We start from the raw sequence: 87630 nt of genomic DNA on the forward strand, positions 1-87630 counted from the left end.
AGGAGAAGGAAAAGGGGTCGGGAGTCTTTTGTTGTTGTGGGGTCAGAGGCTGGCTTCGGCTACCGCCTGGAAAGATTGTCGTTTTGGGGCTGTGAAGTAGAGGGGGTTGCGACCGACGCCACCGTCTTCTGCTGAGCCGAGGAGAAAGACTCCCGACCCCTTTTGTTCAGACCATGTTCTGATCAGGACGCCTTCAGTTCGCCCAGCAGCCCAGCGATGGCCGCGCCGAGCGCAAGGTCGGTGGGTGTGCCGAACACCTGGCCCCGGCGTCTCCCCAATCCATCGATCAGAATGGTCGTAGGGGTCCCGCGCATCTGATAGGCTCGCATCGTCATCGGGATCGGGTGGCCGTCCGTTGTCGGCTCATCAACCCCGATTGGGAACTTGATACGATACTCATGTAGGAATGCCTCCAGCGCCTCCGGGCCCATGACGCTATGATGCTCGAACACCGTATGCAGTCCCACCACCGCTACGGGCTCCTCATCGAACGCCTCGGCCACGCGTTGGGCTTGGGGCAATCCGTGCGCCACACAGCCCGGACAGAGCATTTGAAAGGCATGTAGTACCACCACCCGACCACGAAAGTCGGCCAGGGTCAGGGGTTCCTTCGCGTTGAACCAACGAATCGTGCGCCACTCCGGCGCTGGTCCTGACACGTTCATCTGCCAGCCGGCTTGCCGTAGGAACATTCCGCGACCTCTCCGTCAATTCTGCGGTGGAGCTTCTGCCGCCGTGCGTGCGCTCGAGGTTGTCCCGGACTCGTCGACGGAACAGGGCCTCCAAATCTCGCTCCGGCTGCGGCCGGGAGTAGCTCGCCCGCAGCCGGAGCGTTTCGATCAGAAATCACCGGCTTTCACATACGGATGGCTCCACAGAATCGCCTGGAGCAGGCAGGATTTGAGCCACGCTTGATACATCTTCTCGACCTCCTCCGGCGAATGCCCCTTCTTCGCAAGAAACGGTTTCAGCGTGAAAGTGACAGGATAGATGAGCGCAAGGAGGTACCGGAACGGCACGTGGTCCGCCGCTGCAACATGGTCCGTCTGATTTTTCTTGGCCCGATGATGCCGGAGCCCGATTTCGTGCTGGTAGTCGAGCCATTTCTGGTCATACTCCGCCCGAGCCGTGTCCAAGATCCATTGGCCGAACCGCTTGCGCACGGCTGCCAGGTAGTCGTTGAGGGGCTTGCCATCATTCCGTCCCGTGAAGGCCGCCAACAGGTGCGGATGGTTCCCCACGAAGCCGTACCAAACATCGAGGATGGCCTCGACTTGGTCCTTGACGATGTCGTAGGATTGCCGCAGCGCCTTTGCATCGTCGTCGGTGAACAGCACGCTCTGCTTCATCAACTCGAAGTCCGCGTGACTCACCGGTGAACGCGGCACAGCCGCGGTGCCATAGGTGTACCCGGGAATTGATGGTGTGTATGTCATAGCTTCACTCCTTTCATGAATGGATCGATCGCTGATGCCTGCTAGCGTGCACAACATCCCCTCTCTGCCGCAAGATCGCACCAATCGGTACCGAGGGCACCAAAAAGTACCGTGGGCCCGATCTGGCATGGCTGGGCTTTCCGCCTCTGCGGAGGCACGCCCAAGCGTCGCCGCTATGGTCGAAGACGTGATCGGCTGCAAATGGACCGTTCGGCTCCTGTGGCTGTTGTCCGACAGGCTGGCCCGACCCAGTCGGTTGCTCAAGGCCTGTCCTGGCCTTTCGACCAAGGTGATGAACGAGCGCCTGCGGAAACTCACGCGCTTTGGGCTGCTCGACCGCCGGGTCCGCGGCGAGAAGCCGCCTGTTGTGGTCGAGTATCGCCTCACGCCGTTGGGGAGACGGTTTATGCGCATTTTGGCCGAGGTGAAGAAGCTTCAAGAGGAGTTGGATGCGCTTCTCTGAAGCCCTCGATCGTGGCGATGCGTGGCGCCTCGAGCTGGAAAAGGGGTCGGGAGTCTTTGTTCGGCACCGCAAGTCCCCGCACACAAGGAATGCGGCGGAGGAGCGCAGTAGTTGGAATCGAGGTGCGTATGTTCTTTGGTGCGTCTCCTGTTTCCTTGGAGCTGGAAAAGGGGTCGGGAGTCTTTGTTCGGCACCGCAAGTCCCCGCACACAAGGAATGCGGCGGAGGAGCGCAGTAGTTGGAATCGAGGTGCGTATGTTCTTTGGTGCGTCTCCTGTTTCCTTGAGTCAGTACCTGAGGCTCAAGAAAGACTCCCGACCCCTTTTCTGCCCCCTCTGCCCCCATCGCGGCAACGTTTCCGGAGTTGCATCCGCTTGCTCGCTGCGATATGACACCCTCGCGCGATGGTCTGGCACAAGGCGGTTTAGGGCTCCTGCCGCGGTGCGAGTTCCGGCAGGACCATCGCAGCACTCTCGCTCACACCACCAGGAGGACACGATGGCGAAGGCGTTCGTCCAATCCGTGGGCACTGGTACGCGACCGGACCAGGATATCACCCAGCCGCTCCTCTGGCATTGGAGGAAAAGCGGCGCCGGGTTTACCGTGTGGATTGCGAGCGAGCAAAGCCGACCGTACGCCGAACGGATGGCACGGGACCTGGGGCTGCCACCCGACGCGCACACGATCCGGATTGTGAGCGACCCAGACGACGTGGAAACTGTCTATCGCGAGTGTCTGACGCTGTTCCGTGACTTGAACCGACGCGGATTCGGGCCCGACACCATCGAGGTGGACTATACGAGTGGGACCAAAGCCATAACCGCCGGCTTGGTCTTGGCGGCCGTGACCCATCGGTGCGGGACGATAAGCTACATCAGTGGACAGCGCTTCGCCGGAACGGTCATCAGCGGGACCGAGCGCCTGGTGCTCATCGAACCCCGGCGGATCTGGGCTGACGAACAGTTGCGACTCGCGGGTGAATTCTGCCGGGTGCAGCGGTTCGATGCAGCCCTTCAACTCCTGGGCGACTTGAACCCGGCTTGGCTGGGCGACCACGAGCGGCGCCTTATGGAGGCGCTGACGGCGGTCGCCAACGGCTACGGGGCCTGGGATCGGTTCGATTACGCGAGAGCCGCCGGTGAGTTGAACAAACTCTTCCATGCCGATGTGGAAGAAGCGAGGCCGTTTCGTCCAAACGCCGAGACTCCTGCGCGCTTGCTCGGCTTGAAGCCGGACACCGGCTACTCAGCCGACCGGCTGGCCGATCTTCTGAACAACGCCGGACGCCGGTTGGAGGAAGGGCGTTACGATGACGCGCTCGCTCGGCTGTATCGGCTCGCAGAGATGCTGGCGCAATGGATTTTACAGAAAGACTTTGGAATCGATACGGCTGCCGTGGATCTCAGCAAGATCCCCGATCAGCTCCGCTCGGAGTTTGCCGCCACGGCCGCGTCCACGCGCGAAATTCAGATCGGCCTCGAGCGGGATTATCGGCTCCTGAAGGAACTGGGTCATCGGATCGGACACAAGTTCGACGAAGCGGAGTTTCGCGGGATCGGGGTGCTCCTCAAGAAGCGAAATGTCTCGCTCCTGGCGCACGGCCTCACTCCGATTTCCAAGGGCGATGTGGCGTCGCTGTACCAAAAACTGCGCGGCTTGGTCGCGTCCGAAGTGACGGATTTCGATGACCGGTGCGCCGAGCTGGAATTTCCATGGCGGCGCACGAGTCAACCTGGGAATTCCCCTCATCCTTGCCCTCTCCCCCCCGGGGAGAGGGAGAAGTAAGGGGTAGCAGGAGCGAGGCATGCGGCGCTTGTATCTTGTCGCCTATGACGTCTGTGAGCCGAGCCGCCTGAACCGCGTGCGCGAGTTCCTCAAAGGCTACAGCACCGGCGGGCAGAAGTCGGTGTACGAGTGTTGGCTGTCGGGGACCGAATTCACCGAAGTGCTGGAGACGCTGCGCCGACTCATCGCGCCTGACGAGGACCGCATCCACGTCTTCGCGCTGGACGGCCGGAGCCGGCCCCAAACCCTGGGGATTGCGGTTCCGCCGTCGGACCCCGCATTCTTTTATTTCGGATAAACGTCATGGGAGTCTGTGATGGGTGGAACGGTCTATCTGGATCGCAAGGATGCCGAACTCCGGCTCGACGGCGGGGCGCTGGCGGTCTACGCGAACGGCGAGCGCGAGGGAATGGTGCCGCTGGCGCCTGTGGACCGGGTCGTGCTGATCGGCAATCAGACCGTCCACACGTCCGTGCTGCATCGCCTGGCGGAGCAGGGCGTCGCGGTGTTGTTCCTCTCGGGACGCACGCAGGCCTTTCGCGGCCGCCTGGTCGGCCGCCTGCACAATCATGCGCGGCTGCGCTTGGCTCAGTACGCCGCACACCGTGGCCACCTGGCTTTCCTGCTGGCGAAGGAATGGGTGACGGCCAAGCTCGACGGGCAGGCGGGGCTGTTGCGCGAGGCCGCCGATGCGCGGCCGGATCAGCGAGCTCTCCTTCTGCGCACCGCCGAGAGCATCGACGACACCCGCGCCAAGGCCGCCGAGGCCGGCAACGTCGAGCGGCTGCGCGGGTTGGAAGGCGGAGCCGCCGCGGCCTACTTCGCCGCGCTGCCGGCCGTGTTTCCCCCGAGCCTCGGGTTTGAAGGACGGGAGCGGCGGCCTCCGCGCGATCCCGTGAACGCCCTCTTGTCGCTCACGTATACGCTGGTGCACTGGGAGTGGGTGCGCGAATGCGAGCTGATCGGACTGGATCCGCTGGTCGGCTTCTATCACGAGCTCGAATACGGCCGCGAATCGTTGGCCTGCGACCTCCTCGAGCCCTTTCGACCGGCCGTGGATCGATGGGTGTGGGAACTGTTCCGCACCCGGCGGTTCGAGCGTCGCGACTTTGCCTCGGACCAGGATCGGCCGGGCTGCTCGTTGAAGAAAAGCGCGCGCAGCCGATTCTATGCCGCCTACGAAGACTGGATCGCTCCGCACCGCTCGCGCATGCGGGAGACGGTCGAAACCTTGGCGCGGCGCATCCTGAGCCATGGAGAGAACGCTGTATCTGAATGAGTCGCCCGGGCTGCGGGTCCGCCGTGACGGTCCGTCGTTGTGGATCGAGCGACGCCGGACCGCTGGGCAGCGGGTGCCGGTCCGCCTGATTCGCCGCGTGCTCATCGCGGGCAATGTCGCGTTGGACACTGAGAGCCTGACAGCCTTCGCCGAGCGCGGGGTCCCAATCACCCTGCTGAATCGGGCGGGCGAGCCCGTGGCGGTGGTCCTGGGGTGCGCAGCGGGGCTGTTCGCCCGGCGGGGCCGACAGGCGGCGGCCCTCGAAGATCCCCGGCAACGGGACCGCCTGTGCGCATGGCTGCGGGCATGGGAACGCGGGCGCCGGTTGGTCCTGGCCTCCCGCCTCGATCCCGTCACGGCGGCGCGGTGGCGGCGTGAAGGCATGCGGCCGGCGGACTATGACACCTGGATCGAGCGGCAAGCCCGGCTGCGCGGCGTGTCCCTTCGGCGGCGCGGATTTTTCCGGGCGGCGCTGCAGACTTTGGCCTTGGAGGCGATCTTGGAGGCGGGGTGGGACCCTCACCTGGGCTGGCTGCACCGAGCCCAGCCGTTGGGATTCGTGCGAGATTGCGTCGCGGCGCTGCAGGCCGACGCCGATCTCGCCTGGTTGGACAGCGGAGCGGCGGCCGGTGACGGCATCGGGGCGCTGCCGCGGGCGTTGGCCGGGCATTTCGAATCCCGTCGCCCGCGCTTGGCGACGCTGCTGCGCCGGCTGCTCGACCAGTTCGCCGTCATGATCTGGGAACCGTGACCGATGCGGACACGCTATCTCGTGTGCTACGACATCGCCGACGAGGGCCGGCTGACCCGCGTGTATCGGTACATGAAGGGCGTCGGGGTGCATGTGCAATATTCCGTCTTCCTGTGCTCGTTCACCTGGCCGGAGCTGCAGGGAGTCGTGTCTCGGTTGAACGACTTGATCGACGCGAAGGCGGACGATGTACGCATCTATCCCCTTCCATCGGGCGACACGATCACCGCGCTGGGCTGCGGGGACCGGTTGCCTAAGGGCGCAACCGTGGTGCTCCCGTGAGCGAGATGCCTGACAACGCGGATCCGGGCCGGACCTCCCTGCCGCTTTCGTTCGGCCGGTTCACGATTGCGCTCAAGCCGGACGCGGCGCTCCCGCTCCCGCCTTACGCCGGCTCCATGTTCCGCGGCGCCTTCGGTCTCGCGCTCCAACGGGTCGTCTGCGCGACCCGTACGTACGAATGCTCCCCTTGTCCGCTGAGGGATCGCTGTGTGTATCCGTACGTGTTCGAGACTCCGCCGCCCCCGGACACACGGGTGATGCGCAAGTACCCGGCCGCTCCTCATCCCTTCGTGCTCGAGCCGCCGGCGGGCGGGCGAACACTGGGGCCGGGCGAAGCCTTCGAGCTCGGCCTCACCCTATTCGGCCGCGCGGTGCGCTGGCTCCCGCATTTCATTTTTACCTTCGAACGCATGGGCCGGGTCGGTTTCGGCTTCCGCCGGGTAACCGCGATGGTCATCGGAGCCAACGGGTGGGTGGATGGGCGATTTTGCCGAATCTATTCCGCGGAGGAAGGCACGCTCGCTGGAACCGAGTCGTGTACTCGGACCGTCTACCTGCCGCTCCACCCGCCGGCCGGCGTGGCCAACGGCCACACCAACGAGCGGGCGGAGATCGAATTCCTCACTCCGGTGCGGGTGAAGTACGGCGAGCGCTTGGCCGCATCCCTGGAGTTTCATGTCCTGGTCCGCGCGTTGCTCCGGCGGATCGCCCATCTCTCGTATTTCCATTGCGGCGGCGATCCGTCGGTGGTCGCGTTTCGCGAGTGGATCGACCTGGCGCGTTCGGTGCGGACCGTCTCATCCACGCTCGTCTGGTACGACTGGACCCGCTACTCGCAGCGCCGGCAGGAGACGATGCAGCTCGGCGGGTTGTTCGGTCGGGTGACCTTCGAGGGCTCTCTCGGCCCGTTCATGCCTCTCTTACGGTTGGGCGAAGTGACCCATGTCGGGAAGGCGACGAGTTTCGGTCTGGGACAGTATCGCCTACTCGACGCAACTCCGCGCTGACCGTGTCCGGCGTGCGCCCGTTCACACCTTCACGCTCAAGAACAATGACGCGCCTTGCCGGTTGATCAGAAAGAGGACGCGTTCGCCTTTCTTCAGATGGGCTGAAACCTTCTCGAAGTCCTTCACCGACTTGACCGGCTGCCGGTTGATCTCCCGGATCACATCGCCCGGCATCAGGCCTGCTCGCTCCGCGCCGCTGTCCGGCTCGACGCTCGTCACCACGACGCCCTGCATCTTGCCCTGAAGGCCCAGTTCGCGCGCGGTCTGCCGATCCAGGTCCTGCACGGTGAGGCCGGCCAACGCCCCCTCCGCCTGCCCGGTCTCCGCCTTCGCGGCCCTGACCGTGTCCGGTTGCTCGCCGATCGTGACCGTCAGCTCCTTCTCCCGGCCGTCGCGCATGACCTTCACCGTCGCCTTCGTCCCGACGGCGGTTCTCGTGACCAGCCGCTGCAGCCCCACGGCGTCCTCGACCGGGGAGCCCTGATACCCGATGATCACATCACCCTGCTTGAGCCCCGCTTGGTCCGCCGGGCTGTCTTCCTTCACCTCGCTGACCAGCGCGCCCTTCGCGTCCTTCAGCCCGAACGATTGGCTGAGGTCCCGCGTCAGGTCCTGGATGCCGATGCCCAGGTAGCCGCGGACGACCCGGCCGGTCTTGACCAGACTTTCGTACACGGGCTTGGCCATGGCCGTCGGCACGGCAAACCCGACGCCTTGGTAGCCGCCGGTCTGCGAGAAGATGGCTGTGTTGATCCCGACCAGTTCTCCTTTGGTGTTGACCAACGCCCCGCCGGAGTTCCCCGGATTGATGGCCGCGTCGGTCTGGATGAAGTCCTCGTATTGGGTGATGCCCATGCGGCCGCGGCCCAGCGCGCTCACGATGCCGAGCGTTACGGTAGAGTTCAGGCCGAAGGGATTGCCGATCGCCAGGACGTACTCGCCGACCTGCAACTTGGACGAATCGCCCCAGGGCACAGAGGGCAGATCCTGCCCGTCGATCTTCACGACCGCCAGGTCCGTTTTCGGATCGACCCCGACGATCTTGCCTGTAAACTCCCGCTTGTCCGGCAGGGTCACCGTCAATTCTTTCGCCCCGTCCACCACGTGGTTGTTGGTGATGATATAGCCGTCCGGGGTCACGATCACGCCGGACCCCATACCACCGCCGCGGCGTTCACGCGGGTCGAATGGAGGTTCCGGTCCGCGGTGGCTGCGCGGTCCGAAGGGCCAAGGCATGTCGCGGGAGTCCGAGATTTTTTCCGACACGGCTGTGGTGATGTTGACGACGGCCGGGGTCACGGACTTGGCGACTTCCGCAAAGCCGTTCGCGGGCGGTTGCGTAATGGAAGCCGCCGGAGACGATGCATGTGAAGCAGGCGCTACGTGTCCGCTCCAGAGCAAAACTGCGCTCAGGGCCGCCGCTCCGGCGATCGCCCCGAATCTATACTGCAACGGTCGCTTCATACCACCCTCCTTTGAATCACTGAACAGTATTCTCGAGTCTGCGGCTCACCCTGCAGATGAACATACCTCCTTCCTCCCCCAGTATTGGGGAGAGGATAAAGGTGAGGGGGCCGGATAGGGCATCTTCGGGGTGCCCGTTGCCCCGGGTACCCGTTGCTCTTCTCGTTGCAACGGGTACAAGCAACGGGTCAAACAGGGTGAGCCGAAGGTTCATGACAACCATTTGCTGTTTGCTACCCGCTATTCGCTATTCCCAGAGCCGGTTGTGCCGGTGATGCAAGAGCCGGCCATGCCGGACTCACGGCATCACCCTACCAACACCCGATGAGAGAAGGATTAGGAGAGAATTAAAAGTTGTTAACCGGCGGAAGGAGCCAGCGGCAGCACGACGGTGAACGTCGACCCTTCGCCCGGCGCGCTCCTGACTTCGATGCGGCCCTGGTGGGCCTCCGCGATCCAGGCGGAGATCGAGAGACCCAATCCGGTGCCTTTCTTCGTGTGGGCCCGCGCTTCGTCGGTCCGGTAGAAGCGGTCGAAGATCAGTTTCTGCGCCTCGGGGGCGATGCCGATGCCCTGATCGAGGATCGACAGGCGGGCCTCGCCGCCCTCGGTCAGGAGGGTGATCTCCACCTTGCCGCCGGGCTTGGAGTACTTGACCGCGTTGTCTACGAGGTTCAGCAGCAGCTCGCGCAGACGCAACTCGTCGCCCAGCACGGCGGCGGGCTGGACCGTGCCGAGCACGACCTCCACGTGGTGTTCCTGTCCCAGCAGGCAGGCCTGTCGCTGGATGTCTTCGACCAGCGCTTCCAGCCGGACAGGCGCGCTTTCCATCTTGACCTCGCCCAGGTCGGCCCGCGAGAGAAACAGCAGTTCCTCGACGATGCGGCTCATCCGGTCGATCTCCTCCAGGTTGCTCTCGAGGACCATCTTGTAGTCCTCCGTCGCGCGCGGCCGGCGGAGCACCAGTTCCGTTTCTCCCTTCATGACCGTCAGCGGCGTCCGCAGCTCATGGGAGGCGTCGCTGCTGAATTGGCGGATCTGGCGGAACGACGCGTCGAGACGGGCGATCATGTCGTTGAACGTGGCGGCGAGGCGCCCGATCTCGTCCGAGGAGGACGGCACGGTGAGTCGTTGGGTCAGGTCGCCGGCCGCGATCCGCTGCGCGGCCAACGTGATCGTGTCCACCGGCTTGAGGGCCCGTCCCGCGAGGAACCACCCGCCGGCCAGCGACACCGCCAGCGCGACCGGCATCGTGACCAGCAGCATGATCAGCAAGCGGTGCAGCGACGCTTCGACGGATTCCAGCGAGGTGCCGACCTGGACGATATAGACGAGGCTGCCGCGATAGAGAATCGGCACGGACACCAGACGGAGCGGCGGCTCCCCGGGGTACTTGGCGGATTCGAACGTCGTCTTGCCGGTGAAGGCAACCTCGAGCGCGGTCCGGCTGAGCGGGACGTCGTGACGCTGAATGTTGGGGGATCGGATGGTGATTTTGCCGGTCGGGCTGAAGATCTGGAAGAATTTGTCGATGCGCGCCAGCTCCGGGAACTGAGTGAGCAGCTCTTCCTCGTCGAGCAGCGTGAGGAACCCGCGCTGCTCCAGCGAGCGCACGGCGACCGTGGCCGTCTCCTCCAGGGACTGATCGACCTGGTCCTTGAGGCTCCGGGCCATGACCGTGTACAGCACGACGGCGAAGATCGTCAGGAACAGCGCCATCGCGGTTCCGTACCAGAGCGTGAGCCGGACCCGAAGCGGCATCAGTCGGCCTTCAGCATGTATCCGCTGCCGCGGACGGTGTGGATGAGCTTGCGTCCCCGCCCCCGGTCGATTTTGTTCCGGAGGTAATTCACGTAGACGTCGATGACGTTGGTGAACGTGTCGAAGTCCTGATTCCAGACGTGCTCGGAAATCATCGGCCTGGTCAGCACGCGACCGGCGTGACGCATGAAGTATTCGAGCAAGGCATATTCCTTGAGCGTGAGGTCGATGCGCTGGCCTGCGCGGGTCACTTCGCGCGTGGCCGGATTGAGCGCGAGGTCGTCGATCTGCAGCACGCCCGGTGCTTCGGCGGCTCCGCGGCGGAACAGCGCGCGGACGCGCGCGAGCAGTTCATCGATCGCGAAGGGTTTCGTCAGGTAATCGTCGGCGCCCGCGTCCAGCCCCTTCACCTTTTGATCCACCTGCGACTGGGCCGTGAGAATCAGCACCGGCGCCTGGATCTTCTCTTCGCGCAGTCGCTTGAGCACTTCCAGGCCCGGCAGGCCGGGCAGCATGAGATCGATGACGATGAGGTCGTAGCTGCCGCTCAAGGCCAGGTCGAGGCCCTGTGCCCCGTCGGCACAGAGATCCACCGCGTAGCTCTCCTCCTCCAGCGCCCGTTTGATGAAGGAGGCGACCTTCGCTTCGTCTTCGATCACCAGGATACGCATAACATGCAGCGCGACAGGCGCGAGGCGCGGGAGACGCGCGACTGGTGCCTCAGGCCCGAGCTGGGCGATTCGCGCCAGTCCCGCACGTCTCGCGAGTCACGCCGGCTTCGGCGGAAAGCGGGTGATCGTCACCGGCGCGTATTTCAGCGACGGCCCGTCGGGGGTCCGGTACGCCAGCGTGTGTTTCAACCAGTTGACGTCGTCCCGCTTGGGAAAATCCGAACGATAATGGGCCCCGCGGCTTTCTTCGCGGGCCAGCGCCCCGGCCACGATGGTCTCGGCAATTTCCACCAGCGACTCCAGCTCGAGCGCCTGGATCAGATCGGTGTTGAAAATCCGGCCCTTATCTTGAACGTACACCCGGGATGCTCGGACCTTCAACTCGCGGACCTTGTCCCAGGCTTCCCGCATGGATTTCTGCGTCCTGAAAATGCCGAGGTTCTGGCTCATCACCCTGCCCAGCTCCTCGCGGACCTGCCAGGCGCGCTCCGCGCCGTGTTGCAACAACAGGCGGCGAATGCGGGCCTCTTCGGTCCTGAGCGTCGCGTCCGACAGCGCGCGGGGCTTGACCTGCCGAACGTACTCCGCCGCCTTGGCGCCGGCGCGACGGCCGAACACGATCGTCTCCAGGAGGGAATTCCCGCCCAGCCGGTTGGCCCCGTGGACGCTGACGCAGGCGCACTCGCCGGCGGCGTAGAGCCCGGGAATCTCGGTCTCGGCCCATTGATTCGTGCGGACGCCGCCCATCTGGTAGTGCGCGCCCGGCCGGACCGGGATCGGCGTTTCGATCGGATCGATCCCCGCAAACTCGATGGAGAGCTCCCGAATCTGCGGCAACCGCTCGAGAATCCGCTCGCGGCCGAGGTGCCGCAGGTCCAGCAGCACGCAGCCGTCCACGCCTCGCCCTTCGAGGATTTCCCGGCCGATCGCCAGGGAGACGGTGGAGCGGGTCGCCAGCTCCATCTGCTCGGGCGCGTATTTTTTCATGAACCGTTCGCCGAGCGTGTTCAGGAGATAGCCTCCTTCGCCGCGCGCGCCTTCGGTGATCAGGATGCCGGTGTCCTTGAGCGTCGTCGGGTGGAACTGCACGAACTCCATGTCTTCGAGCGGCGCGCCGGCCTTGTACGCGAGCGCCATCCCGTCGCCGGTGTTGATGACCGCGTTGGTGCTGGTGAGAAAGACCCGGCCGCTCCCCCCGGTGGCGAGGATCACCGCCTTGGCGCCGATCGCGTGCAGTCCGCCGTGAATCAGGTCCCAGGCCACCACGCCGCGGCACATGCCGTCTTCGACGATCAACGACGTGACGTACCATTCTTCATAGACGACAATCTGTCGCTTCAGCAGTTGCTCGTACATCGCATGCAGGATGGCGTGTCCCGTGCGATCGGCGGCGTAGCAGGTGCGCGGAAATCCGGCTCCGCCGAACGGGCGCTGCGCGATCTCGCCCTGTTCGTTGCGGCTGAAGATGACACCCATCCGTTCCAATTCCAGGATGTCGCCGGGCGCTTCCCGGCACATGGCTTCGATCGCGTCCTGATCGCCGAGATAGAGCCCGCCCTTCGCCGTGTCGAAGGCGTGGGCCTCCCAGGAGTCGTTCTCGCCGATCGCCGCGTTGATGCCGCCCTGAGCGGCGACGGAGTGGCTGCGGACCGGATGGACTTTCGAGAGGACCGCGACATCGAGGTGGGAGGGCGCCGCGATGGCCGCCCGCATGCCGGCCAGACCGGCGCCGACGATCAGGATGTCGTGAACTTTCATGCGTCGCCGACGGGACCTTTCTCCTCTACCCACTAATACCCGACCCTTATCCCGAAGGCAAGCGCGGCGGCCGCTTGGAAAACGCACCACGCCATGGTACTCTTCGCCTATCCTCGTCGGAGGACCGCTGCTTGACCATCGGCTTACGAACAACGACGTTCCTGCCGGTCGACATAACCCTGAGGCGCCGCACAGCCCATGACGCACCCGGACTTTCTTAAGCCGACCGACACCTTTGTCCACCGCCACCTCGGGCCGACGGAGGCCGACATCCAGGAGATGTTGGCGACGCTCGGGCTGCAGTCGCTCGATGCGCTGATCGACCAGACCGTGCCGGACGACATCCGATTGCGCCGGCCGCTGGCGTTGCCCGGGCACCGCGGCGAGCAGGACGTGCTGAACGAATTGCGCGACATCGCGGCGCAGAACCGGGTGTACCGCTCGCTGATCGGCATGGGCTATTACGACTGCATCACCCCTCCGGTCATCCAACGGAACATTTTGGAGAACCCGGGTTGGTACACCCAATACACGCCGTATCAGGCGGAGATCGCGCAAGGCCGATTGGAGGCGCTGGTGAACTTTCAGACGATGGTCGCCGACCTGACCGGGCTGCCGCTCGCCAACGCCTCCCTGCTGGATGAAGCGACGGCGGCGGCCGAAGCGATGGCCATGTGCCTGGCGATCTCGCGCGCCGCCGGCGCCGACAAAAAAGAATTCTTCGTGTCGCAGGACTGCCACCCGCAGACGATCGCCGTGCTGCAGACGCGCGCCGAACCGCTCGGCATCACCCTGCGCGTCGGCAGGACTTCGCGCATCGACTTCTCCGGGAAGCGACTCTGCGGCATCCTGCTGCAGGTCCCGGCCACGGACGGCTACGTCGGCGACTACAGCGACCTCGTCGCGCAGGCCCATGCCGCCGGCGCGTTGGTCGTCGTCGCGACGGACCTGCTGGCCCTCACACTCCTGCGTCCGCCGGGTGAATTCGGAGCCGATATCGCCGTCGGGTCCAGCCAGCGCTTCGGCGTGCCGCTGGGGTTCGGCGGGCCGCACGCGGCCTTCCTCGCCACTAAGGAAGACTATAAGCGGCAACTGCCGGGACGCCTGGTCGGTGTCTCGCGGGACGCCCATGGGAAGACCGCCTATCGGCTCGCGCTCCAGACACGCGAACAGCACATCCGCCGCGAGAAGGCCACCAGCAACATCTGCACGGCGCAAGTGCTGCTGGCCGTGATGGCCGGCATGTACGCCGTGTATCACGGGCCGGACGGGTTGCGGCGGATCGCCGAACGCGTGCACGGCCTGGCCGTGGTGTTGGCCGAGGGGCTCCGCCGGCTCGGCTTCGACGTCGGCACGGAGCCCTTCTTCGACACCATCCGGGTTCGACTCAACCGCGAGCAAGCGGGACACGTTCTGGCCCGCGCCAACGCCGCGGGGTTCAATCTGCGCCGCTATGACGACGATTCCGTCGGCGTGGCGCTGGATGAAGTGAGCACGCCGCAGGAGATCAGAACGCTGATCGGCCTCTTCCTCGGACACGAGGACGTGATCTTCACGGTCGAGGAACTGGCCCGGTCGGTGGATGTGCGCTTCCCGAAGATGTTGACACGGACCACCAAGTACCTGACTCACGCGGTGTTCAACCGCTACCACTCGGAACACGAGATGCTGCGCTATCTGCATCGTCTGCAGGCGCGGGACCTGTCCTTGGTCCACTCCATGATTCCGCTCGGGTCCTGCACCATGAAGCTCAACGCGACGGTCGAGATGCTGCCGGTCACCTGGCCGGAGTTCGCCCGCCTCCATCCGTTCGCGCCGGCGGAGCAGAGCCGGGGCTACCAGGAACTGTTCCACCAACTCGAAACCTGGCTGGCGGAGATCACGGGCTTTGCGGCCGTGTCGTTGCAGCCCAACGCCGGTTCGCAGGGCGAGTACGCGGGGCTGATGATCATCCGGGCTTATCACCGCTCGCAGGGAGAAGGGCATCGCGATGTCTGCCTCATTCCCACATCGGCGCACGGCACTAACCCGGCGAGCGCGGCCATGGCCGGGATGACGGTGGTCCCCGTCGTCTGCGACCGGCACGGCAATGTGGACCTGGCGGATCTGGAAACCAAGGCGGCGCAGCACCGGGAACGGCTGGCGGCCCTCATGATCACCTATCCGTCGACCCACGGGGTGTTCGAACCCGAGGTGCGCCGCATGTGCCGGATCGTCCACACGCACGGCGGGCAGGTCTATATGGACGGCGCGAACATGAACGCCCAGGTCGGCCTCTGCCGGCCGGGGGATATCGGGGCGGATGTCTGCCACCTGAACCTGCACAAGACGTTCTGCATCCCGCACGGCGGCGGGGGGCCGGGTATGGGGCCCATCGGCGTCGCGCGCCACCTCGCTCCGTTCCTGCCGGGGCATCCGGTGACCGGACTCGGCGGTCCGGCGCCGATCGGACCGGTTTCGGCGGCGCCCTACGGCAGCCCGAGCATCCTGACGATCTCCTGGGTGTACATCGCGCTCATGGGCCATGACGGGCTGACCAAGGCGACGCAGGTCGCTATCCTGAACGCCAACTACATGGCCAAACGCCTGGAGAAACATTACCCGGTGCTGTACACCGGACGGCGCGGCTTCGTGGCCCACGAGTTCATCCTGGATCTGCGGCAATTCAAGGAGAGCGCCGGCGTGGACGTGATGGACGTGGCCAAGCGTCTCATGGACTACGGATTCCACGCGCCGACCGTGTCCTTCCCCGTGCCCGGCACCCTCATGATCGAGCCGACCGAGAGCGAGTCCAAAGCTGAACTGGATCGGTTCTGCGATGCGCTGATCGCGATCCGCGGAGAAATTCAGGAGATCGTGGAAGGCCGGGTGCCCCGCGACAATAACGTGCTCAAGCGCGCGCCGCACACGGCCCCGGCCGTGACGGCGTCGGACTGGGACCGGCCGTACAGCCGCGAGCAAGCGGCGTTTCCGGCGCCCTGGGTGCGGGATCACAAGTTCTGGCCCAGCGTCGGCCGCATCGACGAAGCCTACGGCGACCGGAATCTGCTGTGTACGTGCCCTCCGATGGAGCAGAATTAGTCAGGGTGCCGCCGACACTCGTGTCACCTCCTTTCCTCGCGGCCGGCGCGGCCGTCTTTCTCTTCCTCGCTTCCGGCGTGTCCCTTGGCGCCGAGCCCCAAGGTTCTCCGCCGGGCGATTCGATTCGGTCCTCAAGCGCCGTCGAAGTCCAGGCCGGTGAAGAGTATGGGTCCGGCACGCGCATCCGAGTCGGGGCGGCCGGCGTGTCCTTCGTCATCCCTCAGGATTGGTCGGGCGGGTTGCCGCCGGACTCTCCGGTGTTTATCCTTGGTTCGCTGGGGAAGCCGGGGTTCGGCTTGGTGTTCTTTCTGCGCGACGTCTCGACGGAAGACATCGCGGCGCGCATGAGCGCCGTCCAGCCCATCGCTCACGACTTGATTTTCGAGCCGACCGGTCCGGTGAAAACAATCGGCGCTCGCCTGGAAGCCGCCTATACGGGCGGCGACATGATCGGCCGGGCCCTGGCGCTGATGGGGCCGTCACGCAACGGCGTCCTGTACTTCTTCGGGAGCTTGCCCGATGAAGCCGCCGCGCTCGATCGGCTGCTGGAGGAGCTGGCCGCTACCACGGTGTTCGATGGGGAGGGAAGCTCTGAAGCCCCTGCGCCCTAACCGGAATATGGCATCTTGGATGCTGACCGGCTTGCTCCTGGCTGTGGCGGTCACCATCCAGGCCGGCGAATTCGTCGGCGCCGACGGCGCACCGATGGTGCTGATCGAGGAAGGGCCGTTTATCCGCGGCGGCGCGGCGGGCCGGGGCGATCCCGACGAGGAGCCGCAAAGGACTGTCACACTGAACGCCTTTTATATCGACAAGTATGAAGTCACCAACCGGCGCTACCAGGCCTTTCTGAAGGCCACCGGACACCGCATTCCCGAACATTGCTGCGATCCGTCCTACAATGTCTGGAAAGGTCCCGAGATCGATCCGGTCCTGCTGGACCATCCGGTGGTCAACGTGGACTGGTTCGACGCGCAGGCCTACTGCAAGTGGGCCGGGAAACGGTTGCCCACCGAGGCTGAGTGGGAAAAAGCGGCGCGGGGACCCGGCGGCCGCATCTACCCGTGGGGGAATGAGTGGGACCCCAAGCGGGCGAACGGCGCGTCGTATTGGGCGGGAAAAGACTTCGCCTCGCCGGACGAGGCTAAGGCCTGGTGGGCCGACGCCGGAGCGGAACTCCTTGCGGAGAAAGGCGTGGCCGGCATGCTGACCCTGCCGGTCACGGCCTTGGAGTCAGGCGCGACGCCGGACGGAGTGATGCACCTGGCGGGTAATCTCTGGGAATGGGTCGCCGATTGGTACGATCCACAGTATTTCGCTGCGGCTCCAGAACGCGATCCACAAGGGCCGGAGACCGGAGAATACAAGGTCCTCCGCGGCGGGTCGTGGCTGAACCATCGCCATCTGCTTCGCACGACCGCGCGCGACGGCTCGCGGCCGACCATGCGGAACCACGGCACGGGCTTTCGCTGCGCCCGAAGCCCGTGAAGCGTGAGACGTGACGCGTGACAGGTGACACGTATCGTTGGACGCGAGTTAAATAGGTTCATCGTGTTCCCCTTACGCCTTACCCCTTACCCCTCACGAGGCTAACCATGCCCGCCCGCAAACAACGCGTGATCATCGACACCGATCCCGGCGTCGATGACGCCCTGGCCATCTTGCTGGCCTTGCGCTCGCCCGAGCTGGAGGTGGTGGCGATCACCACCGTGTGCGGGAACGTGCGGGTCGAGCAGGCGACCAAAAACCTGTTCAGGGTGCTGGAGCTGGTTCCGTTTCCGTCCGGCCTGTTGGTCGGGCAGGGAGCCGTCCAGCCGCTCCAGCAACCGCTGGAGCCCGCCACCCACGTTCACGGGGCCGACGGCCTGGGGGAGCTGGACCGGATTCGCAATCCGGACGGCAAGCCCCGGTACGTCGATTCGGGGACGCCGCGCTCGCTCCCCAACGCGTTGACGGTCTGGAGAGAGTGCCTTCGCCGCTATCCGGGCGAGGTGACCCTCATTACGCTGGGCCCGCTCACCAATCTCGCGCAGGCGCTTGAGGCGGACCCGGCGATGGTGCGCGCGTTCCGCTCGGTGATCTGCATGGGCGGCGCGATCGGCGTTCCCGGCAACGTCACGCCGGCCGCCGAGTACAATATCTACGTCGATCCGCATGCGGCGGAGCGCGTGATGCGCTCCGGTCTGCCCGTCACGTTGGTTCCGCTGGACGTCACGATGCGGGTCTCATTGACCCGCGAGGCCATCGCGAAGCTGACCGCGAACACGACGGATCCGGTTTGCCGATTCGTCGGCGACGTCACGGGCCCCGCGTTGGAATTCGCCCAACGAACCGAGGGCCGCGGAGTGTTCTACTTGCACGACCCGCTGGCGGTCGGCGTGGCCCTCGATCCGGGCTTGGTGAAACGGGTGCCCTTGCGCGTCACCGTGGAAACCGAGGAACGGGCGCCAAGAGGGAGGACCGCGGCGGACCGGAAAACCCCGCCGACGGTCCAGGCGGCGATGGAAGTGGATGTCGCAAGGTTTTTGAACCTCTTTCGGAATCGATTATGCGGAAGGTGATCGTCGTCGGCTCCGCGAACGTGGACTATACGGTTGCGGTCGACCGTCTGCCCGCGGCCGGAGAAACGGTCTTGGGGCGGGAATTTTATCAATCCTTCGGCGGCAAGGGAGCGAACCAAGCCGTCGCCGCCAGGAAAGCGGGGGCGGACGTCTTTTTTCTCACCAAACTGGGGAACGACGCCAACGGCAAGCTGCTGGAGCGCCACCTGACCGGGTTGGGAATCCCCGGTGCGGGGTTGTTGCGTGATCCCTCGACGCCGACCGGCGTGGCGTTGATCGTGGTCGATCGCTCGGGCATGAACCAGATCGCCGTCGCGCCCGGCAGCAACCGGATGCTGACGGTCGAGGAGGTCGATCGCGCCTCGACGCTCGTGGCGGGCGGCCGCGCGCTGCTGGTTCAGCTCGAATTGCCGTTGGCCGCCGTGGCGGAAGCCCTGACGCTGGCCAAACGTCACCGCCTGACGACGATTCTGAATCCCGCGCCGGCCGTTCCCCTTTCGTCGGACGTGCTCAAGTTGGTGGACGTGTTGACCCCGAACGAAGGGGAAGCCCGGGCCTTGACCGGTCAGGATGATCCGGCCGAAGCGGCGCAGATTCTATTGGCGCGCGGCGCGCGGCGCGTCATCATCACGCTCGGCTCACGCGGCGCGTGGTTGAGGGACGCGAAGACCGACAAGGCGTTTCCCTCCTTTCCGGTGGAGGCGGTGGATTCGACCGGAGCCGGCGACGCGTTCAACGGCGCGTTGGCCTGCGCCTTGGCCGAAGGGCGACCCTTGGAAGAGGCGATCGTCTTCGCCAATGCCGCCGGCGCGCTGACCGCGACCCGGCGCGGCGCCCAGGACGCCCTTCCTGCGCGGCGCGAAATCGACGAACTCTGCCGCACCTCGATCCCAGGGGCGTGAGCGACGGCTTGCGCTCGGGGAAGCGATTTCCTACCATCGAAGCATGGACGCCGACCGGCTCAGTCTCCTGTATCGACGGGACTTCTTGGTTCGCACGGGGTGCGCGCTCGGCGCCGCCGTGCTGGGCGCGCACCTGCCCCGGGCCCGCAGTCTCGGCGCCTCTTCACTTCCGTTCACGTTCGCCGGGTGGGATGCGGTTCGCGATCAGTTCTCCCTGTCGCGCGATGTCATCCACATGGCCTGCTTTTTTCTGGCCTCGCACCCCAGGCCGGTGCGCGAGGCGATCGAGGCGCACCGGCGCGGGCTCGACGCGAACCCGATCGGCTATTGGCTGGAAAACGAGGAGCGCTGCGAAGGGGACGTGCTGCGGGCCGCAGCGGACTACTTGGGCGTCAATGCGACCGATATCGCGCTGACGGACAGCACCACCATGGGATTAGGGCTGCTCTACGGCGGTCTGACTCTGCGGCCCGGCCAGGAGGTGCTCACCACCGTCCACGACCATTACTCCACGGAAATGTCCCTGCGACTGCGGGCCCGGCGCACCGGCGCATCGGTCCGGCAGATTCCGCTGTACCGGAAGCTCAGCGAGGTTACCAAGGACGAGATCGTGGACGCGCTCATTCGGGCCGTGCGCCCGGAAACGAGGGTCGTGGCGGTCACGTGGGTCCATTCGAGCACCGGCCTCAAACTGCCCATCCGGAATATGGCCGACGCCCTGGCCCGGCTCAATGCCGAGCGGGCGGAACGGGATCGTGTTCTGTTGTGCGTGGACGGCGTCCACGGGCTCGGCGTCGAAGACGTTCGCCTCGATGGCTTGGGCTGCGATTTTTTCATCGCCGGCACGCACAAATGGCTGTTCGGTCCTCGGGGCACCGGCCTAGTCTGGGGCCATCCCCGTGCCTGGCCAGCCGCCAACGCGATCATCCCGACGTTCAACTTCGATGCGTACCGCATCTGGATGAAGGATATCCCTCCGCGGGAGATCCCGTACGGCGCGATGATGACCCCGGGCGGGTTCCACTCGTTCGAGCATCGGTGGGCGCTCAACGAGGCGTTTCGTTTTCATCAGGCGATCGGCAAGGCACGGGTCGCGGAACGAATTCACGCGCTCAACGATCAACTCAAGGACGGCTTATCGACGATGCGGCATGTGACGCTTCACACACCGCGTTCGCGCGACCTGTCGGCGGGGATCGTCTGTTTCGAGATCGCCGGCTGGAAGCCGTCACAGGCTGTGGAGCGGCTCCGGCAACGGAAGATCATGGCCAGTGTGACGCCTTATGCCACGCAGTACGTGCGTCTCGCTCCGAGCCTGCTCACGTCATCGGAAGAGGTCGAGCGGACGCTCCAAGAAATTCGGAGATTCGGTGGGTAGCGGCCTGCGCACCAAGACCGCGCCGACGGCGTTCCTGCTGCTGGGCTTCATTCTCTCGGCCGTGGCTTCGCTTGGCTACGCGGCTCCTCCCACATCGGCTCGAGAGGCGGCGGGGCTCCGGGAGCCTGCGGTTGAAGATTTGCGGATCGGGCAATTCTATCGAGGCGGGACCCGCGTCCGGTCTCCTTTCGCGGGCGTCTCGTTCGTCGTTCCACCGGAATGGCGGGCCGCCCTGCCGGCCGGAGCCTCGGTCTTCCTGGACTCCGGCACCAAGGCGGGCTTAGGCATCGTCCATATCTTGAGCGAGGTCACCCGGGACGAATTGATCGCCCGCCTGGATGAACCCCAAACGTTCGACGTCGGGCTGGTCCTGCATCCGGTCGGATCGGTGAAAACGGACGGTCACCGTCTGACGGCAGTCTATGCCGGCGGCGACTACATCGGGCGCGCCGTCGCTATGCTCGGACCGGCCCGCAATGCGATCGTGTACCAGATGGCCGGTCCGAAAGAGGAGGCGCGCTACTTCGAGAACCTGCTCGACGAAGTGGCCGCTTCGACGGAGTTCATCAGCGAGGAGACGGCCCAGGCGCTGAAAGAATGGTACGCACGTCTCTCCGGCATGATGCTGACGCGGAAGCTCCACGCCGCGGGCGCCGACGCCTATGCGGCGCAGACCTGGCACCTCTGCCAGGACGGCCGCTACTACGTTCGGTTTTTGCGCGGGCGCCCGCGGGACCCGGGCGCTCCCGACCCGGGCGAAGGAGGCGAGCAGGATACCGGCACCTGGCGCATCGACATGCAGGACTCACAGGCCGCATTAGTCCTCGCGGCGACTAACGATCTGCCGAGGCGCTATCCGATCCAGTTCGATGGAGCGCACGCGAGGTTGAACGGCGAGCCGGTCACCCGCGAACGCAGCAACGAATGTCCCTGACGCCGGCTGGCTTCGGGGCGCTGGACAAGCGAAGCCTCAATCTGATTTGGCGGCGGTCTTCTCGACCTTGAGGCACTCTCCTTCGCGTACGGGGCCTTTGCTTTCGATCACTTTCCCTTCCAGCTTCGCCAGTCGCTTGTAATCCTTCTCCGGAAGGACCACCCGGTATTTAAATGAAAGCGACCCGTTGCGTGCGGCGACAAATCCATAGTCGTTCCGGTCGAAGGCTGGGGAAAGGCCCAGCATCGGGATCGACGCCTTGTCTCCGAGCATATAGATTTGGCCGACCGTGGTGATGGGTATTCGCCACGGATCACCTGTGGAACAGACATAGGACTCCCCGTTCTCCAGCTTCAGTTCGGCCCTGAAGGCAAGGGATGCGACCCGGCGCTGGAAATATTCGAGAATTTTCGGATCGTTGCTGATCCGCACGGCGTGCGCCTGCAACGACACCAACCCGACGTCGAGTTCCAGCGTCGCATCCATGCTTTGCCCGCCTAACTGGCGGGCCGCCGCGTCCAAGGCTTCGCGCGCCGCCGGCGAGGTGTTCAGCGTCACGTCGATCGTCAGACGGTATTCACCGGACGCCAGGAGCTCCGCTCGCTTCTTGGCTTCGTCCAGTGGGGTCAGCGTGACGACGAATCCTTGGTTGAGAATCTTTTCGAACAGGCGGTCCACGACCACCTGCTGATTCTCTTGGGTGTTTGCCGGGGCGGCCAGGATCGGGGATGTGCCTCCCGGCGATAGGACGGAGCAGAGGACGCTTGCGAGCACGAGCAGCGGTCCGAAAGCGTGTATGGTGGACATGGGTGGGTCCCTCGCTTGTCAGGTTACAGAAAGACGCCCCTCTCCGGGGGCATGCGGCGCAGGCATGGTCTCGACTCTGCGACGGTGTTGGCGGCCGCTACGCAGGACAAGGTTCACCGAAGACTTCCCGATACACGCCCTTCCAAAACTCGTCCCACGCCGCGACGGTCGATCGGGCCCCGGCGGCGACGCGGGCGATGGCCTCCGGAGTCGTCGCGGTTTTGCGCACGGCGGCCAGGAGCCAATCGCTGTGGTTCTGCTCTTCCGTCACGTGCAGCTCGAAGAACGCGAGGTCTTGGGCCGTGAACTCCGGATATCGTTTCAGACCCGGGTAGAAGTAGCGAAACTCCGACGCGGCCGTTGTTTCCACCGCCAACTCAGACCCCAGGGCGGCCAGATAATCCGACCCTGCGAACAGGCCATCGAGGAGTCGGAGATAGGCCGCCACTTCAGAAGCCGGTTCCGTGGCGCGGAGGTCGGATGGGAGCATGCCCAGCGCCTCGCCGAGCCGTTCGAGTTGCCGCACGTGTGCGCGCTCGGTCGAGCCGGAGCCCAGTTCGGAGTACAGCGTCTTGACCAGCTCCACCCGCATCTCGAGTTCATCGATCGGCGTGGCACACAGCAGCCCTTCCAGCACTTTGACGAACCGTTTGCAGAAGTAGTGGTATTGGCGGAACCAACGCCGCAGTTGCTCGCGGCTCAGACGCTCGTCCCTGAACCGCCGGAAAAACGGGTGGTCGTTTACCGGATGGTGAACCAGTTCCGCCATCAATCCGTCAACGGACCAGTGGGACGTCTGCACGGCAGGCATGACCGGTCTCTCGCTCCCGGGTGAGTCGTCTGCAATTTGACCATGCCGGGCGGGGTATAGGCAAGCCCGTGTTGGTCTGGGACAGACCACACCGATCCGCGGCTCGGCGGTCACTGGATTCGGGCAGGATTGAACACTGAGTTTATGCCGCCGGCTTTGGCGCGCACCTGAGAGATGAGGGCTCGGGCTTCCGGGAGAAAGTCCGCGCGCTGGTGGGCTTGGGCCAATTCGAGCGCCTGCAAAGCCAGGGTCATCGCCTCATCGTGACGGCCCCGGGCGCAGTAACTTTTGGCCAGGCTCAGGCGCGCATTCACCGCTCGGGGCTCTCGCTGAATGACTTGGCGGAGCAGGTCCTCGCCCTTCTCGACATTTCCCCCGAACAGGGCCGGAAGCCTGACGAGGAAGGTGCCTTTGGCGGAGAGGGCGTCGAGATGATTCGGGGCGAGTTCCAGGGTGCGATCCAGTTCTTTCATCACGCGCCGGAACCCGAAGACCGACGTGATCCGCTCGCCGTCGATGCGAACCTGTTCGCCGAGGCTGCAGAAGAGGGCAAAATGCGCGTCGGCGTGTCGCTCGTCGAGCGCCACCGCTCGCTCGGCCAGGGCCTGACCTCGAACGAAATGGGCGAGGCGCTTGTCCCGCTCCCGGGCCAGACGACCGAGTTCGCATTCGCGCTGAGCTTGGACCGTCAACTCGGTCGCGGATTCCATTGCGGAGGCAACGGCAGGCAACAAGGCGGCAAGGGCAAACGCGAGCACCGGCGGCGGAATCATTGGCATGGTGGGTCGCCTCTCCCTTTTTTCTTTCCTCGCGACAAGACGGGCTCGCTGCAGTACCGCAAAGAGGATGCCATGAACACCCCGTTTTGCCGTGTCCAGAAAACCGAAGGTACACTGCGGGTTGGGTTCCGTCGGCGCCTGTCCTGGTCAGCGCCGACTGTGGGCGGGATGAGACAGTTGAGTCCGGCCGTGTGTCGAAACGTTACAGTCCGGTCGTCCCAACGGGCAGGAATCCGTCCGCAGACGACCCGACACGATCGGCCTGCGGCTTTCGCGCTTCGCTCAACGTTGCTCCAAGAATTGTTGCAACTGCCGAAGCAGGTCTCTGGCTTGCTCCCTGGATTCCCCGGGTCCCGTTTGAAACCTGGCTGACGGGTCGGCGCTCGGTTGCAGGGAAGCCGGTTCGTTTTCCACGACGATGCCGATTTTCCCTTCCTTGTCCCGCTCCCGTTGGCGCTCCAGCTCACGGGCAATCCTGAGCCTGGTGAGTTCTTCCTGCAACTCGCTCCAGTTCTTGGTCATCCCATCGAGTTTCTCGACCGCGGCGCCGAGTTTGCCCACCCATTCGTCCATTTCTTTCTTGCGCTCCGTGTGCATCTTTTCGATAGCCTGCACCTTGAGCCGTTGCTGGTGGAGTTCCCGTTGCGCGGTTTCCGCCTCTCTTTTGACGGCTTCGTAGGTGCCGCTGCTCACGCACCCCGCGCCGACCACGATCGCCAGCCCGACTACCGCCATTGCCGCGCTCTCGTACCGTCCACGCGCTGTTCCGTTCATGGCTCGCCCTCCATACCAAGCTTCGCTCGGTCCGCTCGCTCTTTACCGCTTTATCGTAACTGAGCGAGCGGATAGAGTCTTCAACCCACAAGTGTTTCCCGGGAATTGTCTTACGAAAAGTGGACAGCCGCCAAAGCCCCGGTATCTTCGCTCTGCCACGGTCTTTATTTACCATCCGCACGGGAAGCGTTTCCACGGGCGGCGCCGGCCCGGACTTCGAGCGCCGTCTTCAATTCACCGAACAGCGCGAGCATCTGCCGGTGGGAGTAATGGGCGTTGCGTCCGCTCGGATTGGGCAGGACGAAGACCTTGGCGCCGGCCAGATGATCCGGCTGCCAGCCGACCCGCGGGCGATTCCTCCGGGCTTGCTCCGCGCGGCGGGCGCCTGATTGATCCGGGAACAAGACCCTGGAGAGCGTGACGCCGAGGAGCGCCACCACCGGGGGACGGTATCGTCGAATCTTCGCCAACAGGGTCTTGCGTCCGGCGACGTATTCGAGCGGTCTCAGCGCGTCGATGCCGCGACTGGGTCTGGCGATGAGATTGGTCAAGCCGAAGCCCCAATCCGGCAGCCGACCGTCGTCCTCGTAGGTCACCGGCTCCGGCACGAGCCGCGATTCGTAGAGCAATTTCCAGAAACGGTTGGAATGGCCGGCGAAGTGGTGGCCTACGGCAGCCGATCGCGCCCCTGGATTGATGCCGACGAACAGGACGCGGACCCCAGGTCTGATATGGTCCGGCAGCGTGTTCGATCTTCGCGTCACCATGACGCCCGCAAGTTCCGTTGCTCCGCGATGAGCCGGCGGCCGATTCGCAGAATGAGCGCGGCTAGGTCGAACCCGGGCGGTTAAGCCTGGGCTCATCGAACAGGCAGCTCGTCCTGCCATTGTGTCTGGTTCGCCCGTTCGGCCAGGAGATCGGCTTGCCGTGTCGGTTCCGGTACCCGATAGCCTTTGCCGCAGGCCAAGGTGAATCGAACGGCCTGCTCCAGATCGATGTTGTGCCCCACGGAGACGAACACCGGCCGAACACGGTCTTTGGTCCGGACCGCCGCGCCGATGACTCGGCCGGCCTTGTCGTGCAGATAGGAGAAGGAGGACCGGGATGGCTTCGGCTCGACATATGAGCCGAACAGCAGCGACTTCGCGCAGCCGATCACCGGCTTCTCCAACAACAAGCCGATATGGCATGCGATGCCCAGTCCGCGCGGGTGGGCCATCCCTTGACCGTCGATGAAGATCAAGTCCGGCTCATACGCGAGCCGCTCGAAAGCCCGGAGCAAGGCCGGGGCCTCGCGGAACGACAAGAGTCCGGGAACATAGGGAAACGAAACCCGATCCTGCAGGGTCACCGTTTCCACCGGCTCCAAGTCGGGAAAGGAGAGCACAACGACCGCGACAGACATGGAATCGGACCGCTTGTCGTACGCGACATCCGCGCCGGCGACAGCGGAAGGTCTCAACACCCCGCCCGTGGTCTTGACCTGTCGGCGGAGTTGGACCTGGACTTGTATGGCTTCCTTGGGTGTGATATCCCACCGATGAAGGGTCTTGACCTGCATGGCTTCGCCCTCACTGAGGGACCAAGGTGATATGCCGAGAGTGTAGCCTCGCCTGAGCCATTTTGCTACAGGCCGTATGGTAGAGCAGACAGGGTCTTCGCGGACCGCTCTCCCAACAACATGAGATACTAAGGGTTCTCTACTCGTGCAGGCCAGGCACTGGATTTGCTCATTTCCCGATCGGGTCCGTTGTGAAGAGCTTCCGGAGAACGGGCCTGGGCATTCGTAGAACGGATTCATGCGACGAGCCATCGAAGGCTTGTAAGCAGCGCGGCGGCTGTGCCACGCCGCGCAGAGGTCCCATCTTCCTCCTGGATGGGACCTCCCCCTTCAGCATACAAACGTCCACGCCGGACGCGCGGATGCTCGGGAAGAGGACAGGTCGCTTTTCTCGCTTCTCCTTGCGCGGTTGATGCCAGTCTCAAGCCCGAATACCCGCAAGGCAAGAGATGAAAACCGGCCTGTCCTCCCTTTTTTGCACCTCCAGAAGCCTGCCTGCTTCATCGACCTTTCGTCTGGCGAAGAGGGCGTGAGGCAATTTAGTCTTCTCCACACCATTCCGCCACAGTCGGAAGCAGTCGTTCCTTCAGTCCTCTGGGCGTCGCGCGTCGAACTCATTGAGCTCCAACGATTTCCTTGCCGGCTGTCGCACGGCACCGGCTTTGCTCACGCCAGGAGCGCCTTCCGGAAGGCATAGTTCAGAGACCGAAAGGAGGTGAGGTCGAATGAAGCGCTTCCTGATGAGTTTCCTGGCGGTCGCGATCCTGGTGGCCTTTACGGCTCCGTCGTTTGCGGGCGAAGAAAAGAAGGAAGAGAAGAAGAAAGGCGGCAAGCTCATCGAGCAGATCTACGCCGACGACATGAAGAAGGGCGAGAAGAAGGACGAGAAGAAGGGCAAGTAATTGAACGTGTGAGGCGAGGCTGGTTCGCTCGAGGGGTCTTCGCGCTGCGGAGAACTTCTCGAGCGACCGGCTCACATTCCCGCCGAATCGAGAAACACCGTCTGCAGCCCGACGATCGTTTTCCCGTCCCGAATCGTTCCATCCCGAATCTTCGCGATCGCCTGCGCGAGCGGCATCTCCACCACCTCCAGCACTTCGTCGCGGTCCAGTTGCTGTCTGCCGCAGGTGAGTCCCGTAGCTTTGTAGATGTGGATGACTTCATCCGCGAAGCCCGGGGCGGTCCAGATGCTCAGCAGCAGTTCGAGCGACGACGCGCGATAGCCGATCTCTTCTTCCAACTCGCGCGCGGCGCAGTCGCGCGGGTCCTCGGCTGGATGCAGCTTACCGGCGGGAATCTCGTAAACAAATCCTCCGGCCGCATGCCGGAACTGGCGGATGAGCACCACCGTCCCGTCCTCTTTCAGCGGGACGACCGCGGCGGCGCCGGGATGGCGGATGATCTCCAAGTCCACCGTCACGCCGTTGGGCAGTCGCACGGTTTCGATATTCAAGGTCACAACACGACCCATATAAACCGTGTTCTTCATCAAACAGCACTTGCCTGTTACCGGAAGCACTTGAGGAGCGTCCGCTCTGCCTGCATGATGATCCAAGTGTTGTTATCGCGTTGCCTCTTGGTCAACTTCGTCCCAGTGCCATGCATAATCGTGGTCACGATTCAGTGACTCACACCTTCAATGAGGTCCTTGCGTCTCTTATCGGACAGACCTCTCCGAGAAGCAATGCGTTCGAGCCCTCGGTAAAGTTGGTTGATTGATTCGGACCGGTTCTTCATCTTGGCCCATCCCTTCCTCTGCTCACCCCTTACGCTTCACGCCTCACGAGTTTTGCGCTTGTAGAACGGCGGCCGGACGACCACGGCGGGCACGGCTTTGCCCCGGATGTCGATCAGGAAGGTCGAGCCGGGAGTCGCGTAGGTCGGCGGCACGTAGCCCAGTCCGATGCCCTTCTGCAGCAGGGGAGAAAAATTGCCGCTGGTGACCTCGCCGATCGGAGCGCCTCCGGACCGGCCGAGCATCTTGCAGCCATGCCTCGGCACCGCCTTTTCCAACAGCTCGAAGGCCACAAGCCGGCGTGTCGGTCCCTCGGCGTGTTGCTTCGCCAGTCTTGCCCGTCCCACAAAGTCGCCTTTATCGAGACTCACCACCCACTGGGCTCCCGCCTCGATCGGCGTCGTCTCCTCGTCGATATCATTTCCGTAAAGCAGATAGGCCATCTCCAGCCGCAGCAGATCTCGCGCACCCAGGCCCGCAGGCTTCAGACCTTCGGGACGTCCTGTCTCCAACAGTTCGTTCCAGACCCGGGCGGCGGCATGAGCCGGCATATGCAACTCGTACCCCAGCTCTCCCGTGTAGCCGGTCCTGGTGATCAGGCAGGATATCCCGTTCAAGACGGCGTCCAGACACTGCCGGGGGTTGAGATTCGCCACACCCGCGGCTCCCAGCTTCTCCAAAATGGTCCGTGAAGCCGGTCCCTGGATGGCGAGTTGAGCCAGTTCGCTGGATTGATCCCGCACCGTACACTGTGACGCAGGCGTCAGATGGTCGCGCAACCAGGCCGCGATTTTTTCCCGATTGGACGCGTTCACGCAAAGCAGGAACTCGTCCTCTTTCAACCGGTACACGAAAATGTCGTCTTTGATTCCGCCCTCCGGATTGCAGACCATCGAATAGTGAGCGTGCCCGACCGGCAGCCGGGTCATGTCGTTCGTGGTCATCCGCTGAAGGAAGGCGAGTGAACCGGCCCCCGAGACCTGGAGCCGCCCCATGTGGCTGACGTCGAACAGGCCGGCTCTGCTGCGGACCGAGTGGTATTCGTCCACCACGCCGGTGTACTGGATCGGCATTTCCCAGCCGGCGAACTCCACGAGCTTCCCGCCGCAGGCCCGATGCGCGTCATAGAGCGGAGTGCGATTCATGCTTCGATCCGTGCTCACCACCGGACGGAGGAACCTGCGACATCATCGACGTCGGCTAGCGCAGTCCCAACTGTTCCACTTCGAACGTCAGGGTCGCGTTCGGCGGGATGACGTGGCCGGCCCCGCATGCGCCGTAGCCCAGGTCCGGGGGGACGATCAGTTTGCGCTTGCCGCCCACCTTCATGCCTTGCACTCCTTCATCCCATCCCTTGATCACACGCCCCGCGCCGACGCGGAACGAAAAGGGCTCGTTGCGGTCGCGCGAGCTGTCGAATTGTTTCCCGTTTTCCAGCCACCCGGTGTAATGCACCGTCGCGGTATCGCCGAGTTCCGCCGGGCGGCCGGTGCCGACGACCAGATCCACGTACTTCAGGCCGGATTCGGTTGTGACTTCTTCCCCGACCTCCTCGGCTCCGGCGGCCGGCGTCGGGACGAGCGTCAGCAACAGAATGAGCAGAGATCCGAACGCGCTCACGGTTTCTCTCCCTGTGGGCGGGACGACAGGCAGGACAGGGGGAGCGGCATGGTCACGAATCAGGCTCGGAAAACAGCGCGACGCTAGCCGTGTAGCCGTGCAGGAAGTTGCGGCCGCCGACCGGTCCGATCTCCCCCTGAGCGAAGAACCCGGCGATCGGGATGTCCCCCAGCCGTTCGCGCAACACGGAGACATCGTGGTGCGGCCGGCCGAACAGCCCTTCTCCCCGCCCGCAGCAACTGAAGAGCAACGCCCCCAGCGGGGCTTTCCGACGCTGCGTCCGATAGGCGGCCAGCAAGAGATGGAGGTCTTCATGCGCCGACTTGGCGTCCCGCAGATGGAACTGGACGGTTTGGCCCTCCTGAACGATATCGCCGACGGCGACGGCTCCCGTGCTCTGATCCGCGCCGATGAGATTCCGAACGAGAAAGTCCCCGCGCTCGAAGCGATTCCTGTGTTCGTCGATCACGATGCCCAGGTGCAGCGCCCGTTGCGCGATCCGGCGCTCCTCGCCGGAGATCGACTCGAACAGCGCTTGCAGGCGCTCCAGCGCGGGAGCACCGCCCAGTTCGTGGATGACGTTGTGTTCCGCCTTGGTGACCACGTACCGGTCGCCGATCGGACGGCATCCCTGCGAAATCACCGTCCCGATGGACACGGGTCCGGAGAGGGCGACGCCCACAAGCCCGCTGTCATACACCTCGTCGTCGAGGACCATCCGATTCTCTCCGACGTCGTGTCCGCCCCCCGCCAGGCCGCCGATAGCGACCGCCCCCGGATACCGCTCCTCCAGCATGGCCAACACCTCTTTCATCGGAATCGAGAAGGGATCGGCCAGGAGCATGAACACCGGGCCGGCGCCGATCGCCCGAGCGTCCGGCCATCCACCGACCGAGAAGCGGTCGAGTTCCCGGGAGAAGGACAGCCGCAGGGGATTCACGCGGACGCCTGGGAGGCGGGCAGCCCACAGCGTCACCGCCGGGTCGGTTTCAATCTCCTCTCCGCCCGCGATCACTCCTTCCCCCGAGCATCCGAGCAACACACGCGGCCCCGCTTCTTTGCGCACCGCCGCGCCCAGCGACTCGGCCCGCGCCGAGTAGTGGTTGGAGAAAAACAGCAACGCCAGATCGATCGGGTCTTCGCCGATTTGCCGGCGCACCGCCTGCGCGACAGCCCGGCCGGCGGCCGCAGCGTCGGTCAGGCGGGACAGGGCGGAGGCGAACCGGAGTGTCGAAGTCGTGGTCGGGATCATCGTGCCGATGCGGGCCGGCTAGACGTCGGGATTGACGCGGTCTCCCCGCTCTTTCATGAGCTTCTTGTAGTACCGCCACATGTAGGAATAGTAGTCATCGAGTTGCGCCAGCAGATAGTGGAGCTCGGTCGGGTCTTCAGTTTCCAGGGCGCGGATCATCCTGGTCTTGAGGAATTCGGCGAAGCCCTCCGTTTTCTCCAGGGCCGTCAACAGCCTGAGCCCTCCGCCGATCTGATAGTCGCCCATACGATTGCTCCTGCTTGCCGACACCGCGGCAGCAGCATAGCGACGCCGCTCCTCAAAATGCAAGCTACCCGATCGAGGGGAGGCGCGTCTTATTGCGGGAGCGACAGCAGCGTCCGCAGTCGCGCCAAAGAAATGGCTTCGATTCGGCGATGGTCCCGCCCGACGACGGTTCGCGCCGTCGTCAGCGCGTTCACAATGGCCTCCTCCGTGGCCTCCACCGTGGCCGTCAGCAATGGGTTCAGGTGGGTGTCCGCCAGGTGCGTCATGGAGAACGTGCGCTCTTTCGGATAGTGCGGGATACTATTCGCGGTCGAGAACGCGAGCATGAAGTCGCCGCTGCCGTGCCGCGCCGTGGAGCCGGTTCTGGCCAGCCCCAACGCGGCCCGTTTGGCGAGCCGGGAGAGTTGGCGGCTGTCCAGCGGCGCATCGGTCGCGATGATCACGATGATCGAGCCTTCGCCGCCGCCCGGCTGTCCCTCGTGCGCGACGGCATCCGACCCCTCCAGCGCACTCGACTTCCCGCTGAACGGCTCGCCTCGATCGTATAACCGGCCCACGGGGACACCGGCGATGATCAACTCCGGGCGCCGCCCGTGGTTGGCGTTGACCAGCACGCCGACCGTGTACCCTCCCTCCTCATCCGGCAACCGTCTCGAGGATGTGCCGATCCCTCCCTTGAACCCATACGACACCATGCCGGTGCCGGCTCCGACCGTGCCCTCCGCGACCGGACCGGCGGAGGCGTGGTCCAGCGCTTCAATCACGTCCTGCTCGGACACGTGTCGCCCCTGAATGTCGTTGAGGCGGCCGTCGTCGCATTCGGCGACGACCGGGGTCAGGGTGTCATCGGTGATGCCGATATCGGGATAACGGGTGATCATCCAACTGATCACCCCGTTGGCCACGCGCGGCACGTTCAGCGTATTGGTCAGCGCAATCGGATATTCGAGAAAACCGGATTCCGCCACCCAGGCCAACCCCGTCATCTCGCCCGTGCCATTGAGGACAAAGGCTCCGGCCGGCGCCTTCTTCCGCCAGACATCATCGCGCGGGATGACGACCGTGACGCCGGTCCGCACAGGACCTTCGCCCGGCTTGAGCGGGCCCTCTCCTTTGATCAGGGTCACATGCCCGACTTTCACGCCCGCCACGTCGGTGATCGCGTTGAGCGGCCCGGGCGGGTAGCGGCCGATCACGATCTTCAGATCTCTCGCCCGCGCGCGGGGCTCCTCCGTGCCGGTCCCTGAAGAAGGCTCGGCGGTCCGACCTGTGCCGGAGAGCGAACAGGACGCCAGTATCGCGGCGACGATCACCGTCGCCATGCGGGCGAACACCATACAGCGGTGACGCATTACAATCTTCCCGTCGGTCGGTCAGCCACGACGGTCCTTTCCGTCCGTCAAACGGGCCCGACACTGCGGACATCGTTCCAGCGCAGCCAGATCGATGACCCAGGAACTGTGCGGACGGGTCGTGGCCATGGTCCAGACCAGCTTGGCCAGGCAATGGGGGCAACGGAGCGCCGCGGTGAACCACGCGAATGTGGCCACGCCCAGGAACAGGCCACAGGCGACCAGGGCCATAAACTGGCCATCTCTCCCCGCGAGCGAAAAGAGGGCCAGGGTGAACGACCCTAAGGAAGCGCCGAACCCCCCGACGGCGACATAGAGCTTCCAGCCTTGCCCCGTCTCGATGATCCAGTTCATCTCTTCAGCAGTCTTTCTGAGCCTCCCGCTCACCCACGTATGATGAAAATCATGGCTGGGCGAGGGGCAAAGGGCAGGGGGTTCAATTCCCCGCTACTGGCCCTCTGGCCTCGGGCCTCTCGCCTCAAGTCTTTAACCTCGCGCCTCATATCTCGTGTGACGATCCGCGCTCCGGCACGATCACGTCCATGCGCGGATGCTCGGCTTTGATGGCCGCCGCCAGCGAGAGCGCTTGTTTTTCTTCGCCGTGCACGACAAACGTCTTGGCCGGCGCCGGCTTGATCGATCGGACATAGGCCAACAGGCCCTTGCGGTCCGCATGGGCCGACAGGCCGTTGAGGCGGACCACCTGCGCGCGGCGCGGCGTCGGCACGCCGAAGATCGGCACCACGTCCCAGCCCTCGATCAACTTGCGCCCCAACGTGTGTTCGGCCTGAAAGCCGACGATCACGACGATGTTGGCTTCGTCCTGGACGGCGTGCTTCAGATGATGCAGCACCCGTCCGCCCTCGCACATACCCGACGAGGCGATGATGACGCAGGGTCCCTTCATCGCGTTCAGCCGCTTGCTCTCGTCGACGGACGACACGTAGCGGATGTAGCGCGCGGCGAAGGGGTCGCCCTCCGAGGCGAACGTGCGGAGCGTCTCCTCGTCGAAACATTCCGGATGCCGGCGGAAGATCTCCGTCGCCTTGGCGGCCAACGGCGAGTCGATGTAAATGGGTAACGGATCGATTCGCCCTTCGCGGACCAGTTCCTTGATCCGCATCACCAGTTCCTGAGTCCTCCCAATCGCGAACGCCGGCACGATGATTTTGCCGCGGTTCAACTTGGCCTGGGCGAACACCCGCGCCACTTTGGCGTTGAGCGAGGCCCCGGCGTCCTCGTGGAGCCGGTCTCCATAGGTCGATTCGATGATCAGCACATCGCAGGCCGGCGGCGCCGCGGGATCCCGGAGGATCGGCATGCGCGGCCGTCCCAGATCACCGGTGAAGAGGACGGTCGCCGTATTTCCGCGCGCCGTATGCATGAGCCGTATGGCGGCCGAGCCGAGGATATGGCCGGCATCGTGGAACGAGGCGCTCATTCGCGGGCCGACCTTGATCACATCGCCATAGCGGGCGCCCGCGAAACGCCGCGCGATCGCCCGGACATCGTCGGCATCGTAGAAGGGTCGGAGACACCGCCGCCCCTTGCGCCCTTCCTGTCTGTTGACGTACTCGCAGTCGCTCTCCTGGATGCGGGCCGAATCCTCCAGCATGACCCTGGTCAGGTCGCCGGTGGCGGGCGTCACGTGCACCCTGCCGGCAAACCCGTGCTTGGTCAAGACGGGCAGGGCGCCGGAATGGTCGATGTGGGCGTGCGAGAGGAGCACCGCGTCCACCGCCTTCGGATCGAAGCCCAGAAAGCGGTTTTGTCGGTCCGCTTCCTGGCGGCGGCCTTGGAACAGACCACAGTCCAACAGGACGCGGCAACCGGGGGTCTGGATCAGGTGCCGGCTGCCCGTCACCGATCGCGCGGCGCCGTGAAAAGAAATGATCATGCAGTTCGGTCGATCCGGTGGCGAGCGGCGATCAAATCCCAGGCCTCCCGGGCCGTCTCGGCGTAGTGAAAGAGCGTGAGGTCTTCCGGACTGACCAAACCTTCCTCGACCAGCATCGACCAGTTGATGAGCCGTTCCCAGAACGCGCGCCCCACCAGCACGACGGTGACGCCGGTCACCTTGCCGGTCTGGAGCAACGTCAAGGTCTCGAACAGCTCATCCAGCGTGCCGAACCCGCCGGGAAAGGCCACCAAGGCCTTCGCGCGAAGCAGGAAGTGCATCTTGCGCAGCGCGAAGTAGCGGAACTGAAAGCACAGCGACGGCGTAATATACGGGTTGGGCCGTTGTTCATGCGGCAGGGTGATGTTCAAGCCGACGGACTTCCCTCCCGCGTCGGCCGCGCCGCGGTTGGCCGCCTCCATAATGCCGGGGCCCCCACCGGTGACGACCACAAAGTCGCACACGCCGTTGACCTGGCAGGTGGAGGATACCAGTCTGCCGAACTCGCGCGCTTCGTCGTAATAGCGGGCGAGGGCCAGGTGCCGGAGCCCGATTTCGACCGCCCGCCGTCTTTCCGGGTCGTTCGGCTGCGCAGCCAGCTCGGCTTCTGCGCGGGCCAGGATGTCCTTCGCCCGGGCCGAGTCGACGAGTCGCGCGCTGCCGAAGACCACGATGGTGGAACGAATGCCCGCTTCTCGCTGAATCAGCTCGGGCTTGAGGAGTTCGAGCTGCAGCCGCAAGGGGCGCAGTTCGTCGCGTTGCAGGAATTGCACATCCCGGTCGGCGGGAATGTAGGAAGGAGAGCGCAACAGCGCGTCGGTCGTCCGGTCGTTATCGGAATCGCGGGCGCTCATCCGGACGGCATTATAGCGGGACGCCTCTCATGCGGCAATGTGAGGGACCTGGCGCCTGACAGATCAGAAAGGCCACGGATTGAAGCTGGAGTTGCTGGTATGTTTCGCGAACGCATGCTCGCGAACAACCCACCGGGAGTCGAACACAACCTCAAACACATCCGTCCCAAGGCCACCTGCGGAGAGGATCAAATCAGGGGAAACCGTCAACCAAAACCGGGCCGGCCAACCGAAGTTGACCCGTGAATACTTGGCGTCTCGAAAGTGATACAGAACGGCCGCGCCTCCGTCCAAGCCGGCCAGTTCGTCGGGAGCCCCGAGATGCTTCACGACATCGGCGAGCGTGGTTTGCCCCGGGACAATGAAGGCGATGTCCTCCTGGCGTATCGGGTCGTTGATCGAGAGTCGAGCGACGGTCGCGAACCCGCAGCCTGATAGCCCCAACGGCACGAGGCACGCGGCAAGGGGCAAGAGATGGAGGCCAAGGGCCAAAAGCCGACGAGCAAGGCCGATCGCTTTAACGCTTGCACGTCGTTCTCCCATCGCCGCTTGCCTCTCGTCCTCTTTAGTCACCGAACGGCCAGAACTGGAATTTCAGCCGATCCGTACGCCTGCCGAACACCACGTCTTCGACGACCCCGTCGCGATTGAACAGGATATACAGGTCGTCGCTCTTGATGTTGACCCGTGAAAAGTTCACCAGGAGGAGCAGAAGGCTCCCTGACTTCAGATCGTAACGGTAATATTGGAAGATGTCGTGACCATTGGCTTGAACGATCCGATCGGGCGCTCCCAGAACCGAAACCACTTCCGATCGGGTGGTGGCCCCCTTTTTGATCTTCTCCACGTCCTCCGGCTTGAACTCGTCGCCCAGGTTGCCCCTGCTGAAGGCGCAACCGCTCGCAAAGAGCAGGCAGAGGCAGAACCATAGACTGATCGTTCGAAGATTGATGCCCCTGGGAACTGCGCGTCTCGGGAACACGGAACAGACCTCCTCTCCTGAACGGCGTTGCAAACGTCCGTCACGGCGCGGGAGTCGCTTGGACTCCCTTCGACAGCACAAAATCTTCCTCGAACACGGCATAGGCGGTGCGCGAGAGACCGACCCGTTGGTAGACGGTCTGCGCCACGCGATTACCGTCTTCGACGTAGAGACGAACTCCGCACACATCCCTTTGCGCGCGGGCCTGGCTGACGATCGTCTCGTGCATGCGCCGATAGACGCCCTGCCGGCGCCACGCGGGGTCGACGTAGACGCTTTGAATCCACCAGAACTGGGCGTTGCGCCAGTCGCTCCATTCATAGGTCACCAGGAGCTGGCCGACGATCACCGGCGGAGTCCCTTCCTGATGCACTTCCGCCACATTGAAAAAACCTCGTTCCGTCGACTGCAAGACGGCCAGCGTGCCGAGCCGCAGTCGATCCCGGTCCAAGGTCCGGCCTTCCGTTTCGAGCGCCATGGCCGCGCTGAACGACGCGATGACGTCCGCGTCTTCCAGCCGGGCGCGTCGGACGATCAGCCGATCGATTAGCGGCTTGGTCATACGCTTCCCCTCGGATCGGCAAGCCAGCCCCGAGCCGGTTTGTAGAAGCCGGCCGAGAACTCCATCTTCATGGCATCCTCCGGCAGCAGATTGATCGGACGGACGTGGTGACGCGGGACAAACGCCAGATATCCGGTGAACGGATGGATCGCCGTCGGGACGAACACCATCACCAGCTCGGCCCCCGGAGCGACTTGCAGCGGCGCAGGAGCCGATCCCATCACGAACCCCAATGCCCAGAGTCCGTCGCGCGGAAACGGAAAGGCCACCACGGTGCTGCGGCCGAATCGGGATCGGAAGTTGAACAGGTCCGTCATGCCCTTGAGCGTCAGATACACGCTGCGCACGACCGGGATGCGTTCCAACCAGTCTTCGGCGCGACGAAACAACCGCTGTCCCAGAACATGGGTTGCGATCACGCCGCCGAGGAGAATGAGCGCGAACAACGTCAGCACGCCCAATCCGGGAACGCCGGATGCGATGCGGGTGCCCAGCAGGTCCACGATCAGCTCGTCAAGCGCCGCGAACAGCGTGGAAAGGATCAGGAACGTGGCCCAGGCCGGCACCAACAGCAGCAAGCCGGTCAGCCAGTGACGCCACAGTTTCCGAGGTCCGGTCATGACACTCCTCCAGAACGAGCGCCCCCCAGTGTAGCAGATTTCGCCCGACCGGATGAAACCTCTGGAAGTCCGACCGGCGCCTTGATCTTTCGATGGGGTTGCACTATCCTCTCCTTCGCGTTTCGGTTTTCGGCCGAGATGTCGACAATCTCAACGCGGGGGGGGAGGCTGGTATGGGAGAGGCGACGGGTAAACGGGTCAACATCGCTCCGGATCTGCTGGCCATTCTCTGCTGTCCGGAAACCAAACAGGAGGTCAGCTTGGCCGACGAAACCCTGGTCGAGAAGCTGAACGCCGCCGTTGAGAGAGGCGAACTGAAGAATAAGGCCAAGAAGCCGGTAACTGAAAAGTTGGACGGCGGCTTGGTCCGGGCCGACCGAAAAATCGTCTATCCCGTCCGGGAGGATATCCCGGTGATGCTGATCGAAGAAGGTATTCCGCTCGACCAAATCGCCTGACCACATCTCGCTCCCCTGGATTGCGTTCCGCTTGTCCGTCCGCGCTCTTCCGCACGGCCCTTCTTGGAAATCTTCGAGCGTTCATGGACGGGCTGTTTGCTTCCAACATAGCCATCAGGTATCAGCCGCCAGCTATCAGTTTCACCCTCGCCGATCCCTCCCCCTCGTGAAGGAGAATAAACGAGTGGGGGATTTTCGCGGCACCTGTTGCTCCCGGTACCCGTTGCTCTGCCCGTTGCCACTGATCGATCAGGGTGAGCCCATGATGGCTGTTTCATGACTCCAGGGATTCGTAGATGGCGAAAGGGGTACCGACCAGCACGTGCTGGGATCGGTCGAAGCGGAGGTCACGGGCGGAAGAGCTCTGTCTCGACGCGCTGGTTGTCGGTTTTCGACCCGGTCGACGTGCCGCACCGGGTGCAGAGATACTCGTAGAGGTTTCCGGACGGCAACACCAGCAGCAGGCGCTCGCGCGTAGGAGTCGCCTGATGGCAATGGGGGCAGTAAAGCAGCGAAGCTTGAAAGGACCCGTATTGGTCGATCGGGCCAGTTGCGCCCTTCGTTCCGTACGGCGCTCCCGCCCGTCCGGCCGGCGCGGCAGGCCGGCCAGTCCCGGGTCTGCTGTGCGTGCTCGACATAGCCGAATCTTATGCGGCGCGTTGGATCAAGGTCAATATGTGAAGCGCCCTTGCCCGCCGAGCGTGTTATTGGGCGGGCCAAGGCGGCCGGCCTTTTTCCGAGACTTTCTGGCGGCCTCGATAGAGCCACCAAACGGAACGGCTGAACTGGACCACGACGTACACGGCAAGGCCCATGAGCAGACCATAGAATCCGGCATGGCTCCATGGCCAGAGTTCCGGCGCATGCAGCACCACACCCAACGCGATGTGCCCTCCAAGGCCCAGACAAATCGCGAAGATGATCCACTCTCGCGTCATGGGATTCTTGGCCAAGAATCCTGAACCCATACCGTACCCTCCGCGTCGACTTGTCGGTATGCCGCGGCCAGGACTCTCCTGGGTGACGGTTGAACAACACGTCCGTCACCGCTTCGAAGTCCTGCAGATTGCCGCTCGACAGGCACGACCTTCCGCCGATCGGCCGACGACACCTCTACCCCACCGCCCCTGAAAAATAAGGCGCGGTCAAGGAACCGAGCGGCACGTTGGCGAAGGTTACACCGAACTCTTGGCGGATTCGATCTCGGTCGCGGTAATGAGGCTGGACAGATAATCTGCCACGAAGGTGAGCGCCTCCTCACGTCCGTCCGCCCGTCGGCCTTTCTCGCGGCGCTGCACCGACAGTTCATGATCCAGGTCGGATTTGACGTCGGTCAGTACCCGTTGCAGGGAAGAGGGCGTCAGGTTGGCGTCCATGTCCTCGAGTTCCTGGCACCGGTCAAGAACCCAGTTCAGGCCTTCGATCCGGCCCGCATAGTGTTCCTGTTCGGCGGTGTCGATTCTCGCCATGGTGGTGGCAAAGGTCTGCGCCTCATATACCAGATTGTAAAAACTGGTCACAGCTCGTTGAAGCGTCGGATTCATACTTCTCCTCGTGTCAAAAATATACCTCATTATACATGAGAACGGAGCGACGACAAGCGGTATTTTGCGCGGTTACGTGAACAGCAAGGAGTGGAATTCGTTCATAAATCCGTAGTAGAGGGGAGCGAAATCCTTCAGGCTGTCGGGGCTGGTCTCCTTCAGACGCTTGAAAAAGAAGACTTGGTACCGGGGATCTAATTGTTCCAACAACTTCCCCAGTTGGGCCATGGTGTAGCTGCCGGCAGGAACGCTGAGGACATAATGCACCAGCCGCTCGACGAACTGCTGCGCCACGTATTCGCTCGTGATCAGGCCCTCGGGAAGCTTTCCGGTCGCGAGAAATTCATCAAACGGCACGGCCTGTGCCGCGAAGGGCACAGACGGTCGAGGCGGGGTCACTCTGAGTTCCTCCGAAGCGACAACCAATTCCTACGGCTCGGTCCATCACTGTACTGAAGCCCTCCGTCATCGTCAAGCCTTCACCTGAAGCCTTCAATTGAGGGCGGAACGCAGCGAGTCCGTTGCAATCGGCGGAAGAGGCGCGTACCTTCTCGGATACGCCGCTCCATCCGAAACTGGCAGCCGCAGGTTTCATGAAGAAGGGACTGAGCTATGCGAAGATGGGCGAGCGCGCACGATTTGGACAAACCGCTGGAACTCGTCGTCGCTCAGTTCCCCGAGACCCAGGAAGCCGGGGTGCGCGAGAGAGCTTGAGGCTTCCGAGCCCTTAGCGCTCACCCAGGCCGACCTTGTCCTCATCAGCTTAAGCCCTGGAATGCGCGAGAGACTGGACTCTCCTGGACGGGGTGCGCGTAACGGATAGACGGCTCATCAGTCCGGAACGTGACATCACATCGGAAGGGGGGAACTGTCCGCATACGCGCCGGACGGAGGCCGCTCAGGACCGATCGCCGCCTCACAGGCATAGCCCGGATCGAAAGGCCAGAGGAGCGTTTGGCCGGGCCATGAGCCCTTGACATGGACATAACGGAAGGTCACCCCCAAGCGGGCGGCTTCCGCCCGCATGGTCTCAATGCAGCCGCCATAGGTATACGCGCGCTTGATCAGCAGGATCGGGAGACCGGTCTGACTGTGGAAGACGGTATACTGGTCGCTACACGCGCTCAGGAAGAGCGCAAAGCCGAGAAGGAGTCGCACGATGGTCGGCGGGACGGCTCGAGCCACAGCAAACACTCCCCCGGCTCTTGTGATGGTGCGCCCGGCAGGACTTGAACCTGCGACCTGCGGGTTCGAAGCCCGACGCTCTATCCAACTGAGCTACGGGCGCACGAAGCGTGAGTGAATCACTTCGGCCCGACCTTGTCAAGGCGCGGGGTTCCGCCGCGATAGGGCTGCGATCAGTGCCCAATAAAAAAGGGCCGCCGATTCCGGCAGGCCCTTTTTACTCCGTCGCGGGCTTGCAGCCTTCAAAGAGCCGATCTTTACCAACGATCCCGGTCTCCGCCCCCGCCGCCGGGATTGCCGCCGCCGTAGGGGCGCTTCTCCTGCGGTCTGGCTTCGTTCACGACGAGCGTCCGACCGCCCAATTGGCTTCCATTCAGCGCCGCAATGGCTTTCTGGGCCTCTTCCGGCGTGGACATTTCCACGAACCCGAATCCTCGGGACTGTCCGGTGTATCGATCCGTGATCACTTTCGCGGATTGGACGGTTCCATGCTGGGAGAACAACTCCGCCAGCTGTTGCTCAGTCGTCGAGTAGGGTAAACTTCCGACATACAATTTGTTCCCCATAGCGACCTCCGTCACTACTGTTGACATTGTCTTGGGAAGAATGGAGGAGGGAGGGAGAGACTTCCTGGCGCCAATGCAACTGCACCGTCCGGTCACTCACGCTGTCCGGCCAACTTCCTCTCGCAAGGCAACATCGAATCAGGGCCACTCCGCTTCGCTCTCCATCACTCGGCCCCGCAGCGATGAATTGCAGCAAAAAGCATAGCACGGGCCTACAAACAGATCAACAAGCCGGCCTCTCCCGGCGGGGCCTTACACCCTGGCGAGGATGCTGGCGACGACCTCTTCGACCGTTCGTCCTTCCGTCGCGATCACATGGTCTGCGGCGGCTTGGTACTTCGGCAGGCGCTGTTCCAGCACCTCCTGTATTTCCTCCGTAAAGGACTTGGTGCCGGTCAGGGAGGGACGTTGTGGATCCCCGCCTATGCGCCGGGCGATGGTCGGCACCTCCGCGGTCAGCCAGAACAGCGTCCCGTTCTTTTTGAGGACATCCACGTTCTGTTGACGGAGGATGGCGCCGCCGCCGGTGTCGATGATCAAGTCGTCCTTCCCCCACAGGTCCCGGCAGACCTCCGACTCCAGGTCTCGAAAATGTTCCCAGCCGAACCGTTGCACGATCTCGGGGATCGCCAGCTTGACCCGCTTGACGACCTCGGCGTCCGTCGAGACCAACTCCCGTCCCAGCCTTGTCGCCAGAATTTTCCCCACCGTGCTCTTGCCGGTGCCGCGATATCCAATGAGAACGATATTCATGAGAAGCGGGATTCCAGCACGGCCCGCATCACGTCGATCGGGGCTGGTTGGTTCGTCCAGAGTTCGAATTGCGCGGCGGCTTGGTTGAGGAACATCTCCAGACCGCGGATCGTTCGACAGCCGGCTGCCTTGGCGTCCTTGAGCAGACGCGTCTCCTGGGGGTTGTACACGATGTCCATGACGGCGAGACGGGCATGAAGTAGCCCGGCCGGAACACAGGTTTCCCGAATCTTGGGATGCATCCCGACCGGTGTGCAGTGAATCAGGACCTGCGCGTCCGGCAAGAGGCGACGGAGGGCGTCTTCGCTCAAGACCGCCTGGTGTACGCGGAGCGAGGTCTTGGCCTGGAGGTCGCGAACGAGACCCTGTCGCTCGACTTCATCGATTCCCAGGATGAACAGTTCCGCAACGGCTGAGTCCGCTGCCAGCGCAAAGGCGATAGCGCGCGCAGCGCCGCCCGACCCCAGCATCGCCACCCGCCGTCCTTTCAGTTCGATACCATTGTCCCGCAGTGCTCGCAGGGCTCCAGAAGCGTCCGTGTTGTAGCCGGTCAGTTTCCCGTCATCCACCACGATGGTGTTGATGGCGCCGATGTGGCGGGCCGTCGGCTCCACCTCGTCGAGAAACCGGATGGCGGAGACTTTGTGCGGGATGGTCACGCTGAAGCCGCGCGCATTTCCCAGCGCCCGGATACCGCGAACGGCGTCAGCGATATTCTCCACTGGAAAGGCCAGATACACGAAGTTCAAGCCGAGCTTTTGAAAAGCCGCGTTATGGATGGCGGGGGACAAGGAATGCTCGACCGGGTTTCCGATGACCCCGCAGAGCTTGGTCTGAGCGTTGATTTCCATACCAAGGACTTTCTCGGCGGGCAGCCGTCAGCTCTCGCCTTGCGGCTTGCGGCTTACCGACCGGTGACCACTTCATTTTTCCTTCGCCACCACCTTCAGAGCGATGTACTGGCTCCCCGCAACCTGATACGTCACGGTGACCTGGTCGCTTTTCTTTAAGTCCTTCAGGCCCTTGAGGTTTCCGCCTTCGAACACGGTCTTGTCGTTGACGACAAAGGTGAACCGGGTCCCGCTATCCGCCTTCTTCACCGCAAACTTCCCCGCTCCGGGATCGACCGACAGTACGGTACCGACGAAGTCGGTTCCCCCCTGAACCGGAACCGGGATCGTGACTGCGGTCACGACGACGATCCACAAGGCGCAGGTGAGCCACGCGGTCATAGCTGCACCCTTCTTTCCGGTTGTGTTCATGAGCCTTTCTTTCAATGCGCGGTCATGCCGCCGTCGATCGTGAACGTGCTGCCGGTGACCCAGGAAGCGTCATCGGACGCGAGATAGAGCACCATCTTCGCGACTTCCTCGGGTTTGCCGGGACGCGCGATGGGGTAATGACTCAGCACTTCGGCCGTCTGCGCCGGATTGCTCAGCAGGCTCTCGGCCATCGGCGTCTCAATGAGTCCGGGATTGACCACGTTGCAGCGAATCCCTTGCGCGGCGTAATCCACGGCGATCGCGCGGGTGAGGGCATCCAGCGCTCCCTTGGAGGCCGCGTATGCGGGCAGCAGGGGAATGCCGACCAGACTGGCGATCGAAGAAATATTGATGACCACGCCGCCGCCGGCTTTCAGCATTTCGGGGATCGCCGCCCGGGTCATGCGGAAGACGCCGGTGATGTTGACGTCGAGCACCCGCAGCCAGGTGGCGTCGTCCATCTCGTGAATCTTCTTCCCGAAGTCCCCGGTGCCGGCGTTGTTGATCAGGATGTCCAGCCTGCCGAACGTCCGGACCGTTTGTGCGACCGCTTCCCGCACGTGCGTTTCATCGGTCACCGATCCGGCCATCGTCAGCGCCCGGCCTCCTTGGCGCTTGATCTCGCCGGCCACCCGCTCCAACTGATCCTTGCGCCGGCCCGTGATGACGACCGCGGCGCTTTCCCGGGCGAACAACTTCGCGATCGCTTCGCCGATGCCGGCGTTCCCGCCCGTGATCAGCGCCACCTTTCCGTTCAGTCTGCTCACCGATTTTCCTCGTCCACGTCCGTTCGGTCGGCCCCGCTCCGGTCGCCGAGCGAATCGGCAGTTCCGCACGGTCGATCCGTCCAGAGCCCCGGCTCGACCCTGCGCGCGACCGTGATGAACCCCGAATGGGCCACCATCCGATGATCTGGGCGGACGCTTCGCCCTTGAACGGACCACGTCCGCAGCAACGTTTCAAACGTCTGGATCAAGCCGAAGCCGCCGGCTCGTTCCAGGGCATCGACGGTCTGCATGACCTGCGGCACAGTGGGGACGAAACTCAGATAGATGCCGCCCGAGCGTAAGACCCTCGCGGCGTGGGGGACGACCCGCCAGGGTTCAGGCAGATCGAGCACGACCCGATCGAAGAGGTCGCCTCCGGCCGGAAGCTCGATGCCGTCGTAGGCGTTGGCTCGGGCGATCGCGAGATTCGGGGTCGCGCCGAGATACCGTTCGATGTTCCCGACGGCGGTGCGGGCGAAATCCTCGCGGGCCTCGTAACTCACCACCGACCCTCGCGGGCCCACGGCGCGCAGCAGCGCCATCGTCAACGCGCCGGAACCGGTTCCGGCTTCGAAGACCTTCGCGCCCGGATGGATGTCGGCCCACATCGTGATGATCGCGAGATCTTTGGGATAGATGACCTGGGCGCCCCGCGGCATCTTCAAGACATATTCGCCGATCGTGGGACGCAGGGCGATCATGCGTGTGCCGCGGGAGAGCATGACGAGACTGCCGTCCGGCCTCCCGATCAGAACGTCGTGCGGGATCGTCTCGCCGCTGTGCTGAAAGGTGGCCCCCGCCTTCAGCGTCAGCGTGTAATGCCGGCCCTTCTTGTCGACGAGATGAATGCGCTCGCCGTCTTGCAACCGTGTCATGGCGGGCTCATTCTAGGAGACTGGTCGGGGCTTTGCAACCGAACCGCCGCCAGCGTCGTTCCTTGACAGGGTATCGGGTGGGCCGTATCATCCAGCTACATTCGTGCTCATTCCTACTGAATGGTCGGGAACCGAATCGCCTGTCCTCCGCATCGTGCGAGGGATTTCTCGATGAACCGTGCGGGATGCCATCCTCGGACTTCTCCCGCTCTCTGTGCACGCTCGTTCAGTCGAGCGGCTCTCGTTCTGTGCGCCCTGGTTTTATGGACCTCCGCAGCCCGGGCCGAGACGACGGTGGTCCTGGCGACGTACGAAGGCGTGATCAATCCGGTCGCCGCCGAATACGTGCATGACGCCATCGCCTTCGCGCAGGCGCAGAGCGCCTCGGCGCTGGTCGTGCGACTGGACACGCCGGGCGGGCTCGACACCTCGATGCGCGTCATCATCAAGGACTTCACCGGGTCGCCGGTTCCCATCATCGTCTATGTGGCTCCGTCCGGCGGCCGGGCGGCGTCGGCCGGCGTCTTCATCACGATGGCGGCCCATATCGCGGCGATGGCGCCCGGCACCAATATCGGGGCGGCCCATCCGGTGGCGATGGGCGGCGGCGAAATGGACAAGACAATGAAGGAGAAAGTCGAGAACGACTCGGTCGCGTACATCAAGTCCATCGCTGAACAGCGCGGCCGGAATGCCGCGTGGGCCGAGGATGCGGTGCGCAAGAGCGTGTCGGTAACCGAAAAGGAAGCGGTGAAGCTCAAGATCGTCGACCTGATCGCGGACGATGTGCCGACCCTGCTCAGGGAGTTGGACGGCAGACCGGTGAATCTCGGAAGCGGGACCGTCGTTCTGCGGACGAAGGATGCGGCGGTCGTTGAGTTTCCCATGGGATGGCGACTGGAGATGCTGAAGGCCCTCAGCGATCCCAACATCGCCTATCTGTTGATGACCATCGGCACCATCGGCCTCCTGGCCGAACTGTACAATCCGGGGGCGATCTTGCCGGGGATTGTCGGCGCGATCAGTCTCATCCTGGCGTTTTACTCGTTCCAATCATTACCGGTGAACTATGCCGGCGTGTTATTGATCCTGCTGGGCATCGTGTTTTTCATTTTGGAGGCGACCGTCACCAGCTTCGGCCTGCTGGCTATCGGCGGCGTGATCTCCATGATTCTCGGATCCCTCATGCTGGTGAAGGCCGAAGCGCCGTTCCTCCAGATCTCCTGGTCCGTGATTCTTCCGGTCGTCGCCATGGCGGCCTTCTTCACGTTGTTCATCGTCGGGATGGGGCTCAGGGCCTTGAAGCCGCGGCCGCTGACCGGCCGCGAAGGCATGGTCGGCTTGATCGGGGTGGCCAAGACGGCGCTCGCGCCGCGAGGGCAATTGTCCGTCCACGGGGAACTCTGGGAAGCGGTCAGTGAACAGCCGCTTCAGCCCGGCGACCAGGCGGAAGTCACGCGCGTAGAGGGCTTGAAGCTGTACGTCAAACCGGTTAGCCCAAAGAAAGAGGCATGAGATGAATCTGCTGTTCAGTCCGTTCGGCCTACTGGTGCTCGTCGTGATCCTCGTCCTGATGGGCTTCAACGTCCTCCGGGAATACGAGCGGGCGGTGATTTTTCGATGGGGACGCTTGGCGCGCGGGATCGTCGGCGGCAACGGACCCGGAGTCGTCATCATCATTCCCTTCATCGATAAGTTGGTCCGCGTGAGCCTGCGGACCGTGGCGATGGATGTGCCCCCTCAGGACGTGATCACCAGAGACAACGTCACGGTGAAAGTGAACGCGGTGATCTATTTTCGCGTTGTGGATCAGCAGCGGGCCATCGTCGAAGTGGAGGATTATCTGTATGCCACTTCCATGATGGCCCAAACGACGCTCCGCAGCGTGCTCGGGCAAAGCCAGTTGGACGATCTATTGGCCAAACGAGAAGAGATCAACGCGGAACTGCAGCGGATCATCGATCAGCAGACCGAGCCGTGGGGCGTGAAGGTCACAGCCGTCGAGGTCAAGAACGTGGATCTGCCCCAGGAAATGCAGCGGGCCATCGCCCGTCAAGCCGAAGCCGAGCGCGAACGACGCGCCAAGGTGATCCACGCCGAAGGCGAATTTCAAGCGGCCCAGCGGTTGGCCGAAGCGGCCAACGTCATCAGCCAGAACCCGGCGGCCCTTCAGCTCCGTTATCTGCAGACGCTGGTTGAGGTGGGCGCCGAGAAGAATTCGACCACCATTTTTCCGATTCCTATCGACATTCTGGCTCCCTTCATCAAGAGATTGGAAAACCGGTAAGTGACCGTACCGCTATAAAAAGCAATGGCTTACGGCCTTCCGTCGGCCATTCGTCCTATTCTCCTGCCCCGTTCGGTCTCCCTGCGCGCTAGGCCCATGCATCCGACGCGCCCTTTCACCCGTAGTTTCAATCAAGAGAGGGAGGTGAAACCGGGAACAGCAGGGGCGTTTTAGACCGAATCCTTTCCAACCCCCTCGCCTCTAATAGAGTAGAGCGCTGAGTGACTATTCTGTTCGAGCATTCGCCTCACACAATCCGTCACTCATTTCATGTGCACTCATAGGTGACCTATGAAGGACGAACGAGACGAGACAGTTTTCGAAGATGATCGGCCCGCTTCCACCGCCTCGAACTTGGAGCTTGAGACGGACGATTCGGAAGCCAGCGACCTGTTGGAAATGATCGAGCAGGATACTGGCGGCGCGGCGAAGTCTCCGGAAGTTTCCGGGGAACCCGAATCGAACGTCCGTCTTGAAGGACCGATGGTGTTGGAGTCCCTGTACTTCCGTTCGTTTGGCGAGCGTCCACTGCTGACCCGTGAAGAAGAGATTGCCCTCGCGAAACGGATCGACCAGGGAACCAGGGTCGTTCGGACGGCGCTCCGCACCGCGGTGAAGGTGGCTTCCCGCATGCGTAAGGCGGAGAAGATCGTGCAGGCGACGCGGACGCTGCAGGTCGTGCGTCGGTTGAGCGGTCTTTCTGCGACTGCGCTCGACCGGGCTGAGGCAAGCTTGACGATCCTATGCGAGTACGCCAAGGGTCCGGGCAGACAGGCAGCGTCGAACTTTCGGCGCTTGAAAGATCTTCGGTTGCAGGTCCGCGAAGCGCGGGCCGTCCTCGAGAGCGCGAAAGACGAGCTGGTCCGCTGCAACCTACGCCTCGTCGTCGACGTGGCCAAGCATTATACGGGGCGCGGCTTGAGCCTCCTTGACTTGGTGCAGGAAGGCAACATCGGCCTCATGAAAGCGGCCGAACGGTACGAATATCGCAAGGGGTTCAAGTTCAGCACCTACGCAACGTGGTGGATCAGGCAGGGGATCACCAGAGCCCTGGCGGACCAATCGCGGACGATTCGGATTCCGGTCCATCAGACCGAAGCATCGAACCGCATGTTGCGGGTGTCGAGACGGCTCGTTCAGCAACTGGGGCGTCCGCCTCGGATTGAAGAGTTGGCCCAGGCGCTCGGCGCTCGCCCGGATAAGCTGCATGAGACGATGCAGGCGTTCCAGGAACCCATTGCCCTGGAGAACCCGGTGGGGGACGGTGAGACCCAGTTCGGCGAACTCTTGCCCGATCTTCAGGCCGTGCCGCCCGATGCCCATGTTCATCGGACGGAGCTGACCCGAGAATTGGACCGAATCCTGGGCACCCTGACACCGAGAGAACAAACCGTCATTCGGTTGCGTTTCGGGATCGGTCAGGATGAACCCCGGACATTGGAACAGGTAGGCCAGAGTCTCTCCGTCACTCGCGAACGGATCCGGCAGATTGAGGCCAAGGCGCTGAAGAAACTGAAGGCGCCAGAGATCAAGCAGATGTTCGCGGCAATTCGCTGACGGTCATAATCGAAACGGCATTGATGCGGGCGAGGCTCAAGCCTCGCCCGCTTTGTTTTGGGCAGGGCCTGTCCGGAAAATGCGGGTCCTATCACTGACCAGCCCGGTACCCGTTGCTCGTAGCACCCAGATCGCCGCCACCCGAATGTTCATCCTGCATGGTGAGCCGAAGGCTCCTGGAGACTGCTTTCGACTTCGCTCGACTTATGAGAGAATAGAGATCGGTTTTCCCTGCGGGCGAGGCTGAAGATGGCCGTGAGAGCCTCAGGACTTCCGTTCATGGCGTGTTGTCTCAGTCTTCTCGTGGCGACATCCGGTCAGGTTCTAGCGCAGCAGGGAACGGACCTGCCGAGCGCAAAAAAGACCTTTCCCGTGCCGGTCGTCGTGGCAAAGGTTCGACCTTCGGTCGTCACGATTCTCACACGGGGGGTCCCGCCGAATCCGTCGCAACATTCTCCCTCCTCCGGCTCGGGTTCGGGCATCATCATCGATGCCGGGGGATATATCCTGACCAACAACCATCTGGTCGAAGGCGTCAAGAGTCTCGTGGTCGGGTTGCCGACCGGGCGACTCACGCCAGGCCGCGTCGTAGCGCGAGATTTTCTGCTGGATTTGGCTTTAGTCAAAATCGCCGCCGCGGATCTGGTCCCGGCGCAGTTAAGCCAATCCTTGTCGCTGGAGATCGGCGAGACGGTGGTGGCGATCGGCAACCCCCTGGCCTTGAAAGGCGGGTCATCGGTCACTGTGGGCGTGGTCAGCGCTCTGGACCGATCGGTGTTGGCGCCCAACGGCGAGACTCTCTACGACCTGATCCAAACCGATGCGGCGATCAATCCGGGCAACAGCGGCGGCCCGCTGGTCGACCTCTCCGGCCAGGTCGTCGGGATCAATGTCGCGGTTGCGCCTTCGGCCCAAGCCATCAGCTATGCCATTTCGATGGAAGCCGCCTACCCGCACATTCAATCGATGCTGGTCCGCGGCTCCGTCTTTCGCCCGGACCTCGGATTCGTTCCCGTCACGATCACGCCCAGCATCGCGGCCAGCTTCAATTTGGACGTCGACCGAGGCATTCTGGCGGTGCAGGTCGATCCGTCCAAGGCCGGCGGCCAAGCCGGATTGCACTCGGGCGATGTGATCACCGCTGTGGACAATCATCAGATCTACAACATGGGCGATTTCTGGCACGTGTTCCTCCGTCCCGGCGAGCGGGAACCGGCTCAGCTGACGGTCTATGGGAAAAACGGTCAGTTTGTCGCCACATTGCCCCGTGCGCCGTTTTTGAAGGCGGCCCAGTAACGAGCGGATTCTCACTCTGGCGAGACCCGCCCGCCACAGTTGTGGATCGAGAGAGGCGACGACGATGAAACGCTCCGGCGTCCTGATCCAACACGATGTGCTCGCCTACGAAACGGCGTGGGAACTCCAGAAGACGTTGGTCGAGGAGCTGGCGCGGAATCTCCGCCCCGACACGCTGCTCCTGCTGGAGCACCAACCGGTCTTTACGCTCGGACGCAGCACAAAGCTCGAGCACTGGGGTGGCGATGAGATGGTCCTGCGCGCCCTCGGTTGCTCCGTGCATCAGGTCGAGCGGGGCGGATCGGTGACCTATCATGGACCGGGACAACTCGTCGGCTATCCCATTCTGCGACTTACTCGCTACTGTCCGGGGCCCAGAGCCTACATGAGACTTTTAGAGGAGGTGGTCATCAGGACTTTGGCAGAATGGGGTATTCAAGGGCGGCGCTTCGAGAAATTGCCAGGGGTCTGGGTCGGACACGACCAGCCCGCAAAGATTGCGGCGATGGGTGTCCGGATCGCCCGGGGCGTGACCATGCACGGGTTCTCGCTCAATGTGACAGTGGATACGACCCCGTTCAAATGGATTGTCCCTTGCGGCATCGAGGACTGCGCCGTCACTTCGATGGCCGCATGGCTCGGGTGTCCGGTGAACATGGTGGACGTCAGGCGCCGGATCAGCGCCTTCTTCGCCGAGGTGTTCGATATCCAATGGGACGAGGTCCTCATCGGCGTCGATGCGCATGGGACGCCAGATCCGCGCGTGTCGGACTTGGACTGAACTCTGGTGGTAAAGTCGAGCAGCCCGGAGGGCGCTTAGCAAAGGAGGTCCCGGGTGAGTGATGCCATGAAGGCGATTAGGCCATCTATGAATGAGCTTGATACCCCAACCTATCGTTTAGCCGTCGCCCAGTTCGACCAGGCCGCCGAAGCGCTGAATCTGGACCCCAATCTGCGACAACGGTTGAAACTGCCGCAACGGTCCCTAATCGTCAGCATCCCCGTCCGGATGGATAACGGGACTGTGGAAGTGTTCACCGGCTATCGCGTGCAACATGATTCCTCGCGAGGCCCCTCGAAGGGCGGAATTCGCTATCACCCCGATGTGAACCTCGGCGAGGTCGCGGCGTTAGCCATGTGGATGACCTGGAAATGTGCCCTGGCCGGGCTTCCCTACGGCGGCGCGAAGGGCGGCGTCAAGGTAGCGCCCAAAAAGCTGTCGCGCTCCGAGCTGCAGCGATTGACCCGGCGGTATGCCGCGGAGATCTTTCCCTTGATCGGTCCTGACAAAGACGTGCCGGCTCCCGATGTCGGTACCGACGCCCAGGTGATGGCTTGGATTATGGACACGTACAGCCAACAGGTCGGCTACGCCGTGCAGGGCGTCGTGACAGGGAAGCCGCTTTCGATCGGCGGTAGTCTGGGCCGCGAGGAAGCCACCGGTCGCGGCGTCGTGTACGTAACCATGGAGGCTCTCCGCCATCTGAAGATGGATATTGAGAAGACGACCGTCGCCATCCAAGGATTCGGCAATGTCGGCTCCAACACGGCGCTGATTATGCAGGAGGCCGGCGCCAAAGTCGTTGCGGTAAGCGACGTTTCGGGAGGTCTCTACAACGCGAAGGGGCTGGATGTCCCTGAGTTGCTCAGGCGCTATCGGACCAACGGGCAGACCCTTCGGGACACCAAGATGGGCGACTTTCTCACCAACGAAGAGCTGCTGCAGTTGGATTGCACGGTGCTGGTGCCGGCCGCCCTGTCCGAGCAAATCACCGAAAAGAACGCGTCCAAGCTCCGCTGCCGCATTCTGGCCGAGGGAGCCAACGGGCCCACCACGCTTGAAGCCGATCGCATTCTCATCGACAAGGGGATATTCATTATCCCCGACATCCTGGCCAATTCCGGGGGTGTCATCGTATCCTATTTCGAGTGGGTGCAGGACGCCCAACGGTTCTTCTGGAAAGCCAAGGATATCCAGGAGCGCCTGCACGAGATCATTACCAACGCGTTCCATCGCACGTTGCATTTTGCATCGGCAAAGAAAACCACGATGCGGATGGCGGCGTTGATGAGCGGAATCGACAAGGTGGCCCAGGCGCATTTGCAACGCGGGCTTTATCCGTAAAGGAACGAGAAGCGTGACAGGGGGATACGGCGCACGCTTCAGATGACACGTCTCACGGACGATAGGGCACGTGATGAAGTACGTTTTAGCAGCAATCGCCGGAGTCTGGGCGGCGGACGGTCTTTCTCTGCTGCTCGCTCCACGCCATGTCATCACCAGGGTCCGGGCAGTGTTGGCCATTTCTCCCGCCGTCCTGCGGTGGGAAGCTCTGGCAACCTGTCTCGGGATCGTGCTGATCGTCTCGACGAAGGAGTTGCGGTATCAGCCGCTCTGGGTCATTACCGGGATCGCCATGATCGCCAAAGGCCTGTTCCTCGCGACGGGTCCGGAGCCTTGGCGTCGCCGGATTCTGGAATGGTGCCTCACTCGAGAAGATATCGACTATCGATTCTGGGGCTTGGGCCTCTGCGCGCTGGCGCTCCTGCTGCTCGATGCGTTGGGCTGGCTGGGAGACGCGAATTGAGGCGAGGTGGCTGTCGGCCGGCAAGGCGAGTGCGAGGACTCTATGAAGCATGACGAGATCGCCTCTTTATGGGAGATGCACCGGTCAGCCGGGTGGCCTCGTTTGTCGAGTCCCAACGAGGGCGAGCTCATGACGTTGGATACGGTGATCAGCGGCTGCGTCATCTACTATTTGGATAGTGAGGAGGGGCTGGATAAGCCGCGGGTGAACATCTTGCAGGATTGCCTCGCGGACCTCAACGGGCTTTTACCGGACCTCACTGAAGAAGTCAGCCCCTATTTCGAACGCCTCCGGCGGCTGGCTGAACTGCTGCTTCGCCCCCATGCGCCCGGCTAACCTTCACCCGGCGGGAGGGGGGCAGAGCCGGACGCCCTGCCCCGACGGTGACTCTTACGGCACCTCGACGATATCTTTCTTCATCGGTCCGAGCAGAGCCAGCAGCTCCTTCTGCTCCCGTTCCGGCACATTGAATTTATCCAAGGCGCCGACCAGATCCTCGACCAATGCGTCGAAGTCGGCGTTGGTGATCTTCATGCCGGCGTGCGTGGTTTTCATGTCCCGCCCTGTATAGGTGCAGGGCCCACCGGTGGCCATGCAGACTTGGTCGACGAGATGCCGCTTGAGCTTCGGAATGTCGGTCGTGGCAAACCGCCCGTTGATCCGGGCGTCTGCCGCCACGTTCGCGACGAACTGGTCCACCACGGCCGTAATGGCTTCCTTGCCGCCGAGCCGATCATAAAGCGACTTGGCCGGTCTTGAACTCCCCGTTCCCTCCGCGCATCCCGCCATCACGACAACGATTCCGCTGACTAGGACCCCTGTGAACCACGACCGTCTATGCATCATCCCCTCCCCTCCACAGATGAACGCCCGACGCTGCTACGGCGACCGGGCCTTGTTTGGTCCGACGAGTCCGCCGTCCCGCGGGCGGCGGCATCGGGTCGACGGATCAATCTAGGCGATCCGGAAGCTATAAATCCAATATATGTTTGTAATAAAATGAATAACAACGATCTATACCTCGATCTGGCGAACTTTCTATGGAGCTCAGGCACCTGCGATATTTTCTTGCCGTCGCCGATGCTCAGAACTTTTCACGAGCCGCGGAAACCGTGCATGTCTCCCAGCCGTCTCTTTCGGTTCAGATCCGTGCGTTGGAAGAGGAGTTGGGAGCCCGACTATTCGACCGCCTCGGGAGGAAGGTCGTGCTGACGCGGGCGGGAGAAATCTTCCGCGAGCACGCCGAACGAGTGATGAGGGAACTGGAGCAGGCGTCGCAGTCGGTTCAGGAGCTGCAAGGCGCCAGGCGAGGGCGACTGGTCGTGGGCGCGCTGTCCACGGTAAACTCCTACCTCATTCCTCCGCTCGTGGCTCGCTTCAAGCGCCGGTTTCCCGGTATTCACCTTCAGGTCCACGCCCAACCGTCGTCGGACATCGTGGCCGCACTGTTGGCCAATCGCCTGGATATGGGGATTTGCCTGCTTCCCGCCGCCGGCGATCGCTTGACAGCGACGCATTTGTTCGATGAACGGCTTGCATTAGTCGCTCCTGCGAGCTTTCCGCTCCGGAAACCTCGCCTGAGAATGCGGGAGTTGGCCGGTCTCCCGCTCGTCCTGATGCCTGTGGACTACTGTTTACGCAAAATGATCGAAGCCGAGTGCGGCAAGGCTGGCATCGAACCGCAGGTCGTTCTTGAGATGACGTCCCCGGAGGGCATTCTCGAAGCGGTGGCGGAGGGGACGGGCTTGACGATCCTGCCGGAGCTCTACGTGCGTCTTCACCTGCGCAGACGGCGACTCCGCACTCTCGATCTTATCGACCCGACACCGCGGCATTCGGTGGGGCTGGTTCATCCCACCAATCGGTATCAGAGTCTTGCGGCAAGAGAGTTCGCCCGTCTTTGCCAAGCGACCGTGAATGAATTGTTGTCCGCATCAAGGGACGTGGCGTCTCGACGGACCGGCTCGGGCACTAGCGGCTGAGAGACGGATTGCGCAGGGGAGGCGCGTTCGACAACACAGCCGGTTACGATGCGAGGAACGCCTGTGAACCTCGGTTCTTGCAAGTTGTAGGGCCGTTCGTTAAAATGTTTGTGGTATTCTCTGAGCGCCCTTCCGTACAGATCAGCCCTACCTTTACAGCGTGATCCTGGTGACTCAAGGAGGACCCGATGAATGAGAGACAGTGTGTGTTGCTCGGTTTTCTCGTTGCCTTCACCGTCGCGTGGAATCCGGCTCTCCAAGCCGAGCCGTATGAGCTGAGCAAGAACGACGTCATGGATCCGAAGGCCGTGATCAGCACCGACATTTCCCTGTTCGGAGTCAAGCTGGGCGATCCGGAAAGCAAGGCCGTGGACATTCTAGTCAACGAGAAGATCCCCGGTGTTGTGGCGGAGCAAGAAGCGACATTTATTCTCCTGCGCGATCAGCGCAAACCGACAGGCCCGATGGCGGGTGTGCGGGTGCTCGACGGGAAGGTCGATCTCATTTTCATCAACAACCGCTTTGCCTACAAGACGCGGGGTATCCTTCGAAACGTTCTCAACAGCGAAAGCCCGGACGACATCCGCAAGCTGCTCGGCAAGGAAGACTACGGCGATGAAAACGTGATGGGAGCAGTCCTGACCTACGAAAAACAAGGGGTTTTGGTGAATTATCTTGGGAAGGACGTCAATATCGAGTTTACACTTCCGCGGTAACGTCTCTCCTCCGGAGATCTGGTTGTCCGCGTCGTCACTTTGGACGTACTTTGTTCTGGCCGGCTTCCTCCTCGCTCAATCTCCGGTCGCCGCGCAAGAAAGGATGCCTGTTCCTCCTGCCGAGGGGTCACCGTTCGACGAGCGACTCAAGCTCCTTGACTTTCGCGAACCAACCACCATTCAAGGACGGGTCCGGCTGATCGACGAGGCTGAGCAGGCGCTCTGGCTCGACTGGGAAATGCGTCTGGATGTTTCCGCACCGGGCCGGAAGGAATGGCGGAAAATCGAAGGGGAGTTTCTGTTGCTCCTCTACGCGTTCGATTCGGAGCAGTTCGTGCGGCTTAGGGCCGTTGAGGTTGGGACCCCGCTGCTGCTGGTCGTACAATCTGACGAGGACGGACACCGTCGCATCCTGGCTTACCAGGATGCAAGGCTGCCTCCGCAATTTCCCCTGTGACGCTACCGGAGTGCATCTGGTCCGCCATCGAGCGCGTCAAGCCCAAAACGGATCAGGCGTGACGCGGTATTCCAACGGCGCTTGGCGTTGAGCAGCACCAGCAAGAGATCTCTCCCGTCTCGAGAGACCTTCGCGATCAAGCACCGACCAGCTTTCGACGTGAATCCGGTCTTCACTCCCTCGACGCCGGGCACGGTTCCGAGAAGACGGTTGGTATTTCGAAGCAGGTAAGGCCGGTTCCCGTTGATGGGTGTAATGATCTCCCGTTCCACCCGCACCAACTGTCTGAAGACCGGATGCCGAAGGGCGATCTCGCTCAGCTTGGCCAGGTCTTCCGCAGTGGAGTAATGATCAGGCGCATCGAATCCGCACCCGTTACTGAAATGACTGTCGGTCAGGCCCAACGCGCCCGCCTTGGCGTTCATCAGCAGCACGAACTTTTCTTCATCTCCACCCACGTGCTCCACGGCCGCCAGGCACGCGTCGTTGGCCGACACGATCAACATGGCTTTGAGCAGATCTTCCAGTCGAAACACCTGCCCTGCCTTCAGCCGCAAACGGATCTTGTGGGCGCGCGCGGCCCGAGGGCTGACGACGACTTGATCATCCAGATTGCCGTATTCCAGGATGACCAGCGCCGACATGATCTTGGTCAAACTCGCCGGCGACAGACGCTTCGAGGCTCCGAATTCGTACAGCGTCCGTCCCGTTTTGAGGTCCTTGAGCAAGACGCCGTGCGCAGGAATCCGACGCCAAGGCAATAGGCGCGGCGTTTTCACCGTCTGAACGAACTGCTCCTGTTGCGGGGGCACGGGATACGATTCGGCGCCGGCCACCGAAGCGGACTGGGCGAAACACCACGCGACGAGCAACAAGACCAGCCCGCTCGTTCTCCACCAGCGGTGGCGGTCGTCTTTTCCGCTCTCCATGGTCACAACGGCCTGCGGATATTCTTGCCGGCGATGATCAGTGAATGCTACAGCGAGTAGTATTCCCGCACTTTGGAGCCGCGGAACCCGCTCTCAAGAACTTTATGAAAAAACCGCAGCAGGTCGGCCAGATCGAGCCAAAAGCCGCAGTTCAGACAACGGGCATACAACCGTCGGTTGATAAGCGTGTAATGCCGCTCGATCATCATGAAACCGTTGCATTTCAAACAGTGCATGGGACCTGACCGCTGACGAATGGCAGCGCGCGTGTCAACGGAGCCGGTTCATGATCAGCGCAATGCAGCCGGCCAACAACCCGCCGCCCAAGATGGTGACTCCGAATGAAAGGTACGCGCTCGGGCCGTTTGCGGGATGCGTGCCGTAGAGGAGGTCTCGCACTCCCCCTTGCACCATCAGGACCGACAAGGTCGTCAGCGATCCCATGCTGAACCACCAGATAAACGTTCTCACCGGAGATCGATGTTGGATCGGCGTGATGGAAACCGGTCGCCGGTCGAAAAGCCAGACTGCGCGCGGAGGCCACTCTAACGTAGGCTCTCCACCCTGTCAAGAATCGGCCGGGATTTTCCGGTGCTGGTCATGAGGCTATCCCGATATCCGTTTCATCCTTGACGGTGGTCCGGCGACGCCAGCGCCTTCAGGCCCCGATGGAGAAAGATCGAGACGGTGCCGGCGCCGTTGTCGGCTGTCACCAGACCCGGTTCCTCTTCGTCCTTGGTTGTCACGTGAAACTCCGCAAGGGCGAACGGCCCGGCTTTCGTACGATAGTTTCTTGGCGGGTATTCAAAGGTCCCGTCGCCTTTGCCGAAAAGAATCGACAGATTGCTCGACTGGAGATTCACGATGGCCACGTCGGGGATATGGTCGCCGTTGAAGTCCTTCGCGAGACCGAAATTCGGACCGGCGTCGGCTCCGGAGTCCTTCCCGTTCTGGAATGTCGCGTTGCCGTTTCCGAGAAAGATCGTAAACGTGTCCTTGTCGCCGTTGATCACGAGGAGGTCCCGGATGCGGTCATTATTGAAGTCGGCGAAGCTGACGCCCAACGGGCGTTTGCCGGTTCGATAATCGGTGGGATCCCGAAACGTCCCGTCTCCATTGCCGATCCAAATAGAGACGGCGCTGGACATCGGCCCTCCGTTGGTGACCGCCAGATCGACATGTCCGTCCCCGTTGAGATCGGCGAGCGCGACCGCTGTCGGGGTGTCGCCGTACTCGTATTGCTGCCCCTCTTCGAATTGTCCTCCTTCCGTTCCGAGAAAGATCTTGATCTTGTCGTTCCGCAAGGCAACGACAAGGTCCGGCTTCTGATCGCCGTTCAGGTCTTCGCTGGCGATGGACACGGGCGTCCGGTGGACCGCATACCGAGGTCCTTCTTGAAAAGCGCCGCCAGCCCGTCCGTAATAGATTGCCACCTGATCGCTGCCGGAGCAGGCAACCGCAACGTCCAACCTATCGTCCCGATCGAAATCCTTGGCCGCCAACGCGCGCGGCTCTCTGCACACGCTGATCTGAACCTGATCTTTGAACGTGCCGTCGCCGTTGCCGAACAGCAGGGACAGGGTACTGCCGCCGATGTTGGTGGTCATCAGATCGGTAAACCCGTCGCCATTGAAATCGGCCGGAGTCACTGAGGTCGGGTTTTTCCCCACCGGATAGCTGGCGAACAGGTAAAACAGATCGGGCGGGACATAGGAGTCTTTCTTGGAGCAGCCGCTGATTCCCAGGAAAGCGAGGAGAATCAGCAGACCGCCGACAAGCAGAAGCGAGCCGGAACAGCCGAGGAGCTCGGCATATCGCCAAGAGTTCCCGATAGCGTTGATCCGGGCTGCTCCAGGGTACTCTTGACGTGTCATCGGCCAGATGCCCTCGCGTAGAACGACGGGTGGGAGTATACAAAGCGAGCCGCGATGTTCGCAACGGAGATTCCGGCGCAGGTCAGACCAGCGACGCCGCGGTCATGCGGATTGCACCGGCCGGACCGTCGGACCAGTTGGCCTCCGGGCCCTTTGAAAAATCGAAAACGCCTGCGTTAGAATACGCTCTCACCGAGGAGGTGTCCATGAGTGAAACAGTGCAGATCGAATTAACAATGTACGGGGTCGCCGAAGTGTTGAAATGGTGCATCGACAGGAATAAGGGGCGGATTCCCGGTGTCGATACGGCCGGCTTCAAGAAGATGCAAGCCCTCCTGGCCGAAAAACCGCAGGTCAGCGATTACACCGCCTTGGACCAGTTCTGGAAGAAGAAAGTCGTGCTGGAACTGACGAAAGAAGAAGTGGAGACCATCGATCGGTGTCTGTACGACATCCCGAACATGGAGAACGTCCCGTTGCCGCAGATCCGCCATAAGTTCTGGCCGAAGCAGCCCGTCGCGCATTGAGCCCGCCTGACCCACGCTGCAGAGTTTTTCCGGTCCCGCACACCCGTGTGAAAGGTTGCACCTGACTTCGCCAGAAAGGTCACGCCGCACAGGGAGCCTAACGCTTCCAAGCCACGGCGTCATCCGCGGCAACATGAGCCTGAGCGGCTAGGCGGACCCGACAGAAGCGGGTAACAGTATCCGTGTCGGCGTCCGGATCGATGCCGTCCCACAGGACCGTGCGGATATTCCATCGCACGATGGGATAGAAAATGATAGCGGGATTCGTGAGGAGCACGGCTCGGGTTTCGGACAGAAGCTGATCTTCCTCCAGCCGCGTGCGAAAGCGGTCGTAGACCCGACCGTACCACGCCATCGTGTCACGGTGGCGAGCTTTCGCTTCCGCTAATTTGGCGTAAGCCCGCTCCTCTCGTTCCGTCGGGGGAGGCTCATACAATCCGCCGGCGGACCATGCGCCGGAGATTGAGCCCGGGTTGGATTGCATCGAGGATCTCATCCTGTGAAACCATCCCTCCTGCCTGGCCCGCACCTCCGCTCGCCATTCGTGCTCCAAGCTCCGGATCTCTTGATAGGCCGATAAAAAGTCAGGACTGAGACTGGCCAGGCACCGTCCCTCTCGCTCCAACGCCGTCGAGCATCCGGCCGCTGAGACCCAACACAACCCAGCCATCAACGCTCTCATCATATGGAATCGATACGCGGGCATACCACACTTTACTCTACGCTCGCGGGAAGCCCGCCTTCAAGCCGGTATGATGAGGCGGCGCCGCGCAGCCGCCCGGACAGGTGTACACATGACAGTACGGGGAGTGAGCAAGGAAATTTCCAGGAACGGTCAGGAGCCGGTCGACCGAGGAGAGGGGGGCGGCAGGCGCGACGGGGCCGCTTAGACGTCGAGGGGGCCTTCTCCTTTGAGATACTTTCGGAATCGCTGCATCAGTTCGGCGCCCAAGGTGCCGCCTTCCGGTTTCTTGGTGGCGGGATCGTTGAAGTGCTCGCGGATTTCCTGCAAGCGCTTCTCCGCCTGTTCGTTGCCCTGCAGGCGCTTGGTCTTCTGGAGCGCCGTCTCGAACGCATCGAAGGTCAGCTCGTTGTAGCCGAACGATCGGATCCGCTTCACCGCTTTCATCATCGCCTGGTTTCGGAACATCGTGAGATGGGCGGAATCGATCTCCTTGAGTCCCAACTTGCGCGCCCGGCGCTCGGCCGCCTTGCGGATGCCGCTCCGGACGAAATCCGGAGAGGTCTGAAGCCGCTTCCACGCTTCATCGGTCCAGGCGATCCGTTCCTGTGGAGAATCCCACAATTGGACCAGCGTCGTCTCGTCGATGCGGCTGAACCCTTTTTCCCGGGCCAAGTCCTCCGCGTCGCGCTTGAGCATGTCGCTCACAAAATCCAGCGCGATCGGCGGCGCTTCCCTGATCTTCTGCTGAAGGCGGGCCAACGCTCCCTCCGTCCACTCGATCGGCGGCCCCTCGGTTTCCCGGATGTCGCCCAACGCTTCGACTTTCTCGAAAAGCTCGACGTTGACCTCGAGATGGCCTCGCTCCTGAGCGATCTCCTCGGCGATCTGCTTGATCATGTGACGCATGAATTCGGGAACGGCCTCCAACCGTTCCCGGGCCGCGGCGGTCCAGGGGAGGCGGCCCTTCGCCATCTGATCGGCGGCGGCTGCCATCCCAGACTCGCCGCCCATGCGCCCCATCATCTGGTTCTTGAACTGCTCCAGAATCTCCGCCGTGATCTCGGCGTAACCCAGTTCGCGCGCCTTTTTCTCCGCCAGGCGCCGGACCATCCCGCGCAGGAACGCCGGGGCCCGCTCCATGCGTTTGAGTGCGTCCTCAGTCCATCGGATGTCGGAGGCGACGGACGGTTCCCGTGATTCGAATGATCCCATGGGTTCGCTCCCTTTCCCGCTCGAACGGTTACTTGTTGAGCAGTTCTTTCAATTCTTTCCCGGCCTTGAAGAAGGGGACCTTCTTCGCGGGCACGGCCACCGTGGCGCCGGTTTTGGGATTGCGTCCCTCTTTCATCCGTCGAGCGCGGAGACGAAAACTGCCGAATCCTCGAATCTCGGTCTTGTCTCCTTTCTTGAGCGAGTCGCGGATGCTGTTGAAGATCGTATTCACTACGATTTCCGCCTGTCGCTTCGTCAACGTGGTGACCTGCTCAGAAACCCGCTCGATGATCTGTGCTTTCGTCATGACGTGCGCTCCTTCTTGAAGCGTGATGTCTTGTCTTGGCTAGAACGCCATCAGATATTTCAGGCTGACCCCGGTCTGCCAATCGATCTTCGGAAGAGCGCCGAACAGCCGTGATTCGAGCAGCTCCCGGATCGAGAACCGGCGCCGGGGTTCAACCACCCGGGGCTCGCCCTCGATTCCCGCCAGATCGGCGGCAAGCCGGATCGCATCATCCAGATCGCCCAACTCGTCGACCAGTTTCGCCTCCTTGGCCTGGCGTCCGGTAAAGATCCGTCCGTCCGCCAAGGGTTGGACCTCCGCGATATCCAGCGAACGGCCCTCGGCCACCGCTTGAATGAACTGCTGGTGGACGTCGTCCATGACGGCCTGAAGCAGTTGCCGGTCTTCGTCGCTCATTTTCCGGAGCGGAGACCCGATGTCCTTGAACCGGCCGCTCTTGACCACGACGCCCTCGACCCCGATTTTCTTCAACAGCCCTTCTAAATTGGCCATCTCCATGATCACGCCGATGCTGCCGGTCAGCGTACCGGGGTTGGCCATGATCCGATCGGTCGCGGAGGCGATGTAATAGCCGCCGGAGGCCGCGACGGTCCCCATGGAAGCCACGACGGCCTTGTTGCTCTTGTTCCGCACCCGTTTAACCGCGTCGTAGATTTCTTGGGAAGGCACGACGCCGCCGCCGGGGCTGTCGATACGCAGGACTATCGCCTTGACGGACGGGCTGTCCCCGAATTTCTTGAGTTCCCCGACGGTGGGCTGAGCGTCCAGGATCACCCCTTCCACCCGAATCAGAGCGATCCGGTCCTCTAGGGAGAAATCCAGGTCGGGGAAGAGAAGGCTGCTCAGGACGGTCAACCCCAGACCGATCACGATCACCCAGAAGAGCAGCCGCAAGGGTCGGCGCCGGGGGGTCGGCTTTTCAGCAGCGTCATCGGTCATAGGTCGCGGTCCGTTTCCCGATTACACCGGCGGCCTGGCTGGCCCCTGACGGACAGAGCGTATCACGACCGTCGCGACTCGTCGTCAACTTTCAGCGGATTCGGCCTGCCCTCGCTTCCGGCTTTGTTTCGCCGTCCGGCCCAGGCTCTGGTCGAGCGAGCCCTGCGTCGCGTGGAACTCGTCCACCTGTTTCCGTTCGGTGTCCAGTTGGTGATCCCGCAGGCTCAGCGCAATCTTCCGCTCGTCCCGATCCACTTTGATGATCTTGGCCGTTATCTCATCCTGCAGTTTGAATTTGTCCTCCAACCGCGTCTGCGGCTCGAGCGCCGCCTCGCTGATATGGATGAGCCCTTCCACGCCCCCCTCCAGCTCGACGAAAATGCCGAAATCGGCGACCTTGGTGACTTTCCCCGTAGCGGAATCGCCGACCCGGTATCGACCGGGAATGTCGAGCTCCCACGGGTCTCGGGTGAGTTGCTTGTAACCGAGCGAAAGGCGCTCTTTTTCCTTGTCGATCCTCAGCACCACCGCCTCGACTTTCTGGCCTTTCTTGAAGAGCTCGGAGGGATGCTTGATGTGCTTGGTCCAGGACATGTCCGAAATGTGGATCAGCCCGTCGATGCCTTCCTCCAGCCCGATGAAGGCCCCGAAGTCGGTCAAGCTCTTCACCTTGCCTTCGATCCGGGTGCCCGGAGGATATTTGGCCTCGACCATGTCCCAGGGATTGGGCGCCGTCTGTTTCATCCCCAGAGAGATCTTGCGGTTGGCAGGATCGACATTGAGCACGGCCGCTTCGACCTGGTCTCCCACCGAGACGACACGCGAGGGATGCCGAACTTCGTGCGTCCAGGACATCTCGGAGACATGCACCAAGCCCTCCACGCCCGGTTCCAGCTCCACGAACGCGCCGTAGTCCGTCAGGCTGACGACCTTCCCGCGCACGCGCGAACCGACCGGATACTTCGCCGCCACGTTGGTCCAGGGATCGGCCGATTTCTGTTTCAGGCCGAGCGAAATGCGTCCGGTCTCACGATCGTATTTCAACACAGTCACTTCGACCTTGTCGCCGACGACGAAGAGTTCGGAAGGATGGCCGACCCTTCCCCATGACATATCGGTAATGTGCAGCAACCCATCGATGCCGCCCAGGTCGATGAATGCCCCGTAGTCGGTGATGTTTTTGACCGTGCCCTGGATCAGTTGTCCTTCCTTCAAGGTGGACAGCGTGGTCTGCCGTTTCTTGTCCCGCGTTTCTTCCAGGAGGACGCGTCGCGAGACGACCACATTCCCGCGCCGGTGATTGATTTTGATGATCTTCAGGGGGAAGGTCTTCCCGATGAGGGAATCCAAGTCACGCACCGGATGGAGGTCGATCTGCGAGCCGGGCAGGAACGCCTTGACGCCGATGTCGACCATCATGCCGCCCTTGATCCGCGAAATGATCTTTCCCTCGACGCTCTTTTCTTCCTTATAGAGCCGTTCCAGTTCTTCCCAAATTTTCATCTTGTCCGCTTTTTCTTTGGAAAGAACCAGATTTCCTTCGGCGTCTTCGCGCTCCTCGATATAGACCTGCAGCCGGTCGCCGACTTTCAGGGTCGCCAGTTCCTCGCTGGAAAACTGGTCGGTGGGGATCATGCCTTCCGATTTGTACCCGATGTCGACCACGACCTTATCTTTGCTGATCGCCACGACCCGCCCTTCGATGATGGTGCCTTCCTCGAAGTTCCGGAACGTCTCCTCGTACAATGCGGCGAGCGCAGTCCGATCCAACCGCTCTTCACTGGGCTTCGAAACCGTGTCCATGCGCGCTTCCTAATCCTCCGACCATTGGTCGGGTGCTGATGGTTAACTGCACCGAGCCCTACTCAGCATTGTAAGACCTGGTGGCCAGGCGCCCGGCGGGCGCCCGGTCTTCCTGCCGATTCTCGTGCAACCTGTCCGGCGGAGGCACCTGTCCAAGTTCCGCGATCTTCGCCATCACGGTTCGGCTGACGTGACGATAGAACGCTTTGCTGGCGGGCGGCTCGACGCCGTCCGAAAAGTCGATCGGCTCGCCGTACGTGACGGTGACCGGCCGAAAACGAGGCCGCCATGCGCCGATCGGCAAGGCCTCGTAGGTCCCCTTGATATACGCCGGAACGACCGGGCAACGGGTTTGCGCGACGATGACGCCAAGACCCGGCCGCCCGGGACGTAAATGCCCGTCAGACGTCCGGCCGCCTTCAGGGAAAATCACCACCGCCTTTCCGGCTTTGATGAGCCCGATCGCCTTACCGAAAGCCTCGCGGTCCAGCCGACCCTGGCGCATCGGAATCCAGCCCAGCGCCTGCAGGATCGTGTTGAGCACCGGAATCGGAAACAGATCGTGCCGGCCGAGAAACCAGACCCGTCGCCGGATGCCGCACCCCAACAACGGGATATCGAGAAAACTGGCGTGATTCGCCGCCACCAGGACGCCGCCCGTCCGAGGAATGTTCTGGCTGCCGACCGGTCGGTACCGGAAACAGAGGCGGCCGACCGCTCTGAACACAACCCACAACAACCCATAGACGATTCCGCTCACAATTTGGCCGCGATCACCGACATCATTTCATCGACCACTTGATCGGGGTCCAGCTTCGAGGTATCGATCCGGAATGCGTCCGGGGCGGGAACCAGCGGCGCCACCTCTCGTGCACGATCGCGGGCGTCCCGTCCGGATAAATCCTGACGGGTCTGCTCGAGTTGAGTCCTGTGCCCCGCCCCGACGAGTTCGCGGTGCCGTCTGGCCGCCCGAACATCGACATCCGCCTCGAGAAAGAATTTCACATCGGCGCCCGGAAAGACCTTCGTGCCGATATCCCGTCCCTCGGCCACCACTGAGCCTGCGGCGCCGACTTCTCGCTGAATCGGCAGAAGCCACTCCCGGACAGCGGGAATGGCGGACACGACGGAAGCGGCAGCGCTGATCTCCGGCGTCCGGAGCTCGCCGGTCACGTCACGGTCGTCGACGTGGACTCTCATTTGCCCGTGGGCGAACTCCATTCGAATGTGCGTTTTCGGAAGGATCGCGGCGACCGCGGCGCTGTCGGTGGGCACGATGCCGGACATCCTGACCTTCCACGCTACGGCACGGTAGAGCGCTCCCGTATCGAGATACACATACCCCAATCGGGCGGCCAACAGCTTTGCAACGGTGCTCTTTCCGGCTCCTGCCGGTCCATCGATCGCGATAATCAACCGGCCTCGGCCATGCTGTGCTTCACGACCGCTCCCTGGTGCGGGTGTATTATAGTCATCAACAATGTTCTGTCAATAATTCCAATATCTTACGCTCGAAATTCGGAAAAGACGTCTCGATACACTCCGTGTCGTCGATGACCGTCGGGGAGTTGGCCGCCAGTCCGGCGATCGCCAGGGACATGGCCACCCGGTGGTCGCCGTGGCTGGTGCAGGCCGCGCCGCGGAGCACGCGGTTTCTGTCGCCTTGCCCGAGGCCCTGGATGATCATCCCGTCCGGCTTCTCAGTGATATGCCCGCCCATCCTGCTCAGCTCCATGGCCATGGTCGCGATGCGATCGCTTTCTTTCACCCGCAGTTCTTCCGCTCCGCTGATGACGGTTTCGCCTTGCGCGACCGCGGCGGCGACACACAGAATCGGGAATTCGTCGATAGTCTGCGGAATCTGTTCCGGCCCGACACGGACTCCGCGCAGCGACGCCGACGTGACCCGGAGATCCGCCACCGGTTCCCCGGCCTCCTCGCGCCGATTCATGATCTGAATGTCCGCTCCCATTCGGGAAAGGATTTCCAGGATGCCCGTCCTGGTCGGATTGATCCCGATCCCGACCAGCGTCACGTCCGAGTCGGGGACAATCGTCGCCCCGACGACCAAAAACGCGGCCGCAGAGAGATCGCCCGGCACAACAAGGGCATTCGCCCCGCTCCATCGCAAGGAGGATCGGCCCTCCAGGGCGACGGTCGTGCCTCTCCGGTCCAGCGGAATGCCGAAATACTGAAACAGCCGTTCCGTGTGGTCACGCGACGGCCGGGGCTCCGTCACGCGGGTCACACCCTCGGCGAAAAGAGCGGCGAACAACAAGGCCGACTTGACCTGGGCGCTCGCCACGGGCGACCGATAGTCGATGGCCTTCAGGCGACTTCCTGTCACGGCCAGCGGAGCCAATTCTCCGCCTTTGCGGCCGGCGATCGTGGCGCCCATCTCCCGCAAGGGCCTGACGACGCGCCCCATCGGCCTCCGCCGGATCGATTCGTCGCCGGTCAACACCGTGAAGAAATCCTGCCCCGCCAGCAGGCCGGTTAAGAGTCGGATCCCGGTGCCGGAGTTGCCGCAGTCGATCGGTGCGTCCGGCTCCGCCAATCCCCACAGGCCCTTGCCATGCACGCGGAGTTGGTCCGGAGATTCGTCGATCCGGACTCCCAGGGCCTGGAAGGCGCGCACGGTGTTGAGGCAGTCCTCGCCCCGGCAATAGGCTTTGATCGTGCTCACGCCTTCAGCCAGGGCCGAAAGCATGATCGCCCGATGCGTGATGGATTTATCCCCGGGCACCGACAGGGTTCCTCTCAACGGACGCCCGGGGGTGATGGTCAATGAAGCCATGTACTCTAATCTACACAGTGCTGAGTGTTGAGTCGTAACAGCCCGATTCCGAAAACTCAGAACTCATCACCTCACACTTTCCCTAGTTGAGCTGCTCCCGCACGCGTTTGGCGCGCTCCAGTTCCTTTTCGATCCCCGGACCGTCCCCGGCCTGGATGAGCCGCTTGAGTTCTTCCAGGTGCCGTTCATAGACCTCGATCAGGGCCACGATGTTGTCGCGGTTCCTGAGAAAGATATCGCGCCACATCTCGGGAGAACTGGCGGCGATGCGGGTTGTGTCCCGCAGACCGCCTCCCGAATGGTTGCACAGGTCCAGATCCGGAGTCGTCCGCTCGCGAATCTCGGTCAAGGCGTTGATCAGCGCGAACGCCGCCACATGGGGCAAGTGGCTGACCGCTCCCAGGATCCGGTCATGCACGAACGGGTCCATGCACATGACGATCGAGCCGGCAGCTTCCCAGAGTTCCCTGATCGCTTGCAGCGCCTGCGGATCGGTGCGGCTCGTCGGCGTCAGGATGCAGCGGGCCCCCATGAAGAGCGTGGCGGACCCGGCGGCCACGCCGGTCTTTTCTTTCCCGGCGATGGGATGCGCGCCGACGAACCGCACGCCGTCCGGCATGAGGCGCTCCGCCTGCTCGACCAGCGCGCCTTTCACGCTGCCCACGTCGGTGACGATCGCGCCCGGCTTCAAGCAATTCGCCCAATCTTTCAAATGCCGTTCATACGTATCGACCGGCGTGGCGAGGACCACCAGATCCGCGTCGCAGACGCCGTCCTTGGGGTCGGCGACATAGCGGTCGATGGCGCCGAGTTCCACGGCCGTCTTCAAGTTCTCGATGCGCCGACCGATGCCGACGACGGAGCCGGCCAATTCCTGTCGCCGGAGGACCATGCCCAGTGAGCCACCGATCAGCCCGACTCCGACGATGGCAACTTGTCTGTAGCGGTGAGCAGATCCGGCCATGAGTGTTCAGTCCGAGAGACGGCCTCACGCAGGGAAACGCCGCTTCACGCCGCGTGTTCGGCGGGTCAGTTCGCGCATGACTGACGGCTTTTCTTACACCTCGCGGCCGACCGCCTCCGCGATCTTTTTCACGTCGTACATCAGCTCCTTGAACTTCGGCGGCTTGATGGATTCCTCGCCGTCGCACAACGCGCATTCGGGGTTGGAATGCACTTCGATCAGCAATCCGTCCGCCCCGGCTGCGATAGCGGCTTTGGACATCGGCGCGACCAGGTTCCACTTGCCGGTCGCATGGCTGGGGTCCACGATGACCGGGAGATGGGACAGTTCTTTCAGAGTCGGAATCGCCGCCAGGTCCAGTGTGTTCCGATATTGGGTCTCGAACGTCCGGATCCCGCGTTCGCAGAGCATCACGTTCCGGTTGCCCCGCGACATGATGTATTCCGCGGACAACAGGAACTCTTTGATCGTCGCGGAGAGCCCCCGCTTCAGCAGGACAGGCTTGTCATAGGCGCCGACCTCCTTGAGCAACTCGAAGTTCTGCATGTTCCGGGCGCCGATCTGGATGATGTCCGCCTTCTCCAGAAACAACTCGATATCTCTGGTATCCAGAATCTCACTGACAACCGGCAGGCCGGTCTGTTTCTTGGCTTCCAGGAGGTAATCGAGCCCTTCGCGGCCCAAGCCTTGGAACGAATAGGGCGAGGTGCGCGGCTTGTAGGCGCCCCCTCGGAGAATGCTCGCTCCCGCTGCTTTGACCTCATGAGCGATGCCTACGGTCAACTCCAGGCGTTCCACGGCGCAAGGGCCGGCCATGATCGCCAGTTTCTTGCCGCCGATCTTCACGCCGTTCACGTCGATGACGGTGTTGTCCTTCTTGAACTCGCGGCTGACGAGCTTCCAGGGAGCCAGAATCGGCAGAACGTTCTCCACGCCGGGCAAGGCGGTCAGCGGCTGATTCTGCAGGATGCGATCGTCGCCGATGACCCCGATGATGGTGCGTTCCTGCCCGGTTGAAATGTGTGACTTGAGACCCAGCTCACGGAGCCGGTCCAGAATATGGTCGATCTCCCGCTCGGTTGCTTCCGGCTTGAGTACGATGATCATGGTTGTCCTCTCACCTTCCTTGACATGAAATGGCTTAGCATAAGACCTTCTTCAAGGCCGTCAAGAACGCGCGATTTTCCTCCGGCAGGCCGATCGTGACCCGCAACATCCGCCCTTCCATGTGCCGGACGATCACCCCTTCCCGCAACAATGCCTCGAAGACCCCCCGGCCGTCCCTTCCGACATCGAAATAAAGAAAGTTCGTCTCACTCGGCAGAGGCCGGAATCCGAGCGCGACCAGTCCCGCGCGGACAACCTCCATCTGCTCCCGGTTCATCGCGCGGCTCTTGGCGACGTGTTCCTCGTCATCGAGCGCGGCCAGCGCAGCCCGCTGAGCCAGACTGTTCGCATTGAACGGGGGGCGGACCCGATTGAGATACCCGGCGATCTCCGGCGTCGTGAGTCCGTAGCCGATGCGGAGTCCGGCCAGGCCGTAGATCTTGGAGAATGTCCTCAGGACCACGACGTTGCGGTGCTGTTTCACATAGGCGAGGCTGTCCGGAAACACCGGGCTGCGGACATATTCATAATAGGCCTCGTCAAAGACCACGACGACGTGGTTCGGCACCCGCGCCATCAAGGCCTCGACTTCGGCCGCATCGACCATCGTGCCCGTGGGATTGTTGGGATTGCAGATGAACAGTAGCCTGGTGCGATCCGTCACCGCATCGGCCATCGCGGGCAGGTCATGTCGCCAATCGGTGAGCGGCACGACCACCGGAACGCCGTGGGCGGCGGTGACTTCCATCTTATAGATGACGAACGTGTGGTCCGCCATCACGGCTTCGTCTCCGGGGGACACAAAGACCCGCGCCAGCAGGCCGAGAATCTCATCGGATCCGTTGCCCAGGACGATCTGATCGGGTGTGACCTTCCATCGTTGGGCCAACGCGCCCCGCAGCTTGTAGGCGCCACCGTCGGGATAACGATTCAATGTCGCAGACGCCTCCCCCAACACGGCCAAGGCCTTGGGCGACGGGCCGATCGGATTCTCGTTGGAAGCGAGCTTGATCGCTCGAGGCAGGCCCAGCTCGCGCTGCAACTCCTCCACCGGCTTGCCCGGCACATACGGCGACAACGAGGCGATATCGGGGTGGACTTTCAACGCCATGGTTTCCTTCGCGTCGTTCGTGACGCGTTACTCCTTCACCCTGCCCGCTTCGGAGGATGGACGCTCGCGTTCCCCAGCGAGGAACGAACAACGGTTGACGATTGACCTTCTTTAAGCGTGCGACGGGTACGATCCCAAAATCTTCATAAAGAGGCAGCGCCCTTTGACCTCTTCCAAGGCTTTTTTGACCCGGTCTTCCTCCACGTGCCCTTCGATGTCCACGAAGAAAATGTATTCCCAGGCTTTGCGCCGCGACGGCCGGGACTCGATCTTGGTCATGTTGATCCCGTGCGAGGCGAAGGGACGTAACAGGTCATACAGCGCGCCGACTCGGTCTTTCACGGAGAGCATCAGCGACGTCTTGTCTTTTCCCGTCCGCTCCGGCGGTTTTTGCGAGAGGATCAAAAACCGGGTGAAATTGTTCATGTTGTCTTCGATCCGGTCCCGAACGACCTTCAACCCGTAGAGTTGCCCGGCAAGTTCCGACGCGATGGCGGCAGCGGCCGGTTCGTCCACGCACAGTTCTGCGGCGCGCGCTGTGCTGGCGACTTCCGAAACCGGGATATGCGACAGATTGGTTTCCAGCCAGTTCCGGCATTGGGCGATCGCGTGCGGATGGGAATAGATCTTTTTGATGTCCTCGATCGACCCGGTTTTGGAGAGGAGGTGATGCGAGACTTCCTGCAGGATCTCGCCGTAAATGAGAAGATTGGAATCGATGAACATATCCAAGGTGTGGTTGACCACCCCCTCGGTCGTGTTTTCGATCGGCACGACGCCGAAATTCGCCCGGCCCCGCTCCACTTCGTTGAAGACGTCTTTGATGCCGGTCACCGGCATGTACTGGGCCGACGAGCCAAATTTCTGCATGCAAGCCATGTGGGTGAAGGTCGCACGCGGTCCCAGGTAGGCGACCTTCTGCGGGCCTTCGAGGGACAGCGACGCGGACATGATCTCGCGATACACCGGCCGGATCGCCTCGTTGGGAAAGGGACCGGGATTCCGGCGCGTCAGCCGCTCGATAATCTCCGCCTCGCGGGCCGGGGTGTGAAGATTCGCGTCACGATCCGATTGTTTCTTCAGCCTGCCGATTTCGATGACGTTCTTGGACCGCTCGTTGAGGAGGCGGAGGATTTCGTCGTCGATCCGGTCGATTTCCCGGCGATAGTGCTGCAGGTCTTTGTCAGCAGCCATCCTTGCTCGGCTCCCCAGGCTCACCGATTGGATTGCCAGACCGAATCGGGGACGATAAGGCAGGTGTGCGCTGATTCCCGTCTGCGACGGCGAATCATGGAGCCAAGTGGTGGATGATACAGGAAGGCAGCGAAGCTTTGCAAGGATACCCTTGGTGATTCAGGCACTTGGGAGGAGTGCTCCCGACGAGCTCCCGTGAATTCAAGGAAAAACGACTGCCACCGATGATCGTCGCGATTCGTTGGGCCGACTGCTCAGGAGAGTAAATCTTTTGGTTTTTTGAAGTGTTCGAAGGCCAACCTGGTAGCCTGGCGGCCGCGAGCGGTGCGCTCAAGAAATCCCGCTTGCATCAGATAGGGCTCGTAGACGTCTTCCAACGTTCCCTTGTCTTCCTGGACCGCAGCAGCCAATGATTCGACTCCCACCGGTCCCCCGCCGAACTTTTCGATGACGGTCAAAAGAATCTTCCGATCCATTTCGTCAAAGCCGGCGGAGTCCACGCCCAACCATGCGAGCGCTTCCTGCGCAACCTGCCTGGTGATCCGGCCTTCGGCTTTGATCTGGGCATAGTCCCTCACCCGCTTGATCAGGCGGTTCACGATCCGAGGGGTGCCGCGCGCGCGGCCGGCGATCTCCGCCGCCCCTTCAGCGTCGATAGCCACGCCGAGAAGGCTGGCCGAACGACGGACGATCGCCTCCAGTTCGACCGGTGAGTAAAATTCCAACCGATGCACCAGCCCGAACCGGTCCCGCAGAGGGGACGTGAGGGCTCCGGCGCGCGTCGTCGCACCGACCAAGGTGAAGCGAGGCAGGTCCAGCTTGACCGTCCTGGTGGACGGCCCCTGGCCGATGACCAGATCAAGCTGGAAATCCTCCATGGCCGGGTAGAGGGCTTCTTCGACCGAAGCCGGTAAGCGATGGATCTCGTCGATGAACAGCACGTCGTGTTCCTGCAGGTTGCTCAAAATCGCGGCGAGATCTCCCGCGTGGGCCAGCACGAGTCCCGAGGTCGAGCGGATGGAAACGCCCATCTCATGGGCGATCACATGCGCGATGGTGGTCTTGCCCAGACCCGGCGGCCCGTAGAAGATCGCATGATCCAGCGCTTCCCCCCGGCGTTTGGCGGCCTCGATGCAGATGCGGAGGGATTCCTTCATCCGCTCCTGGCCGACATATTCATCCAGGGTGTGCGGCCGAAGCGAGGCTTCCAACCCTCGCTCGTCCTCGGTCAGATGATGATTGGTCACCAGACGCTCTCCCATGGAGTCAGTACCCGCCCCCTTCGTCGTGTTTCTTCTCTTCAGGAGCCGGACGAGATTGCGGCGGCGGCGGCAGGGCGCCATGGCCCGGCGGCGGCGGCGAGCCGCAGTCCGGCGGACAGGTGAGGCCGCCCTTGGTCGGATCGGGTAGATGAGGCTCCATGTTCTGTAACTGGCACTGGCTCAGCAGGCCGCCGTTCCTGTTCCCGCACTGTGCCGGCACCGACGAACTGCCGATCTGCACATACCCCTCCGGGCAAGAGCCGCAGACGGGCAGAATATTGGCGCCCAGGGGCACACACTGGACGAGGATCGGATCGCCGTCCTTGCACATCTCCGGCGCGGTGGTGACGCCGGTGGTGGCATAGCCCTCGGGGCAACTGCCGCAAGTTTTGCGGATACTCTTGGGCTCCGAGGCATCTCCGGCAGCGACGAACCGCGTGGACCCGACAGGCCAGAGGACGCTGCCCAGGAGCAGCCCCCATACGAACACGCGGCCGAGCGCGAGCCTTCCTGATCGTTGGAATCCCGGCGCGATCCTCATCTGATTCACCCCCTTGCCAGTTCTTTGAGGGCTTCGCGGATCAAGTCTGTCAGCGGGAGACTGTTGCCGCGGAGACTGCGGACCCGCTTGAGAACCTCCTTCACGTCCGCGGCCCGATACCCGAGGTTGACCAAGGCGGACAAGGCGTCTTCCTGGACCGGATCGGCGTGACCCAAGGTCGCACGGACGGCCTGGCCCGAGGCGGGATGCAGGCGCTCCACTTTGTCTTTCAGCTCGAGCGCGATCCGGCCGGCCGACTTCTTCCCGATGCCGGGCACCGTGGCCAGTTTCTCCACATCGCCGGCCTGCACGGCGGAGACGAGATCGGGGACCGCCAACGCGGAAAGGACGCCGAGCGCCAGTTTAGGACCGATTCCGGAGACGCCGGTCAGGAGCACGAACGCTTCCTTTTCGACGGGCTCGAGAAATCCGAAGAGCTGGATGGCATCCTCGCGGAGATGCGTATGGATGTGAAGCGAGGTGACTTCGTTCAGGTTGGGAAGCGCGTAATACGTGCTGAGCGGAACGAACACTTCGTAGCCGACGCCCTGAACATCGAGCGTCACGTGTGTCGGCGCCTTGAACGCCAGTCGTCCCGTCAGTGAGGCAATCATCGAATCACGTGACGCGTCACGCGTAACGCGCGAGGGGCGAAGGCCTCCGATTCATGGCACAAGGTGACCGAATTGTCACAGCCGGGGCGCCGGGCACAGCCGCTACCCCGCCGTGGCCACTTTCTCCATGACTTCTTCCGAGATGTCGAAGTTGGCGTGAACTTTCTGGACGTCGTCGTGCTCGTCCAGGATTTCCATGAGCTTGAGCATCTGCTCGGCGGACTTTTCCTCGAGCTTGATGTAATTCTGCGGCACGAAGGTCACTTCGGCCAGCGAGGTTTCGATCTTGGCGTCGGCCAGGGCCTTCTTGACCGCCTCGAACTCCTGCGGGCCGGTGATGACCTCAAAGGTCTTCTCGCCGACTTTCACGTCCTCAGCGCCAGCGTCGAGCGCGATGGAGAGCAGCCGGTCTTCGTCGACTTTATCTTTCTCCACCACGAGCGTGCCTTTTTTCTGGAACTGCCAAGCCACCGAGCCGGCTTCGGCCATGGTGCCGTGGTTCTTCGTCAACAGGCTGCGGATCTCCGCGACGGTCCGGTTCCGGTTGTCGGACGTGATTTCGAGCAACAGTGCGGTGCCCCCCGGGCCGTACCCCTCGAGGGTAAACTCCTCGTAGGTCACGCCGGGCAACTCTCCGGTGCCTCGCTGAATGGCCTTTTTGATCGTGTCGTTCGGCATGTTGGCGTCTTTGGCCTTCGCAATAGCCAGCCGGAGTCGCGGGTTGCCTTCCGGATCGCCCCCCTGCCGCGCAGCGATGGTCAGTTCGCGGATCAGTCTGGTGAAAATCTTGCCGCGCTTCGCGTCCTGCGCAGCCTTGTGCCGTTTGATGGTCGCCCAGTGACTATGGCCGCCCATAAGACCCTCCTCTGGACCAGGAACCCCGACGAAGCGGTCCAGGTACGACATGATTTTCCGTGTGATTGGGTGAGGTAGAGCTAACACAGACGCAACTGGGGTGTCAACGCTGGGGAGGCGACTGCAGGATCACTTGGCGCACGCGGTGACCGGGACAACGGGCGGGCAACAGGACGGCCGGCAAGCGGAGCGGCGAACCCGGTCGAATCAGCGTGTTCGCCTGGCCATATGTACGGCATCCACAATGCTCCAGAGCGCGAGCAGCAACAGGGAAACGGTCAGGACCAGGAGCAGGCCGAGGTTTGAGGGAACTTCGTCGGCCAGCAGCGACCGCTCGAAGCGATCCACATCAACCGAACTGAGCAGAGCGCCGACCAGCAGAAGGGCGACGAAGAAAAATGCGGCGCCTTTGGCCCACTGCCCGTTATAGAACTGGCCGAGACCCGGGAATAACGCCGAAAGGAAGGCCGCGACAGCGGGGTTGACGTTCGACTTCGGCGAACGTTCCGCTTCCATTGCCCGAGTGCGCCTCCGCCGGAGGAAGGATCACTCCGAGTAGATCAACAATTGCAGTCCGATCAGCAAGATCAAGCCGGCCCAGGCCAGTTCCCAGGACGACCGATCCGCCGCCCGGTCGACACTCCTACCGTCCCTCCCGTCCTGCACTCTCTGCCAACCGGAGACGAGCTTGGAGGAGCCGGCGGTGATCGCCAGTATTCCCATGATAGTGTGATGGACGGCGATCTTGTGGGCGGACGGGTGCGCGCCGTGCTCATGCCCGAACAGCATCAGTCCACCGATGATGGCCAACGCGGGCAGCGGCACCATCCAGACGCCATGCGCGATCCGGCCGAGCCGCCGGAAGAGCTCGATCGCCCCCACGCTCAGGAGCAGCAGGCCGTAGGTCTTGTGTTGAATGAGTTCCCCGTCATCGCCGAAGAAGGTTTGGGCGAAGCTGAGCGTCCCCACCGGCCAGGCTTCGTGATCGCTCCAGATCAGGAGGAAACCTCCCGCCGCGGACATCGCGGCCGGCAACAGGAAGCTGATCCACGAGAACTTCGTGAAGGCTAACGCCTCTCGGAGTTCGCTGAGTCCGATCAGGATCACGAAGACGCCGGCCAAGTGATGATTAAACTCGGAATAGGCCTTTCCCTCCGGCGAGCCTTCCCATTTCGGAACGCCAGGCGCCGCTGTTCCGCCATGGTCGTGCCGCTGTCCGTTCAGAGCACCGTGACCACCGTCGTGCGACGAACCGCCGATCTGGGCGACAGCCGGAACGGCGAAGACGCTGAACACTATGATGACCAAGAAAAAGGCCCATCCGAATGACCGGATGAGCCCCTTTTCTGCCTCGCGCCTCGCGCCCCGTGCCACGCGCCTAAGCCTTACATGAACTTCATGAACTTCTCTTTCGCTTCGTCCATGATTTGCGCCGTGATCGTCGAGGCGCCCTGCTCCTTCGCCAGCCGTTCGATCTCCCGCTTGGCCATCGGCCTGATGAAGTCCGGGATGTTTTCCAACCGCTTTTCGGCCTCCGGCGTCCACGCGACGCCGATGGAATCGTGCTTGGAATCGTCCATCACCTGGAGCGTAATGGTCTTGTACCCATGTTTCCGCGCATAGGCCTCGACGCTGCTCTGGACCATCGGGCGGACGAACGACGGGAGGCGCTCCAATTTGTCCTTGGCGTCCGGAGTCCACGTGAACTCGGAGGTCGCCGAACCGGGCCCCGCCTGGCTTCCCGACGCAGCGAGTCCCATCTGAGCCACCATCGCCGAAAACGGGCACCCGCCCGATTTGGTCTCCGGCTTCCCTTGGCTGGCAGGACTTGTCGTCCCGGCACCGGCCGAGGTTCCGGCAGGTTGCCCGCCTTGAATTTTCTCGTTGAGATAGGCCGCCATCTGCCCGGCGCCGGCCAGGGCTTCTTCTTTCAGCGTGCTCCGGGTCATCTCGAACGGCTCGGCCGGCGCCGGCCGTCCGCCTAACTTCACGCCCAGCGAGCTGACCATCTGCGTTTCGCCGGGGTTGGTCACCATGGAAAACTTGGCCCCGCAGGAGGGGCACCCGAAGAACACGCCGAGCGAGCCTTCCGCCGGCTGTTCCACCTTCTCGAAGTTCATGTAAGTTTCGCAGTTCAAGCAAACGAATTTCATCTTCAACTCCTGGGCGAGGGGCACGGGGCTAGCGGCAAGGGGTTAAGGGGTTATGGTGAAACCCTCTGATCCTCATCCTTCTTAACCACTTGCTTCGTGCCTCTTGCCTATTGTTAGAGCCTTTCCGCCAACACCTTCTTGTACTCCACAAGAGTCACGACCCGTTCCGCAATCTCGCGGTATCGCTGGATCGTCGGATAATTCTCGTCCAGCAACGGCGTTCCTTTGTCGAAGGTCGAGGCCAGCGTCCGATCGAAGGGGATTCTGCCGAGGAGCGGGACATCCAGCGCCTCGCACATCGCCCCCGTGTTGCCTTCGAAGAGCTCATGTTCGGCTCCGCAGGACGGACAACGGTACCGGCTCATGTTCTCCACCATCCCGAGCACCCGGATGCCCATGTCGCGCGCATAGGTGACCGACTTCTGCACGACATCGGACGCGACTTCGGACGGGGTTGTGACCACGATCGCACCGGCAAGGTCGGGAATGAACCCGGCCATGACGGGCGGCTTGTCGGCGGCGGCTCCCGGAGGCAGGTCGGTCAAGAGATAATCCAACTCGCCCCACACGACGTCCGCGAGGAACTCCCGGATAACATTCATCTCCATCACGCCCAGCCAGACCGGGCTCAAATCCATCGGGCCCTTCCAGCGGACCGGTGAAGCGTCGCCGAGGAAGAAATCCATCGAAGCGACCTTCACTCCCAGCGGGCCGACGGGAGGGACCGCGCCTTCTGGCGTAATCATGAGCGACCGGCCATGCATGCCGAGCATCCGCGGCACACAGGGGCCATTGAGGTCCACGTCCAACAGCCCGACCCGGTACCCCAGACGCGCCAGCGCCAGGGCCAGGTTGACCGTCGTCATGCTCTTGCCGACCCCGCCTTTGCCGCTCATCACGACGATTTTGTGTTTGATGCCGGCCATGCGGGCCTGCACCTGCTTCATCTGCTCGGTGATCTGCTGGACCACCTTCGCATCATCGGTGTATTGGAGTTTGCTCAGAATGGATTTGAGGTTTTTCTCTTGTGCCGCAGGCATAGGTTTCTTTCCCTCAATAGAAGGCCAACGGTAACACAAGGGTTTTTAGAGAGTCAAACGTCCCCACCAACAGCAAGAAGCTGACAGCAGGAGAAGCCAGTGAACAACGAAGATGATTGCCCATCTTGAGCTCTTAGCTGCTCGCTATCGGCGGTTCGCCAAGTTGTAGTTAGATCGAGTACTGGAACGTCGGCTTACTGCCGATCGCGTGCGCCAGCACGCCCCGGCGTTTGAGTTCTTCGATGATGCGCCGGGCCGCCTCGTCGAAGTCCTGGGGGCCGCTGAAGTGCAGGTCGGTGTTGGGCGGAGGCTCCTCCTCGGTCTTGCTCATATGGACGGCGATCACGGGAGCCGGATGCACCAGGGTCCTGATGGCTTGCGCCGCGTCCCGATAGGCGGCGCCGAAGGGATTCGTGGTGGAGACGACGATCAGGCCCGTATCGATCAGCAGCCGGGCGACTTCGCCGTAGCGCCGAGCCATCTCGGTCGTATCGGATCTTTCCGATTCCGCCAGATCGGCATCCAGGCCTCGCCGGAGGTTCTCGCCGTCCAGCAGATACGCATGCCGCCCTTCCGCCACTAAGAGCGCCTCCAGTTTGCGAGCCAGGAACGACTTCCCCGTATGGCGTCCGCCGGTCAACAGAACGATGGCCGCGCGGTGTCCATACTGCTGGGCCCGGTCCTCCGCGCTCACCTCGCCTTTCACCCAGGCGAAATCGCGCCGGCGGGCCTCCTCCCGCAGAAATTCCTGTTCGTCGTGAACCAGCTCGGTGATGATGCCGCCGCCGGAGATGTCGTATTGATCGACGATCACAAAGCGGCCGGTGGCCTCGAAGGACGCGGACAGATCGAAGGCGATGGGCCACTTGGTTCGCAGCGTCAACTCGGCGACCTGGTTCTTCTCGACGGCGCGGCCGCCCTGCCGTTGATCGAGGTCCTGCGTGTCGATGATGCGATGGATGGCCGCTACCTCGCAATCCACCTCGCGCGTGGCCAGGCGAAGCTGGTACTTCCGCCCGCGCTCGAGCGGCCGCCCCAACCAGAACACGTTGGCCCGAAACGCGGTGGAGACCAGCGGAATGTCGTTCTGATGCGAGGCGATTTCGCCGCGCTCGATGAAAATCTGTTCGTCCAGCGTGATTCCCACCGACTGGCCGGCCTGTGCTTCGGTCGGGGGCGGCTCGATGTTGAAGGCCTCGATCGTCTTGACGTTGGCGACCTTGTTGGACGGAGAAAAGACCAGCCGGTCTCCCACCTTCAGCCGTCCGGCGGTGATGCGGCCGGCGATGATCCGCCGGACGTCGAATTTATAGACATCCTGCACCGGGAACCGGAGCGGCTGTTCGGCGCGCGCGGTTTCCTTCCTGAAGAAGCCCAGCGTGTCGAGCACGGTGGGGCCCTGATACCAGGGCATGTGCCCGCTACGCGCGACGATGTTGTCGCCCAGCTTCGCGCTGACGGGAATCACCTGCTGCGGGACGACTTTGAACTGCCCAAGGTAGTCCCGGTACTCCTTCTCGATCCCGTCGAAGACGTCGCGGCGATAGCCGACCAGGTCCATTTTATTGACGACCACGGCGACCTGCCTGACTCCTAACAGCGAGAGCAGGTACCCGTGTTTTTTGGACTGCTCTTTCACCCCTTCGAAGGCGTCGATCAACAGCAAGGCGGCTTCGGCGCGGGCGGCGCCCGAAATCATGTTCTTGAGGAATTCCTTGTGCCCCGGAGCATCGATAATGATGTACTGCCGGCCGTTCCAGTTGAAAAAGGTGCGGGCCGTGTCGATCGTGATGCCTTGCTCCTGCTCCTCCAGAAACGCATCGAAGAGAAAGGCGTATTCGAATTCCTTGCCCTGCTGGCGGCAGATGGCCTGGACCTTCTCCAGCTTGCCCTCCGGCAACGAGCCTGTGTCGGCGTAGAGCCGGCCCAGCAAAGTGGACTTGCCGTGATCCACATGGCCGACGATCACGATCTGCATGGTTTCGTTGGGCTTGGTGATAGTCGCCGCTTGCGTCTTGGTCGTCATGGCTCTACGGAATCCTGATGCGCAGCCAGCGGGACTCGCGAGACTGGCCGGGACCCATTGCTCCCGGAAGCAATGGGTCCCGGCGTGAATCGCCTTTCCCGCGGTTCGCGCATTTCTCGCCGGTCTCGCGGAGCATTGCTCGCGTCACATGTACCCTTCTTTGCGCAGCAGTTCCATCCCGCGCCCCTCGTCCTGCGCGCGGCCGGCGCGCTCGGCGACCGTCGTGTGCCGCAATTCCTCGATGATGTCGTCGACCGACTTGGCGGTGGATTTGATCGGGAACGTGCAGGGGGCGCAGCCCAGACTGCGGTACCGCGTTCCGTCGCCCCGGTCGAGATAGAGATCGATGAACGGGATGTTCTCGAGCTTGATGTATTCCCAGATGTTGATCTCGGTCCAATCCAACAGCGGGTGGATGCGGACGTGCGTCCCCGGCGGGAACGAGGTCTTGAACTGGTCCCACAGCTCGGGCGGCTGGTCCCGGAAATCCCAATCGCCGTGCTTGTCGCGCGGCGAGAAATATCGCTCTTTGGCCCTCGTGCCTTCCTCGTCCGCGCGCACGCCCAGGATGATGCCGGTATAGCCCTTCTCTTCGATGAGCTGCTTCAGCGCGTTGGTCTTGAGAGCCGTGCAGCAGGTGACCCGGCCCAGCGTGTGGTTCATGCCGGCGGCCAGGGCTTCTTTGTTTTGACCGACCACCAGATTCAACCGCCATTCGCGGACCAGCCGGTCACGGTATTCGATCATGGCCGGAATCTTGTAGCTGGTGTCCACGTGAATGAGCGGGAACGGCACGTGCCCGAAGAAGGCCTTGCGTACGAGCCACAACAACACGGTGGAATCTTTGCCGATGGACCAGAGCATGGCCAGATGGTCAAAGTGCTTGTAGGCCTCCCGCAAGATGTAGACGCTCTGATCTTCCAACTGCCGGAGATGTTTCATGCGCAGGTTCCTCCATCCCCTTCAGGCATGAACCGGTTCCTTCGCCGTGGTCAGCTCGGTCAATTTCCGCGCCGCCGCTCCCGACTCGATGGCCCGCTGGGCCGTCGGCAGGCAGGAGGAAATCGACGGGCCTTTGCCCGCCGCATACAGCAACATGGCGGCATTGAGCGCCACCCAATCACGCGGCCCGCCGCGCACCTCGTTCCGCACGATCCGTGCGAGCAACTCGGCTTCCTTCTCCCGTTGCTCCGCCGGGAAGCCCGCCATCTCGCGGAAGGAAGCCGACGGCAGTCCGACGTCTTTCGACTGGAGCGTCAAGGGCACGATCCGCTCATCCCGCAATTCCAGCAGCCTCGTCACCGAAGCGAGCGAGAGTTCCGGATCGCCTTCCACGCCGCGGATCACCAGCGCGCGCCGGGCGCCCAACATGCGGAGCGCCTCCGCCGTCTTTTCGAAGTAGGGCGGATGCGTCAACCCGATGACCTGAGACGAGGCGCGGGCCGGATTCAGCATGCGGGCGACAGGATGGAAAAAATTTCGCAGTCCCAATTCAGTCCTGAGGTCGAGGAACCGCGCGATAGGCGGGTGGTAGAACGCAATATCCAGATACGCGAACCCTTTCGTCACGAGTTCGTCCGCCGCCTGCTGCGGCTTGAGTTCGGTCGGGATTCCCAACACCTTCAAGACAGCAGCCGTCCCGGGCCGTTGCGGAATTCCTTCATGACCGTGCATGAGCACGACCGCGCCTGCGGCGGCCGCCACCACCGCCGCTCCAATCGACGCGTGAAAGGTGTCTTGCTTGCCGGCATAGGTCGGGAGATCGACGAGCGCCAGGCCTTCGGGCACGGGCAACGGCGCAACATACTGGCGGGCCGCCGCGGTGAAGGAGGCCAGTTCGGTGACGGACTCCGTCTTCATGCGCATGGCGACCAGGAAGGCGCCGACCTGGATCGGCGTGGCCTGACCCTCGATCAGGCACTTCATGGCCTGCTTGGCCTCCTCCCAGGTCAAGTCCTTGGAAGTCTTCGTCCCTTTGGCGACCTTGGCGATGAACTGTTGCATACGACCCGTGACGCGTCACGCGCTTAGTTAGAAGGTGAGCACCTGATCGGCCGTGGTCACTTCTTCCTTCCAGAAGGCATCCGCTGCCTGGACCTCGTCCAGTTCGGGGATCAACTTTTCGACCGTAATTTCGAGCAGCTCCAAGGAATCGCGGCACACGGAAAATTTGGCGTCGCCTTTTTCTTTGATCTCGCGCAAGATCGCGGGCAAGTCGTGCTTGCCGCGAGAACGCAGGACCTCCCGCATATGGGCGTCCCGGCCCTTGTAGGCTTCGGAGAAGACCATGTCTTTGACTTTGTCCTGCGTCAGCCGCAAGGCCGCTTCGTCCCGAAAGAACACGCTCACCTGGGTGCCGGCGATGGTGGCGATACGGGCGAGTTCGCAGGCCTGGAGCAGATTGTTATAGGAACCACGCGTCACGATCACGGCCAGTTTCTTCACGGCAGCCACCCCTCCACCTCACGTTTCAGCGTGTGTCGCTGAGCAAAACAAGGAGGCTAAAGGCGATGACGCTGCGCGGCCCGACCGGGCTGCCTCTAGCCTCGTATTCGCGACCTGTTTACTTATGCAAACCGCACTCGGTCTTGGCGAAATTCCTCCATCGCCCGGCGCGCGGATCTTCCCCCGGCTGGACCGGCGCCGTGCAGTGCGTACAGCCGATGCTGGGATAGTTCTGGTCATGGAGCCGGTTGTACGGCACCTCGTACATCTTGATATAAGTCCACACGTCCTCGGCCGTCCATTTCGCCAGCGGGTTGATCTTGACGAGTTGGAATTTACGGTCCCATTCGATCAACCCGGCGTTCGCCCTGGTCGGCGCCTGGTCGCGTCTGATACCCGTAATCCAGGCGTCGAAGCCTTTCAAAACCCGCGCCAGCGGCTCGACCTTCCGCAGTTCGCAGCAGCGGTCCGGCTGGCGCGCCCAGAGGGCGTCGCCGTATTGCGCAGCCTGCTCTGCCGGGGTAAGGAGCGACGTGATCCGCAACACCTGTTCGGGTCGCAGGCCGTATTTTTCGACGATGCGATCCCTGACGTCGTAGGTCTCGGCGAACAAGAAATCCGTGTCGAGATAGAATAGCGGAACCTGCGGATTGATCCGCTGGATCATGTCCACCAGCACGACATCTTCGGCGCCGAAACTGCAGGCGAGCACGATCTTGGGCATGTAGCGCTCGATCGCATAGGCCAGCACGTCCTGCGGCTGTCTCGTCTCGAAGGACTCGCTCAGCCGCTTCAGTTCTTCTTCCATCGGCGCGCCGGTCCTCTCACTGTCTCGAGACACTGGGATTTGCCTCTCGGTCAAGGTCATAGGCGATTGGCGATAGACTATGGGGAAGAAGCCCTGAGTTGTTCAATCCTCAGCTCTCGACTTTCTCCACCACGATGCGATAATGGGCGGCGTCTGGCTCCAACGGCTCCTGGGCCAGAATTTTGTGACCGTCGTTCCGGAGGCTCACAGGCACGTTCTTGATCGGCTCTCCGGCGTCGAGCCAGACCTCGAGGCGCTCGCCCGCCTCCATCATCTCGAGTTTGAGCTTCGTCTTGACATAGTTGAGCGGGCAGGCCACACCGCGCAAATCGAAGACCGGTGCGTCGGCGGCTGAACCGTTTGCGTGAGCGGGTGCCTGCTCCGCCGGTTGCGCCGGCGACGCGGCGGACTGCGGCTGCTCGGCGCCGTCGCCCTTCTCCGCGCCGGCCAATTTCAGGTCCTTGCCGATTTGCTCGGTCGCGGCTCGGCAGGCATCGACGAATTCCTTCGCGAACGCCACCTTGCCGAGCGTAAATTCCGCCGTGGTGGCTTTCGGTCCCAAGTCGCCGATCCGGGACGCAAGGTTCCGGTACGCGGGCAGGATGCCTTTAGGCACCAGCCGCTGCTCGAATTCAGCAAACGTCTCGGCGTCGGTTGCCGGATCAACGCCCTCGGTGACCAACAAGGCTTTGACCGCCGCGAGAACCGCGCGATAGGCCTTGTTGACGGAGATCGCATATTGGTGCTTATCAGCCAACAGCCTGGCCTGATACAGCTCCTGTTCGGCTTCCAGCATGCGATTGTCGATCATCTCGAGGGCCCCTCCGGCGCATTCGCCCGGTCCGAGGTCCTCCAACACGAACTCCTCTTCGCCCTCCCAATCGTAATAATAGGTCGGGTCCTCTTCGAACGAGGGAACGATCGTATAGGGAATCAATTCATCCTTCAGCTTGGCCTTGCCGACACGCGCGATAAACGCAGGCAGCCCTTCTCCCGGTTGACGGTCGCGCCGATAGACGGCGATCAGGTGGGAGACCGCGGCTGGGACGTTCTTCGCCGGCAGCTTGACAGTCATCTGCCCGATCTTGGCCGTGCCGTTCACCTGCCCGCCGAGGTGGAGTTCGTAGTGCGGGGCCACGTGCTCGCCGATACGCTTGCCGACTCCGTGCAACCCGATCGTTGCGATGTGATGTTGCGCGCAGGAATTGTGGCATCCGCTGATCTTGACGCTGACACCCTTCAAGTCATCGGGGACGCGGCCGGGCGGAAAGATCTCCGCCATGGCCCTGGCCAGTCCTTTCGAAGAGGTGATACCCAGGCCGCACGTGTCCGTACCTGGGCAGGCGACGATGTCTTCCACCGCGTCGGCTCCCGGATCAGCCAATCCGTGGGCGGCCAGGTCTTCGTAGAACTCGCGCAGTCGCGCTTCGGGCACCCACCGGATAATCATGTTCTGATTGACGGTGGTCCGGATGTTGCCGTTCGAATACGCCTCGGCCAGGTCGGCCAAGACGTACATCTGCGATGTGGTGAGATCGCCCATCGGGAGCTTGATCAGCGCGGCGACATAACCCGGTTGTTTCTGCCTGATCGCGTTGGTCCGTCTCCACGTCTCGAAGGGGGTCTCCCCGAGAGATCCGTTGCCGTTGCCGTTGCCGGGCCCGATGGCCCGGGTCGGCATGATGAGAGGGACCGGGTCGTCCTGGTGCGACAACAGCTTGATCGGCTCGTGGACCGGGCGGTTGTAGCCCATCGCGGCGTAGGCCTCCTCCCATCGCCGCTTGAACTCCTCGAAGCCGAGTTTGTCGATGACAAATTTCATCCGGGCCTTGTGCCGGTTCTTGCGGTTGCCGAGGGTGTCGAAGACCTTGATCACCGCCTCGATCGAGGGGATGAGTTCGTCCATGGAAACGAACTCCCGCAGCACGTGAGCCAAGCGGGGCGTCGAACCCAGCCCTCCGCCGACGGACATGCGGAAGCCGACGGTTCCGTCCTCTTTTTTCGCGGCGAGCAAGCCGATATCGTGGATCGGTGTGAGCGCACAATCGTGTTGGCACCCCGAAAATGCGATCTTGAACTTCCGCGGCAAGCTCTGGTTCAGCGGATTGCGAAGGAGATGCAGGGCGACGGTCTTGGCATAAGGCGTCACGTCGAAGATTTCGCCTTGGCACACGCCGGCCAAATGGCAGGCGGTCACGTTCCGCACGGTGTTGGCGCAGGCTTCGCGGGTGGTGAGCTCCACCTCCGCAAGCTTCCGCATCATGGTTGGGACGTCTTCGAGCGAGACAAAATGGAGCTGGATGTCCTGCCGGGTCGTGACGTGGCCCACGCCGGTGGCATACTGGTCGGCAATCTCTCCGATTCGTCTGAGCTGGTTCGCGGTGAGGCCGCCGAACGGAATCTTGATCCGGAACATCTGGACGCCGGGCTGCCTCTGGCCGTAAATCCCATGTTGCAGGCGGAACGGCTTGAAAAGGTCGCCGGAGAGTTCCCCGCTCAAGACTCGGTGAGCTTCCGCTTCAAAGGCTTCAATCTCTTCCAGAATCTCAGGAGGGATCGGCGCAGTTTGGATCTCTGGCGGAGAAGTCGCTCGGGATACGCTCATAGGAAACCTCTTTTTTTCTCCCGGACTCGGCCTCCAACAGCGAAGCCGCGTCAGCCTATCGATTCCTTGCGTCTCAGATGTGATACATCAATGCGTTCTGCTGTTCGAGTTCGCGGTGTCGATCGACCAGTTCCTTCAGTGTGACACTGGCCAGGACGCTCAATTCCGCCTGCTTGACACGGTCCCAAACATGCGCCAGCAGCGACTCTTGCCGATGGTTCTGCCTCGAGAGATGGCTGACTACCCGGTCGCGCTGCGGGCCGATCGGGCCGTCCAGCGCTTCCAGAATTTCAGCCAACGAAAGCTCCGCCGGTTTCTTGCTCAGCATGTATCCGCCCTGGGCACCTCGGAGACTCGTGACCAGACCGGCTTTTTTCATCGCGTTCAACACTTGCTCGAGAAAGCGGGCCGGAATGCTCTGTCTCCTGGCGATCGACTTAGCTTGAACCGGCGCATTTCCATTATGAATCGCCAGGTCCAGGGCAGCCATGATGGCATAAGTGGCTTTGAGCGAAACTTTCATGTTGACTACTCCGATAGGAATTCCAGGAACCGGTCTTTTTTATAACAACTGTGAGGATGGTGTCAAGTCGGTTCCGCCACGCGTTTTGACCGACCTTACCGAAAGACCGGTCGCCGCAGATGTCCACTTGGCCGATGCCAAGGCTCAGTGAAGAACCTGGAGGCCGAGGGTCTTTTGCTTCCGCTATCGATCCTGGTTTGGAGAGACCGAAAGCGAGGCGCGCCTTTAAAAAATTCTCTGCCTGTCGAGTTCGACGCACTCACGACAAGAAGAAGAAAGCGGAGACGAATCGTCTCGGATTCTCCCGTTTGTGGCTCCAGGTTTGCTGTGCGGTGATCGCTCAGTCGCCCGTTGATCTTACGGACTTCGTTCAGGGTCAAGAGTGAGACTCCTCTGGTCCTCCCGCTCAATGCGACGTTGGCAAAGTATCTGTCCGGGCAATTGCCGAGTCCTGCGAGATTGTTTCTCACCGATCCCTGCGAAACGTTTAGTAGAGCGGCCGTTCGGCTATTCGCTGCGCAATTTCACGATTGACATCGTCTCACCTCTAAGGTAATAATCCCGCCCTCTTCTTCTCATCCTCTTTTCTTCGCTGGTGCCTTCATGTCGCTTCGGTCGTCGTCCTTGAGCATTCTTCTTCTTAGCGCCGACCATGATGTCCACGTCCAGTTCAAGCAAGCCTTCAGGGAGGCGACGATCACGGCGGCGAAGGACGCAGCCGCGCTCACCAAGGAGGCTGCCAAGCGTCCCTTCGACATCGTGGTGCTGGAAGCCAAGCGGGGAACATTGGGCGAACTGACCGAATTGCAGCAGGCTATTGATCCGTTCAGAACTCTGGTGCTGGCGGGTTCCCGCCATGCGCTCAAGCGAGCCTCCAAATTGATTCAGAGGATGGTCAACGGTTATTCCTACCCAGGCGGTGCCGGTCAGGAGTTGTCGCTCGAGGGTTACATCGAATCGAAGATGGGCGATTTCGTCAGGAGCATGCGAAACGGGTCGGCCCGGAACCTGCATCCCATGCTCATGTCGGCGGTGGAGCGGCCGTTGATCGCATTGGCGCTGAAAGAGACGAAGGGCAACCAGATTCAGGCGGCGGAACTGCTGGGCTTGAACCGAAACACCCTACGCAAGAAGATTACGGACCTCCGCATTCCGGTAAAACGGGGACGGAGGCAACGATCCCGTTCCCTCTAGGCGAGTTGGCTCGATGTGTTTCGTCGCGTTATAGGGTCGTGCGCGAGGCGAGAAGGGACCGAGAATCGGTTCTCAATCCATCCATCAAGCAAGGAGGAATGCGATGACCAAAGAGGAGTTGATCGCCAAAATGGCGGCGTCGGCCGGCATCACCAAAGTCGCTGCGGGCAATGCGCTGGCGGCGTTCACCGGAGCCGTCACCTCATCGCTGAAGAAAGGGCAGCGGGTCAGTCTGGTGAACTTCGGCACCTTTACGGTGGCGAAGCGCAAGGCGCGTGTGGGGCGCAACCCACGAACCGGGGAAACGCTCAAGATCCCGGCGGCCCGTGTCCCGAAATTTTCGGCGGGCAAGACGCTGCGGGCTGCGGTCAAGTAAGTTTGCTGATCGTCGAACAGCACCGATTTGAGTCGAAGCAGAAAAGGGGGGCCCCCGCCCCCCGGGGGCCGCCGTTTGGGG

Annotated in this window: 98 protein-coding genes and 1 tRNA gene; 30 read left to right on the top strand and 69 right to left on the bottom strand. The window is 62.5% G+C overall.

Going from position 1 to position 87630, the window contains the following annotated elements; all coding sequences use genetic code 11:
• Nucleotides 1–182: 182 nt before the first annotated feature.
• Both AB1555_03045 and AB1555_03050 read right to left on the bottom strand, forming a co-directional pair.
• Nucleotides 183–665, bottom strand: a complete 483-nt coding sequence (locus tag AB1555_03045; protein MEW6245669.1) for a TlpA disulfide reductase family protein — start codon at nt 663–665, stop codon at nt 183–185.
• A gap of 174 nt (nt 666–839) precedes the next feature.
• A complete protein-coding gene (locus AB1555_03050; protein MEW6245670.1) occupies nt 840–1436 on the bottom strand; it encodes a protoglobin domain-containing protein in 597 nt (198 codons plus the stop codon).
• Nucleotides 1437–1611: 175 nt separating this feature from the next.
• On the opposite strand from AB1555_03050, the gene AB1555_03055 reads away from it, so the two are divergent.
• From AB1555_03055 to cas6, 7 genes are all read left to right on the top strand, one after another.
• The gene (locus AB1555_03055; GenBank protein MEW6245671.1) at nt 1612–1899 is read left to right on the top strand and encodes a helix-turn-helix domain-containing protein; all 288 of its coding nucleotides are present in this window, start codon (nt 1612–1614) and stop codon (nt 1897–1899) included.
• A 498-nt stretch (nt 1900–2397) separates the two neighbouring features.
• Nucleotides 2398–3684, top strand: coding sequence for a TIGR02710 family CRISPR-associated CARF protein (locus AB1555_03060; protein MEW6245672.1), 1287 nt, complete (start codon nt 2398–2400; stop codon nt 3682–3684).
• Nucleotides 3685–3703: 19 nt separating this feature from the next.
• Complete coding sequence (gene cas2 / locus AB1555_03065) at nt 3704–3982, top strand: CRISPR-associated endonuclease Cas2 (GenBank protein ID MEW6245673.1); 279 nt, start codon at nt 3704–3706, stop codon at nt 3980–3982.
• 18 nt (nt 3983–4000) lie between these two features.
• Nucleotides 4001–4963, top strand: coding sequence for a CRISPR-associated endonuclease Cas1 (gene cas1, locus AB1555_03070; protein ID MEW6245674.1), 963 nt, complete (start codon nt 4001–4003; stop codon nt 4961–4963).
• Nucleotides 4938–5714, top strand: coding sequence for a CRISPR-associated endonuclease Cas1 (locus AB1555_03075; GenBank protein ID MEW6245675.1), 777 nt, complete (start codon nt 4938–4940; stop codon nt 5712–5714). The genes cas1 and AB1555_03075 overlap by 26 nt, the downstream gene beginning before the upstream one ends.
• A gap of 3 nt (nt 5715–5717) precedes the next feature.
• On the top strand, nt 5718–5996 hold the full coding sequence (gene cas2, locus AB1555_03080; GenBank protein ID MEW6245676.1) for a CRISPR-associated endonuclease Cas2: 279 nt from the start codon (nt 5718–5720) through the stop codon (nt 5994–5996).
• Nucleotides 5997–6001: 5 nt separating this feature from the next.
• Nucleotides 6002–7003 (top strand): CRISPR system precrRNA processing endoribonuclease RAMP protein Cas6, encoded by a 1002-nt coding sequence (cas6, locus tag AB1555_03085; GenBank protein MEW6245677.1) that lies wholly within the window; start codon nt 6002–6004, stop codon nt 7001–7003.
• 21 nt (nt 7004–7024) lie between these two features.
• Here cas6 and AB1555_03090 read toward each other — a convergent pair whose 3' ends face one another.
• The 4 genes from AB1555_03090 to AB1555_03105 all read right to left on the bottom strand — a co-directional run bounded on the left by AB1555_03090 (nt 7025) and on the right by AB1555_03105 (nt 12657).
• Nucleotides 7025–8467 (bottom strand): DegQ family serine endoprotease, encoded by a 1443-nt coding sequence (locus tag AB1555_03090; GenBank protein ID MEW6245678.1) that lies wholly within the window; start codon nt 8465–8467, stop codon nt 7025–7027.
• Nucleotides 8468–8824: 357 nt separating this feature from the next.
• Nucleotides 8825–10228, bottom strand: a complete 1404-nt coding sequence (locus AB1555_03095; GenBank protein ID MEW6245679.1) for a heavy metal sensor histidine kinase — start codon at nt 10226–10228, stop codon at nt 8825–8827.
• Entirely contained in the window at nt 10228–10899 is a 672-nt protein-coding gene (locus AB1555_03100) for a response regulator transcription factor (protein MEW6245680.1), read from the bottom strand. The genes AB1555_03095 and AB1555_03100 overlap by 1 nt, the downstream gene beginning before the upstream one ends.
• Before the next feature lie 96 nt (nt 10900–10995).
• Complete coding sequence (locus tag AB1555_03105) at nt 10996–12657, bottom strand: FAD-binding protein (GenBank protein ID MEW6245681.1); 1662 nt, start codon at nt 12655–12657, stop codon at nt 10996–10998.
• 198 nt (nt 12658–12855) lie between these two features.
• On the opposite strand from AB1555_03105, the gene gcvP reads away from it, so the two are divergent.
• The 7 genes from gcvP (at nt 12856) to AB1555_03140 (ending at nt 21513) form a co-directional block, all read left to right on the top strand.
• Nucleotides 12856–15738 carry an aminomethyl-transferring glycine dehydrogenase gene (gene gcvP / locus AB1555_03110; protein ID MEW6245682.1) on the top strand — a complete coding sequence of 961 codons (2883 nt, stop codon included), beginning with the start codon at nt 12856–12858 and terminating at the stop codon, nt 15736–15738.
• Nucleotides 15739–15758: 20 nt separating this feature from the next.
• On the top strand, nt 15759–16349 hold the full coding sequence (locus AB1555_03115) for a hypothetical protein (protein MEW6245683.1): 591 nt from the start codon (nt 15759–15761) through the stop codon (nt 16347–16349).
• A gap of 19 nt (nt 16350–16368) precedes the next feature.
• The gene (locus AB1555_03120) at nt 16369–17226 is read left to right on the top strand and encodes a formylglycine-generating enzyme family protein (protein MEW6245684.1); all 858 of its coding nucleotides are present in this window, start codon (nt 16369–16371) and stop codon (nt 17224–17226) included.
• Nucleotides 17227–17333: 107 nt separating this feature from the next.
• Nucleotides 17334–18299: a nucleoside hydrolase gene (locus AB1555_03125; protein ID MEW6245685.1), complete on the top strand. Its 966-nt coding sequence runs from the start codon at nt 17334–17336 to the stop codon at nt 18297–18299.
• Nucleotides 18287–19201: a ribokinase gene (gene rbsK / locus AB1555_03130; GenBank protein MEW6245686.1), complete on the top strand. Its 915-nt coding sequence runs from the start codon at nt 18287–18289 to the stop codon at nt 19199–19201. Before AB1555_03125 ends, rbsK begins: the two co-directional genes overlap by 13 nt.
• A 43-nt stretch (nt 19202–19244) precedes the next feature.
• Entirely contained in the window at nt 19245–20579 is a 1335-nt protein-coding gene (locus tag AB1555_03135; GenBank protein ID MEW6245687.1) for an aminotransferase class V-fold PLP-dependent enzyme, read from the top strand.
• A complete protein-coding gene (locus AB1555_03140) occupies nt 20572–21513 on the top strand; it encodes a hypothetical protein (GenBank protein MEW6245688.1) in 942 nt (313 codons plus the stop codon). Before AB1555_03135 ends, AB1555_03140 begins: the two co-directional genes overlap by 8 nt.
• 36 nt (nt 21514–21549) lie before the next feature.
• Here the strand turns inward: AB1555_03140 and AB1555_03145 are convergent, their stop codons facing one another.
• From AB1555_03145 to nfi, 6 genes are all read right to left on the bottom strand, one after another.
• Nucleotides 21550–22320, bottom strand: coding sequence for a hypothetical protein (locus tag AB1555_03145; GenBank protein ID MEW6245689.1), 771 nt, complete (start codon nt 22318–22320; stop codon nt 21550–21552).
• Between the two features lie 97 nt (nt 22321–22417).
• On the bottom strand, nt 22418–23131 hold the full coding sequence (locus AB1555_03150) for an iron-containing redox enzyme family protein (GenBank protein MEW6245690.1): 714 nt from the start codon (nt 23129–23131) through the stop codon (nt 22418–22420).
• A gap of 110 nt (nt 23132–23241) precedes the next feature.
• The gene (locus AB1555_03155; protein ID MEW6245691.1) at nt 23242–23910 is read right to left on the bottom strand and encodes a tetratricopeptide repeat protein; all 669 of its coding nucleotides are present in this window, start codon (nt 23908–23910) and stop codon (nt 23242–23244) included.
• 282 nt (nt 23911–24192) lie between these two features.
• Nucleotides 24193–24684: a hypothetical protein gene (locus AB1555_03160; GenBank protein MEW6245692.1), complete on the bottom strand. Its 492-nt coding sequence runs from the start codon at nt 24682–24684 to the stop codon at nt 24193–24195.
• A 164-nt stretch (nt 24685–24848) separates the two neighbouring features.
• Nucleotides 24849–25451, bottom strand: coding sequence for a mismatch-specific DNA-glycosylase (locus tag AB1555_03165; GenBank protein ID MEW6245693.1), 603 nt, complete (start codon nt 25449–25451; stop codon nt 24849–24851).
• A 92-nt stretch (nt 25452–25543) separates the two neighbouring features.
• Entirely contained in the window at nt 25544–26245 is a 702-nt protein-coding gene (nfi, locus tag AB1555_03170; GenBank protein MEW6245694.1) for a deoxyribonuclease V, read from the bottom strand.
• A gap of 725 nt (nt 26246–26970) precedes the next feature.
• On the opposite strand from nfi, the gene AB1555_03175 reads away from it, so the two are divergent.
• On the top strand, nt 26971–27147 hold the full coding sequence (locus AB1555_03175) for a hypothetical protein (GenBank protein ID MEW6245695.1): 177 nt from the start codon (nt 26971–26973) through the stop codon (nt 27145–27147).
• Between the two features lie 71 nt (nt 27148–27218).
• On the opposite strand, the gene AB1555_03180 is transcribed toward AB1555_03175, so the two are convergent.
• From AB1555_03180 to AB1555_03240, 13 genes are all read right to left on the bottom strand, one after another.
• Nucleotides 27219–27734, bottom strand: a complete 516-nt coding sequence (locus AB1555_03180) for an NUDIX hydrolase (protein ID MEW6245696.1) — start codon at nt 27732–27734, stop codon at nt 27219–27221.
• A 284-nt stretch (nt 27735–28018) separates the two neighbouring features.
• Nucleotides 28019–29125, bottom strand: a complete 1107-nt coding sequence (gene gcvT / locus AB1555_03185) for a glycine cleavage system aminomethyltransferase GcvT (protein ID MEW6245697.1) — start codon at nt 29123–29125, stop codon at nt 28019–28021.
• Between the two features lie 55 nt (nt 29126–29180).
• Entirely contained in the window at nt 29181–29567 is a 387-nt protein-coding gene (locus AB1555_03190) for an FKBP-type peptidyl-prolyl cis-trans isomerase (GenBank protein MEW6245698.1), read from the bottom strand.
• A gap of 85 nt (nt 29568–29652) precedes the next feature.
• Nucleotides 29653–30852: an FIST N-terminal domain-containing protein gene (locus tag AB1555_03195; protein MEW6245699.1), complete on the bottom strand. Its 1200-nt coding sequence runs from the start codon at nt 30850–30852 to the stop codon at nt 29653–29655.
• A gap of 18 nt (nt 30853–30870) precedes the next feature.
• The gene (locus AB1555_03200; GenBank protein ID MEW6245700.1) at nt 30871–31098 is read right to left on the bottom strand and encodes a hypothetical protein; all 228 of its coding nucleotides are present in this window, start codon (nt 31096–31098) and stop codon (nt 30871–30873) included.
• An 89-nt stretch (nt 31099–31187) separates the two neighbouring features.
• Nucleotides 31188–32450, bottom strand: coding sequence for a P1 family peptidase (locus tag AB1555_03205; GenBank protein MEW6245701.1), 1263 nt, complete (start codon nt 32448–32450; stop codon nt 31188–31190).
• A 21-nt stretch (nt 32451–32471) separates the two neighbouring features.
• Nucleotides 32472–32804 (bottom strand): hypothetical protein, encoded by a 333-nt coding sequence (locus AB1555_03210; protein MEW6245702.1) that lies wholly within the window; start codon nt 32802–32804, stop codon nt 32472–32474.
• Nucleotides 32805–32949: 145 nt separating this feature from the next.
• Nucleotides 32950–34347, bottom strand: coding sequence for an MBL fold metallo-hydrolase (locus tag AB1555_03215; GenBank protein ID MEW6245703.1), 1398 nt, complete (start codon nt 34345–34347; stop codon nt 32950–32952).
• Nucleotides 34344–35201: a TIGR00730 family Rossman fold protein gene (locus AB1555_03220; GenBank protein MEW6245704.1), complete on the bottom strand. Its 858-nt coding sequence runs from the start codon at nt 35199–35201 to the stop codon at nt 34344–34346. Before AB1555_03220 ends, AB1555_03215 begins: the two co-directional genes overlap by 4 nt.
• A gap of 63 nt (nt 35202–35264) precedes the next feature.
• The gene (locus AB1555_03225; protein ID MEW6245705.1) at nt 35265–35744 is read right to left on the bottom strand and encodes a hypothetical protein; all 480 of its coding nucleotides are present in this window, start codon (nt 35742–35744) and stop codon (nt 35265–35267) included.
• Nucleotides 35745–35766: 22 nt separating this feature from the next.
• A complete protein-coding gene (gene bamE / locus AB1555_03230) occupies nt 35767–36183 on the bottom strand; it encodes an outer membrane protein assembly factor BamE (GenBank protein MEW6245706.1) in 417 nt (138 codons plus the stop codon).
• A gap of 40 nt (nt 36184–36223) precedes the next feature.
• Nucleotides 36224–36745 (bottom strand): GNAT family N-acetyltransferase, encoded by a 522-nt coding sequence (locus AB1555_03235; GenBank protein MEW6245707.1) that lies wholly within the window; start codon nt 36743–36745, stop codon nt 36224–36226.
• On the bottom strand, nt 36742–37365 hold the full coding sequence (locus AB1555_03240) for a DUF502 domain-containing protein (GenBank protein ID MEW6245708.1): 624 nt from the start codon (nt 37363–37365) through the stop codon (nt 36742–36744). Before AB1555_03240 ends, AB1555_03235 begins: the two co-directional genes overlap by 4 nt.
• Nucleotides 37366–37538: 173 nt before the next feature.
• Between AB1555_03240 and AB1555_03245 the strand changes: the two genes are divergently transcribed.
• Nucleotides 37539–37823 carry a Trm112 family protein gene (locus tag AB1555_03245; protein MEW6245709.1) on the top strand — a complete coding sequence of 95 codons (285 nt, stop codon included), beginning with the start codon at nt 37539–37541 and terminating at the stop codon, nt 37821–37823.
• Between the two features lie 347 nt (nt 37824–38170).
• Here AB1555_03245 and AB1555_03250 read toward each other — a convergent pair whose 3' ends face one another.
• The 12 genes from AB1555_03250 to AB1555_03305 form a co-directional block, all read right to left on the bottom strand.
• The gene (locus AB1555_03250) at nt 38171–38461 is read right to left on the bottom strand and encodes a hypothetical protein (protein ID MEW6245710.1); all 291 of its coding nucleotides are present in this window, start codon (nt 38459–38461) and stop codon (nt 38171–38173) included.
• A gap of 66 nt (nt 38462–38527) precedes the next feature.
• Nucleotides 38528–38791: a hypothetical protein gene (locus AB1555_03255; GenBank protein MEW6245711.1), complete on the bottom strand. Its 264-nt coding sequence runs from the start codon at nt 38789–38791 to the stop codon at nt 38528–38530.
• Nucleotides 38792–38998: 207 nt separating this feature from the next.
• Complete coding sequence (locus AB1555_03260; protein ID MEW6245712.1) at nt 38999–39367, bottom strand: hypothetical protein; 369 nt, start codon at nt 39365–39367, stop codon at nt 38999–39001.
• A 72-nt stretch (nt 39368–39439) separates the two neighbouring features.
• Nucleotides 39440–39766, bottom strand: coding sequence for a hypothetical protein (locus AB1555_03265; protein MEW6245713.1), 327 nt, complete (start codon nt 39764–39766; stop codon nt 39440–39442).
• A 450-nt stretch (nt 39767–40216) separates the two neighbouring features.
• Complete coding sequence (locus tag AB1555_03270; protein ID MEW6245714.1) at nt 40217–40552, bottom strand: hypothetical protein; 336 nt, start codon at nt 40550–40552, stop codon at nt 40217–40219.
• 26 nt (nt 40553–40578) lie between these two features.
• Nucleotides 40579–40655 (bottom strand) — tRNA-Arg (locus AB1555_03275).
• A gap of 154 nt (nt 40656–40809) precedes the next feature.
• The gene (locus tag AB1555_03280) at nt 40810–41118 is read right to left on the bottom strand and encodes an RNA-binding protein (GenBank protein MEW6245715.1); all 309 of its coding nucleotides are present in this window, start codon (nt 41116–41118) and stop codon (nt 40810–40812) included.
• 252 nt (nt 41119–41370) lie between these two features.
• Nucleotides 41371–41871 (bottom strand): shikimate kinase, encoded by a 501-nt coding sequence (locus AB1555_03285; protein ID MEW6245716.1) that lies wholly within the window; start codon nt 41869–41871, stop codon nt 41371–41373.
• Nucleotides 41868–42722 (bottom strand): shikimate dehydrogenase, encoded by an 855-nt coding sequence (locus AB1555_03290; GenBank protein ID MEW6245717.1) that lies wholly within the window; start codon nt 42720–42722, stop codon nt 41868–41870. Before AB1555_03290 ends, AB1555_03285 begins: the two co-directional genes overlap by 4 nt.
• Nucleotides 42723–42794: 72 nt before the next feature.
• Nucleotides 42795–43133: a hypothetical protein gene (locus AB1555_03295; GenBank protein ID MEW6245718.1), complete on the bottom strand. Its 339-nt coding sequence runs from the start codon at nt 43131–43133 to the stop codon at nt 42795–42797.
• A gap of 11 nt (nt 43134–43144) precedes the next feature.
• Nucleotides 43145–43900: an SDR family oxidoreductase gene (locus AB1555_03300; GenBank protein MEW6245719.1), complete on the bottom strand. Its 756-nt coding sequence runs from the start codon at nt 43898–43900 to the stop codon at nt 43145–43147.
• Nucleotides 43897–44775, bottom strand: a complete 879-nt coding sequence (locus tag AB1555_03305; protein MEW6245720.1) for a tRNA (adenine-N1)-methyltransferase — start codon at nt 44773–44775, stop codon at nt 43897–43899. The genes AB1555_03300 and AB1555_03305 overlap by 4 nt, the downstream gene beginning before the upstream one ends.
• Nucleotides 44776–45069: 294 nt before the next feature.
• Between AB1555_03305 and AB1555_03310 the strand changes: the two genes are divergently transcribed.
• From AB1555_03310 to AB1555_03345, 8 genes are all read left to right on the top strand, one after another.
• A complete protein-coding gene (locus tag AB1555_03310) occupies nt 45070–46290 on the top strand; it encodes a nodulation protein NfeD (protein ID MEW6245721.1) in 1221 nt (406 codons plus the stop codon).
• 1 nt (nt 46291) lies between these two features.
• Nucleotides 46292–47062 carry a slipin family protein gene (locus AB1555_03315; protein MEW6245722.1) on the top strand — a complete coding sequence of 257 codons (771 nt, stop codon included), beginning with the start codon at nt 46292–46294 and terminating at the stop codon, nt 47060–47062.
• A 291-nt stretch (nt 47063–47353) separates the two neighbouring features.
• Nucleotides 47354–48619 (top strand): sigma-70 family RNA polymerase sigma factor, encoded by a 1266-nt coding sequence (locus AB1555_03320; protein MEW6245723.1) that lies wholly within the window; start codon nt 47354–47356, stop codon nt 48617–48619.
• A 279-nt stretch (nt 48620–48898) separates the two neighbouring features.
• A complete protein-coding gene (locus tag AB1555_03325) occupies nt 48899–49915 on the top strand; it encodes a trypsin-like peptidase domain-containing protein (protein ID MEW6245724.1) in 1017 nt (338 codons plus the stop codon).
• Nucleotides 49916–49979: 64 nt separating this feature from the next.
• A complete protein-coding gene (lipB, locus tag AB1555_03330; GenBank protein MEW6245725.1) occupies nt 49980–50696 on the top strand; it encodes a lipoyl(octanoyl) transferase LipB in 717 nt (238 codons plus the stop codon).
• Nucleotides 50697–50783: 87 nt separating this feature from the next.
• Nucleotides 50784–52040, top strand: a complete 1257-nt coding sequence (locus tag AB1555_03335; protein MEW6245726.1) for a Glu/Leu/Phe/Val dehydrogenase — start codon at nt 50784–50786, stop codon at nt 52038–52040.
• 70 nt (nt 52041–52110) lie between these two features.
• Nucleotides 52111–52503: a hypothetical protein gene (locus AB1555_03340; protein ID MEW6245727.1), complete on the top strand. Its 393-nt coding sequence runs from the start codon at nt 52111–52113 to the stop codon at nt 52501–52503.
• A 129-nt stretch (nt 52504–52632) separates the two neighbouring features.
• On the top strand, nt 52633–52839 hold the full coding sequence (locus AB1555_03345; protein ID MEW6245728.1) for a hypothetical protein: 207 nt from the start codon (nt 52633–52635) through the stop codon (nt 52837–52839).
• A gap of 54 nt (nt 52840–52893) precedes the next feature.
• On the opposite strand, the gene AB1555_03350 is transcribed toward AB1555_03345, so the two are convergent.
• Nucleotides 52894–53349, bottom strand: coding sequence for a group 1 truncated hemoglobin (locus tag AB1555_03350; GenBank protein ID MEW6245729.1), 456 nt, complete (start codon nt 53347–53349; stop codon nt 52894–52896).
• A 194-nt stretch (nt 53350–53543) separates the two neighbouring features.
• Between AB1555_03350 and AB1555_03355 the strand changes: the two genes are divergently transcribed.
• The 3 genes from AB1555_03355 (at nt 53544) to AB1555_03365 (ending at nt 55658) form a co-directional block, all read left to right on the top strand.
• Nucleotides 53544–54485 (top strand): LysR substrate-binding domain-containing protein, encoded by a 942-nt coding sequence (locus tag AB1555_03355; GenBank protein ID MEW6245730.1) that lies wholly within the window; start codon nt 53544–53546, stop codon nt 54483–54485.
• Between the two features lie 188 nt (nt 54486–54673).
• Nucleotides 54674–55201: a hypothetical protein gene (locus AB1555_03360; protein MEW6245731.1), complete on the top strand. Its 528-nt coding sequence runs from the start codon at nt 54674–54676 to the stop codon at nt 55199–55201.
• 103 nt (nt 55202–55304) lie between these two features.
• Nucleotides 55305–55658, top strand: a complete 354-nt coding sequence (locus AB1555_03365; GenBank protein MEW6245732.1) for a hypothetical protein — start codon at nt 55305–55307, stop codon at nt 55656–55658.
• 2 nt (nt 55659–55660) lie between these two features.
• Here the strand turns inward: AB1555_03365 and AB1555_03370 are convergent, their stop codons facing one another.
• The 4 genes from AB1555_03370 to AB1555_03385 all read right to left on the bottom strand — a co-directional run bounded on the left by AB1555_03370 (nt 55661) and on the right by AB1555_03385 (nt 58461).
• Nucleotides 55661–56587: a D-alanyl-D-alanine carboxypeptidase family protein gene (locus AB1555_03370; protein ID MEW6245733.1), complete on the bottom strand. Its 927-nt coding sequence runs from the start codon at nt 56585–56587 to the stop codon at nt 55661–55663.
• Between the two features lie 47 nt (nt 56588–56634).
• Nucleotides 56635–56823, bottom strand: coding sequence for a hypothetical protein (locus tag AB1555_03375; protein ID MEW6245734.1), 189 nt, complete (start codon nt 56821–56823; stop codon nt 56635–56637).
• A 34-nt stretch (nt 56824–56857) separates the two neighbouring features.
• On the bottom strand, nt 56858–57058 hold the full coding sequence (locus AB1555_03380; GenBank protein MEW6245735.1) for a hypothetical protein: 201 nt from the start codon (nt 57056–57058) through the stop codon (nt 56858–56860).
• 152 nt (nt 57059–57210) lie between these two features.
• On the bottom strand, nt 57211–58461 hold the full coding sequence (locus tag AB1555_03385) for a VCBS repeat-containing protein (GenBank protein ID MEW6245736.1): 1251 nt from the start codon (nt 58459–58461) through the stop codon (nt 57211–57213).
• A 206-nt stretch (nt 58462–58667) separates the two neighbouring features.
• Here AB1555_03385 and AB1555_03390 point away from each other — a divergent pair, with 206 nt between their 5' ends.
• Nucleotides 58668–58988: a hypothetical protein gene (locus tag AB1555_03390; GenBank protein MEW6245737.1), complete on the top strand. Its 321-nt coding sequence runs from the start codon at nt 58668–58670 to the stop codon at nt 58986–58988.
• 97 nt (nt 58989–59085) lie between these two features.
• On the opposite strand, the gene AB1555_03395 is transcribed toward AB1555_03390, so the two are convergent.
• The 27 genes from AB1555_03395 to AB1555_03525 all read right to left on the bottom strand — a co-directional run bounded on the left by AB1555_03395 (nt 59086) and on the right by AB1555_03525 (nt 85979).
• Complete coding sequence (locus AB1555_03395) at nt 59086–59658, bottom strand: hypothetical protein (protein MEW6245738.1); 573 nt, start codon at nt 59656–59658, stop codon at nt 59086–59088.
• 216 nt (nt 59659–59874) lie between these two features.
• Nucleotides 59875–60885, bottom strand: coding sequence for a PCP reductase family protein (locus AB1555_03400; GenBank protein ID MEW6245739.1), 1011 nt, complete (start codon nt 60883–60885; stop codon nt 59875–59877).
• A gap of 28 nt (nt 60886–60913) precedes the next feature.
• Nucleotides 60914–61192 (bottom strand): HU family DNA-binding protein, encoded by a 279-nt coding sequence (locus tag AB1555_03405; GenBank protein MEW6245740.1) that lies wholly within the window; start codon nt 61190–61192, stop codon nt 60914–60916.
• Between the two features lie 39 nt (nt 61193–61231).
• The gene (sppA, locus tag AB1555_03410) at nt 61232–62131 is read right to left on the bottom strand and encodes a signal peptide peptidase SppA (protein ID MEW6245741.1); all 900 of its coding nucleotides are present in this window, start codon (nt 62129–62131) and stop codon (nt 61232–61234) included.
• An 84-nt stretch (nt 62132–62215) separates the two neighbouring features.
• Nucleotides 62216–63934, bottom strand: coding sequence for a 30S ribosomal protein S1 (locus AB1555_03415; protein MEW6245742.1), 1719 nt, complete (start codon nt 63932–63934; stop codon nt 62216–62218).
• 58 nt (nt 63935–63992) lie between these two features.
• Nucleotides 63993–64694 (bottom strand): lysophospholipid acyltransferase family protein, encoded by a 702-nt coding sequence (locus tag AB1555_03420; protein ID MEW6245743.1) that lies wholly within the window; start codon nt 64692–64694, stop codon nt 63993–63995.
• A complete protein-coding gene (gene cmk, locus AB1555_03425) occupies nt 64691–65350 on the bottom strand; it encodes a (d)CMP kinase (protein MEW6245744.1) in 660 nt (219 codons plus the stop codon). Before cmk ends, AB1555_03420 begins: the two co-directional genes overlap by 4 nt.
• Nucleotides 65351–65408: 58 nt before the next feature.
• Nucleotides 65409–66731: a 3-phosphoshikimate 1-carboxyvinyltransferase gene (aroA, locus tag AB1555_03430; protein ID MEW6245745.1), complete on the bottom strand. Its 1323-nt coding sequence runs from the start codon at nt 66729–66731 to the stop codon at nt 65409–65411.
• A gap of 82 nt (nt 66732–66813) precedes the next feature.
• The gene (locus tag AB1555_03435) at nt 66814–67695 is read right to left on the bottom strand and encodes a prephenate dehydrogenase/arogenate dehydrogenase family protein (protein MEW6245746.1); all 882 of its coding nucleotides are present in this window, start codon (nt 67693–67695) and stop codon (nt 66814–66816) included.
• 93 nt (nt 67696–67788) lie between these two features.
• Nucleotides 67789–68802 carry a 3-deoxy-7-phosphoheptulonate synthase gene (gene aroF, locus AB1555_03440; GenBank protein MEW6245747.1) on the bottom strand — a complete coding sequence of 338 codons (1014 nt, stop codon included), beginning with the start codon at nt 68800–68802 and terminating at the stop codon, nt 67789–67791.
• Between the two features lie 34 nt (nt 68803–68836).
• Nucleotides 68837–69913, bottom strand: coding sequence for a histidinol-phosphate transaminase (gene hisC / locus AB1555_03445; protein MEW6245748.1), 1077 nt, complete (start codon nt 69911–69913; stop codon nt 68837–68839).
• Between the two features lie 111 nt (nt 69914–70024).
• Nucleotides 70025–71107 carry a prephenate dehydratase gene (gene pheA, locus AB1555_03450; protein ID MEW6245749.1) on the bottom strand — a complete coding sequence of 361 codons (1083 nt, stop codon included), beginning with the start codon at nt 71105–71107 and terminating at the stop codon, nt 70025–70027.
• 254 nt (nt 71108–71361) lie between these two features.
• Nucleotides 71362–72369: a Holliday junction branch migration DNA helicase RuvB gene (ruvB, locus tag AB1555_03455; GenBank protein ID MEW6245750.1), complete on the bottom strand. Its 1008-nt coding sequence runs from the start codon at nt 72367–72369 to the stop codon at nt 71362–71364.
• A gap of 4 nt (nt 72370–72373) precedes the next feature.
• Nucleotides 72374–72910 carry a hypothetical protein gene (locus AB1555_03460; protein ID MEW6245751.1) on the bottom strand — a complete coding sequence of 179 codons (537 nt, stop codon included), beginning with the start codon at nt 72908–72910 and terminating at the stop codon, nt 72374–72376.
• 5 nt (nt 72911–72915) lie between these two features.
• Nucleotides 72916–73524: a Holliday junction branch migration protein RuvA gene (gene ruvA, locus AB1555_03465; GenBank protein ID MEW6245752.1), complete on the bottom strand. Its 609-nt coding sequence runs from the start codon at nt 73522–73524 to the stop codon at nt 72916–72918.
• 102 nt (nt 73525–73626) lie between these two features.
• Complete coding sequence (locus AB1555_03470; GenBank protein ID MEW6245753.1) at nt 73627–74379, bottom strand: YebC/PmpR family DNA-binding transcriptional regulator; 753 nt, start codon at nt 74377–74379, stop codon at nt 73627–73629.
• Between the two features lie 207 nt (nt 74380–74586).
• The gene (locus AB1555_03475; GenBank protein ID MEW6245754.1) at nt 74587–74895 is read right to left on the bottom strand and encodes a DUF5683 domain-containing protein; all 309 of its coding nucleotides are present in this window, start codon (nt 74893–74895) and stop codon (nt 74587–74589) included.
• A 30-nt stretch (nt 74896–74925) separates the two neighbouring features.
• Nucleotides 74926–75753: a hypothetical protein gene (locus tag AB1555_03480; protein MEW6245755.1), complete on the bottom strand. Its 828-nt coding sequence runs from the start codon at nt 75751–75753 to the stop codon at nt 74926–74928.
• Nucleotides 75754–75764: 11 nt separating this feature from the next.
• Entirely contained in the window at nt 75765–76532 is a 768-nt protein-coding gene (locus AB1555_03485) for a PCP reductase family protein (GenBank protein MEW6245756.1), read from the bottom strand.
• Between the two features lie 113 nt (nt 76533–76645).
• On the bottom strand, nt 76646–77572 hold the full coding sequence (locus tag AB1555_03490) for an Mrp/NBP35 family ATP-binding protein (protein ID MEW6245757.1): 927 nt from the start codon (nt 77570–77572) through the stop codon (nt 76646–76648).
• Between the two features lie 169 nt (nt 77573–77741).
• On the bottom strand, nt 77742–79598 hold the full coding sequence (locus AB1555_03495) for a GTP-binding protein (GenBank protein ID MEW6245758.1): 1857 nt from the start codon (nt 79596–79598) through the stop codon (nt 77742–77744).
• 144 nt (nt 79599–79742) lie between these two features.
• Nucleotides 79743–80540: a sulfate adenylyltransferase subunit CysD gene (cysD, locus tag AB1555_03500; protein MEW6245759.1), complete on the bottom strand. Its 798-nt coding sequence runs from the start codon at nt 80538–80540 to the stop codon at nt 79743–79745.
• A 21-nt stretch (nt 80541–80561) separates the two neighbouring features.
• Complete coding sequence (gene trpD / locus AB1555_03505) at nt 80562–81602, bottom strand: anthranilate phosphoribosyltransferase (GenBank protein MEW6245760.1); 1041 nt, start codon at nt 81600–81602, stop codon at nt 80562–80564.
• Between the two features lie 27 nt (nt 81603–81629).
• Nucleotides 81630–82052, bottom strand: coding sequence for a DsrE family protein (locus AB1555_03510; protein ID MEW6245761.1), 423 nt, complete (start codon nt 82050–82052; stop codon nt 81630–81632).
• A 109-nt stretch (nt 82053–82161) separates the two neighbouring features.
• Nucleotides 82162–82851: a phosphoadenylyl-sulfate reductase gene (locus AB1555_03515; GenBank protein MEW6245762.1), complete on the bottom strand. Its 690-nt coding sequence runs from the start codon at nt 82849–82851 to the stop codon at nt 82162–82164.
• Nucleotides 82852–82960: 109 nt separating this feature from the next.
• The gene (locus AB1555_03520; protein ID MEW6245763.1) at nt 82961–85456 is read right to left on the bottom strand and encodes a sulfurtransferase TusA family protein; all 2496 of its coding nucleotides are present in this window, start codon (nt 85454–85456) and stop codon (nt 82961–82963) included.
• Between the two features lie 73 nt (nt 85457–85529).
• Nucleotides 85530–85979, bottom strand: coding sequence for an Rrf2 family transcriptional regulator (locus AB1555_03525; GenBank protein MEW6245764.1), 450 nt, complete (start codon nt 85977–85979; stop codon nt 85530–85532).
• 603 nt (nt 85980–86582) lie between these two features.
• Between AB1555_03525 and AB1555_03530 the strand changes: the two genes are divergently transcribed.
• Together AB1555_03530 and AB1555_03535 are read left to right on the top strand one after the other, a co-directional pair.
• On the top strand, nt 86583–87173 hold the full coding sequence (locus AB1555_03530) for a helix-turn-helix domain-containing protein (GenBank protein MEW6245765.1): 591 nt from the start codon (nt 86583–86585) through the stop codon (nt 87171–87173).
• A gap of 103 nt (nt 87174–87276) precedes the next feature.
• Entirely contained in the window at nt 87277–87549 is a 273-nt protein-coding gene (locus AB1555_03535; GenBank protein MEW6245766.1) for an HU family DNA-binding protein, read from the top strand.
• Nucleotides 87550–87630 lie beyond the last annotated feature (81 nt).

The sequence above is a fragment of the Nitrospirota bacterium genome, from assembly GCA_040755395.1.
In the GTDB taxonomy this organism is placed as follows: Bacteria; Nitrospirota; Nitrospiria; order Nitrospirales; family Nitrospiraceae; genus DATLZU01.

Excerpts from the sequence above, each read along its gene's own strand:
- AB1555_03045 (MEW6245669.1), bottom strand. The coding sequence starts at position 665 with ATGAACGTGTCAGGACCAGCGCCGGAGTGGCGCACGATTCGTTGGTTC.
- AB1555_03050 (MEW6245670.1), bottom strand. The coding sequence starts at position 1,436 with ATGACATACACACCATCAATTCCCGGGTACACCTATGGCACCGCGGCT.
- AB1555_03055 (MEW6245671.1), top strand. The coding sequence starts at position 1,612 with ATGGTCGAAGACGTGATCGGCTGCAAATGGACCGTTCGGCTCCTGTGG.
- AB1555_03060 (MEW6245672.1), top strand. The coding sequence starts at position 2,398 with ATGGCGAAGGCGTTCGTCCAATCCGTGGGCACTGGTACGCGACCGGAC.
- cas2 (MEW6245673.1), top strand. The coding sequence starts at position 3,704 with ATGCGGCGCTTGTATCTTGTCGCCTATGACGTCTGTGAGCCGAGCCGC.
- cas1 (MEW6245674.1), top strand. The coding sequence starts at position 4,001 with ATGGGTGGAACGGTCTATCTGGATCGCAAGGATGCCGAACTCCGGCTC.
- AB1555_03075 (MEW6245675.1), top strand. The coding sequence starts at position 4,938 with ATGGAGAGAACGCTGTATCTGAATGAGTCGCCCGGGCTGCGGGTCCGC.
- cas2 (MEW6245676.1), top strand. The coding sequence starts at position 5,718 with ATGCGGACACGCTATCTCGTGTGCTACGACATCGCCGACGAGGGCCGG.
- cas6 (MEW6245677.1), top strand. The coding sequence starts at position 6,002 with ATGCCTGACAACGCGGATCCGGGCCGGACCTCCCTGCCGCTTTCGTTC.
- AB1555_03090 (MEW6245678.1), bottom strand. The coding sequence starts at position 8,467 with ATGAAGCGACCGTTGCAGTATAGATTCGGGGCGATCGCCGGAGCGGCG.
- AB1555_03095 (MEW6245679.1), bottom strand. The coding sequence starts at position 10,228 with ATGCCGCTTCGGGTCCGGCTCACGCTCTGGTACGGAACCGCGATGGCG.
- AB1555_03100 (MEW6245680.1), bottom strand. The coding sequence starts at position 10,899 with ATGCGTATCCTGGTGATCGAAGACGAAGCGAAGGTCGCCTCCTTCATC.
- AB1555_03105 (MEW6245681.1), bottom strand. The coding sequence starts at position 12,657 with ATGAAAGTTCACGACATCCTGATCGTCGGCGCCGGTCTGGCCGGCATG.
- gcvP (MEW6245682.1), top strand. The coding sequence starts at position 12,856 with ATGACGCACCCGGACTTTCTTAAGCCGACCGACACCTTTGTCCACCGC.
- AB1555_03120 (MEW6245684.1), top strand. The coding sequence starts at position 16,369 with ATGCTGACCGGCTTGCTCCTGGCTGTGGCGGTCACCATCCAGGCCGGC.
- AB1555_03125 (MEW6245685.1), top strand. The coding sequence starts at position 17,334 with ATGCCCGCCCGCAAACAACGCGTGATCATCGACACCGATCCCGGCGTC.
- rbsK (MEW6245686.1), top strand. The coding sequence starts at position 18,287 with ATGCGGAAGGTGATCGTCGTCGGCTCCGCGAACGTGGACTATACGGTT.
- AB1555_03135 (MEW6245687.1), top strand. The coding sequence starts at position 19,245 with ATGGACGCCGACCGGCTCAGTCTCCTGTATCGACGGGACTTCTTGGTT.
- AB1555_03145 (MEW6245689.1), bottom strand. The coding sequence starts at position 22,320 with ATGTCCACCATACACGCTTTCGGACCGCTGCTCGTGCTCGCAAGCGTC.
- AB1555_03150 (MEW6245690.1), bottom strand. The coding sequence starts at position 23,131 with ATGCCTGCCGTGCAGACGTCCCACTGGTCCGTTGACGGATTGATGGCG.
- AB1555_03155 (MEW6245691.1), bottom strand. The coding sequence starts at position 23,910 with ATGCCAATGATTCCGCCGCCGGTGCTCGCGTTTGCCCTTGCCGCCTTG.
- AB1555_03160 (MEW6245692.1), bottom strand. The coding sequence starts at position 24,684 with ATGAACGGAACAGCGCGTGGACGGTACGAGAGCGCGGCAATGGCGGTA.
- AB1555_03165 (MEW6245693.1), bottom strand. The coding sequence starts at position 25,451 with ATGGTGACGCGAAGATCGAACACGCTGCCGGACCATATCAGACCTGGG.
- nfi (MEW6245694.1), bottom strand. The coding sequence starts at position 26,245 with ATGCAGGTCAAGACCCTTCATCGGTGGGATATCACACCCAAGGAAGCC.
- AB1555_03175 (MEW6245695.1), top strand. The coding sequence starts at position 26,971 with ATGAAGCGCTTCCTGATGAGTTTCCTGGCGGTCGCGATCCTGGTGGCC.
- AB1555_03180 (MEW6245696.1), bottom strand. The coding sequence starts at position 27,734 with ATGAAGAACACGGTTTATATGGGTCGTGTTGTGACCTTGAATATCGAA.
- gcvT (MEW6245697.1), bottom strand. The coding sequence starts at position 29,125 with ATGAATCGCACTCCGCTCTATGACGCGCATCGGGCCTGCGGCGGGAAG.
- AB1555_03195 (MEW6245699.1), bottom strand. The coding sequence starts at position 30,852 with ATGATCCCGACCACGACTTCGACACTCCGGTTCGCCTCCGCCCTGTCC.
- AB1555_03200 (MEW6245700.1), bottom strand. The coding sequence starts at position 31,098 with ATGGGCGACTATCAGATCGGCGGAGGGCTCAGGCTGTTGACGGCCCTG.
- AB1555_03205 (MEW6245701.1), bottom strand. The coding sequence starts at position 32,450 with ATGCGTCACCGCTGTATGGTGTTCGCCCGCATGGCGACGGTGATCGTC.
- AB1555_03210 (MEW6245702.1), bottom strand. The coding sequence starts at position 32,804 with ATGAACTGGATCATCGAGACGGGGCAAGGCTGGAAGCTCTATGTCGCC.
- AB1555_03215 (MEW6245703.1), bottom strand. The coding sequence starts at position 34,347 with ATGATCATTTCTTTTCACGGCGCCGCGCGATCGGTGACGGGCAGCCGG.
- AB1555_03220 (MEW6245704.1), bottom strand. The coding sequence starts at position 35,201 with ATGAGCGCCCGCGATTCCGATAACGACCGGACGACCGACGCGCTGTTG.
- AB1555_03225 (MEW6245705.1), bottom strand. The coding sequence starts at position 35,744 with ATGGGAGAACGACGTGCAAGCGTTAAAGCGATCGGCCTTGCTCGTCGG.
- AB1555_03235 (MEW6245707.1), bottom strand. The coding sequence starts at position 36,745 with ATGACCAAGCCGCTAATCGATCGGCTGATCGTCCGACGCGCCCGGCTG.
- AB1555_03240 (MEW6245708.1), bottom strand. The coding sequence starts at position 37,365 with ATGACCGGACCTCGGAAACTGTGGCGTCACTGGCTGACCGGCTTGCTG.
- AB1555_03245 (MEW6245709.1), top strand. The coding sequence starts at position 37,539 with ATGGGAGAGGCGACGGGTAAACGGGTCAACATCGCTCCGGATCTGCTG.
- AB1555_03250 (MEW6245710.1), bottom strand. The coding sequence starts at position 38,461 with ATGTCGAGCACGCACAGCAGACCCGGGACTGGCCGGCCTGCCGCGCCG.
- AB1555_03255 (MEW6245711.1), bottom strand. The coding sequence starts at position 38,791 with ATGGGTTCAGGATTCTTGGCCAAGAATCCCATGACGCGAGAGTGGATC.
- AB1555_03260 (MEW6245712.1), bottom strand. The coding sequence starts at position 39,367 with ATGAATCCGACGCTTCAACGAGCTGTGACCAGTTTTTACAATCTGGTA.
- AB1555_03280 (MEW6245715.1), bottom strand. The coding sequence starts at position 41,118 with ATGGGGAACAAATTGTATGTCGGAAGTTTACCCTACTCGACGACTGAG.
- AB1555_03285 (MEW6245716.1), bottom strand. The coding sequence starts at position 41,871 with ATGAATATCGTTCTCATTGGATATCGCGGCACCGGCAAGAGCACGGTG.
- AB1555_03290 (MEW6245717.1), bottom strand. The coding sequence starts at position 42,722 with ATGGAAATCAACGCTCAGACCAAGCTCTGCGGGGTCATCGGAAACCCG.
- AB1555_03295 (MEW6245718.1), bottom strand. The coding sequence starts at position 43,133 with ATGAACACAACCGGAAAGAAGGGTGCAGCTATGACCGCGTGGCTCACC.
- AB1555_03305 (MEW6245720.1), bottom strand. The coding sequence starts at position 44,775 with ATGACACGGTTGCAAGACGGCGAGCGCATTCATCTCGTCGACAAGAAG.
- AB1555_03315 (MEW6245722.1), top strand. The coding sequence starts at position 46,292 with ATGAATCTGCTGTTCAGTCCGTTCGGCCTACTGGTGCTCGTCGTGATC.
- AB1555_03320 (MEW6245723.1), top strand. The coding sequence starts at position 47,354 with ATGAAGGACGAACGAGACGAGACAGTTTTCGAAGATGATCGGCCCGCT.
- AB1555_03325 (MEW6245724.1), top strand. The coding sequence starts at position 48,899 with ATGGCGTGTTGTCTCAGTCTTCTCGTGGCGACATCCGGTCAGGTTCTA.
- lipB (MEW6245725.1), top strand. The coding sequence starts at position 49,980 with ATGAAACGCTCCGGCGTCCTGATCCAACACGATGTGCTCGCCTACGAA.
- AB1555_03335 (MEW6245726.1), top strand. The coding sequence starts at position 50,784 with ATGAATGAGCTTGATACCCCAACCTATCGTTTAGCCGTCGCCCAGTTC.
- AB1555_03345 (MEW6245728.1), top strand. The coding sequence starts at position 52,633 with ATGACGTTGGATACGGTGATCAGCGGCTGCGTCATCTACTATTTGGAT.
- AB1555_03350 (MEW6245729.1), bottom strand. The coding sequence starts at position 53,349 with ATGATGCATAGACGGTCGTGGTTCACAGGGGTCCTAGTCAGCGGAATC.
- AB1555_03355 (MEW6245730.1), top strand. The coding sequence starts at position 53,544 with ATGGAGCTCAGGCACCTGCGATATTTTCTTGCCGTCGCCGATGCTCAG.
- AB1555_03360 (MEW6245731.1), top strand. The coding sequence starts at position 54,674 with ATGAATGAGAGACAGTGTGTGTTGCTCGGTTTTCTCGTTGCCTTCACC.
- AB1555_03365 (MEW6245732.1), top strand. The coding sequence starts at position 55,305 with ATGCCTGTTCCTCCTGCCGAGGGGTCACCGTTCGACGAGCGACTCAAG.
- AB1555_03370 (MEW6245733.1), bottom strand. The coding sequence starts at position 56,587 with ATGGAGAGCGGAAAAGACGACCGCCACCGCTGGTGGAGAACGAGCGGG.
- AB1555_03375 (MEW6245734.1), bottom strand. The coding sequence starts at position 56,823 with ATGCACTGTTTGAAATGCAACGGTTTCATGATGATCGAGCGGCATTAC.
- AB1555_03385 (MEW6245736.1), bottom strand. The coding sequence starts at position 58,461 with ATGACACGTCAAGAGTACCCTGGAGCAGCCCGGATCAACGCTATCGGG.
- AB1555_03390 (MEW6245737.1), top strand. The coding sequence starts at position 58,668 with ATGAGTGAAACAGTGCAGATCGAATTAACAATGTACGGGGTCGCCGAA.
- AB1555_03395 (MEW6245738.1), bottom strand. The coding sequence starts at position 59,658 with ATGGCTGGGTTGTGTTGGGTCTCAGCGGCCGGATGCTCGACGGCGTTG.
- AB1555_03400 (MEW6245739.1), bottom strand. The coding sequence starts at position 60,885 with ATGGGATCATTCGAATCACGGGAACCGTCCGTCGCCTCCGACATCCGA.
- AB1555_03405 (MEW6245740.1), bottom strand. The coding sequence starts at position 61,192 with ATGACGAAAGCACAGATCATCGAGCGGGTTTCTGAGCAGGTCACCACG.
- sppA (MEW6245741.1), bottom strand. The coding sequence starts at position 62,131 with ATGACCGATGACGCTGCTGAAAAGCCGACCCCCCGGCGCCGACCCTTG.
- AB1555_03415 (MEW6245742.1), bottom strand. The coding sequence starts at position 63,934 with ATGGACACGGTTTCGAAGCCCAGTGAAGAGCGGTTGGATCGGACTGCG.
- aroA (MEW6245745.1), bottom strand. The coding sequence starts at position 66,731 with ATGGCTTCATTGACCATCACCCCCGGGCGTCCGTTGAGAGGAACCCTG.
- AB1555_03435 (MEW6245746.1), bottom strand. The coding sequence starts at position 67,695 with ATGGCCGGATCTGCTCACCGCTACAGACAAGTTGCCATCGTCGGAGTC.
- aroF (MEW6245747.1), bottom strand. The coding sequence starts at position 68,802 with ATGATCATCGTACTCAAGCCGGAAGCAACCGAGCGGGAGATCGACCAT.
- hisC (MEW6245748.1), bottom strand. The coding sequence starts at position 69,913 with ATGGCGTTGAAAGTCCACCCCGATATCGCCTCGTTGTCGCCGTATGTG.
- pheA (MEW6245749.1), bottom strand. The coding sequence starts at position 71,107 with ATGGCTGCTGACAAAGACCTGCAGCACTATCGCCGGGAAATCGACCGG.
- ruvB (MEW6245750.1), bottom strand. The coding sequence starts at position 72,369 with ATGGGAGAGCGTCTGGTGACCAATCATCATCTGACCGAGGACGAGCGA.
- AB1555_03460 (MEW6245751.1), bottom strand. The coding sequence starts at position 72,910 with ATGAGGATCGCGCCGGGATTCCAACGATCAGGAAGGCTCGCGCTCGGC.
- ruvA (MEW6245752.1), bottom strand. The coding sequence starts at position 73,524 with ATGATTGCCTCACTGACGGGACGACTGGCGTTCAAGGCGCCGACACAC.
- AB1555_03470 (MEW6245753.1), bottom strand. The coding sequence starts at position 74,379 with ATGGGCGGCCATAGTCACTGGGCGACCATCAAACGGCACAAGGCTGCG.
- AB1555_03475 (MEW6245754.1), bottom strand. The coding sequence starts at position 74,895 with ATGGAAGCGGAACGTTCGCCGAAGTCGAACGTCAACCCCGCTGTCGCG.
- AB1555_03485 (MEW6245756.1), bottom strand. The coding sequence starts at position 76,532 with ATGAAATTCGTTTGCTTGAACTGCGAAACTTACATGAACTTCGAGAAG.
- AB1555_03490 (MEW6245757.1), bottom strand. The coding sequence starts at position 77,572 with ATGCCTGCGGCACAAGAGAAAAACCTCAAATCCATTCTGAGCAAACTC.
- AB1555_03495 (MEW6245758.1), bottom strand. The coding sequence starts at position 79,598 with ATGACGACCAAGACGCAAGCGGCGACTATCACCAAGCCCAACGAAACC.
- cysD (MEW6245759.1), bottom strand. The coding sequence starts at position 80,540 with ATGAAACATCTCCGGCAGTTGGAAGATCAGAGCGTCTACATCTTGCGG.
- trpD (MEW6245760.1), bottom strand. The coding sequence starts at position 81,602 with ATGCAACAGTTCATCGCCAAGGTCGCCAAAGGGACGAAGACTTCCAAG.
- AB1555_03515 (MEW6245762.1), bottom strand. The coding sequence starts at position 82,851 with ATGGAAGAAGAACTGAAGCGGCTGAGCGAGTCCTTCGAGACGAGACAG.
- AB1555_03520 (MEW6245763.1), bottom strand. The coding sequence starts at position 85,456 with ATGAGCGTATCCCGAGCGACTTCTCCGCCAGAGATCCAAACTGCGCCG.
- AB1555_03525 (MEW6245764.1), bottom strand. The coding sequence starts at position 85,979 with ATGAAAGTTTCGCTCAAAGCCACTTATGCCATCATGGCTGCCCTGGAC.
- AB1555_03530 (MEW6245765.1), top strand. The coding sequence starts at position 86,583 with ATGTCGCTTCGGTCGTCGTCCTTGAGCATTCTTCTTCTTAGCGCCGAC.
- AB1555_03535 (MEW6245766.1), top strand. The coding sequence starts at position 87,277 with ATGACCAAAGAGGAGTTGATCGCCAAAATGGCGGCGTCGGCCGGCATC.